98 protein-coding genes, 2 tRNA genes, 2 pseudogenes and 1 riboswitch (2 of these 103 cut by a window edge) are annotated in these 115343 nt (G+C 70.6%); of the genes and pseudogenes, 61 read left to right on the forward strand and 41 right to left on the reverse strand.

The genetic code is table 11. From position 1 onward, the window contains the following. The 4 genes from OED52_RS04610 to OED52_RS04625 all read left to right on the forward strand — a co-directional run. Positions 1-172 carry the 3' end of a GntR family transcriptional regulator gene (locus tag OED52_RS04610; RefSeq protein ID WP_264153509.1) on the forward strand. The gene continues 191 nt to the left of window position 1, outside the view, so only the last 172 of its 363 coding nucleotides appear in the window; its start codon lies off the left edge, out of view; it ends in the stop codon at positions 170-172. 133 nt (positions 173-305) lie between these two features. Further along, entirely contained in the window at positions 306-1907 is a 1602-nt protein-coding gene (locus OED52_RS04615; protein WP_264153510.1) for a BCCT family transporter, read from the forward strand. Next, a complete protein-coding gene (locus tag OED52_RS04620; RefSeq protein WP_264153511.1) occupies positions 1904-2386 on the forward strand; it encodes a hypothetical protein in 483 nt (160 codons plus the stop codon). The genes OED52_RS04615 and OED52_RS04620 overlap by 4 nt, the downstream gene beginning before the upstream one ends. Before the next feature lie 87 nt (positions 2387-2473). Further along, complete coding sequence (locus tag OED52_RS04625) at positions 2474-3262, forward strand: T3SS (YopN, CesT) and YbjN peptide-binding chaperone 1 (protein ID WP_264153512.1); 789 nt, start codon at positions 2474-2476, stop codon at positions 3260-3262. Positions 3263-3266: 4 nt separating this feature from the next. Here the strand turns inward: OED52_RS04625 and OED52_RS04630 are convergent, their stop codons facing one another. Next, on the reverse strand, positions 3267-4820 hold the full coding sequence (locus OED52_RS04630) for a dolichyl-phosphate-mannose--protein mannosyltransferase (protein WP_264153513.1): 1554 nt from the start codon (positions 4818-4820) through the stop codon (positions 3267-3269). Between the two features lie 23 nt (positions 4821-4843). Between OED52_RS04630 and rsmI the strand changes: the two genes are divergently transcribed. The 3 genes from rsmI to OED52_RS04645 all read left to right on the forward strand — a co-directional run bounded on the left by rsmI (position 4844) and on the right by OED52_RS04645 (position 11573). Next, on the forward strand, positions 4844-5731 hold the full coding sequence (gene rsmI, locus OED52_RS04635; RefSeq protein ID WP_264153514.1) for a 16S rRNA (cytidine(1402)-2'-O)-methyltransferase: 888 nt from the start codon (positions 4844-4846) through the stop codon (positions 5729-5731). A 137-nt stretch (positions 5732-5868) separates the two neighbouring features. Then, a complete protein-coding gene (locus OED52_RS04640) occupies positions 5869-7278 on the forward strand; it encodes an alanine/glycine:cation symporter family protein (protein WP_264153515.1) in 1410 nt (469 codons plus the stop codon). Positions 7279-7571: 293 nt separating this feature from the next. Beyond that, positions 7572-11573 carry a WD40 repeat domain-containing protein gene (locus tag OED52_RS04645; RefSeq protein ID WP_264153516.1) on the forward strand — a complete coding sequence of 1334 codons (4002 nt, stop codon included), beginning with the start codon at positions 7572-7574 and terminating at the stop codon, positions 11571-11573. Here OED52_RS04645 and OED52_RS04650 read toward each other — a convergent pair. From OED52_RS04650 to metG, 5 genes are all read right to left on the reverse strand, one after another. Further along, on the reverse strand, positions 11485-12804 hold the full coding sequence (locus OED52_RS04650; protein ID WP_264153517.1) for an aminodeoxychorismate synthase component I: 1320 nt from the start codon (positions 12802-12804) through the stop codon (positions 11485-11487). The genes OED52_RS04645 and OED52_RS04650 overlap by 89 nt on opposite strands. A gap of 12 nt (positions 12805-12816) precedes the next feature. Further along, entirely contained in the window at positions 12817-13698 is an 882-nt protein-coding gene (locus OED52_RS04655; protein ID WP_264153518.1) for an RNA polymerase sigma-70 factor, read from the reverse strand. After that, the gene (locus tag OED52_RS04660) at positions 13695-14852 is read right to left on the reverse strand and encodes an NAD(P)/FAD-dependent oxidoreductase (protein WP_264153519.1); all 1158 of its coding nucleotides are present in this window, start codon (positions 14850-14852) and stop codon (positions 13695-13697) included. Before OED52_RS04660 ends, OED52_RS04655 begins: the two co-directional genes overlap by 4 nt. A 79-nt stretch (positions 14853-14931) precedes the next feature. Beyond that, positions 14932-16071 carry a DUF2786 domain-containing protein gene (locus tag OED52_RS04665; protein ID WP_264153520.1) on the reverse strand — a complete coding sequence of 380 codons (1140 nt, stop codon included), beginning with the start codon at positions 16069-16071 and terminating at the stop codon, positions 14932-14934. Positions 16072-16157: 86 nt separating this feature from the next. Then, complete coding sequence (metG, locus tag OED52_RS04670; RefSeq protein ID WP_264153521.1) at positions 16158-17738, reverse strand: methionine--tRNA ligase; 1581 nt, start codon at positions 17736-17738, stop codon at positions 16158-16160. Between the two features lie 22 nt (positions 17739-17760). On the opposite strand from metG, the gene OED52_RS04675 reads away from it, so the two are divergent. The 4 genes from OED52_RS04675 to OED52_RS04690 all read left to right on the forward strand — a co-directional run bounded on the left by OED52_RS04675 (position 17761) and on the right by OED52_RS04690 (position 22021). Then, positions 17761-18591: a TatD family hydrolase gene (locus tag OED52_RS04675; protein WP_264153522.1), complete on the forward strand. Its 831-nt coding sequence runs from the start codon at positions 17761-17763 to the stop codon at positions 18589-18591. Between the two features lie 40 nt (positions 18592-18631). Continuing rightward, complete coding sequence (locus OED52_RS04680; RefSeq protein ID WP_264153523.1) at positions 18632-19699, forward strand: maleylacetate reductase; 1068 nt, start codon at positions 18632-18634, stop codon at positions 19697-19699. 86 nt (positions 19700-19785) lie between these two features. After that, on the forward strand, positions 19786-20214 hold the full coding sequence (locus OED52_RS04685) for a DoxX family protein (protein WP_264153524.1): 429 nt from the start codon (positions 19786-19788) through the stop codon (positions 20212-20214). A 139-nt stretch (positions 20215-20353) separates the two neighbouring features. Further along, entirely contained in the window at positions 20354-22021 is a 1668-nt protein-coding gene (locus OED52_RS04690) for a sulfatase-like hydrolase/transferase (RefSeq protein WP_264153525.1), read from the forward strand. Here OED52_RS04690 and OED52_RS04695 read toward each other — a convergent pair whose 3' ends face one another. Next, the gene (locus tag OED52_RS04695; RefSeq protein WP_459565459.1) at positions 22022-22936 is read right to left on the reverse strand and encodes a formylglycine-generating enzyme family protein; all 915 of its coding nucleotides are present in this window, start codon (positions 22934-22936) and stop codon (positions 22022-22024) included. It abuts the gene before it with no gap. Positions 22937-23179: 243 nt separating this feature from the next. Between OED52_RS04695 and OED52_RS04700 the strand changes: the two genes are divergently transcribed. The 3 genes from OED52_RS04700 (at position 23180) to OED52_RS04710 (ending at position 25690) form a co-directional block, all read left to right on the forward strand. Continuing rightward, positions 23180-24307, forward strand: coding sequence for a resuscitation-promoting factor (locus OED52_RS04700; RefSeq protein WP_264153527.1), 1128 nt, complete (start codon positions 23180-23182; stop codon positions 24305-24307). 53 nt (positions 24308-24360) lie between these two features. Beyond that, positions 24361-25257 carry a 16S rRNA (adenine(1518)-N(6)/adenine(1519)-N(6))-dimethyltransferase RsmA gene (gene rsmA / locus OED52_RS04705; protein WP_264153528.1) on the forward strand — a complete coding sequence of 299 codons (897 nt, stop codon included), beginning with the start codon at positions 24361-24363 and terminating at the stop codon, positions 25255-25257. A 226-nt stretch (positions 25258-25483) separates the two neighbouring features. Further along, positions 25484-25690 (forward strand): cold-shock protein, encoded by a 207-nt coding sequence (locus OED52_RS04710; protein WP_264153529.1) that lies wholly within the window; start codon positions 25484-25486, stop codon positions 25688-25690. A 68-nt stretch (positions 25691-25758) separates the two neighbouring features. Here OED52_RS04710 and OED52_RS04715 read toward each other — a convergent pair whose 3' ends face one another. Continuing rightward, on the reverse strand, positions 25759-26589 hold the full coding sequence (locus OED52_RS04715) for a tyrosine-protein phosphatase (protein WP_264153530.1): 831 nt from the start codon (positions 26587-26589) through the stop codon (positions 25759-25761). Between the two features lie 291 nt (positions 26590-26880). Here OED52_RS04715 and OED52_RS04720 point away from each other — a divergent pair, with 291 nt between their 5' ends. From OED52_RS04720 to OED52_RS04730, 3 genes are all read left to right on the forward strand, one after another. Beyond that, the gene (locus tag OED52_RS04720) at positions 26881-27816 is read left to right on the forward strand and encodes a 4-(cytidine 5'-diphospho)-2-C-methyl-D-erythritol kinase (protein ID WP_264153531.1); all 936 of its coding nucleotides are present in this window, start codon (positions 26881-26883) and stop codon (positions 27814-27816) included. A gap of 63 nt (positions 27817-27879) precedes the next feature. Next, on the forward strand, positions 27880-29670 hold the full coding sequence (locus OED52_RS04725) for an ABC-F family ATP-binding cassette domain-containing protein (RefSeq protein ID WP_264153532.1): 1791 nt from the start codon (positions 27880-27882) through the stop codon (positions 29668-29670). Between the two features lie 73 nt (positions 29671-29743). Continuing rightward, positions 29744-30181 (forward strand): DUF6069 family protein, encoded by a 438-nt coding sequence (locus OED52_RS04730; RefSeq protein ID WP_264153533.1) that lies wholly within the window; start codon positions 29744-29746, stop codon positions 30179-30181. Between the two features lie 74 nt (positions 30182-30255). On the opposite strand, the gene OED52_RS04735 is transcribed toward OED52_RS04730, so the two are convergent. The 3 genes from OED52_RS04735 to OED52_RS04745 are packed head-to-tail and all read right to left on the reverse strand — an operon-like array spanning position 30256 to position 33706. Continuing rightward, positions 30256-31410 (reverse strand): acyl-CoA dehydrogenase family protein, encoded by a 1155-nt coding sequence (locus OED52_RS04735; protein WP_264153534.1) that lies wholly within the window; start codon positions 31408-31410, stop codon positions 30256-30258. Positions 31411-31412: 2 nt separating this feature from the next. Next, a complete protein-coding gene (locus OED52_RS04740; RefSeq protein WP_264153535.1) occupies positions 31413-32207 on the reverse strand; it encodes an enoyl-CoA hydratase/isomerase family protein in 795 nt (264 codons plus the stop codon). Next, on the reverse strand, positions 32204-33706 hold the full coding sequence (locus OED52_RS04745) for an acetyl-CoA acetyltransferase (RefSeq protein ID WP_264153536.1): 1503 nt from the start codon (positions 33704-33706) through the stop codon (positions 32204-32206). The genes OED52_RS04740 and OED52_RS04745 overlap by 4 nt, the downstream gene beginning before the upstream one ends. A 101-nt stretch (positions 33707-33807) precedes the next feature. Between OED52_RS04745 and OED52_RS04750 the strand changes: the two genes are divergently transcribed. The 5 genes from OED52_RS04750 (at position 33808) to OED52_RS04770 (ending at position 37356) form a co-directional block, all read left to right on the forward strand. After that, entirely contained in the window at positions 33808-34455 is a 648-nt protein-coding gene (locus OED52_RS04750; RefSeq protein ID WP_264153537.1) for a TetR/AcrR family transcriptional regulator, read from the forward strand. A gap of 115 nt (positions 34456-34570) precedes the next feature. Further along, positions 34571-35053: a nuclear transport factor 2 family protein gene (locus OED52_RS04755; protein WP_264153538.1), complete on the forward strand. Its 483-nt coding sequence runs from the start codon at positions 34571-34573 to the stop codon at positions 35051-35053. A 16-nt stretch (positions 35054-35069) separates the two neighbouring features. Next, the gene (locus OED52_RS04760) at positions 35070-35543 is read left to right on the forward strand and encodes a VOC family protein (protein WP_264153539.1); all 474 of its coding nucleotides are present in this window, start codon (positions 35070-35072) and stop codon (positions 35541-35543) included. Positions 35544-35589: 46 nt separating this feature from the next. Beyond that, entirely contained in the window at positions 35590-36261 is a 672-nt protein-coding gene (locus OED52_RS04765) for a pyridoxine/pyridoxamine 5'-phosphate oxidase (protein WP_264153540.1), read from the forward strand. Positions 36262-36312: 51 nt separating this feature from the next. Beyond that, positions 36313-37356, forward strand: a complete 1044-nt coding sequence (locus tag OED52_RS04770; protein ID WP_264153541.1) for an enoyl-CoA hydratase/isomerase family protein — start codon at positions 36313-36315, stop codon at positions 37354-37356. On the opposite strand, the gene OED52_RS04775 is transcribed toward OED52_RS04770, so the two are convergent. Together OED52_RS04775 and OED52_RS04780 are read right to left on the reverse strand one after the other, a co-directional pair. Beyond that, positions 37353-37934 (reverse strand): hypothetical protein, encoded by a 582-nt coding sequence (locus OED52_RS04775; protein WP_413247713.1) that lies wholly within the window; start codon positions 37932-37934, stop codon positions 37353-37355. The genes OED52_RS04770 and OED52_RS04775 overlap by 4 nt on opposite strands. A gap of 103 nt (positions 37935-38037) precedes the next feature. Further along, positions 38038-39726: a peptide chain release factor 3 gene (locus tag OED52_RS04780; RefSeq protein ID WP_413247714.1), complete on the reverse strand. Its 1689-nt coding sequence runs from the start codon at positions 39724-39726 to the stop codon at positions 38038-38040. A gap of 224 nt (positions 39727-39950) precedes the next feature. Between OED52_RS04780 and OED52_RS04785 the strand changes: the two genes are divergently transcribed. Further along, positions 39951-41588, forward strand: a complete 1638-nt coding sequence (locus tag OED52_RS04785; RefSeq protein ID WP_264153543.1) for a fatty acyl-AMP ligase — start codon at positions 39951-39953, stop codon at positions 41586-41588. A gap of 56 nt (positions 41589-41644) precedes the next feature. On the opposite strand, the gene OED52_RS04790 is transcribed toward OED52_RS04785, so the two are convergent. The 5 genes from OED52_RS04790 to OED52_RS04810 all read right to left on the reverse strand — a co-directional run bounded on the left by OED52_RS04790 (position 41645) and on the right by OED52_RS04810 (position 46629). After that, a complete protein-coding gene (locus OED52_RS04790) occupies positions 41645-42820 on the reverse strand; it encodes an alpha/beta hydrolase (RefSeq protein ID WP_264153544.1) in 1176 nt (391 codons plus the stop codon). Between the two features lie 7 nt (positions 42821-42827). Continuing rightward, a complete protein-coding gene (locus tag OED52_RS04795) occupies positions 42828-43919 on the reverse strand; it encodes a homogentisate 1,2-dioxygenase (RefSeq protein WP_264153545.1) in 1092 nt (363 codons plus the stop codon). Between the two features lie 62 nt (positions 43920-43981). Next, positions 43982-44554, reverse strand: coding sequence for an aminoacyl-tRNA hydrolase (gene pth / locus OED52_RS04800; RefSeq protein ID WP_264153546.1), 573 nt, complete (start codon positions 44552-44554; stop codon positions 43982-43984). A 95-nt stretch (positions 44555-44649) separates the two neighbouring features. Next, entirely contained in the window at positions 44650-45252 is a 603-nt protein-coding gene (locus OED52_RS04805) for a 50S ribosomal protein L25/general stress protein Ctc (RefSeq protein ID WP_264153547.1), read from the reverse strand. Between the two features lie 198 nt (positions 45253-45450). Then, complete coding sequence (locus OED52_RS04810) at positions 45451-46629, reverse strand: aminotransferase class V-fold PLP-dependent enzyme (protein WP_264153548.1); 1179 nt, start codon at positions 46627-46629, stop codon at positions 45451-45453. A 244-nt stretch (positions 46630-46873) separates the two neighbouring features. On the opposite strand from OED52_RS04810, the gene egtA reads away from it, so the two are divergent. The 5 genes from egtA to OED52_RS04835 all read left to right on the forward strand — a co-directional run bounded on the left by egtA (position 46874) and on the right by OED52_RS04835 (position 52397). Continuing rightward, positions 46874-48103: an ergothioneine biosynthesis glutamate--cysteine ligase EgtA gene (egtA, locus tag OED52_RS04815; RefSeq protein WP_264154579.1), complete on the forward strand. Its 1230-nt coding sequence runs from the start codon at positions 46874-46876 to the stop codon at positions 48101-48103. Next, positions 48100-49395 (forward strand): ergothioneine biosynthesis protein EgtB, encoded by a 1296-nt coding sequence (gene egtB, locus OED52_RS04820; RefSeq protein WP_264153549.1) that lies wholly within the window; start codon positions 48100-48102, stop codon positions 49393-49395. The genes egtA and egtB overlap by 4 nt, the downstream gene beginning before the upstream one ends. Further along, complete coding sequence (egtC, locus tag OED52_RS04825; protein WP_264153550.1) at positions 49388-50137, forward strand: ergothioneine biosynthesis protein EgtC; 750 nt, start codon at positions 49388-49390, stop codon at positions 50135-50137. The genes egtB and egtC overlap by 8 nt, the downstream gene beginning before the upstream one ends. Then, on the forward strand, positions 50134-51090 hold the full coding sequence (gene egtD, locus OED52_RS04830; RefSeq protein ID WP_264153551.1) for an L-histidine N(alpha)-methyltransferase: 957 nt from the start codon (positions 50134-50136) through the stop codon (positions 51088-51090). The genes egtC and egtD overlap by 4 nt, the downstream gene beginning before the upstream one ends. Positions 51091-51173: 83 nt before the next feature. Then, positions 51174-52397, forward strand: coding sequence for an MFS transporter (locus OED52_RS04835; RefSeq protein WP_264153552.1), 1224 nt, complete (start codon positions 51174-51176; stop codon positions 52395-52397). Here OED52_RS04835 and OED52_RS04840 read toward each other — a convergent pair. From OED52_RS04840 to OED52_RS04865, 6 genes are all read right to left on the reverse strand, one after another. Next, positions 52366-54936, reverse strand: a complete 2571-nt coding sequence (locus OED52_RS04840; RefSeq protein ID WP_264153553.1) for a helix-turn-helix transcriptional regulator — start codon at positions 54934-54936, stop codon at positions 52366-52368. The genes OED52_RS04835 and OED52_RS04840 overlap by 32 nt on opposite strands. A gap of 188 nt (positions 54937-55124) precedes the next feature. After that, entirely contained in the window at positions 55125-55820 is a 696-nt protein-coding gene (locus tag OED52_RS04845; RefSeq protein WP_264153554.1) for a hypothetical protein, read from the reverse strand. 157 nt (positions 55821-55977) lie between these two features. After that, positions 55978-56607, reverse strand: a complete 630-nt coding sequence (locus OED52_RS04850) for a DUF2461 domain-containing protein (RefSeq protein WP_264153555.1) — start codon at positions 56605-56607, stop codon at positions 55978-55980. Positions 56608-56640: 33 nt separating this feature from the next. After that, complete coding sequence (locus OED52_RS04855) at positions 56641-57618, reverse strand: ribose-phosphate diphosphokinase (RefSeq protein WP_264153556.1); 978 nt, start codon at positions 57616-57618, stop codon at positions 56641-56643. After that, on the reverse strand, positions 57615-59090 hold the full coding sequence (gene glmU / locus OED52_RS04860) for a bifunctional UDP-N-acetylglucosamine diphosphorylase/glucosamine-1-phosphate N-acetyltransferase GlmU (protein ID WP_264153557.1): 1476 nt from the start codon (positions 59088-59090) through the stop codon (positions 57615-57617). Before glmU ends, OED52_RS04855 begins: the two co-directional genes overlap by 4 nt. Positions 59091-59170: 80 nt before the next feature. Next, positions 59171-59242: transfer RNA gene (locus OED52_RS04865), tRNA-Gln, on the reverse strand. A gap of 193 nt (positions 59243-59435) precedes the next feature. Here OED52_RS04865 and OED52_RS04870 point away from each other — a divergent pair. From OED52_RS04870 to OED52_RS04920, 11 genes and pseudogenes are all read left to right on the forward strand, one after another. Continuing rightward, a complete protein-coding gene (locus OED52_RS04870; RefSeq protein ID WP_264154580.1) occupies positions 59436-60044 on the forward strand; it encodes a TetR/AcrR family transcriptional regulator in 609 nt (202 codons plus the stop codon). Positions 60045-60123: 79 nt separating this feature from the next. After that, on the forward strand, positions 60124-60765 hold the full coding sequence (locus OED52_RS04875; protein ID WP_264153558.1) for a ScbR family autoregulator-binding transcription factor: 642 nt from the start codon (positions 60124-60126) through the stop codon (positions 60763-60765). Beyond that, positions 60762-61091, forward strand: coding sequence for a helix-turn-helix domain-containing protein (locus OED52_RS04880; RefSeq protein WP_264153559.1), 330 nt, complete (start codon positions 60762-60764; stop codon positions 61089-61091). The genes OED52_RS04875 and OED52_RS04880 overlap by 4 nt, the downstream gene beginning before the upstream one ends. Positions 61092-61141: 50 nt before the next feature. Then, entirely contained in the window at positions 61142-61765 is a 624-nt protein-coding gene (locus OED52_RS04885; RefSeq protein ID WP_264153560.1) for a PIN domain-containing protein, read from the forward strand. Between the two features lie 80 nt (positions 61766-61845). After that, positions 61846-65459: pseudogene (mfd, locus tag OED52_RS04890) on the forward strand (transcription-repair coupling factor). Then, positions 65456-66112, forward strand: coding sequence for a nucleoside triphosphate pyrophosphohydrolase (locus OED52_RS04895; RefSeq protein WP_264153561.1), 657 nt, complete (start codon positions 65456-65458; stop codon positions 66110-66112). The pseudogene mfd and the gene OED52_RS04895 overlap by 4 nt, the downstream one beginning before the upstream one ends. 91 nt (positions 66113-66203) lie before the next feature. Beyond that, entirely contained in the window at positions 66204-66923 is a 720-nt protein-coding gene (locus tag OED52_RS04900; protein WP_264154581.1) for a lytic transglycosylase domain-containing protein, read from the forward strand. A 106-nt stretch (positions 66924-67029) separates the two neighbouring features. Next, on the forward strand, positions 67030-68316 hold the full coding sequence (gene eno / locus OED52_RS04905; RefSeq protein ID WP_264153562.1) for a phosphopyruvate hydratase: 1287 nt from the start codon (positions 67030-67032) through the stop codon (positions 68314-68316). A gap of 8 nt (positions 68317-68324) precedes the next feature. Continuing rightward, positions 68325-69026 (forward strand): FtsB family cell division protein, encoded by a 702-nt coding sequence (locus OED52_RS04910; RefSeq protein ID WP_264153563.1) that lies wholly within the window; start codon positions 68325-68327, stop codon positions 69024-69026. Next, positions 69023-69550 carry a DUF501 domain-containing protein gene (locus tag OED52_RS04915; protein WP_264153564.1) on the forward strand — a complete coding sequence of 176 codons (528 nt, stop codon included), beginning with the start codon at positions 69023-69025 and terminating at the stop codon, positions 69548-69550. The genes OED52_RS04910 and OED52_RS04915 overlap by 4 nt, the downstream gene beginning before the upstream one ends. Next, on the forward strand, positions 69547-70491 hold the full coding sequence (locus OED52_RS04920; RefSeq protein WP_264153565.1) for a Ppx/GppA phosphatase family protein: 945 nt from the start codon (positions 69547-69549) through the stop codon (positions 70489-70491). The genes OED52_RS04915 and OED52_RS04920 overlap by 4 nt, the downstream gene beginning before the upstream one ends. Before the next feature lie 63 nt (positions 70492-70554). On the opposite strand, the gene OED52_RS04925 is transcribed toward OED52_RS04920, so the two are convergent. Next, complete coding sequence (locus OED52_RS04925; RefSeq protein ID WP_264153566.1) at positions 70555-71799, reverse strand: lipase family protein; 1245 nt, start codon at positions 71797-71799, stop codon at positions 70555-70557. Between the two features lie 566 nt (positions 71800-72365). On the opposite strand from OED52_RS04925, the gene OED52_RS04930 reads away from it, so the two are divergent. Next, a tRNA-Leu gene (locus OED52_RS04930) sits at positions 72366-72439 on the forward strand. A 67-nt stretch (positions 72440-72506) separates the two neighbouring features. On the opposite strand, the gene OED52_RS04935 is transcribed toward OED52_RS04930, so the two are convergent. Together OED52_RS04935 and OED52_RS04940 are read right to left on the reverse strand one after the other, a co-directional pair. Further along, complete coding sequence (locus OED52_RS04935) at positions 72507-74117, reverse strand: MFS transporter (protein WP_264153567.1); 1611 nt, start codon at positions 74115-74117, stop codon at positions 72507-72509. 14 nt (positions 74118-74131) lie between these two features. Continuing rightward, positions 74132-75121, reverse strand: a complete 990-nt coding sequence (locus tag OED52_RS04940) for a linear amide C-N hydrolase (protein WP_264153568.1) — start codon at positions 75119-75121, stop codon at positions 74132-74134. Positions 75122-75511: 390 nt separating this feature from the next. Here OED52_RS04940 and OED52_RS04945 point away from each other — a divergent pair, with 390 nt between their 5' ends. Next, complete coding sequence (locus OED52_RS04945) at positions 75512-76597, forward strand: lipase family protein (protein WP_264153569.1); 1086 nt, start codon at positions 75512-75514, stop codon at positions 76595-76597. On the opposite strand, the gene OED52_RS04950 is transcribed toward OED52_RS04945, so the two are convergent. From OED52_RS04950 to OED52_RS04965, 4 genes are all read right to left on the reverse strand, one after another. After that, the gene (locus OED52_RS04950) at positions 76573-77346 is read right to left on the reverse strand and encodes an ABC transporter ATP-binding protein (protein ID WP_264153570.1); all 774 of its coding nucleotides are present in this window, start codon (positions 77344-77346) and stop codon (positions 76573-76575) included. The two genes, OED52_RS04945 and OED52_RS04950, sit on opposite strands and share 25 nt — an antisense overlap. Before the next feature lie 20 nt (positions 77347-77366). Continuing rightward, the gene (locus tag OED52_RS04955) at positions 77367-78161 is read right to left on the reverse strand and encodes an ABC transporter permease (protein ID WP_264153571.1); all 795 of its coding nucleotides are present in this window, start codon (positions 78159-78161) and stop codon (positions 77367-77369) included. After that, positions 78133-79140 (reverse strand): ABC transporter substrate-binding protein, encoded by a 1008-nt coding sequence (locus tag OED52_RS04960; protein WP_413247715.1) that lies wholly within the window; start codon positions 79138-79140, stop codon positions 78133-78135. The genes OED52_RS04955 and OED52_RS04960 overlap by 29 nt, the downstream gene beginning before the upstream one ends. A gap of 63 nt (positions 79141-79203) precedes the next feature. Continuing rightward, positions 79204-79300, reverse strand: a riboswitch (TPP riboswitch). A gap of 279 nt (positions 79301-79579) precedes the next feature. Continuing rightward, positions 79580-79723, reverse strand: a complete 144-nt coding sequence (locus tag OED52_RS04965) for a hypothetical protein (RefSeq protein ID WP_264153572.1) — start codon at positions 79721-79723, stop codon at positions 79580-79582. A gap of 254 nt (positions 79724-79977) precedes the next feature. Here OED52_RS04965 and OED52_RS04970 point away from each other — a divergent pair, with 254 nt between their 5' ends. Beyond that, positions 79978-80169, forward strand: coding sequence for a hypothetical protein (locus OED52_RS04970; protein ID WP_264153573.1), 192 nt, complete (start codon positions 79978-79980; stop codon positions 80167-80169). A 60-nt stretch (positions 80170-80229) separates the two neighbouring features. Here OED52_RS04970 and OED52_RS04975 read toward each other — a convergent pair whose 3' ends face one another. Continuing rightward, on the reverse strand, positions 80230-80427 hold the full coding sequence (locus OED52_RS04975) for a CsbD family protein (RefSeq protein WP_264153574.1): 198 nt from the start codon (positions 80425-80427) through the stop codon (positions 80230-80232). Positions 80428-80547: 120 nt separating this feature from the next. Here OED52_RS04975 and OED52_RS04980 point away from each other — a divergent pair, with 120 nt between their 5' ends. After that, positions 80548-80724: a hypothetical protein gene (locus OED52_RS04980; RefSeq protein WP_264153575.1), complete on the forward strand. Its 177-nt coding sequence runs from the start codon at positions 80548-80550 to the stop codon at positions 80722-80724. Here the strand turns inward: OED52_RS04980 and OED52_RS04985 are convergent. From OED52_RS04985 to OED52_RS04995, 3 genes are read right to left on the reverse strand one after another with little or no spacing between them, the layout of a single operon-like run. Next, a complete protein-coding gene (locus OED52_RS04985; RefSeq protein WP_264153576.1) occupies positions 80721-81341 on the reverse strand; it encodes a class I SAM-dependent methyltransferase in 621 nt (206 codons plus the stop codon). The two genes, OED52_RS04980 and OED52_RS04985, sit on opposite strands and share 4 nt — an antisense overlap. 42 nt (positions 81342-81383) lie before the next feature. Continuing rightward, positions 81384-82403, reverse strand: a complete 1020-nt coding sequence (locus OED52_RS04990) for a magnesium transporter CorA family protein (protein WP_264153577.1) — start codon at positions 82401-82403, stop codon at positions 81384-81386. A gap of 30 nt (positions 82404-82433) precedes the next feature. Continuing rightward, the gene (locus tag OED52_RS04995) at positions 82434-85889 is read right to left on the reverse strand and encodes a serine/threonine-protein kinase (protein ID WP_264153578.1); all 3456 of its coding nucleotides are present in this window, start codon (positions 85887-85889) and stop codon (positions 82434-82436) included. Positions 85890-86085: 196 nt separating this feature from the next. Here OED52_RS04995 and OED52_RS05000 point away from each other — a divergent pair, with 196 nt between their 5' ends. From OED52_RS05000 to OED52_RS05035, 8 genes and pseudogenes are all read left to right on the forward strand, one after another. Then, positions 86086-87213 (forward strand): class I SAM-dependent methyltransferase, encoded by a 1128-nt coding sequence (locus tag OED52_RS05000; RefSeq protein ID WP_264153579.1) that lies wholly within the window; start codon positions 86086-86088, stop codon positions 87211-87213. A 98-nt stretch (positions 87214-87311) separates the two neighbouring features. Further along, positions 87312-88154 carry a Bax inhibitor-1/YccA family protein gene (locus OED52_RS05005; RefSeq protein ID WP_264153580.1) on the forward strand — a complete coding sequence of 281 codons (843 nt, stop codon included), beginning with the start codon at positions 87312-87314 and terminating at the stop codon, positions 88152-88154. A gap of 124 nt (positions 88155-88278) precedes the next feature. Then, entirely contained in the window at positions 88279-89664 is a 1386-nt protein-coding gene (locus tag OED52_RS05010) for a cystathionine beta-synthase (RefSeq protein WP_264153581.1), read from the forward strand. A 13-nt stretch (positions 89665-89677) separates the two neighbouring features. Beyond that, entirely contained in the window at positions 89678-90829 is a 1152-nt protein-coding gene (locus OED52_RS05015) for a cystathionine gamma-synthase (protein ID WP_264153582.1), read from the forward strand. A 101-nt stretch (positions 90830-90930) separates the two neighbouring features. Next, a pseudogene (locus OED52_RS20795) lies at positions 90931-91422 on the forward strand (NAD(P)H-binding protein); the annotation flags it as partial. Positions 91423-91519: 97 nt separating this feature from the next. Beyond that, positions 91520-91807, forward strand: coding sequence for a Rossmann-fold NAD(P)-binding domain-containing protein (locus tag OED52_RS05025; protein WP_264153584.1), 288 nt, complete (start codon positions 91520-91522; stop codon positions 91805-91807). Positions 91808-91857: 50 nt separating this feature from the next. Then, positions 91858-93762, forward strand: coding sequence for a YecA family protein (locus OED52_RS05030; protein ID WP_264153585.1), 1905 nt, complete (start codon positions 91858-91860; stop codon positions 93760-93762). A gap of 150 nt (positions 93763-93912) precedes the next feature. Next, positions 93913-95265: a C40 family peptidase gene (locus OED52_RS05035; RefSeq protein ID WP_264153586.1), complete on the forward strand. Its 1353-nt coding sequence runs from the start codon at positions 93913-93915 to the stop codon at positions 95263-95265. Between the two features lie 119 nt (positions 95266-95384). Here the strand turns inward: OED52_RS05035 and greA are convergent, their stop codons facing one another. Together greA and OED52_RS05045 are read right to left on the reverse strand one after the other, a co-directional pair. Continuing rightward, entirely contained in the window at positions 95385-95879 is a 495-nt protein-coding gene (greA, locus tag OED52_RS05040; protein WP_264153587.1) for a transcription elongation factor GreA, read from the reverse strand. 250 nt (positions 95880-96129) lie between these two features. Next, positions 96130-96558 (reverse strand): DUF4307 domain-containing protein, encoded by a 429-nt coding sequence (locus OED52_RS05045; RefSeq protein WP_264153588.1) that lies wholly within the window; start codon positions 96556-96558, stop codon positions 96130-96132. Positions 96559-96723: 165 nt separating this feature from the next. On the opposite strand from OED52_RS05045, the gene mca reads away from it, so the two are divergent. From mca to OED52_RS05065, 4 genes are read left to right on the forward strand one after another with little or no spacing between them, the layout of a single operon-like run. Then, positions 96724-97602, forward strand: a complete 879-nt coding sequence (mca, locus tag OED52_RS05050; RefSeq protein WP_264153589.1) for a mycothiol conjugate amidase Mca — start codon at positions 96724-96726, stop codon at positions 97600-97602. Continuing rightward, positions 97599-97949 (forward strand): hypothetical protein, encoded by a 351-nt coding sequence (locus tag OED52_RS05055; RefSeq protein ID WP_264153590.1) that lies wholly within the window; start codon positions 97599-97601, stop codon positions 97947-97949. The genes mca and OED52_RS05055 overlap by 4 nt, the downstream gene beginning before the upstream one ends. A 43-nt stretch (positions 97950-97992) precedes the next feature. Next, positions 97993-99984, forward strand: coding sequence for a thioredoxin domain-containing protein (locus OED52_RS05060; RefSeq protein WP_264153591.1), 1992 nt, complete (start codon positions 97993-97995; stop codon positions 99982-99984). Positions 99985-100043: 59 nt separating this feature from the next. Then, positions 100044-100535, forward strand: coding sequence for an ABC-2 transporter permease (locus tag OED52_RS05065; protein WP_264153592.1), 492 nt, complete (start codon positions 100044-100046; stop codon positions 100533-100535). Here the strand turns inward: OED52_RS05065 and OED52_RS05070 are convergent. Both OED52_RS05070 and trhA read right to left on the reverse strand, forming a co-directional pair. Then, positions 100532-101464 (reverse strand): mechanosensitive ion channel family protein, encoded by a 933-nt coding sequence (locus tag OED52_RS05070; RefSeq protein ID WP_264153593.1) that lies wholly within the window; start codon positions 101462-101464, stop codon positions 100532-100534. The two genes, OED52_RS05065 and OED52_RS05070, sit on opposite strands and share 4 nt — an antisense overlap. Positions 101465-101540: 76 nt before the next feature. Further along, entirely contained in the window at positions 101541-102206 is a 666-nt protein-coding gene (gene trhA / locus OED52_RS05075) for a PAQR family membrane homeostasis protein TrhA (RefSeq protein WP_264154583.1), read from the reverse strand. A 160-nt stretch (positions 102207-102366) separates the two neighbouring features. Between trhA and OED52_RS05080 the strand changes: the two genes are divergently transcribed. Then, complete coding sequence (locus OED52_RS05080; RefSeq protein ID WP_264153594.1) at positions 102367-103134, forward strand: isoprenyl transferase; 768 nt, start codon at positions 102367-102369, stop codon at positions 103132-103134. A 37-nt stretch (positions 103135-103171) separates the two neighbouring features. On the opposite strand, the gene coaA is transcribed toward OED52_RS05080, so the two are convergent. Continuing rightward, entirely contained in the window at positions 103172-104104 is a 933-nt protein-coding gene (coaA, locus tag OED52_RS05085) for a type I pantothenate kinase (protein ID WP_264153595.1), read from the reverse strand. A 175-nt stretch (positions 104105-104279) separates the two neighbouring features. Between coaA and OED52_RS05090 the strand changes: the two genes are divergently transcribed. The 4 genes from OED52_RS05090 to panD all read left to right on the forward strand — a co-directional run bounded on the left by OED52_RS05090 (position 104280) and on the right by panD (position 108186). Next, positions 104280-105479 (forward strand): DUF885 domain-containing protein, encoded by a 1200-nt coding sequence (locus OED52_RS05090; protein ID WP_264153596.1) that lies wholly within the window; start codon positions 104280-104282, stop codon positions 105477-105479. 111 nt (positions 105480-105590) lie between these two features. Beyond that, on the forward strand, positions 105591-106886 hold the full coding sequence (gene glyA, locus OED52_RS05095) for a serine hydroxymethyltransferase (protein ID WP_264153597.1): 1296 nt from the start codon (positions 105591-105593) through the stop codon (positions 106884-106886). 156 nt (positions 106887-107042) lie between these two features. Then, positions 107043-107729 carry an isochorismatase family protein gene (locus OED52_RS05100; RefSeq protein WP_264153598.1) on the forward strand — a complete coding sequence of 229 codons (687 nt, stop codon included), beginning with the start codon at positions 107043-107045 and terminating at the stop codon, positions 107727-107729. 49 nt (positions 107730-107778) lie between these two features. After that, positions 107779-108186: an aspartate 1-decarboxylase gene (gene panD, locus OED52_RS05105; RefSeq protein ID WP_264153599.1), complete on the forward strand. Its 408-nt coding sequence runs from the start codon at positions 107779-107781 to the stop codon at positions 108184-108186. Between the two features lie 14 nt (positions 108187-108200). Here panD and OED52_RS05110 read toward each other — a convergent pair whose 3' ends face one another. Further along, on the reverse strand, positions 108201-109076 hold the full coding sequence (locus tag OED52_RS05110; RefSeq protein WP_264153600.1) for a siderophore-interacting protein: 876 nt from the start codon (positions 109074-109076) through the stop codon (positions 108201-108203). 135 nt (positions 109077-109211) lie between these two features. Here OED52_RS05110 and OED52_RS05115 point away from each other — a divergent pair, with 135 nt between their 5' ends. Beyond that, positions 109212-115343, forward strand: the 5' portion of a protein-coding gene (locus tag OED52_RS05115; protein ID WP_264153601.1) for a non-ribosomal peptide synthetase. The gene runs 4557 nt beyond the window's last position; only the first 6132 of its 10689 coding nucleotides appear in the window; its start codon is at positions 109212-109214; the stop codon falls past the right edge of the window.

Raw genomic sequence — 115343 nt, forward strand, 5'->3', positions numbered from 1 at the left:
GGGAGTCCTCGAGGCCCACGGGCGGGCCGGGACGTTCGTCGCCGACACCGGCGACCCGACCCGCACCCGCGCCCAGCAGGCGACGAGCGCGTACGTCGGGGAGGTGCGGGCGCTGGGCATGTCGGACGACGAGATCCTCGAGTTCGTCGCCGCGGCGCTACGGGCCGGCTGAGGCGCCGTACGGGTATCACCTTCCTCACATCGCGGGGCCGATTCCGCAGGGCACACCGGTGTGCGGGTGATCCGACCCCGCTCGGTTCGCCGATTCGGCTCCGAGTGCGGTCGAAACTTGCAAGGTTTGACCCATGAATGTACCTGCCGATCGGCCCGGGGCCGGAACCGTTCCGGACACCGGTGCACCTGTGGTTCCCGAACCTCCGACCCCGGCCGCACAGACGGATCGCGTCGTCTTCGGTGTCGCCGCCGCGGCTGTCGCAGCGATCGTGGTGTGGGGACTGACGGCGACCGACAACTTCGGGTCGGTCACCGGCGCAATCCTCGAGTGGATCGTCGACGAACTCGGCTGGTTGTTCGTGATCACCGCCAGCGGATTCGTGTTCTTCGCGCTGTGGCTGGCCGTCAGCCGCTACGGCCGCATCCCGCTGGGCAAGGACGGCGAGCAGCCCGAGTTCCGGACCGTCAGCTGGATCTCGATGATGTTCGCGGCCGGTATGGGCATCGGCCTGATGTTCTTCGGTGTCGCCGAACCGCTGTCGCACTACGTCGACCCGCCACCCGGCACCAACGGCGGAACCGGTGTCGCCATGGCGACGTCGATGTTCCACTGGAGCCTGCATCCCTGGTCGATCTACGCCGTGGTCGGCCTGGCCATCGCGTACGGCACCTTCCGCAAGGGCCGCAGACAGCTGATCAGCTCCGCGTTCGTGCCCCTGCTCGGGCGGCGGTCGGAGGGCCCGCTCGGCAAGGCCATCGACATCCTCGCCCTGTTCGCCACTCTCTTCGGCACCGCCGCCTCCCTCGGCCTCGGCGCCCTGCAGATCGGCTCCGGATTCGAGGTCAACGGCTGGATCGAATCCGTCGGCGTGATGCTGCTCGTCGCGATCGTCGCCCTGCTCACCCTCGCGTTCATCGCCTCGGCGGTCACCGGCGTCGCGAAGGGCATCCAGTGGCTGTCGAACATCAACATGGTGCTCGCCGCGGCCCTCGCCCTGTTCGTCTTCGTGCTCGGCCCGACGGTGTTCATCCTCAACCTCGTGCCCACCACCCTCGGCGCGTACGCCGCGGAATTCGCCCGCATGTCGGCCCGCACCGCCGCGTCGAGCGAGGCCGCCGGTGAATGGCTGTCGAGCTGGACGATCTTCTACTGGGCGTGGTGGGTGTCGTGGGCGCCCTTCGTCGGCATGTTCCTCGCTCGCATCAGCCGCGGCCGCACCATCCGCGAATTCGTCGTCGGGGTGATCCTCGTGCCGAGCATGGTCAGCCTCGTCTGGTTCTCCACCTTCGGCGGCGCCGGCATCGGCCAGCAGATCGACGGACTCGACGTCGCCGACGCCGACAGCGTCGAGGGCCAGCTGTTCGGTGTGCTCGGCCACCTGCCGCTCACCGGCATCGCCACGACCGTCGCGATGCTGCTCATCGCCATCTTCTTCGTCTCCGGCGCCGACTCCGCGTCCATGGTGATGGGCACCCTCAGCCAGCGCGGCACCCTCGCACCCCGGCGCGCGGTGGTCGTGTTCTGGGGTGCACTCACCGGCGGGGTCGCGGCGCTGCTGCTGTGGAGCGGCGGCGCGGAGGCACTGAACGCTCTGCAGACCATGACGATCATCGCCGCGGCGCCTTTCGTCGTCGTCATGATCGGGCTGTGCGTGTCGTTGTACCGGGATCTGCAGCGCGACCCGATGATCACCGGTGGCCGGCGGAAACGGACCCTGCGCCGCGTCGCATGAGCGACGGCACCGGATTCCTCCGGGAACTCCTCGTGGCCACCGCGGCCGGGTCCGTGTCGGCTATCGGCACGGACCCGGCCGTGCTGGGAATCGGCACGGACCCGGCCGTGCTGGGAATCGGCACGGACCCGGCCGTGCGGCGGGCCGCCGACCTGCTGCCGGGCCGGGTGAAGGTCGCGGAGTCGCCGGCGCGGGCCCGTGCACGGTTCGGCGGGCGGGAGGCGTTCGGCTGCATCTACACCGTGGCCGTGCCCGAGTTCCACACCGACCCCGGTGAGGTGGCCGCCCTCGTCCCGCTGCTCGCCCCGGACGCCGCACTGTGGGTGTTCGACGAGGCCGGGCCGGGGGAGGACATCGGGGCCCTGTCGATGAGGGTGAGCACGGTCCTCGCGCGCGGCGGTTTCGTGATCGTGGACATGCTCGAACACGGGTCGTGGGTCGCGGTGTGGGCGGCCGCCGCAGGTCGGGATCACGGCTGACGACGCGCCCCGCGTGCCTGCGGAGAGTTGTCGTCCGCCGCGAGTACGGTGTCGCCTGCCCGCAGTTGCTCTTCGAGGGGAGTGTGCGTGACCGATACCGACGGATTCGACGAGATGCTCGATCGCGACTGGACCCGCTACGCGTCCCGGCTCGTGCGGCACCTCACGACCCTCACCGCGCCGGGCGGGTTCGAACTGCTCGCCGAGACCCCCACCGGCCCCGAACCCCGCATCCACGTGCAGCGGAACGCCGGCGACGACGTCACCGTCACCGTCGCCGGGACCGGATCGGTCACCCGCACCACCGGCGAGGCCGACGACCTCGCCCGGCACATCGTGTCCGTGCTCCGCACCGACGCCTCGGTGCCGCATCCGGCCTTCCTGCAGGCCGTGCCCCCGTTCCCCCTCGGTGGTCTGCGCGAGCGCGTCAGCGACACCCTCGCCCGCACCCTGGGCCGGCCCGCGCCAGTCGACGCCGACGGCGACTTCGTCGTGGTCCTCGACGCGCAGGTGATCTTCGTGGTGGTCGACGCCGACGGGCCCGGGGTGCGGCTGTGGGCCCCGCTGCTGCACGGCATCCCGGAGACCGGGGAGTCGGAGGATCCGGAGGTACGCGTGCGAGTCCTCGAGGAACTCACCGAACTCAACCTCGAATGGCCGCACATCAAGGTGGTCCTCGTCGAGGACCGGCTGGTCGCGACCGTCGACATGCTCGGCGATCCCTTCGTCCCGCGGCACCTGTCGGAGATGCTCGACAGGCTCCGCGGATTCCTCGGGGCGGTCGACGACCGGTTCGCCCGCCGTTTCGACGGGGTGCGCTACGGCTGCGACTCCGAATCCGAGGCCGACACCCACTGGGCCGACGACCAGAACTGACGGCTCAACGCCAGCTCGGCAGCCACAGCTGGCTGTGCCAGCGCTCCACCGAGATGGGCAGCGCCGTAAGGATCGGCCACAGCCACACGAAGTTCGCCACCACCAGACCCACGTACAGGCACACCACGAGCAGACCCGTCGTCCGGCGTTCCCGCGACGCGGCCGGGGAGCCGAGGACGTCGCCGAGCACCAGCGCGAGACCCATGACCAGGAAGGGTGCGAGCGGCACCGCGTAGAAGTAGTACATCTGCCGGTCGAGCGTCGCGAACCAGGGCAGCAGACCGGCGCCGTACCCGGTGAGCACCGCCGCCCACCGCCAGTCGCGGCGGACGAACGCCTGCCACAGACCCCACAGCAGCACCGGCAGCGACACCCACCACAGCGCCGGGGTCCCGACCAGCATGACGGCCTTGACGCACTGCTCGGCGCCGCAGCCCTTGATCTGTTCGCCCTCGGCGAAGTAGTAGAGCATCGGGCGCAGCCCCATCGGCCACGTCCACGGCTTCGATTCCCAGGGATGCTGGTTGCCTGCGGAGTTGGTGAGCCCCGAGTGGAACTCGAGCACGCTGGCGCTGTAGTACCAGAGCGACCGCAGTGCGTCGGGCACGAAACCGAGCGTGCTGTCGTGCCCGATGCGGGTGCCGACCGCGTGGCGGTAGACGCCGGTCTCGCTGGCGAACCACGCCCAGTAGGTCGACAGATAGACGGCCACCGGGATCACGACCAGCGCGTACAGGGCCGGCCCGATGTCGCGCAGCGCCGTGCCGATCCACGGTCGCTGCACCCCGTAGGCGCGGCGCGCCGCGAGGTCGAAGGCGACGGACATCAGTCCGAAGAAGGCGATGAAGTACAGGCCCGACCACTTGGTACCCAGTGCCAGGCCCAGCAGCACACCGGCCCCGAAGCGCCACCAGCGCACCCCGAAGCGCGGCCCCCACACGCTGTCGAGCACCCGGCCCTCGGCGTGCACCCGCGCCATCCGGGCCCGCACGTCGTCGCGGTCGACGATCAGGCAGCCGAACGCGCCGACGACGAAGACCGCCTGGAAGATGTCGAGCATGCCGAGACGGGACGACACGAAGGTCACCCCGTCGACGACCAGCAGCAGACCCGCGATCGCGCCGAGCATCGTCGACCGGGTCAGCCGCCGTGCGATGCGCACGACGAGCAGCACCAGCACGACCCCGGCCACCGCGGCGGAGAACCGCCAGCCCCATGCGTTGTAACCGAACAGGGCCTCACCGAGCGCGATCAACTGTTTCCCGACCGGCGGGTGGACGACGAGCCCGTATCCGGGGTTGTCCTCGATCCCACCGCCGGTGAGCACCTGCCAGCCCTGCGGGGCGTAGTGCTTCTCGTCGAAGACGGGCGTGCGCGCGTCGGTGGGGTAGTTGAGCATCGTGAACCGCGTGATCGCGGCGAGCGCCGTGACGAACAGGGTCACGATCCACCCGCGCGTCCGGTCGCCCGGAAGCGCCTCGGGCACCGGCGCGAGCGGACCCGGGCTGAGAAGGCGGCGGTCCGGGGCCTCGGAAGGGCTGCGGTCCGTCACGGTCACCTCCCGATCGTAGGCTGAGCCGTATGCAGGCAGCGAAACCGGTACAGGGCGCGAATCCGGAACAGGGCCGGCTCGTGCTGGCGGCGACCCCGATGGGCGACATCGGCGACGCCTCGGCGAGGCTGCGTGAGGCGCTGGCCACCGCCGACGTGATCGCTGCGGAGGACACCCGCCGCACCCGCAATCTCGCCGCCGCCCTGGACGTCACCCTCACCGGCCGCGTCGTCAGCTTCTACGACCAGGTCGAGGTGTCGCGACTGCCGGGGCTCGTCGCCGAGGTCGAACAGGGACGTACCGTGCTGCTCGTCACCGACGCCGGGATGCCCTCGGTGAGCGACCCCGGCTACCGGCTCGTCGCGGCGTGCGTCGACGCGGGTCTGCCCGTGACCTGCCTGCCGGGCCCGTCCGCGGTCACCACGGCCCTCGCGCTGTCGGGGCTGCCGGTCGAGCGGTTCTGCTTCGACGGTTTCCCGCCCCGCAAGCCCGGCCAGCGCCGCGCGTGGCTCGAGACCCTCGTGCGCGAACCCCGCGCGGTGGTCTTCTTCGAGGCTCCGCACCGGCTCGCGGCGTGCCTGGCCGACGCGGTGGAGGTGCTCGGGGGCGAGCGCCGCGCCGCGGTGTGCCGGGAATTGACCAAGACCTACGAGGAGGTGCGCCGCGGCACCCTCGCCGAACTGGCCGACTGGGCCGTCGAGGGGGCGCGCGGGGAGATCACCGTCGTCCTCGAGGGGGCCACCGCGGTGGCCACCGACCCCGTCGATCTCGTCGAGGAGGTCGAGCGGCTCGTCGAGGAGGGGACACGGCTGAAGGACGCCTGCGCGCAGGTCGCCGAGTCGGCGTCGCGGACGTCCGGGGCGGCGGTGTCGAAACGGGAACTGTACGACGCGGTGCTCGAGGCACGTCGCGCCTGATTCGTTCCGATTGCGTTTCCCGTCGGCGGTTCGTGTGACCCTCGGTGCCAGAGAGGGCCTACACTCTCCCGGCACACATGTTGCCGACGCGATCAGAGCGGGACGCCGGTGGCACGCGATCGAGCGGAAGGACGCGTATGGACTCGGTGAACGATTTCCTCGTCGAGGTCGCAGGGGTGGTGTGGGGGCCCTACCTCCTCATCCCGCTGCTGCTGGGAACCGGTCTGGTCCTCACCGTCCGGCTGCGCGGACTGCAGTTCCGCAAGCTGGGCCCTGCGCTGCGGCTGGGCCTGATCCAACGTCACGACGAAGGTGCCACCGAAGGTGACATCTCGCAGTACCAGGCGCTGACCACTGCGCTGGCCGCGACCGTCGGCGTGGGCAACATCGCCGGTGTCGCCACCGCCATCTACTTCGGTGGTCCGGGCGCACTGTTCTGGATGTGGGTCACCGGCCTGGTCGGTATGGCCAGCAAGTACTCCGAGGCCTTCCTCGGCGTGAAGTACCGCACCACCGACGCCAAGGGTGAACAGAGCGGCGGTCCGCAGTACTACCTGGCCCGCGCGATCCCCAACAAGCTGGGTCTGGTGCTGAGCCTGCTGTTCGCGGTGTTCGCGGTCCTCGCCAGCTTCGGTATCGGCAACATGACGCAGGCGAACACGGTCGCCACCCAGCTCGACGACACCTTCGGCGTGCCGACCTGGGTCAGCGGCGCGATCATGACGGTCCTCGCCGCCGCGGTGCTGCTCGGCGGCATCAAGTCCATCGGCAAGGTCACTGCCGGTTTCGTGCCCGCCATGATCCTGCTCTACGTGGGCGCCGGCATCATCGTCCTCGCCGTCAACATCACCGAGATCCCGAGCGCGTTCGCGCTGGTGTTCACCGACGCGTTCACCGGCACCGCCGCGACCGGCGGCTTCATCGGCTCGGTGTTCATGATCGCCCTGCGCTACGGCGTGGCGCGCGGCATCTTCTCCAACGAGTCGGGCATGGGTAGCGCGGCCATCGCCGCGGCGGCCGCCCAGACCTCGCACCCGGTCCGTCAGGGCCTGGTGTCGATGACGCAGACCTTCATCGACACGATCGTCGTGGTGACCTTCACGGGTCTGGTCATCATCTCCACGGGAGCCTGGGAGTCGGGGGAGAAGGGCGCGGCGATGACGTCGGCGGCCTTCGCCGACGGCCTCGGCGGCGACTGGGGTCACTGGATCGTCGCCGTCTCGGTGGTCTTCTTCGCCTTCTCGACCATCCTCGGCTGGTCCTACTACGGCGAGCGGTGCATCGAGCGGCTCGTGGGCCGCGGCGGCGTGGTGCCCTACCGCGCGGTGTTCGTGGTGGTCGTGTTCATCGGTGCCACCACCCAGCTCGAGGTGGTCTGGAACTTCTCCGACGTGATGAACGGGCTCATGGCCCTGCCGAACCTCATCGGTCTGCTGGTGCTGTCGGGTCTGATCGCCCGGGAGACGAAGGCCTATCTGGACCGCGATCCGGATCTGACGAACCCGGCCGCGGTGAAGGACGGCTGGGGTTCCGAACCGGTCAAGTAACCGGGTCCCGAGACGACGAAGGGCTCCCGATTCGGGAGCCCGGAGGAGATGGCGAGGCGTTCCTTCACGCCGATGTGGGACTACCCCTCGTTAGCCCCTGATCGACGTGAAGGCCCCCGCCTCACGCTGCAAGGTTGTGCCCCTTGCGTGGTCTCCACTTTTCCCCACCACGGGTGGGACGGAAAACGGCGTCCCCAGCGGAACAGCTATCATCCCTGTTCAGACAGGGTGAGGAATTTTTCCGCAGCGGAAGTTTCCGCGCTGGGATCAGGAGTACGAGGGGCGCGGAACGGATGGCGGACGACGGCGGCAACCCCACAGCGGCGCAGGGGACACAGCCGGCGCAGTCGGCGCAGGGGCAGCGGCAGTTCTTCGCCGACCAGCTGCGGATGCTCTTCGCCGCGGCCGGCCGGCCCGCCCTGAAGAAGGTCGTCTCCGAGGCCACGGCCGTCGCCCGGTCCGTGGGCAGCGACCGCACGATCTCCGTCCAACGCGTCAGCGACTGGCGCAGCGGCAACCGCCTGCCCGCCACCTTCGAGGCGGTGCACCCCGTGCTCGTGGTGCTCATCCGCGCGGCCCGCGAACTCAACTCCGAGCCACCCGTGCCCGGGCTCTACTCGCTCAAGCAGTGGGAGAACTGGTGGAAGGCCGCCCGCGGCCAGACCGGCTCACCGCGCGCCGAGAAGACCGCCGGGCCGACGGTGCCGCCCGGTATCCGCCCCTACAAGGGCCTCGCCTCCTACGGTGAACAGGACGCCCGGCTGTTCTTCGGACGCACCCAGAGCGTGCGCAGCCTGACCGACGTCGTGATCGCCTCGCACGGCCAGGGACCGGTCGTCGTCACCGGCGCGTCCGGGGTCGGCAAGTCCTCGCTGGTGCGCGCCGGCCTCATCCCGCAGCTGTGCTCCGGGACGGAGTGCCACCCCGTGGTGATCACCCCCGGCACCGATCCCGTGAAGCGTCTCGTCGACGCCCTGCCCGAGCTGGCCGAGGTCTCCGATCCCACCGACTACGAGGCCGTGCACGCCGCCCTGCGCGCGGTGTGCGAGCGGACCTCCACGACGCTGCTGGTGATCGTCGTCGACCAGATCGAGGAACTGTTCACCCACTGCACCGACTCCGCCGAGCGCACCCGCTTCCTGGCGCTGCTCGAGACGGCCTCCACCGGGCACGAGGAGGACGCGCCCGCGCTCGTCGTCGCCACCATGCGGTCGGACTTCTACGACCAGGCCGTCGCCTATCCGGTACTGGCCCGGGCTCTGGAACGCCGCACCAAGACGGTCCAACCCCTCGACCGCGACGACCTGGTCGAGGTCATCACGGCGCCGGCCAAGCTCGTCGGCGCGCGGCTCGAGGCCGGTCTCGTCGACCTCATCCTCCACGACCTGGCGGGCATGACCCGCGGTGAGATCAGCGGCACCGAACTCCCGCTGCTGTCGCACCTGCTCGACTCGCTGTGGGACAAGCGCAGCGGCGGTGCGCTCACCGTCGCCGCCTACCGCGCGACCGGTGGGGTCCGCGGATCGGTCGCCGCCAGCGCGGAACGGGCCTGGGAGAGCCTCGGCGACGACGCCGACCGGGCGCGCGCCCGGGCGATGCTCGTGCACCTGGTGTACGTCACCGCGACCGGCACCGACGTCAAGATCGCCCGGCCGCTGAACGAACTGCTGGCTGTCGCCGGCGACGACCGCGATGCCGCCGCCCGGGTGCTCGACCACTTCGTGTCGGCCCGGGTGCTGGTGGTCGACGCGGGCACCGTCGAACTCATCCACGACGCGGTGATCGACGCGTGGCCGCGGCTGAAGTCGTGGATCCAGCAGGACCGCGCCCACGCCGCGATGCGGCAGCAGATCGAGGCCGACGCGCAGACCTGGCTGGAGAGCGGCCGCAATCGTGGCCTGCTCTACCAGCGGGGACGCATGGACGTCGTCGCCGAACAGAACCCGCAGCTCGCCGAGACGTCGGCCTCCTCGCGGGGGCTGGTGGCCCTCAGCCCCGCCGCGGTCGCCTTCCTCGACGCCTCGCGACGTCAGATCGCCCGCCAGACCCGTCTGCGGCACGCCGTCATCGCGGTGCTCGCGGGGTCCACCATCGTCGCCCTGGTGATGTCCGGCCTGGCCTGGGACGCGAAGAGCCGCGCCGAGACGGAACGGAGCACGGCACAGTTCCAGCAGATCGTCGCGTTGTCGGACTCGCTCAAGGACGACGACCCCACGACCTCCGCGCACCTCGCGCTGGCCGCCGCGGGCCTACAGCCCGACAATCCCATCGCCTACTCACGGCTGATCGCGACCCAGGCCGTGCCCCTCGCCTACACCCTCACCGGGCACACGGGCCCGATCTACGGGGTCGTCGTCTCACCCGACGGTTCGACCCTCGCCTCGGCCAGCGACGACGGCAGCGTGCGGTTGTGGTCGCTGGAAGGCGATCACCCCACCCCGATCGGGGAGCCGCTGCAGCTGTCGTCGAAGTACATGGCCTCGGTGTCGTTCACCCCGGACGGCCGCTACCTCGCGGTGGGGGCGGCCGACAGCGGCGTGTGGATCTTCGACGTCTCCGACCGGGCCGCGCCGAAGGCCGTCCTCGAGCGACAGGCCTACGCGGAGGGCGCCGTGCACAACGTGCGGTTCTCGCCCACCGGCCGGGTCCTGGCCGTGCCCTACGACGACGGGCGCGTCGCCCTCGTCGACACCTCCGATCCCGCCTCCGGCCGGTTCCCCACGACGCTGATCACCGGACACGAGGGCGGCGTGCGCACCGCCGCCTTCCGCCCGGGCGGCGACGTGCTCGCCACCTCCAGCGACGACCGCACCGTCCGCCTGTGGAACGTGCACGATCCGTCGCATCCGGTGCCGCTCGGCGAACCGCTCACCGGTTTCGGGGACGTCGCGCACTCGGTCGCCTTCAACGGCGACGGTTCGATCCTCGCCGCCAGCAGCGACGACGGGGTGCTGCACCTGTTCGACACCTCCGATCCCCGGCGCGCACACCGGGTGGGGATACCGAAGAACGCGCACACCGGCGGAGTCTGGAACATCGCCTTCCTGCCGGACGGCGCCACGCTGGCGAGCGCGTCGTGGGACGGAACCGTGAAGCTGTGGAATCTCACCCCCGGCGAGTGGACCCTCGACGAACTCGGCCCGCCGTTGACCGGCCACGGCGGCGGCGTGCCCACCCTCACCGTCGGGCCGCAGGGCGGCATGCTCGTCACCGGTGGCCAGGACGCCAACATCCGTATCTGGACGATGCCGCACACCCGCATCGCGGTCGCCGACACCGCGCTCACCCGGCCCGCGATCAGCCGCGCCGGAGACCTCGTCGCGACCGGCAGCTACGGCCCCGACATCAGCCTGTGGCGGGTCGGCGCCGACGGCGACTGGACCCGGGCCGGCGGCATCGAACTGCCGCGTCCGCTCGGCGGCGCCTACGTGTGCGCGCTGTCGCCCTCCGGAACCGTGCTGGCCACCGCCCCGACCTCCGGCGGCAGCGTCCAGCTGTGGGACGTGCGCGACCCGTCGTCGCCGAAACCGCTCGGCGAACCCGTCGCGCTGGGCACCCGCTTCACGTCGGCGCTGGGCTTCGGACCCGACGGCACGACCCTGGTGACCGGCTCCGACGACTTCTCCGTGCAGTTGTGGGACATCGCCGACCCCGCCCATCCCGTGCCCTGGGGCGATCCGCTCGAGGGCCCGCGGAACCTGGTGCGGGTGGCGACGATCAGCCCCGACGGTCGCAGCCTCGTCGTCACGAGCGCCGACAGCGACATCTACGCCTGGGACATCACCGACCCGCGGCAGCCGAAGCGGGTGGACGTCGCGGACGGGCACACCGGAGGGGTCAACGGCGCTGCCTTCGGCAAGGACGGCGACGTGCTCGTGACAGGCGGGGACGATCACGTCGTCCGGGTCTGGGACCGCGACGACGCCGGGAACTTCACCCTCCGCCCGACGGCCCTCGAGGGCCACAGCGGCACCGTCTACTCGGTGTCGATCGACCGCACCGCCACCCGCGCGGTGAGCGGCAGCGACGACGGCACCATCCGGTTGTGGGACGTCTCCGACCCGGACGACATGCGGGAGATGGGGGGACCGGTCACCGATATCGGCGTGGGCCGCTGGCAGGTGGTGCTCGCCCCGGACGGCACCATCGTCGGTGCCGGCGGCGACGGGGTCCTCCGCACCTGGGGACTCGACGCGGATGCGGTCGTCAGCAGGATCTGCCGGTCGACGTCGGCACGTCTCGAGGACGTGCTCGACCGCTTCGAGCTTCCTCCGCCGGCTCGCGAGGTGTGCTGAGCGCGAGGATGCTCGCAGCCTTGTCCAGGCATTCCTGCCATTCGGCGTCGGGATCGGAGTCGATCGTGATGCCCCCACCGACGCCGAGCGCGCACACCCGCGACCCGTCGGGCCCGTACCCGAACTCGACGGTGCGGATCGCGACGTTCAGTTCGGTGCCGGCGAGCGGGCTCGTCATGCCGACGGTGCCGCAGTACACCCCGCGCGGCGCCGGCTCCCACCGCATCAGCAGGTCGCGGGCCCGCAGCTTCGGGCAACCCGTCACCGAGGCGGGCGGGAAGGCGGCTTCGAGCAGGTCGGCGACGGTCGCGTCCGGCCGGCGGGTGGCCGCGACGGTGGACACGAGATGCCACACCCCGGGTGCGGGCCGCACCGCGAGCAGCTCCTCGACGGTGACCGTCCCGGTCTCGGCGACCCGGCTCAGGTCGTTGCGCACCAGGTCCACGATCATGACGTTCTCGGCGACGTCCTTGACCGAGGCGCGCAGAGCAGCGGGGTCGGCGGTCAGCGGCAGGGTGCCCTTGATCGGGCTCGACCGCAGCGTGTCGCCGTGCAGCGAGACGAACAGCTCCGGGGACAACGACGCGACCGCACCCCACGGTCCTTGCAGGTAGACGGCGCGGGCCGGGGCGGTGCGGGCGATGCCGTCGGCGAAGAACGCCAGCGGGTCGCCGTCCCAGACACCGGTGAACCGGGTGCACACGCACGCCTGGTAGACCTCGCCGGCGCGGATCGCCTCGAGGCACTGCTGCACGCCGTGGCGGTGCACCTCGCGGTCCGGGGCGGTCCAGTCGATGTGCCAGCCGCCGGCAGGTGCCGCGGGAGCGGTGACGGCGACGGAGAGCTCGTCGGGACACGGCTCGTCGCCGAGGGTTTCGTACCACCAGCAGCCGGTGTGGTCGAGGCGCAGCACGGTGTCGGTCCAGCCGCTCGCCGCGACAGGCAACGCCGGCTGCTGCGGGGCCCGGTCGGGATACGCGACGAACCCGACGCGGCCGCCGCCGACGAGCGGCCCGCCGTCCGGGCGGGTGGCGGGCACCATCCCTTCGGCGAACGCCTCCTCCGGTGCGACCGCGCCGGCCTCGAGGGAGGGGACGAGGATCGCGGAGGAGGAGAACCAGTCGCCGGACAGTGCCGCCGGGGCCGGGATGCCGAGCCGGCGGGCACGGTCGGCGAGCGCTGTGAGGACACGATCCGGGGTGCCGCCGCGGCCGAGACGTTCCATCCGCATGGCGTCAGCTTGTCACGACGGCTCCCCGTTTCCGGTGCGCGCCCCGAGGTGTGTCAGTTTGTCGGGATTGCGCACCACGTAGACACCGGTGACCCGGCCCTCGTCGATCTCGAGCTGCAGCACCAGGTCGAGCACACCCGCGGAGTACACGAGGATGCCCGGCATCGCGTTCACCGAGGCGATCTCGAGGGTCATGTCAGGCAGCGGATGCCGCACCAATCCGAGGAACAGGCGCGCCACCCGCGCGGCACCCGTCACCGGCACCCGGGCCGCGGTGACCTTGCCGCCACCGTCCGCCAGGTACACCACGTCGGGATCGAGGAGGGTGAGCAGCCCGTCGAGGTCGCCGGTGGTCGCCGCGACGAGAAATGCCTCCACCACCCGGGCGGTCTCGTCGCCGAGGGGCTCGAACCGCCGCTGCCGCGACCGCACGTGTTCGCGGGCACGGTGGGCGATCTGCCGGACCGCGCTCTCGCTGCGGTCGACGGTCTCGGCGATCCGGTCGTAGTCGAACCCGAAGACCTCCCGCATCACGAAGACCACCCGCTCGACCGGCTTGAGCGTCTCGAGCACGAGCAGCATCGCGGTGGACACCGACTCGGCGAGTTCGACCTCCTGCGCGGCATCGGGGGAGGTGAGCAGCGGTTCCGGCAGCCACGGACCGACGTACTCCTCCCGCCGCCGCTGCGCCGACCGCAGCGAGTTCAGCGCCTGCCGGGTGACGATCTGCGCCGCGTAGGCGCGCGGATCGGCGACCTCGGCGGTGTCGGCGCGCGCCCAGCGGATGTAGCTCTCCTGCAGCACGTCCTCGCTGTCGGCGACGCTGCCCGTGATCTCGTAGGCGATCGAGAACAGCAGGCCGCGGTGCTCGGTGAAGACTTCGTCGGTGTTCACGACACGCCGGCCTCCTGCCGGGACGCTTCGGGGGCCGGGCCCCGTCGCGTCGGGACGGGGACACCGCGCGCCTGCAGTCGCATGGACCGGATGGTCCCACGGACCACCGCTTCCTTGACAGGGGCGGCGAGACGGCCGCGCAGCCCCCAGCGCACGGGAACGTCGTCGCGACCGGACAGTTGCACGACGCCCCGGTCGCGGCCGAGCGAGATGCAGCGGGCGACGAATCCGAGCGACAAGGGTGCCGGTGCGCGGCCCTGCAGCAGATCCCACACGGTGTCGGCGCCGTGGGCACCGAGGGGCATCGCGGCCTGGCAGCTCATCCGGACGTGGTCGTTGCCCTCGATGCGCACGGCGTCGCCCACTCCGACGATCGGTGTGCCGTCGACGACCTGCAGGGTGGAGCGCAGCCGCAGGCGGCCGTCGGCGTCGACGGGCAGGCCGCTGCGCCGGGCCAGTTCGGGTACCGAGAAACCCGCCGTCCACACCGCGATCGCCGCGGGGAGTTCGGTGCCGTCGTCGAGCAGGACGGAGTCGTCGGTGATCCGGACGGCCTTCACACCGGTGCGGACCTCCACGTCCATCCCGTCGAGCGTGCGCCGGACGTAGCGGCGGCTGGTCTCGGGCAGTTCGGCGCCCGGGTCGCCGACGAGGGTGATCCGGTGCCGGGGCCACGCCTCGGCCAGTTCGGTCGCGGTCTCGAGACCGGTGAGCCCACCGCCGATCACCACGACCGGGGCCGGGGCCTCGGCGGTGAGCAGCGCCTCGTGCAGGGCCGTCGCGGACTCCAGATCGGAGACCGGCCGGGCCTTCTCCCGGCCGGGGATCGAGCTCGTGCCCGGTCCGCTGCCCACCGCGTAGACCACCGCGTCGCACCGCAGTTCGGTGCCGTCGGCGAGGGTGACGGTGTGCGGTGCGACCTGCACGGCCGTACCGACCTGCAGCACGGCGCGGGGATGCAGGAGCTCGGTCAGTTCGTGTGTGGCCGTCCCCGAACCGGCGGCCACCTGGTGCAGGCGGACCCGCTCCACGAACACCGGCCGGGGGTTGACCACCGTGACGTCGACCTCGGGGTGGGTTGCGAGCAGCCGGTTCGCTGCCGTCACACCGGCGTAGCCGGCTCCGACCACCACCACATGGAATCGCGTAGTCATCACTGCCGCCCTTCGTCTCGTCCTTCGGTTGTCGCCCATAGGACACCGGCGGGCGTGTGACTGTGACAGTGCGCGCGGATCAATGTGGGACGGATCTCCGCTCCGGGCCGAGGGAGGCTGCGTCGGCGGCGTCGCGACCGGCATGGAAACCGTCGGCGTCGACGCCGCGGCTGCGTGAGTCGCGGGTGACGGGGAACAGGCGGCGGAATTCGGTGTCGACGGCGTCGGAGCGGCGGGCCAGGATCGGCGCGAGCGCGGTCATGGGGACGTGTGCGTCGGCGGCAGCCTCGGCGGTGGCCCGGACGTCGGCCTCGCGCAGCCGCTCGCCGATGCGATGGGCGTAGCCGGTGAGGAACGCGCGGCGGAAGGATGTGGCGGATGCGCCCCGGCGACCGGCGGTACCGGCGGCCTGCACCGCCCGGGTGGCCTGCACGAGCAGCGAGGCGAACAGCATCTCGACCTGCTGCAGGTCGGTGACGGCCCCGACGATCGTGGCGATCTGCACACGGGTGAACCACACCGTGCGGACGCGGTTGGCGTCGCCGATGGCCGTCAGCAGCAGCACCTTCTCCTTGATGTAGGTGCCGTCGAGGTGCAGGCGTCGTCCGGCCACCGGGCCGGTGCCGGAGGTGGGGGCCGTGAGCAGGGCCGCTCCCACCGCATGCCGGGACACCAGCTCCTGAGCCTTGGCGGTGAGGGCCTCGGCCTCCTCGGGAAAATCGGTGGACTCGGCCTTCGACAGCAGGGCGCGGATACGCCCGAGGAGGCGGGGGTCGGGTGCGGGAGCGGACTCGCCGGCCGCCCGCCGGTTCGAGGGCCACTGCGAGGGCGGTGGGGTGAGGAGCGCGAAGGAGGGCAGGTACTTCCAGGTGAAGGCGACCCCTTCGACCTGGTAGCGGGTGACGTGCGGGCAGGCGTGCCGCAGGCCCTCGGCGAGATCGGGGAACGCGGCGGCACGGACGAGGTGCGGGCGCTGACGGCCGATCTCGTCGAGTTGCCGCGTCCAGTCGGTGGGGGCCCGCTCGGCGGCCCGGCCGACGCGGGCGTCGAACAACACTGCGGTGGCCGCGAGGGCGACGTCGGAGGCGTCGCCGGAGCGCGCCGTGATGTGCACGAGATCGACGGGTTGCCAGCCGCGCTCGTAGGCGTCGGCGAGTTCGGTGAGCAGGGTGTGCTCGCTCAGACCCTCTGTTCGAAAGTATGTTCTATCGCTCCGCATGCGCGAAGTGTGGCGGAGGGCACCGACAGGTTTCGATCATGACAGGGGAACGCGCTGGTCGGGCGCATTCCCCTGTCAAGTCTCGCTCAGTCCTCGTCTACGTAGCGCGGGAACACCGGCGAGGGCGCCGGCAGCTTCGTGCCCGGTGCGAGGCGGGTGCCGACGGAGTCGAACTGCCGCGCCTCCGGCGCCTGGCCGAGCAGGTCGAGGATCTTCGCACCGGCATCCGGCATCACCGGCTGGACCAGCAGGCCCACGATCCGCACGACCTCGAGCGTCACGTACAGGACGGTCGCCATACGGTCCGGGTCGGTCTTGCGGAGCACCCACGGCTGCTGCGCCGAGAAGTAGCGGTTGGTCTCGCCCAGTACGTGCCAGATCGCCTCGAGACCGAGGTGCAGCGCCTGCGCGTCGAACTCGGCGCGCACCTTCTCGAGCAGCGCGTCTGCCTGGGCGAGCAGGGCCTCGTCGTCGGCGGTGAACTCGCCCGGCGTCGGCACCGTGCCCTCGAGATTCTTCGCGACCATCGTCAGCGACCGCTGTGCGAGGTTGCCCAGGTCGTTGGCGAGATCGGCGTTGATACGGGTGACGATGCCCTCGTGACTGTAGCTGCCGTCCTGGCCGTAGGAGATCTCCCGGAGCAGGAAGAAACGCAGCTGGTCGAGGCCGTAGCGCTCCACCATCTCGAGCGGGTCGACGACGTTGCCGACCGACTTCGACATCTTCTCGCCCTTGTTGAACAGGAAGCCGTGCACGAACACGCGCTTGGGCAGCTCGAGACCCGCCGACATGAGGAAGGCCGGCCAGTAGACGGTGTGGAAGCGCGTGATGTCCTTGCCGATGATGTGCAGGTCGGCGGGCCAGTAGCGGCGGTAGGACTCCGACCCGGTGTCGGGGAAGCCGGCGCCGGTCAGGTAGTTGGTCAGCGCGTCGACCCACACGTACATGACGTGATCCGGGTGATCCGGGACGGGCACACCCCAGTCGAAGGTGGTGCGGGAGATCGACAGATCCTTCAGGCCGCCCGAGACGAAGCTGACGATCTCGTTGCGGCGGGTCGCCGGAGCGATGAAGTCCGGATGCTCCTCGTAGAGCTTCAGCAGCCTGTCCTGGTAGGCGGACAGCCGGAAGAAGTAGGTCGACTCCTCGGTCCACTCCACCGGGGTGCCGGTCTCGGTGGCGATGCGCGAGCCGTCCTCGAGCAGCGTGGTCTCGCCGTCGGTGTAGAACGCCTCGTCGCGGACCGAGTACCAGCCCGCATAGGTGTCGAGGTAGATGTCGCCCGCATCCACCATGCGCTGCCAAATCGCCTTGCTCGCCTCGATGTGGTCCGCGTCCGTCGTCCGGATGAACCGGTCGTAGGAGATGTTCAGCGCCTTGTCCATGGCCTGGAACACGTCCGAGTTGCGGGACGCCAGCTCGGTGACCGGGATCCCTTCCTTCGCGGCGGTCTGCTGCATCTTCAGACCGTGCTCGTCGGTACCGGTCAGGAAGCGCACGTCGAAGCCGTCGAGTCGCTTGAACCGCGCGATCGCGTCGGTCGAGATGTACTCGTAGGCGTGCCCGATGTGCGGGACGCCGTTCGGGTACGCGATCGCGGTGGTGACGTAGAACGGCGGGCGGGTGGGATCGCCGACAGCCGGGCGGGAGGAATCAGGCGCAGTCATGGTGGACAGTAGTTTATAGGGCGTGAGCGCAGCCCGTCCCGCCCCCGAAGCCCCGCAGCCGTTGACCCCCCTCGTCGACGCCCACACGCACCTCGACGCGTGCGGCGCGACGGACCCCGCAACGACCGCCGCGATCGTCGACCGGGCGGCCGCCGTCGGCGTCGGCCGGGTGGTCACCGTCGCCGACGATCTCGAGGCGGCGCGGTTCGCCGTGCGGGCCGCGCACTGGGACGACCGCATCTACGCGGCCGTCGCTATCCACCCCACCCGCGCGAACGTCCTCGACGACGCCACCCGCGCCGAGATCGAGACGCTCGCCGCCGACCCGCGCTGCGTCGCGGTGGGGGAGACCGGCCTCGACCTGTACTGGCCCGGCAAGCTCGACGGTTGCGCCGAGCCGGCGGAACAGGAGGAGGGTTTCCGCTGGCACATCGACCTCGCCAAGCGACTCGGCAAGCCGCTGATGATCCACAACCGCGAGGCCGACGCCGAGCTGCTGCGGGTGCTGCACGACGAGGGTGCCCCGGAGACGGTGATCTTCCACTGCTTCTCCTCGGACGCCGACATGGCCCGCCGCTGCGTCGACGCCGGCTACCTGCTGAGCTTCTCCGGCACGGTGAGCTTCAAGAACGCCAAGGCCCTGCACGAGGCGGCGCCGCTGGTGCCGCGCGAGCTGGTGCTCGTGGAGACCGACGCGCCGTTCCTCACGCCGCACCCCTTCCGGGGCGCGCCGAACGAGTCGTACTGCCTGCCGTACACGGTGCGGGCGCTCGCCGAGCTGCGCGGGGAGGATCCCGAGGAACTGGCCGCCGCGACCACCGCGAACGCGGAACGGGTGTACGGACTTTCGTGAAGCCGACGCGGGGGTGCCCGGGCGCCGTGACAATACGGGCATGCACTCCTTCGTCTACACCTCCCATCCGGTACGTGTGATCTTCGGTCCCGGCACCGCCGCGCGAGTCGCAGACGAAGTGCGTCGTCTCGGACGGTCCCGGGTCCTGTTGCTCGGCGGGGAACACGTCCGTCCCCAGGCCGAGCTCGTCGAGCGCACGCTCGGCGCGCTGCAGGTCGCCCGTTTCGACGGCGCGGTGATCCACACCCCGGTGGAGGTCACCGAACGGGCGTTGCGGCAGGTCGAGGAGCACGGGGTCGACGCGGTCGTCGCCGTGGGCGGCGGCTCGACGACCGGGCTGGCGAAGGCGCTGGCCGTGCGCACGGGGATCGATCAGGTGATCCTGCCGACCACCTATGCCGGCTCCGAGGTGACCCCGGTGCTGGGGGAGACCGAGGACGGGGTGAAGACCACCCGGTCGTCGCCGGACATCCTGCCGGAGACGGTGATCTACGACGTCGAGTTCACCGCGAGCATGCCCATCCCGATGGCCCTCACCAGTGCGATCAACGCGATGGCGCACGCGGTCGAGTCGCTCTACGCCGAGGACGCCAATCCCATCGTCGACACCCTGGCGCTCGAGGCGATCTCCGCGATCGGCCGGGGCCTGCCCGCTCTGGGCGCGGACTCGGTGGATCCCGAGGGCCGGTCCGACCTGCTGCTCGCGGCGTGGCTGGCGGGGACCTGCCTGGCCTCGGCCGGAATGGGTCTGCACCACAAGCTCTGTCACGTGCTGGGCGGGTCCTTCGACCTGCCGCACGCCGCCACCCACACCGTGCTGCTGCCCCACGTCATGGCCTTCAACGAACCGTCGGTGCCGCACGTGATGAAGCGGATCGCCGAGGCGCTCGGTACCGACTCGGCCCCGGCCGGGGTCTACGACCTCGTCGCGGCCGCCGGGGGTCCCACCACGCTCGAGGAACTCGGCATGGCGGAGCGGGATCTCGACGAGGCGGCGCGGCTGGCCACCGAGAAGGCGTATCCGAATCCGAGGGAGGTGACACAGGTGGGGGTCCGCCGCCTGCTCGGCGAGGCCTACGCCGGAATCCGTCCGAGCCCCGTGGGATAGGTGGTTGAAGCTACAACCATCTCTTGCTAGCTTGGTTGTCGCTTCAACCATGCGGGGCTTTTCGCCTCCGTCACGAAAGGCTCGTTGTGAAGACCTCTCTCGTTCGCGACATCGGCATCCTGATCGCACGACTCGTCCTCGGCGTCATCTTCCTGGCCCACGGCCTGCAGAAGCTCACGGTCTGGGGCTACGACGGCACCAAGGCCGGCTTCGAGGGCATGGGCGTGCCCGCCCCGGCGATCTCGGCCTTCGTCGCCACCTGGGTCGAGACGCTCGGCGGGATCGCCCTCATCCTGGGCGTGCTCGTGCCGATCTTCGGGGTCCTGCTGTTCCTGGTCATGGCCGGTGCCTTCTTCATCGTGCACGTGGACAACGGCATCTACGTCTCCGACGGCGGCTTCGAGCTCGTCGCCGCACTCGGTGCGGGCGCGCTGCTGCTCGCGGCGGTCGGTGCGGGTGCCTTCAGCGTCGACCGGTTCCTTGCACCCAAGGTGCCCTTCCTGCAGAACGCCTGACACGGGGAAGCCGGGTACCGCGGGCGATTCGAGCATCGCCCGCGATACTCGGTTCGTCCGAAGTGCCCTCGACGAGAGGGTCGTCCTGTTACGCTCGGGCGCGAATCTGCTCCCACGGAACGCGTCGACAGGACCGGATATGACCGTGCAGCAAGCCGTTCCGCGGCGTGACAACACCTGGAACCTCGACCGGCGGACCTTCCTCCTCGGCGCCGGTGCCCTCCTCGCGGCGGGGCTGGTCGGAGCCCGTCCCTCCTCGGCGCAGACACGGATCCCGCGGCGCCCCAACATCCTGATCGTCATCACCGACCAGGAACGGCAGCCGATGCACTGGCCCGCCGACTGGGCCCGCACCAACCTGCCCAACCGTCAGCGCCTGGCCGACACGGGACTCACGTTCACCCGGTCGTTCTGCAACGCCGCGATGTGTTCGCCCAGCCGCAGCACGCTCTTCACCGGTCTCTACCCGGCCCAGCACGGTGTGGTGAGCACCCTCACCGAGGGGGGCACGCTCTCGCCCACCGAACCGGTGCTCTCGCCGGACACCCAGAACATGGCGAAGATGCTGCGCTCCGCCGGGTACGACGTCCAGTACCGGGGCAAGTGGCACATGAGCAAGGGCGCCGACGGTGGCGACCCGTCGCCGGAGGACATCGCGCGCTTCGGATTCGACGGCTGGCAACCCCCCGAGGCCGGGCAGGACACCTCGCCGGAGAACTTCGGTGGCGGTTGCGCCGACCGCGACCGGAAGATCGCCGCCGACGCCGCCGACTACCTGCGCTCACGGGATCCGAACGACGACAACCCCTTCGCGCTCGTGGTGTCGTTCGCCAATCCCCACGACATCCTCTCGTATCCGAAGACCTGGGATCAGGTCGACGGCGACTGCAACAACTACGGCGCGTTCGTCCCCGAGGCGTTCGAGCAGGGGATCGACCTGCCGCCCACCTACGGCGAGGAACTGCTCCGCAACGGCAAACCCACCGCGCAGGCCCAGCTGCAGCTGCTGCTCGCCGGTGCGCTCGGGCCGCTCGTCGGGCCCGCGGAGGCCCGCCGGTACGTCAACCTCTACGCCTACATGCACAAGGTCGTCGACCAGCACATCGGCACCGTTCTCGATGCGCTGGAATCGGTTTCGGGCATGCGCGAGGACACGATCGTTTTCCGTGTCTCCGACCACGGCGAGATGGGACTGTCGCACGGCGGACTCCGGCAGAAGGCCTTCAACGCCTACGAGGAGACGCTGAACGTTCCTCTCGTGGTGAGCAATCCGGTGATGTTCCCCCGCCCGGTGAGCACCGACGCGCTCGCCTCGCTCATCGATGTCGTGCCCACCCTGGCGACCCTCGCCGACGTGCCCGACCGGTCCGCGTGGACGTTCAAGGGCGTCGACCTGACGCCGGTGATCGAAAGTGCCTCCGCCGGAGGGTCCTCCGGCCAGGTGCAGGACGTCGTCCTGTTCACCTTCGACGACGAGAACGCCGCGGCACCCAACGGGCAGACGACGGTCGAGCAGCCCAACCACATCCGCGCGGTCCGGCAGGACCGCTGGAAGTACGCGATGTACTTCGATCCCTCTGGCCGGGAACTGCCGCAGTTCGAACTCTACGACTTGCACGACGATCCGCTCGAGACACGAAACCGCGCCAACCCGCTCGACTTCGCGAACTTCGATCCCGTGCAGGTCGCCGCGATGCACGCCGTACTCATGGACGTGATGGCACGGACGGGAACCATGCCGTCGGTGCCGATTCCGCAGTTCCCACCGGTTCCGAGCGGATCCGCGAGCGGTTCGTCCGGGAACTGATCAGCCGAAGGCCATCCGGAACCCGCTGTGCCCCGTCGACGTGTCGGGGGTGTTGGCGATGCGCGCGGAGGTTCGGTAGCGGTGGCAGTAGGACTCGTGGCACAGATACGACCCGCCGCGCAGCACCGGACGGGAGTCGTCGGGGGAGAAGGGACTCGACGTCCACTCCCACACGTTCCCGGTCGTGTTGAACAGACCGAACCCGTTGGGGGCGAAGGCATCCACCGGCACCGTTCCCACCGGGGCCGTCGGCCCGTAGGGGAACGACCCACGGAAGACGTTCATCGCCGGTTCGCCTCCTGGTTCGAACTCGTCACCCCACGGGAACCGGCGCTGCACCAGCCCGCCCCGGGCGGCGAACTCCCATTCCTCCTCCGTCGGTAGTCGGCCCCCGGCCCACGCGCAGTAGGCGAGCGCGTCGAGGTGGGAGACGTGCACGACCGGATGGTCGTCCCTGCCTTCGAGATCGGAGCTTGGCCCCTCGGGGTGCCGCCAGGACGCCCCGGGCACGACGCGCCACCACGGTGCCGCCGCGACCACCAGGTGCGGCCGGTCCGTGGTGAGCCGGCCCGCGAAGACGAGCGAGTCGCCGAACCGTTCCGCCGTCGTCACGTGCCCGGTCTCCTCGACGAACCGGGCGAACTCGGTGTTGGTCACGGCCGTGGCCGAGATGGCGAAGCGGGCCACGGTCACCGGCCGTACCGGTCCCTCGCCGTCGGCGGGATCCGCGACGGGGTCGTCGGTGCCCATGAGGAACTCCGCTCTCGGTGAGCCGTCCGGGGGCAGTTCCACCATCCGGGGAGGCGTCACCGCGCCCGTGTGAGCCGGTGCCGGATGCGTGGCCGGGGTGTGCGGGCCGGCCGGATCGGGGTCCGGGCGAGTCGGTGCACAGCAGGGGCGGGAAGGGTCGCTCATCACATCGGAGTGTAGGCAGTGACCGGCCGCTCCGGAGTGAATTCCAATAATGTAATTCCGATCTTGAATTGCGCCGACCGGTCAGTTCGTGAGGCTTGCGAAAATCACTCTCCGTGATATTCGCTACCCGCGTCGTGATCTGACAGAGATCTGAAAGAGAGCAGCTAATGGCACTGAAGTTGCACGAACAATTTCATCTCGTTACCGTGCTGTGATCGAAGTTGTCCACAGTCTGGAAATGTCGTGTCACCTTTCACCAAGATCAATCGCGCCAAATCGCCGGTGTTCTACTCCGTCGTCGCCGCCATGCTCGTCACCGTCGGTGCGGGCGGTGCCACCGCGGTCGTGCAGCACAAGGATCTCGTGCTCGACGTCGACGGTGAACAGCGTTCCTTCGGCACCATGAGCTCCAATGTCGGGGACATCCTCGCCGCCGCGGGGTACACCGTCGACGAGCACGATCTCGTCGCCCCCGCCGTCGACTCCTCGGTCTCCGACGGCGACACCATCGTGCTGCGCCAAGCCCGCGAGGTGCGGCTCAGCGTGGACGGTGAGGAGCGCACGGTGTGGACCACCGCGCTGACCGTCGACGAGGCCCTCGACCAGTTCCGTCTCTCCGACGACGTCTACGTCTCGGCCTCGCGTTCGCACCGGCTGCCCCTCGAGGGCGCCGACCTCGAGGTCGTCAATCCCAAGAACGTGCGCTTCGTCGACAACGGCGCTCCCGCCGTCGACGTGCGGGTCGCCGCACCCACCGTCGGCGAGTTCCTGAAGGCGCAGAACGCCGCGCTCGAACAGGCCGACAGCGTCACCCCGGCCCTCGACGCCCCGCTCACCGACGGCGTCGAGATCGTCGTCACCCGCGACCGCGTCGAATCCCGCACCGAGAACCAGCCGATCGCCCCGCCGGAGAACCGCGTGGACGATCCGAGCATGTTCGAGGGCGAGACCGTCGTCGAGAACCCCGGTGTCCCCGGCGAGCGCTCCGTCACCTTCGACGTGCACACCGTCAACGGTGTCGAGGTCGGACGCAACGAGACCGCCTCGAAGACCCTCACCGAGCCGCAGCCGGCGATCGTGCGGGTGGGCACCAAGGCCAAGCCCGCCGTCCCCGCCTCGGGTCGCGCCTCCACCTGGGACGCCCTCGCGCAGTGCGAGGCCACCGGCAACTGGGCCATCAACACCGGCAACGGCTTCTACGGCGGTCTGCAGTTCACGCAGCAGACCTGGGCCGGTTTCGGGGGCACCCAGTACGCCCCGCGCGCCGACCTGGCGACCCGCGAGCAGCAGATCGCGATCGCGGAGAAGGTCCAGGCCGCCCAGGGTTGGGGTGCCTGGCCGGCGTGCACCAGCAAGCTCGGCCTGCGGTGACGGGTAGCGCTCTGCCCGCCACCGTCCGGGCAGCGGTGCGCTAGGTTCACCTCGTGCCAGCAGACGAACCCGACACCACCCCGGCTTCTCCGCGCGGCCGCGCCGCGCTGCTCGGCCCCGCCGAGGTCCGCGCCCTCGCGGAGGAGTTCGGGGTGCGTCCCACCAAGCAGCTCGGACAGAACTTCGTGCACGACGCGAACACGGTGCGCCGCATCGTGAACGTCGCCGGCGTCGGCCGCGACGACGTGGTGCTCGAGGTCGGTCCCGGCCTCGGCTCGCTCACCCTCGCGTTGCTCGACGTCGTCGACCGCGTGGTCGCGGTGGAGCTCGATCCCGTTCTCGCGCAGCGTCTTCCGTCGACGGTGCACGACCGGGCGCCCGAGCTCGCCGACCGGCTCGACGTCGTGCACATGGACGCGATGAAGGTGCTCCCGCGCGACCTGCCCGCCACGCCGACCGCGCTCGTGGCGAACCTACCGTACAACGTCGCGGTGCCCGTCCTGTTGCACCTGTTCTCCGAATTCCCCAGCCTGCGAACGGCTCTCGTGATGGTCCAGTCGGAGGTCGCCGACCGGCTCGCTGCCGAACCGGGCGGGAAGATCTACGGCGTACCCAGCGTCAAGGCGCGCTTCTTCGGCGACGTCCGGCGCGCCGGTGCGGTGGGGCGCGCGGTGTTCTGGCCCGTGCCGCAGGTCGAATCCGGCCTGGTCCGCATCGACCGCTACGCCGAACCGCCCTGGCCCACCGACGAGGCGACACGCGCCCGCGTGTTCACCGTCGTCGACGCGGCCTTCGCGCAGCGCCGCAAGACGCTGCGCGCCGCGCTCGCCGGATGGGCCGGTTCGCCCGCCGAGGCCGAACGACGGCTGCTCGCGGCCGGTATCGAGCCGTCGACGCGCGGTGAGAAACTCGACGCCGCAGCGTTCGTACGCCTGGCCACCACGGAGTGATCTGCATCACCTGCCCTGGCGGGTGGGTGACCGATGTGGTTAAGTGGTTCTCGGTCGTTAGGTAGTGTGTTCGTGGTTTACCCCTCGCACATTTCTGGTTGCGAGCGGATGCGATAGCCACGATGGAATCGTCTCAGCCGTGAAGTGACAGACCCGGGAAGCAGACAGTTTCCCGACGAGACGGGACGCCTACGAGCATCCCGCCTGCAAGTGAAGGATCAGCAACATGGCTGAAGGTATCGTGAAGTGGTTCAACGGCGAAAAGGGCTTCGGCTTCATCGCTCCGTCCGACGGATCCGCTGACGTCTTCGTGCACTTCTCCGAGATCCAGGGCCGCGGCTTCCGCACCCTCGAGGAGAACCAGCGCGTGAGCTTCGAGATCGGCCAGGGCCAGAAGGGCCCGCAGGCCACCGGCGTCACCGTCATCGGCTGACACAGGCTTCTCATCGATCGGGCCGGCACCCTCACGGGGTGCCGGCCCGATCGGCGTTCGTGGGTCGATCAGTCGAGCAGACGCTCCCGCAGGGACTCCCGCTCCGCGTCCGTCACGAGGAGGACCTCGGACAGATAGCGGTCGAACGAGCCGTACACGTCGCGCATCGTGTCCAGGGCGGTCTGCAGGTACTCGCGCCGCACACCGAGCACCGCCTCGAGGTCGGCGCGGTCGACACCCTGCTTCACGATGGGCTCGAACAGCGGCTCGAGCGCCGGCAGCAGCATGTCGTTGGTGCGCAGGTAGTCCTCGAACACCGTGTCCTCGTCCGCGCCGAGGGTGAACAGGACGATCGCGGCGGCCCAGCCCGTGCGGTCCTTGCCGGTGGTGCAGTGGAACAGCAGGGGGCGATCGTCGTCGATCAGGGTGCGCATCAACGTCCGGTAGGAGGTGTGCGCGCTCGGCAACGTCACCAGATCGTGGTAGCTGCGCCGCAGATACTCGGCGCCGCGGCCGTCACCCAGCACACGCTTCGCGAACGAGGCGTCGGTCAGCAGGTCCTGCATGTGCGCGGCGAGCGAGCCCAGCTGCGCGGCGAGATCACCCACGCCCCGGTCCGCGAACACGTCCAGGGGCAGTTCCTTCACCCCCGGCGGAACCCGGTCCGGCAGGGCCTCCCGCTCCGACGCGGTCCGCAGGTCCGCCACCGTGCCGAGTCCGAGCTGCCCCAGGGCCTGCACGGCCTCGTCGCGGATGCGGCCGAGATCCGTCGAGCGGAACACCGCGCCGCTGCGCACCACGGCACCGTAGCGGGTGGCGTAACCGCCGAGATCACGGAAGTTGAGGATGTCCACGGACAGGGCCGTGGGGGAGGGCGGGGGCACGACGCTTTCGCTCATGGGACGCACGCTAACCGGACCGGGAGGAAGCCTTCCGGCGATCCACTCCGGGTCCGCACCGAATTCACCCCCGCATTCCACCCTCCGCACGGAGTCGTTCGACCGGCTGCCGCCATCGAGCCGGACCGGCTGCCGCGATCGAGCCGGACCGGCTGCCGCGATCGAGCCGGACCGGCTGCCGCGATCGAGCCGGACCGGCTGCCGCGATCGAGCCGGACCGGCTGCCGCGATCGAGCCGGACCGGCTGCCGCGATCGAGCCGGACCGGCTGCCGCGAGTAAGCTTGTCAATCGTGCTTTCCGTCGTTCCGACCCCCGTGACCGTGCGGGTCCCGTCCAAGGTCAACCTGCATCTCGCGGTCGGTGACCTCCGTCCCGACGGCTACCACGACCTGCACACCGTCTTCCAGGCGCTGTCGCTGTACGACGAGGTGTCGGTGGTCCCGGCGGAACAGCTCGCCGTCCACGTCCGGGGTACGGGTGCCGACGTGGTGCCCACCGACTCGACGAACCTGGCCTGGCGGGCCGCCGAGCTGATGGCCGAACGCGCCGCCCGCAGGCCCGACGTGGCGATCACCATCGACAAGGGCATCCCCGTCGCTGGTGGCATGGCCGGTGGCAGCGCCGACGCCGCGGCGACCCTCGTCGCCCTCGACGCCCTGTGGGGCCTCGGCGCCACCCGCGACGACCTCGCCGAGCTCGCCGCCGAGCTGGGCAGCGACGTGCCCTTCTGTCTCCACGGCGGGACGGCCATCGGCACCGGTCGCGGCGAGAAGCTCGTGCCGGTGCTCACGCGCGGCACCTTCCACTGGGTGCTCGCCCTGTCGAAGGGTGGACTGTCCACGCCCGTCGTGTTCCGTGAACTCGACCGGCTCCGCGCCGAGGGCAGACCGCAGCGGGTCGGCGACGCCGACGCGGTGCTGTCCGCGCTGGGTTCCGGCGACGCCCACGAACTCGCGCCCCTGCTCGGCAACGACCTGCAGGCCGCCGCGCTGTCGCTCGACCCCACGCTGCGACGCACCCTCCGCGCCGGCATCGAGGCCGGGGCCCTCGCCGGGATCGTCTCCGGCTCCGGGCCCACCTGCGCGTTCCTCGTCGAGGACCAGCACGCCGCGGTCACGGTGAGCGCGGAACTGGCGGGAGCCGGGGTGTGCCGCACGGTGCGCGTCGCCTCCGGCCCGGTCCCGGGCGCCCGCGTCGTCACCGACACCGACCCCGCACATCCCTGACCGGTCGCGGACGCATCCGTCCGCACCGGACCTCACCGCAATACTCGGAAGGCATTGCTCCACGTGGCGAATCTGATCAACCTCGAACAGGTCTCGAAGTCCTTCGGCATCAAGCCCCTGCTCGATTCGGTGTCCCTCGGCGTGAACGAAGGGGAGCGGATCGGCGTCGTCGGCCTCAACGGCGGCGGCAAGACGACGATGCTCGAAGTGCTCGCCGGGATCGAGGAACCCGACTCGGGCCGGGTGAGCCGCGTGAACGGTCTCCGCATGGCCGTCGTCACCCAGCGCGGCGGTCTGCCCGAGGGTTCGACCGTCGGCCAGGCCGTCCTCGGCCCGCTCGGTGTGGCCGAGCACGAATGGGCCGGTGACGCCCGCATCCGTTCGGTGCTGGCCGGTATCGGCATCGACAAGCTCGGGCTCGACGCGGTCGTCGACAGCCTCTCCGGTGGCGAGCGCCGCCGCGTCGCCCTCGCCGCCGCGCTGGTGCAGGACCTCGACCTGCTGGTGCTCGACGAGCCCACCAACCACCTCGACGTCGAGGGTGTGCAGTGGCTGGCCCGGCACCTGCTGGACCGGCGCAGCGCCCTCGTCGTCGTCACCCACGACCGCTGGTTCCTCGACACCGTCGCGACCCGCACCTGGGAGGTCGTGAACGGCAGGGTCGAGAGCTACGACGGTGGCTACAACGACTGGATCTTCGCCCGCGCCGAGCGGGCCCGCCAGGCCGACGCGATGGAGGAACGCCGCCGCAATCTCGCCCGCAAGGAACTCGCGTGGCTGCGTCGCGGGGCGCCCGCCCGCACGTCCAAGCCGAAGTATCGGGTCGAGGCCGCCGAGGCGCTGATCGCCGACGTGCCGCCGCCGCGCGACTCGGTGGCGCTTGCCTCGTTCGCCAAGCGCCGCCTGGGCCGCGTCGTCATCGAACTCGAGGACGCGACGCTCACCACCCCGGACGGCCGCGAACTCGTCCACGACCTCACCTGGCGCCTCGGCCCGGGTGAGCGCATCGGTCTGGTCGGGGTCAACGGCTCCGGCAAGACAACGCTGCTGCGCACCCTCGCGGGTGAGCTGGAACCGGCGCAGGGCCGGCGCATCCAGGGCCAGACCGTCCAGATCGGCTGGCTGCGGCAGGAACTCGACGACCTGCCCACCGACATGCGGGTGCTCGAGGCCGTCAAGGACGTCGCCGAACGGATCACGCTGGGCGACAAGGAGATCTCGGCCGGTCAGCTCGCCGAGCGGCTCGGGTTCTCACCCGCCCGGCAGCGCACCCCCGTCGGCGATCTGTCCGGCGGTGAACGCCGCCGCCTGCAGCTGACCCGCGTGCTCATGGCCGAGCCGAACGTGCTGCTGCTCGACGAGCCCACCAACGACCTCGACATCGACACGCTGCAGCAGCTCGAGGACCTGCTCGACGGCTGGGCCGGCACCCTCGTCGTCATCAGCCACGACCGCTATCTCATCGAGCGCATCTGCGAGTCGACCTGGGCGCTGTTCGGCGACGGGAAGCTCACCAACCTGCCCGGCGGTATCGAGGAGTACCTGCGCCGTCGCGCCGCGATGGGCGACGGGGGGGTGCCGTCGGTGGCGTCGACGGTCTCGAAGTCCGCGGATGCCCCGGCGAAGCCGAAGCGGGACGGCGCGGCCGAACGCGCGGCCCGCAAGGAACTGTCCCGCCTCGAACGGCTCGTCGCGAAGCTGACCGAGAAGGAGGAGAAGCTGCACGTGCAGCTCGCCGAGGCCGCGACCGACCCGGAGAAGCTGCAGAAGCTCGACGCGCAGCTGCGCGAGGTGGTGGCGGAGAAGGAAGCGGCCGAGGAGCAGTGGATGGAGCTCGCCGAAGATCTCGACTGATTCCTCTTGACCTCGAGTCGGCTCGAGGTCGCAGGATGGGTGTCGTCAGAAGGAACGCCCATCAGGAGGATTCATGTCCGTCACCGAAACATCCGGTACCTCTACGCATCTCCCGCAGTCCCGGCTCGCGCGTTCCGCGGTGGTGATTGCCGCGGCCGTCGTGACCGCACTGGTGGTCGACCTCGTGCTGTGGGCCGTCGGGCTCGTCGCGGGTGGCTCGTTCGAACACACCGACGCCGGTGAGGTGATGAGCGCGGCGCCCGGTGGCGTGGTGCTCATGTCCGTCGTCCCGCTCGCCGTCGGTCTCGCCGTCGCCGCCCTGCTCACCCTGTGGTGGAACGGTTTCGCGCGGATCGCGCAGGTCGTCGGGGCGTTGCTGCCGCTGGCGACGATCCAGGGCACGATCTCTGCGGACTTCGACACGCCGAGCACCGTCGCGCTGGCGCTGATGCACGTCGTGATCGCCGTGGTGGTCGTCGTCGCCCTGGAGATGCTCCGTGCGCGTGACTGAAACGAGTAGGGGGAGGAAATGTGCGCTTCCGCAAGGAAAGTCGCACATTTCCTCCCCCGAGTTCGGGCGGAGACCTACAGGCCGAGCAGCTTGCTGATGATCTCGTTCATGATCTCGTTGGTGCCGCCGCCGATGCCGAGGACGCGGGCGTCGCGGAAGTGGCGCTCGACCTCGCTCTCACGCATCAGGCCGATACCACCGGCGAGCTGAACGGCCTCCATCACGGCGTGGTCGCACGCCTTGACGGCGTTGTTCTTCGCCATCGACGTCTCGAGCAGCATGCCCTCGCCGTTGACCCACCGCTCGGCGACCGAGCGGCAGAAGGTCTTCGCCGCGGTGATCTCCGTGGCCAGCTCGGCGAGGCGGTGCCGCACCACCTGGCGCTTGGACAGCGGTCGGCCCATCGTCTCGCGGGACTTGACCCACTCGACGGTCAGGTCGAAGCAGCGCTGCGCGGTCGCGACGGCCTGGAAGGCCAGTGACAGCCGCTCGCCCTGGAACTGCTGCGCGATCTGCGCGAAGGCCGTGTTCTCGGCGCCGACCAGGTTGCTCGCCGGCACCCGCACGTCGTCGTAGAACAGCTCGGCGGTGTCCGAGCACAGCCAGCCCATCTTGTCGAGCTTGCGTGAGACCGTGAAACCCGGTGTGTCGGTGGGGACGACGATCAGCGAGATACCGCCGGCACCGGCGTCGCCCGTGCGCACCGCGGTGGTGACGAAGTCGGCGCGGGTGCCCGAGGTGATGTAGAGCTTGGCGCCGTTGATGACGTACTCGTCGCCCTCGCGCCGCGCGGTGGTGCGGATGTTCGCGACGTCGGAGCCGCCGCTGGGCTCGGTGATCGCGAGCGAGGCGATCAGCCGGCCCTCGAGCGCCGGGCGGGCGAACCGGTCGATGAGGTCCTGGTTGCCCGAGGCGATGATGTGGGGCGTGGCGATGCCGTGGCTGAACAGCGCCGAGATCAGGCCCGACGAGCCACCGGCGAGGATGATCTCCTCGAGGATCGCGAGCATGTCGAGGGCGTTGCCGCCCGACCCGCCGTGCTCCTCGGCGACGGAGGCGCCGAGCAGGCCCGCGTCCGCGGCCTTGCGGTGCAGTTCGCGCGGGATCTCACCGGCACGCTCCCACTCGTCGAGGTGGGGGACGATCTCCTTGCGGGTGAAGTCGGCGGCGAGCTGACGCAGCGCCTTCTGCTCGTCGGTGTCCCAGCGGATCGCTTCGGTGGTGGTCATGCTCATTCGCCCTTCCAGACGGGTTCGCGCTTCTGCATGAAGGCCATGACGCCTTCGAGGGTGTCGGCGCTGGTGGTCAGACGCGCGAGGGCCTTGTCGGTGAGTTCCCAGGCCTGGTCCTCGGCCGGGATGTTGCCGTCGATGATGCCGCGCGCGACGGTCTTGCTGGCCTGCACGGCGAGCGGGGCACCCTTCGCGATGTCGGCGGCGAGGGCGAGGGCGGTGTCGAGGACCTCGGCCTGCGGCACCACGCGGTTGACCAGACCCCAGCGCAGGGCGTCGGCCGCCGACATCGGCTTGCCGGTGAGGACGAGTTCCATCGCGACGGCGCGGGGGATGGCCTGGCCGATGCGGAAGACGCCGCCGGCACCGGCGATCAGGCCGCGGTGCACCTCGGGCAGACCGAATTCGGCGGTCTCGGAGGCGACGACGAGATCGCTGGCGAGCGCGAGTTCGGTGCCGCCGCCGAGTGCGGTGCCGTTGACCGCGGCCACGACCGGCTTGGAGATGTGGTGCTTGACGACGCCGGCGAAGCCCCAGTGGGCGGTCTCGGGCGGGGTGACCCCGTCCGGTCCCTTGGTGCCGAGGGCCTTCAGGTCGGCGCCGCCGCAGAAGACGGCATCGCCGGCGCCGGTGAGGACCACGACGCGCACGTCCTTCTCGGCCTCGGCCCGCTCCCAGGCCTCACCGAGGGCCTGGTGCACGTCGGCGTTGATGCTGTTGGCGGCCTTCGGGCGGTTGATGGTGACGAGCAGGACGTGCTCGCGCTGTTCGACGAGAACGACGGGTTCGCTCACGACTGGGACTCCTGTTCGATGCGGGTAACGGTGAGGTGACCGCCGTTGTCGGTGACGTGCAGGTCCTCGCCGACGATGTCGGCTCCGGCGGCGAGGATCGCGGCGCCGGCGGCGTCGGTCTGGCCGGAGACGCGGCGACCGTCCGGGGTCAGACCCACGAGGAAGCCGATCGACGGGTTGCCGTCACGGCCGTATTCGGCGGTGGCGGTGACGATCCGGACCTCGCCGCTGTAATCGGTGGCGGTCTCGGGGGCGGACGGCTCGAGCAGGACGTGCTCGGGGTCGCCGACGTAGCCGTCGGTGTGCGGGGCGCAGCCGAGCACCACGACGTGCTGGTAGGTGAGGTAGCCGCCGTTGCCGTGCACGAGAGCGAGCTCGCCGTCCTCGCGCAGCCGCTTGGCCACCGCGACGATCGAGTGCAGCGTGTAGCTGTTGAGTGGGCCGCCGAAGAAGGAGTGGCCGCCGGTCACCGACGGGACGGTGTCGCGGGGGAGGCCGAGCTGTTCGATCAGCAGCTTGGGTACCACCGGGAAGCAGCTGTAGGCGTCGATGATGTCGAAGTCGGAGGGCCGCAGGTCGGTGGCGGACAGGGTGCGGCGCAGCGCGTCGTCGAGGGCGGCGGACCGGCCGAAGTCACCGCGGGCGAGGACGTCGCCCGGTTCGGTCGCGCCCGCGCCGCCCCACACGTAGAGCAGCTTCTCCTCGGCGACACCCAGTTCGCGGGCGACGGCGAGGGAGGTGACGACCACGGCGGCGGCCTGGTCGACGAACGGCATCGCGTTGAGCATCAGCGGGTACGCCTCGGTGACGAGACGGTTCTTGCCGCCGATGGTGCGGATCTCCTCGGCGGTGTGCCGTTCGGGGTTCCAGGACGCCGGGTTCTCCGCCGCGAACTCGGAGAACGCCGCGTACAGATTCGACGACCATTCGAGCGACTTCTCGCGCGAGTGCCCGAGATCGTGGCTGAGCCGGTTCTCGAACAGTGGGTACACGCGGGTGGGAACGATCATCCCGGCGCGCTGCATGGCGGGGCTGCCGAGATCGTCGGTGCCGATGGGGGCGGGTCCGCCGGGTGCGGTGGTCCAGCCGAGGGTGGCCGGGTCGGTCCCCGACTTGTACGCGTTGGTGGCCGAGGCCTGGGCCTCACCGCCGACGAGCAGCGCGACCGAGGTGGTCCCGGTGGCGATGTCGTGGCCGATGCGGTCGAGGAGCGCCGCCGGCCAGTGGCCGCCGATGGGCGTGGTCGAGGTGTGCTCGGGCTTCGCACCGAGACGCTCGGCCAGCAGGCCCGGCAGATCGTCGTAGTTCCAGCTCGCGGTCTTGATCGCGTGGATCGTGTCGATCCGCGAGGCGAGGTCGACGCCGGCGTCGGCGAGCGCGGCGCGGGTGGCGTCGTGGATGAGATCGAGCGGTTCACGCGGGTCGGCGGGGGCACCGGCGCGGCCGGAGCGCAGGTCGCCGACGCCGATGACGACGGGAACCCGGGTGGGGTCGGTCATGGCGTTCCTTCGGTCGTGCTCTGGAAGAGGAGGACGGCGCCAGCTTAATACGGACTATTTCAGTCTGTAAATCGGTGGGTGGTCTGGCACACTTGCCACACGTGACCGAACAACCCGCCCCGCGCCGTCGCGGACGACCCCGCGACGCCGACCTCGAGGACCGCGTGTTCGACGCCGTGATCGAGGTCTACTCCGAGACGAGCTGGCGTGGTTTCACGCTCGACGCGGTGGGGCGACGCGCACGAGTGGGCCGCGCCGCGCTCTACCGCCGTTGGACGAGCAAGGACGACCTGCTGGTCCAGGCCCTGGAGGCCCGCAGCCCCCTGCCCGTCCCCATCGACACCGGCGCACTGCGCTCCGACCTCGTCGAACTCGCCCGCCAGCTGCTGCGCGGCTACCGCACCACCCCCGGTCTCGTCAGCCTGCGCGTGGCCCTCGACGCCCGCGCCAACCCCGAACTGCTGGCCCGTCTGACCCTCACCCTCAACCGCAGCCGCCTGCTCGCGGCCCGCACGATCGTGCACCGCGCCGTCGAACGCGGCGAACTCCCGGCCGACACCTCCGCGACGCTGCTGCTCGAGATGGTCACCGGTGCCGTGCTCAGTCACGCCCTGTTCGCCCTCGCCACGCCCGACGAGAAGGAGGACGACGAGTACGCCGAGATCGTCGTGGACGCGACGATCCGCGCACTGCGCGCCGACAGGCACGCCGATCGGATGCCGGAAGGGACACGTTCGCGGCGGTCGTGACCGAATCGCGATGCTGCCCGCACCGCCGGCGCGGCTGATTCGGGCCGCTCGGACGCGGTTTCCGGGATAGCCTGGATGCCGATACCTGCAGGTGGACAGTGACTGGAGACCGGTGATGGATCTGCAAGCGGTCGGGGAGATCACGCGGTTGAAATACCGATACGCGCGCACGCTCGACACCAAGGCGTGGCGCGAACTCGCAGACACCCTCACCCCGGACGTCAACGCCGTGTACGGCGAATATCTCAGTTTCGAATCGCGCGACGCCTTCATCGGTTTCCTGGAGAACACACTCGGCACGCGTCTGATCACGGAGCACACCTGCAGTCATCCCGAGATCGACATCGCCGAGGACGGCCGCACCGCCACCGGAGTGTGGCTGCTGTCCGACACCGTGATCGTCCCGGAGGACGGCATGGTGCTGCGCGGATCGGCCTACTACCACGACCGGTACCGCCTCTGCGAGGACGGCTGCTGGCGCATCAGCGAGACCAGCTACCAACGCAATTGGGAGACCGTCACCCGCATGGGCGAGCCGACGTCGGTGACGTTGACCACCAACCGCTGGGGACTGCTGCAGCAGCCGCGGGCGTCGTGACGGGAAGGAGGTCTCCGTGACGGAGAACGGTTTCGCGGGTGCCACGACCGGGGGCACCGCCACCGAGGGTGCGGGCGAGTTCCCCCGGCCGGGTGCGCTCCCGTATCTCACCGTGCCCAAGGCCCACGAGGCCATCGAGTGGTACACGCGGGTCTTCGGGGCCTCGCTGGCGGCCGAGCCCGTGATGATGGACGACGGCCGGGTGGGGCACGCCGAACTCCGGTTCCCGACCGGGATGATCTACCTCGCAGACGAATTCCCCGAACTCGGTCTCACCTCGCCCGGGGAGGGAGCCGTGTCGGTGAGCCTCATGCTCGAGGTGTCCGACACCGATGCGGTGCTCGCCCGGGCCCGGCTCGCCGGGGGCTCGGTGGAGCGGTGGATCAACGAGAGCCGCGGGCACCGCAACGCGACCCTGCTCGACCCCTTCGGGCACCGGTGGATGCTCGTCGGCCCGCTCACCGGCAAGCTTCCCCCTCCCCGGAATTGACGCCGCTCCGGAATCGAGACCGCCCGGAGATGGGTAACCTGCGGCGATGAGCGACATCCCGCCCCGCAGCGAGTTCCCCGACGTCCGCGCCCGGATCCGGGCCCTGCCCGGCTCGACGGCGACCCCGCCGCCACTCGAACCCGAACCGACGCCGCAGCAGCTGTTCCTGCGCTGGCTCACCGACGCGACCGAGGCCGGGATCGTCGAACCGCACGCGGCGACGTTGTCCACCGTCGACCCCGACGGGACACCCGATGCCCGCACCCTGCTGATCAAGGACGTCACCGACGACGGCTGGTGGTTCTCCGGCGACGACCGCTCCCCGAAGGGACGCCAGCTCGGGATCACCCCTGCGGCGGCGCTGACCGTGTACTGGCGCGAACTCGGCCGACAGGTGCGGGTGCGCGGTCCCGTCCACGTCGGGTCGCCGGAACTGTGCGCCCGCGACTTCCGGGAACGCTCCGTCCTCGCCCGGGCCGTCGCCTCCACCGGCCGGCAGAGCGAGGTGCTCGCCGACCCCGCCGAGTACGACCGGCTCGTCGCCGAGCAGCTCGCCCTCCTCGACGCCGACCCCGAGCGGGTGTCCTCGCACTGGCGCGCCTGGTGCGTGGCGGCCGGGACCGTCGAGTTCTGGCAGGCCGATCCCGGACGACGGCATCTGCGGCTGCGCTACCGGCGCACCGGCGACGGCTGGTCGCGCGAGGAACTCCACCCGTGACGCGTGTCGCCGATCCCGGTGTCGTCCCGGGTGACCGGTAGGCTCCCGCCCGTGAACGAGTCCAACATCCGCACACGCGTCGCCAACGGTGTCGGCGAAGTGCAACTCGACCGGGCGGGCGCCCTCAACGCCCTCGACCGGCCGATGATCCGTGCCGTCCATGCGGCGCTGCTCGAATGGCGCGACGACCCGGCGGTCACCGCCGTCCTCGTCACCAGCACCTCCGACCGCGCGTTCTGCGCCGGCGGCGATGTCAAACCGGTACGGGAGGCGGCCCTCGCGGGCGATTTCGACGCGGTCCGGGAGGCCTTCGCCGACGAGTACCGGCTCGACGAGCTCGTTGCCGGCTATCCCAAGCCCTATCTGGCCGTCCTCGATGGCGTCACCATGGGCGGCGGCCTCGGTATCTCGGTGCACGGCGCGGTGCGGGTGACCACCGAACGGACCACGATGGCCATGCCCGAGACCGCCATCGGGTTCGTTCCCGACGTCGGCTCGAGTCACTTCCTGCCGCGGCTGCGCGGCACCACCGCCCGCTGCGACGCCGTCGGCATGTACCTCGGCCTCACCGGCAGCCGGATCGACGCGGGCGACGCCCTCGCCGTCGGCCTGGCCACCCACTACGTGCCCAGCGCCCGCATCGGCGAGTTCGCCGACCGGGTCCGCTCCGGGCACTGGCGCGACGCCCTCGACGAGTTCGTCGAACCTGCGCCGGAATCGACTCTGGCGCAACGCTTCACCGACATCGAGAAGGTCTTCGGCGATGGCACGGTGCTCGAGATGGTCGCGCGCCTCGACCGGCTCGACGACATCGACCCCGAGTGGGCCGAACGCACCCGCACCACCCTCCGGTCGCTGTCGCCGACGAGCGTGTGGGCGACGGCCGAACTGCTGCGCCGCGGCGCCGAGAGCACGATCGAGGAGTGCTTCGCCCGCGAACTCGACGTCGCCGTACGGGTCGCGGCGACACCGGATTTCGCGGAGGGTGTGCGCGCCGTGCTCGTCGACAAGACCCGCGACCCGCAGTGGTCGCCGGCGACCCTCGACGAGGTGGACCCGGAGATGATCTCCGGGTTGTTCGGCGACGGCTCCTAGCGGGCGTACCGCTGCGGCGACTGCAGATCCACCACGATCGGCTGCCCGCCGAGGGTCGCGTGGATCTCGGGCTTCTCGAGGCCGCCGGCCAGCAGGTACTCGCCGAGCAGTGCGAGCAGCTCGTCGTTGTCGACCGTCGGGTCGCCGTGCGCCCCGCCGCTGCGCGCTCCCCGCGCGGTCAGTTCGTTGTGGGCCAGGCGCGCCGCGATCCGCACCGAGGCCACCCCCATCGAATTGCGCCGCGAGGGCGTCGGGCCGGTCGTGGTGTCGAGACCCTCGGTCGTGCCGGGTGCGCTGACGGAGCCGTTCGTGCCGGTGCTGGTCACCAGTGTCGTTCCTTCCTCGGAATCGCCGGCGCCCACCCCGCCGGCCGGGTCACCTTCGATCGACGGAGCGTCCCCCACGCTCGTCCGGTGCGTTCCGGGATCCGGGGTGGTCAACGGGGTACTGCTCGGAAGCGGAGTGCTCGGCAACGGGTAGACGAAGGCACCCGAACGCTTCGGCCGTCCGGAGCACGCTGCCCCGCCCGTCCCGCCGGACACTCCCTCACCGGCCGCGGCCGATACGTCGTCGTTCATCGACAAAGCTCCTGATTCCCCCCGATACGCCGGATCGACGGAAAGGAAAGTATCAGTAAAATCCGCTGGATGCACCACCCGGACGGCCCCTGCGGGACCGGGCTCAGTCGGTGGCGGCGACCAGCGGCTCGAGGGTGAGCTCCGGCAGCTCCTTCTGGATGTACTGCAGGCGCCACTTGTCGCTCACCAGTGCCAGGAGCACCCCGTCGGAACGGGTGAAGACCTCGACGCCGCGCTGCCGGTTCAGCTCGTCCACCGACGCCGCGTCGGTGCGGCGGGCGAGGGAGTAACCGAGCGGCTCGATCTTCGGGTCGACGTTGTACTCGGCCTTCATGCGCGCGGCGACCACCTCGAACTGCATCGGGCCGACGGCGGCCATCACCGGTGAGGCGTCGCCGCGGATGTCGTTGCGCAGGATCTGCACGACACCCTCGGAGTCGAGCTGGTCCACGGCCTTGCGGAACTGCTTGTACTTCGAGGCACTCTCGGCCCGCAGGATCGCGAAGTGTTCGGGGGCGAACGACGGGATCGGCGGGAATTCCACCTTCCGGTCGACGAAGAGCGTGTGGCCCGGTGCCAGCGCGGTGGCGTTGACCAGGCCGACGACGTCGCCGGGATAGGCGTTCTCCACCGTCGACCGCTCGCGGCCGAAGACCGTCAGGGCGTACTTGGTGGCGAAGGGCTTGCCGGTCTGGGCGTGGGTGACGACCATGCCGCGCTCGAACACACCGGAGACGACACGCATGAACGCCAGCCGGTCGCGGTGCGCGGTGTCCATGCCGGCCTGCACCTTGAAGACCACGGCGCTGAACGGGTCGTCGACCGAGCGGGGATTGCCGTCGACGTCGAGGCGGGCACCCGGGGCGGGCGCCAGCGCGACGAGCGTGTCGAGGATCTGCCGCACACCGAAGTTGAGCATCGCGGACGCGAAGATCACCGGGGAGGTCTGCCCGGCCAGGAACAGCTCCTGGTCGTGGTCCTGGCCGCTGGCCGAGAGCAGCTCCGACTCCTCGGCGGCCTCGGCCCAGGTGTCGCCCTCACGGCTCAGCGCCTCGTCGGGGGACAGGTGCTCCTCGGGCGCGATCTTCGCGCCACCGGCGGTGCGGGTGAACTTGATGTACTCGACGGCGGCACCGTCCTCGCCGCGGCGCAGCAGGCCACGGAAGTCACCGGCGATGCCCACCGGCCAGAACAGCGGCGTCGGCGTCAGCCCGATGCGCTCCTGGATCTCGTCGAGCAGCTCGAGCGGGGTGCGGCCCGGGCGGTCCCACTTGTTGATCACCGTGATCACCGGGATGCCGCGGTGGCGGCACACCTGGAACAGCTTCAGCGTCTGCGGCTCGAGGCCCTTCGCGGCGTCGATGAGCATGACGGCGGCGTCGACGGCGGTGAGGACGCGGTAGGTGTCCTCGGAGAAGTCGGAGTGGCCGGGGGTGTCGACGAGGTTGATGACGTTGACCGTCTCGCTGCCGTCCTCGCCGCGGGGCGCCTCCTCGGAGGTGTAGTTGAACTGCAGCGCCGTGGAGCTGACGGAGATGCCGCGGGCCTTCTCCATCTCCATCCAGTCCGACACGGTGGACTTGCGCCCGGCCTTGCCGTGGACCGCGCCGGCTTCGGAGATCACCCGGGCGTGCAGCGCGAGCGCCTCGGTGAGCGTCGACTTGCCCGCGTCCGGGTGGGAGATGACGGCGAACGTGCGCCGGCGCTCCGCCTCGGCGCGCACTTCCTTCGCGGATGCAGGCTTCGTGCTGCCGGTGGAACGACTGTCGGCCGAAGCATGCGGGGTGCTCACGCGGAAAACCTCTCGAAGGGGGCAGTGGGTGGGGGCGCTATCGCCGGTAACTCGTCCATGTTACTCGGCGATTCGGTGTCGATTTCTCTCAGATTCGATCACGTTTCCCGGCCGACGACCCTCCACCCCTCCTTCCGGGTGCACGCTGATGAGCAAACAGCGGGCTGTGCAGTCACCGGAGCAACCACGCAGTCACCGGAGCAACCACCGAACGGGAGTTGGTCGTGAGCAGGTTCACCGAAGAGATGTACGCGACGGCGGAGGCGGACACGGGGGTCCTGATCACCGGGGAGCCGGGAGCACCCCTGCAGCAGAGCTGGGGGGCCATCCACCGTCAGGCCCGCTGCATGGCGGGCGCACTCGCCGCCGCGGGCATCGGGCCGGGCGACTCCGTGGGCATCCTCGCCGGGGAACCCGTGGACATCGCCCCCGCCTGCCAGAGCGTGTGGATGCGCGGGGCCAGCGTGACGATGCTGCACCAGCCCACACCCCGCACCGACCTGCAGTTGTGGGCACGCGACACCGAGGTCGTGCTGAAGATGATCGACGCGCGTGCCGTCGTCCTCGGCACTCCCTTCGAGATCGCCGAGCAGTTGCTGCGCGAGCGCGGGATCACGGTGGTGACCATCGGGCAGATGCGGGAGGGGAAGCCCGTCGAGCCCGTGGACACCGCCGAATCGGACATGCTGCTGCAGCAGCTGACCTCGGGGTCCACCGGTTCCCCGAAGGCCGTGCGGATCACGCACGGGAACTTCTACGCCAACGCCGACGCGATGATGGAGCGCGTCAAGTTCTCGCTCGACGACGACGTGATGGTCAGCTGGCTTCCGCTGTTCCACGACATGGGGATGGTGGGGTTCCTCAGCGTCCCGATGCAGGTGGGTGCCACGGTCGTGTCGGTCACGCCGCTGGACTTCCTGCGGTCGCCGATGCTGTGGGCGGAACTGATCAGCAAGTACCGCGGAACCCTCACGGCGGCACCCAACTTCGCGTACTCGCTGCTCGCCCGGAAGCTGGCGCAGGCACCCGACGGAGCGGTGGACCTGTCGTCGATGCGCTGGATGTGGAACGGGGCCGAACCCGTCGACCCCGACACGATGGAGCACCTCGCGAAGGAGGGGGAGCGGTTCGGTCTCGACCCCACCGCCCTGGCCCCGTCCTACGGGATGGCCGAGACCACCCTCGCGGTGTCGGTACCCGATCCCGGCCGCGGCATGGTCCTCGACGTCGTCGACCCCGACCTGCTCGAGGCCGGCGGCATGGCGGTGCCCACCAGCCGGCCGCACGCGCGCCGCATGCCCACCCTCGGCCGGCTCGTCTCCGGGCTCGAGGGCCGGGTGGTCGGCCGCGACGGGCAGGTGCTCCCGCCCCGCGGGGTCGGCATCATCCAGCTGCGCGGCAAGGCCGTCACACACGGCTATCTCACCGTCGACGGACCGGTCCCGGCCCAGGACTCCGACGGCTGGCTCGACACCGGCGACGTCGGCTACTTCACCGAGGAAGGTCACGTCGTGGTGTGCGGGCGGGTGAAGGACGTCATCATCATGGGTGGCCGCAACGTCTATCCCACCGACATCGAGCGGGCGGCGTGCAGCGTCGAGGGCGTGCGTCCCGGCAACGCCGTCGCGATCCGGCTCGACGCAGGGGAGAAGCGCGAGTCCTTCGCCGTCGCGGTCGAGACCAAGCTGTTCGACGACCCCGAACAGGTGCGGCGCATCGAACGCGAGGTCGTGCACGCGGTGGTCGCCGAGGTGGGGGTGCGGCCGCGCACCGTGGCGGTGCTCGGGCCGGGCAGCATCCCGAAGACGTCCTCGGGCAAGCTGCGGCGCGGGAACTCGCTGGCGCTGCTCACCCGCGGCTGAAGGGCCCGGGGCAGAGCACGACGGGGTCGGGGGCCGGCGGGGTCGGAGGACCGGGGTCAGAGGACACTGCGGAGGAAGTCGGTGACCACCCCCACCGCTTCCTCGAGCCGGGGCCGCTGGTCCGGCCCCGCGTAGTAGTGGGTCGCGCCGGGGATCTCGTGCAGCTTCTTCACGGGATGACCGATCGCGTCGTAGAGGCGCCGGGTGTGGCTCGGCGTGCACGCGTTGTCGGCGAGATTTCCCACCACGAGAGTCGGGACGTCGATGTCGCGCCCGCAGGCGACACCGTCGGCGCGCGCGTCGTCGAAACTCCACTGCGACAACCAGCTCCGCAGTGTGCAGAAGCGGGCCAGCCCGACCGGCCCCATGTTCACCACCTGCGGGTCGCCGAGATAGCACGTGCCGGGGACCCGTTCGTTGGGGTCGATGGCCGGGTCGAGCCAGCGCGGATCGGCCATCGTGCCGTGCACGACGAATCCGAACTCGTCGTGGGGGCGACCCGCGGACCTCAGTTCGTCCAGCTTCTCCTTCACCCACACGGTGATCCGGCGGTTGCGGTCGATCTGGGCCTGCCGGTAGCGGGCGACGAATTCCGGGTCGTAGGGAGGCTTGTGGGGTGCGTCGGGGGCGTAGAGGTCCAGTTCCGGATCGCGCCGGGACGGGTCCGTCTCGTCGAGGATCGACGGATCGATCCACTCGGTCAACGTGCCGTGACGGCTCACGTGCGCCGCGAGCAGCACCACTGCGTCGGCGGCGGGCAGGTCGAGTGCGGTGAGGTCCGGTGGGTCGCCCGCGGGTGTGGCGGTGACGGTCGCGTGCCGGGCCTGCTGCTGGTAGAAGAGCGAGAGGGACCCGCCCCCGCTCCAGCCCGCCAGCACGACCTTCTCGTAGCCGAGCCGCTGTTTCGCATCCCTGATGCAGGCACCGAGATCCTCGACGACCTTCTCCATGATCAGGGCCGAATCGGTCCCCCGGTACCGGCTGTTGCAGTAGACGACGTGGTGTCCCGCGCGGGCGAGGGCATTGACCATCGGCAGATACGCGCCGCCGCCGATGGGATGCATGAACACCAGCACCGTGTCCGACGGCACGTCGCGCGGTACCAGCAGATAGGACTCCAGGGCCACGATATCCCCGGTGCCGCCGTAGACGTCCTGGTAGGGCGACGAATCCTCGAACACGACGAGATAGGGGATGCGGTCGTAGCGATGCTGCGCGAGCGGTTCGGGCACGGTGCTCCTAGTCGGGCTCGGGGACGGCGGCGAGGAGTTCGGCGGACGGGACGAGACGCCGGCGGGTGTCGATCGCGACGACCTTCCATCCGATGCGGGTGTCCTGGTCGTGGCGTCGTCGCGCGCGTTCACGGGCGCGACGCGGCGCTCCGTGGTGCAGTCCCTGCGGAGCGTGGCTGAGCAGTGTCTCGGGCATCTCCACGCCGAAGATCTCCCCGCCGTGGAAGAACGCGATCTCGTCGAAGTCGACGTTGCGGTGGTACCACGGCACGCGTTCGGTGCCGGGCACACCCTCCGCCGGCCGGGGCAGGAAGTTCATCACGTACACGCCGGTGGCCTGCATGAACAGATGCACGGTGGGTGGCAGGTGCACGCTGTCCGACCCGATGGCGTTGTAGTCGTCGATGTTGAAGGTGAACGGGAAGTTGTCACCGCGCCAGCCCTCGACGTCGAGGGGATGATGCCGTTGGAACAACGAGGTGGGTCCACCCTCGTGCACGAGCCGCACCTCGTACTCGCGGTCGCCGTCGTCCTGATACGCCTGCGGTTCCGGCACGGTGATCTGCGCGGGATCGAAGGGGAAGTGCCGGCCGAGTTCCCGGGGCGGGGGTACCCGGAACTCGTCGGTGGCCTCGATCATGAGCAGGAAACAGTCGCCGTCGGGGACGTGGCGGAAGGTGGTGGCCTTCGGCAGGTACACCCAGTTGCCGGGACGATATGCGAGAGGACCGAATTCGGTTTCGAAGGTGCCGGTTCCGTGATGGACGAAGGACAGCAGGTCGCCGTCGACGTGCCGGACGTGGAACGGCATCGCGGTCGCTCGGCGGCTCAGCATGATCCGGCAGTCGGGATTGGTGAACAGGGTCAGCGGTGACCCGGCGGGATCGTCGAGATCGGTGGGGCGCAGATTCGAGGCGATCACGTCCAGCGGACGGAGCGGTCCCACGGTCCGGTACTCGGTCGGATCGTTGCGCCGGTACAGGTGCGCCGTGCGGCCGGTGAAGCCGGACCGGCCGAGTTCGTCGTCCTCGAGACCGTCGAGATCGGCGTGGATCCGGTGCGGTGTCACACCCTTACGCAGATGGACGAACGACTCCATAGCCGAAGACAGTACGTCCCGGGCTCCGGTGCGCGGTCGTTTTCGTCCCGCTCACGGAATTTTCAGTGGATGCGGTTCTGGGCGCCTTCGAGGCCGAGCTTCAGCAACAGTTCCACGGCGTCGGCGCCTTCCTCGCACCACACGTCGAGGTCCTTGCGCTCGGCGGCCGAGAAGGGCTTGAGCACGAAGTCGGCGGGGTCCTGGCGACCTGGCGGGCGTCCGATACCCATCCGCACCCGCAGGTAGTCCTTGGTGCCGAGCGAGGAGGAGATCGACCGCAGACCGTTGTGGCCGTTCTCGCCGCCGCCGAGCTTGAGGCGGATCGTGCCGAAGTCGAGGTCGAGTTCGTCGTGCACGACGACGATGTTCGCCGGGTCGACCGAGAAGAACTTGGCCAGGCCCGCGACCGGGCCACCCGACAGGTTCATGTACGTCCGGGGCTTGGCGACGACGACCTGCCGGCCGTCGAGTCGCGCCTGCACGATCTCGGAGTTGCTGCGCTTGTGCGCGGAGAACTTGCCGCCCACACGTCCGGCCAGCACGTCGGCCACCATGAAACCGATGTTGTGGCGGGTGTTCTCGTACTTCGGCCCGGGATTGCCGAGACCGACGACGAGCGCGGTGTCCTCGCTCACCTGTGCTTCCTTTCGTGCTTTACCGAACACGTACGGCGCGCCATCCCGGAGGATGACGCGCCGTACGAACGACTTCATCGAAGAGCCGTACCGACTCAGGCCTCTTCGGCAGCCTCGGCGGCGGCCTCTTCGCCCTCGTCGCCCTCGAGGTCCTGCGGAGCCTCGGTGACGTTCACGAGCAGCAGCTCCGGATCGTCGGCCAGGGTGGCGCCGGCGGGCAGCTCCACGCCACCGGCCAGGATCTGGGTGCCGGCCTCGGCGCCCTCGATCGAGACGGTGATCTCCTCGGGGAGGTTCAGGGCGTCGGCCTCGACCTTGATGGTGGTGACCTCGTGGACCACGAGGGTGCCGGCAGCGGCCTCACCGGTGATGGTGAGCGGAACCTCGACGGCGACCTTCTCGCCCTTCTGGACGACGAGCAGGTCGGCGTGCTCGATGTAGCGGCGGATCGGGTGGACGACGACCGACTTGGTCAGCGCGAGCTGCTCCTCGCCGTCGATGTCCAGGGTGAGGACGGCGTTGGTGCCGTGGGCACGCAGCACGGCCGCGAACTCGAGCTCGGGGAGAGCGAGGTGCCGGGGGTCGGTGCCGTGGCCGTACAGGACGGCGGGGATCTGGCCGGCGCGACGGGCGCGACGGGCGGCACCCTTGCCGAACTCGGTACGGACGCTGGCTACGAGACGATTCTCGTCGGACATGATGTAAAGGCTCCTACGCTGGTGGCACTTCGTGGTCGGGTGTTCTCGAACGAATGGAACCGACACGCGCGACCAGGAGCAGACGCTCATCCGTCGCAGCCGCGTCGATCACGGTGAGCCAGCGATGTTGCGGTTCACCCTCGCCGAGACAACTCGAACCACTCTACCGGATGGTCCGGAACGAAGCGAACCCCGCCCTCAGGAGCGGGCCAGATCATGCACGTGCGCCAGGAACCGGTCGACGTCGGCGGGGGAGACGAAGTAGTGCGGCGAGGCCCGCACCACCGCGGCCAGCTCGCGCGCCGACATGTCGAGCAGCGTCGAGCTGCGGCGGCTGACGGTGACGGTCACCGACCGCTCGGCGAGGGCGTCGCGCACAGCCACCGGGTCGACCCCGTCCACGGTGAACGAGACGATGCCGCTGCGCTGCACCCCGAGGTCGTGGACGGTCACCCCGTCGATGTCGGCGAGGCCGTCGCGCAGGTGCCCGGCGCGGTAGGCGATCGCCTCGGTCACCGCGTCCACACCCAGGCCGAGCAGGTAGTCGACGGCCGCGCCGAGGCCGAGCCGGCCAGCCACGTCGGTCTCCCACAGTTCGAACCGGGAGGCGTCCGGCGCGAGCTCGTAGGCCTCCGGGGCCGTCCAGGTGGCGCCGTGCAGGTCGAGCACCGCGGGTTCGAGCTCGGTGATCAGCCGCGGCCGCACGTAGAGGAAGCCGGTGCCGCGCGGGCCGCGCAGCCACTTGCGTCCGGTGCCGGAGAGCGCGTCGACCTCCAGTTCCGGGACCACGACCGGCAGCTGGCCCACCGACTGGCACGCATCGAGCAGGACCAGGGCGCCGACGGCGTGGGCGGCGTCGGCCACCTCCCGCACGGGATTGACCAGCCCACCGTTGGTGGGGGCGTGGACCACCGACACCAGCTTCACCCGCTCGTCGAGCATTCCCCGCAGCGCGTCGACGTCGATGCGGCCGGACGCGTCGGACGGGATCACCTCGACGCTCGCGCCCGTGGTCTTCGCCCGCTGCAGCGCCGCGATCGCGTTGGCGGCATATTCGGCCTGCGAGAGCAGGATGCGGTCTCCGGGCAGCAGGGGAACCGCGTAGAAGAAGGACGTCCACGCCCGCGACGCGCTGTCGGTGAGCGCGATCGAGCTCGCCGGCACGTCGAACAGGCGCCCGAGCGAGGTCTTCACCGCGGCGAGGTCGTCGAGCCGCTCGTCCGCCGCCACGTACCCGCCGACCTCGGCCTCGCGGCGCAGGTGGGCGATCACCGTCTCCAGCACCGGGGTCGGGGGCAGCGACGAGCCCGCGCTGTCGAGGAACACCCGGTCGAAGCATCCCGGAGTGTCGCGCCGGGCCGCCTGCAGGTCGAGCACGAGCCCACATCCTTCCTCACCGTGCCGGTCCCACCGAGCCTAACGACCGGGCCGCTGAGCGGGTGGAGTGGCAGAGCCGCTGAGCGGGTGGAGTGGCAGAGCCGCTGAGCGGGTGGAGTGGCAGAGCCGCTGAGCGGGTGGAGGGGCAGAGCCACGGGGTGGGGCACGGTGCGTTCTCCGCACGTCGTGTTCCCGGGCGCGATAGGCTCGATCGGGTACCTGCCTACGGCCGAGGGGGTGGATGATGGCGATGGCGATCGACTCAGCATCGTCACGTGCCCACCGGCACCTCGACTCCCGCCTCGAGGCGGAGCGCTACGTCGGCCGCCGCAGCTTCCGGTTGGCGCCCCCGAAACTGATCGGGGTGGAGCTCGAATGGCTCACCGCCCGCGCCGACGTCACCGCCTCCCGCCCGGAACTCGCCACGCTCGTCGAAGCTCTCGGCCCGCACGCGCCGCGCACCGTCGTGCCGACCTCCTCGGCCCGGCCGCTGCCGTCGGGCAGTCTCGTCACCCTGGAACCGGGCGGGCAGGTGGAACTGTCGAGCGTGCCCTGCACCTCGGCGCGGCAGGTCTGCGACCGGCTCACCGCCGACACCCGCATGCTGCGGGCGCTGCTCGCGCGCCGGTCGGTGACGATGCTCGACAGCTCCGCCGACGAGGTGCGGCCACCGCACCGGCTGCTGCGCACCCCGCGCTACGGCGCGATGGAGCTGCGTTACGACAGCATCGGGCCGATGGGCCGGCTGATGATGAACAGCACCGCCTCGGTGCAGGTCAGCGTCGACACCGGCGCCGACGACGTCGAGGTCGCCCTCCGCTGGGATCTGTTGCACGCCATCGCCCCGGCGATGATCGCCGCGTTCGCGACCTCGCCGCGGCTGCGGGGTGCGCCGGAGGGGGAGTGGGCGTCGCAGCGCATGCGCACCTGGCTCGAGATCGATCCGGCGCTGACCCACGTCGACCATCCCGCCGACTACCCGGCGTGGGTGCTCGACGCGCCGCTGATGTGCGTGCGGTCGTCGTCGCCCGACTGGTACGCCCCGCCGGGCGCGACCTTCGCGGCGTGGCTCGAAGGCGAGTTCGACGACGAGATCGGCCGCCGCCCCACCACCGACGATCTCGACTACCACATGACCACCCTGTTCCCGCCGGTCCGCCCGTGCGGTCACCTCGAGGTCCGGTACATCGACGCCCAGCCCGGCGACCTGTGGCAGGTGCCGGTCGCCGCCATCGAAGCTCTCCTGTCCTCCCCGGCCGTCGTCGAGGAGGCCCGCGCGATCGTCGCCCCGGTGCGCGAGATGTGGAAGGAGGCCGCCCAGGTGGGTCTGAAGTCCGTCGAACTCCGCGCCGCCGCAGCGGGTCTGCTCTCGCTCGCGGCGGAGTCCTCGCGCGACATGCGGTTCACCGCGGCGCTCGACGCCGCGGCCGCCCGGTGTCTGCGCGGCCGCGCTCCCGGGGAGGAGATGCGGTGACCTCCGCGCGTGCCCTGCTCCGGCGTCATCTCGAGCGGGCACGTGCCCGCACGACCGCGCTCACCTCGATCCCGGAAACGGAACTCGTCCGGCAGCATTCGCCGCTGATGAGCCCGCTCGTGTGGGATCTCGCGCACATCGCGAACCAGGAGGAGCGGTGGCTCGCCCGCACAGTCGGCCGCGCCGCTCCGATCGTCGACGGGATCGACGACCTCTACGACGCCTTCCGTCATCCCCGCGCGACCCGCCCGTCGTTGCCGCTGCTCGGTCCCGAAGAGGCGCGGCGCTACGCCGAGGCGGTCCGCGAGAGCACCTGGAAGGTGCTCGAACACAACGACTTCGACGATGATCTCACCCGCGACGGGTTCGTCTTCGCGATGGTCGCGCAGCACGAACAGCAGCACGACGAGACCATGCTCGCCACCCACCAACTCCGGCAGGGCCCGCCGCTGCTCGACGCACCGCCCGCACCGCGGACCGGGACACCCCCGCCGCAGGTGCGGGTGCGCATCCCGGCGGGGGAGGTGGAGATCGGCACCTCCACCGATCCGTGGGCGCTCGACAACGAACGCCCCGCACACCGGGTCTTCGTGCCGGAGTTCGAGATCGACGCCGTGCCCGTCACCAACGGCCGGTATCTCGGGTTCGTCGCCGACGGTGGCTACTCGCGCCCGGAGCTGTGGAGCGAGGAGGGCTGGCGGCACCGCTGCGAGGCCGGGCTCGAGGCGCCGCAGTTCTGGCGGTTCGACGACGACTCCGGTTGGACCCGAACGATGTTCGGGAAGACCGTGCCGCTGCATCCCGACGAGCCGGTCGTGCACGTGTGCTTCCACGAGGCCGAGGCGTTCGCGCGGTGGGCCGGTGGCCGGTTGCCCACCGAGGCCGAATGGGAGAAGGCCGCCCGCTGGGATCCGGCCACCGGACGCAGCCGCCGCTATCCGTGGGGCGACGACGATCCCACCGCCGACCACGCCAATCTCGGTCAGCGCCATCTCGGTCCGGCCGTGGTGGGGGCGTACCCGCGTGGCGCGTCCCCGCTCGGGGTGCACCAGCTGATCGGCGACGTGTGGGAGTGGACGTCCTCACCGTTCGAGGGTTATCCCGGTTTCCGGGCCTTCCCTTACCGGGAGTACTCGGAGGTCTTCTTCGGCGACGGCTACCGGGTGCTGCGCGGCGGATCGTTCGGAACCGACGAGATCGCGTGCCGTGGAACGTTCCGCAACTGGGATCTGCCGATCCGCCGGCAGATCTTCGCGGGCGTCCGCGTGGCGTACGGGGAGGGCGATGTGTAGGCATCTGGCGTATCTCGGTCCCGCGACGAACGTGGCCGCCCTGCTGTCGACGGGGACGAACTCGCTGCTGCGACAGTCGTGGGCGCCCACCGACATGCGCGGTGGCGGCACCATCAACGCCGACGGTTTCGGGGTGGGCTGGTGGTCCGAGGACGGCACCTTCGCCCGCTACCGCACCGCCGCGCCGATCTGGGCGGACCCCTTCGTCACCGAGGGGCTGAACGCGGTGCGCGCCCATGCCGTCGTCGCCTCCACCCGCTCGGCCACCGAAGGCATGCCCGTCGAACGCACCGCCGTGGCCCCGTTCGCCGACGACCGGTGGGCGTTCCTCTTCAACGGCGTCGTGCGGGGCTGGCCCGGTTCGCTGGTCTCCCTCGCCGAGATGCTGCCCGTCGCCGAACTCCTGCGCCTCGAATCACCCACCGACGCTGCGACGCTGTGGCTGCTCCTGCGGTCGCGGTTGCGGTCCGCCGATCCCGAACCCGCCCTGATCTCCCTCGTCCACGACGTTCTCGCACTGTCGCCGGAGTCGCGGCTGAACCTGTTGCTGTGCAACGAGACCGGGATCTGGGCGACGGCCTGCTACCACTCGCTGTGGACGTTCGTCGACGAGCACGTCGCCATCGTGGCCTCCGAACCGTTCGACGACGACACCCGTTGGCGCCGGGTACCCGACCGGCATCTCGTCGCCGCCGTGCCCGGCAAACTCGTCGTCTCCCCGCTGGAGGTGAACCCCACGTGACGCTCGACGTACACCTGACCCCCGACGACTTCGACGACAAACTGCGCGAGGACGCGCTCCGCGGCCTGACCTCCACACCGAAGTGTCTGCCGCCCACCTGGCTGTACGACGCACGGGGCAGCGAACTGTTCGAGGAGATCACCCGCCTGCCCGAGTACTACCCCACCCGCACCGAGTTCGCGCTGTTGCGTCACCACGCCGCGGACATCGCCGAGGCCGCCCGGCCGGACATGCTGGTCGAGCTCGGCTCCGGCTCGTCGGAGAAGACGCGGGTGCTGCTCGACGCCCTCGCACCGCACCTGAGCACCTATGTCCCGCAGGACGTCTCCGAACCGGCGCTGCGCACCGCGGTGGCCCGGCTGTCCGTCGAGTATCCGGACCTCGAGGTGCACGGGGTGGTGGGGGACTTCACCGACTCGCTCCACCACCTGCCGCGCGGGGAGCGCCGTATGATCGCGTTCCTCGGCGGCACCATCGGCAATCTCGTTCCCGCCGAACGCGCCGAGTTCCTCGCCGGCACCGCCGCCGTGCTGAGCCCCGACGAGTGGCTGCTGCTCGGGGCGGGTCTGGTCACCGACCTCGACGTGCTGCGCGCCGCCTACGACGACGCGGCGGGAGTGACCGCCGAGTTCGACCGTAACGTCCTGCGCGTCCTCAACACGCGGCTCGGCGCGGACTTCGACCCGGACCGGTTCGTGCACCGCGCCGTGTGGGACGAGGCGAACGAGTGGATCGAGATGCGTCTCGAGGCGACGGAGCCGATGACCGTTCGCGTACCCGCCCTCGACCTCGAGGTGCACTTCGAGGAAGGCGAGCAGATGCGCACCGAGATCTCCGCGAAGTTCCGGCTCGACGGTCTCGGCCGGGAACTCGCCGCCGCCGGGTTCGCGGTCCGGCACGAATGGGTCGACCCCGACGGGCGCTTCGCGTTGCTGGCCGCCTCCCGGCGCTGATCGCTCCGGAGACGTCGGCCGACCCGGGGTGCAGGCACCTGCCGATTCGACACCCCGCACTCCGGGACGGAATGCTGGAGGACATGACGTCTCCCCGCCCCGTGCTCACGACCCCGGTCCTGCTGCTCATGGCGGTCGCGACGGGTCTGTGCGTGGGCGGAAACTACTTCAACCAGCCGCTGCTCGCTTCGATCGCCGACGCCCTGGGTACCTCCGAGTCGGCGGCCGCGTCGACGGTGACCGTCGCGCAGGTCGCCTACGGCCTCGGCCTGCTGTTCATCGTCCCGCTCGGCGACATGTTCCCGCAGCGCCGCCTGGCGGTGCTCCTCATGCTCGTCGCCGCGGCCGGGCAGGGGCTCAGCGGTGTCGCACCGAACATCGGTGTCCTCGTCGTGGGCACCGCCGTCGCGGGTCTGTTCTCCGTCGCGGCGCAGGTGCTGGTGCCGTTCGCGGCGACCCTGGCCACCCCCGAACACCGGGGGCGCGCGGTGGGCACGGTGATGAGCGGACTGCTCGTCGGCATCCTCGCCGCCCGCAGCGTCGCCGGTATCCTCGCCGAGCTCGGCGGCTGGGCGACGGTCTACCGGGTGAGCGCTGTCGCGATGGTGATCGTCGCCCTGGCCCTGTGGCGGGTGCTGCCCGCCACCACCCCGACCGCCCGCCAGAGCTACGGGAGGACACTGCGGTCGCTCGGCAACCTGCTGCTCGCCCATCCGCGGTTGCGGACCCGGGCGCTGCTCGGCGGCCTGACCTTCGCGTCGGTGAGCGCGTTGTTCTCCACGATGGCGTTCCTGCTGGCCGGCCCGCCCTTCGGTCTCGGCGACCTGCAGATCGGCCTGGTCGGTCTCGCGGGGCTGGCCGGGGCGCTCGCCGCGACCGTCGCGGGACGCCTCGTCGACCGCGGCTACGGCCCGCAGACCACCGCCGTCGGTGTCGTCACCGTGGTGCTGTCCTGGCCGGCGCTCGCCGCGGGCGGGACCTCCCTCCTGTGGTTCCTGGTCGGGATGCTCGTCATCGACCTGGCCCTGAGCCTCGTGCACATCACCAACCAGAGCGTCGTCTACGCCCTCGACCCGGACGCCCGGTCGCGACTGAACTCCGTCTACATGACGGGCTACTTCATCGGTGCGGCCTCGGGGTCGGCGTTGGGCACCGCCGCGTGGACCGCCGGAGGCTGGCCCGGGGTGTGCGTGCTCGGCGCCGCGCTCGGTCTGCTGGCTGCACTGGTGTGGCTGTACGACCGGCGGATCGCCGCGCGGATGCCGGGCGGGGCGGTCACGACGGGGGACGAACGGGCAGCAGCCTGAGCTCGCGGGCGCGGCCCACGGCCTCCACCCTCGTGTGGACGCCGAGCTTGCGGTAGATGCTGCGCAGCTGGGTCTTGACGGTGTTGGGGGAGACGAACAGCGTCTTCGCGATGTCGGCGTGGGTCGAACCGTCCGCCAGCAGCCGGAGCACATCGGTCTCGCGCCGCGACAGCTCCACCCGCCGCACGGGCTCGGCGAACACCGACTTCACCGGCCCGCCGGGAATCGGGCTGCCACCGAGCGCGACCAGCCGGTCGGCGAGCTCGGGCGCGACCAGCGTGAAGGCGCGGCGGTTGCCGAGGGACGCGGCGAGCGCGCACGCCCGCTGCCAGTCGCGCACGGCGTCCCCGCCCTCCTCGAGATCGAGGTGCGCCTGCGCGGCGACGAGCAGCGCCTCCAGATGTGCCCGCGGATAGCCGCAGTCGATCCACGACACCCGCCGGAGCTTCTCGAGCGCGACGTCCGGTCGTCCGGTGAACGCCTCGACCCGCGCCGCGGTCACGGCGACGAGCGGATGGTCGCTCGGTCCCTCGCCGGCGATCGCCCCCGCCAGGTTGCCGTTGCCGAGCGCGAGCTGCAGGTCGACCTCCGCCGCGGTGAGCAGCACGCGGGAGAACGCGCCGTGCTCGTGCCGGTCGCGATGCGAGGCGATCAGCCGGTGCAGCGCCGTGAGCCCGTCGTAGGCGGCGCCCGTGGTCAGGTCGTAGTAGGCGCGGCAGTACCCGACGAACCCCCACAGTTCCTCGGACAGGCGCGGCACCCCGAGCTCGTCGAGCCGGTGCGCCGCCGCGTCGAGGTCCAGCTCGTCGAGGTGCACCAGGACGGCGGCGGCGCGGCCGCTCACCCGCACCATCTCGCCCCAGTGACCCTCCGTCGGCTCGGCCTCCCGCTCGAGCCGCAGCCATTCGCGGGCCCGCGGGTCGTCGCCCACCACCGCCCAGTCGAGCGCGGAACTGCCGGCTGCGTTCTGCACCGCGAAGGCGATCTTCTCGGCGTTCGCACCGCGGTAGGCGCGCTGGAAGGCGGGGGTGGACTCGGTCAGCAGACCGGCGAGCTGGAGGGTGATGCCCCACTGCACGCGCAGCAGCGGCAGCTGCGGGCGGATGTCCTCCGGGTGGTGTTCGAGGATGGACCGGACGAGCGGTTCGAGCAGCCGGGTCAGCCGCGCCGCCTCGGCGAACTCGCCGGCGGTCCGGAGGGCGAGGGTCTGCACGGTCGCGACGTACAGGGTCTGGGCGGCGCCGGCGGTGCGTCCCAGTTCGGCGAGTTCGGCCGGGTCGGTGGGCAGCGACGAGTGCAGCACGGTGTGCTCGTCGAGCATCTGCGTGAACAGGGCGCGGCCCGCCAGGACCGAGGGGTGTGCCTCGAGTTCCTCGTCCGGGATCTGCCGGAGCACCTTGACGAGGACGTCGAAGGAGTTGTCCACCATCTGGGCCCAGCACTCCTCGACGATCTCCAGGGCGGTCGTCCAGTCGCCGGCCTCGGCGGCGTAGATCGACGCCACCGCCGGATCCCCGGCCCGGTGGTGGGCGCGGGCGAGACCGGACAGCAGGGTCTCGACGTGCCCGGGCCGCGCGCGGCGAGCAATCTCGAGGACACACGTGCGGACGGCGTCCGGCCAGCGCCACGTGCGGGGGCTGTCGAACGGTGAACCCGCCACCAGCCCGGCCGCGGCGAGCGCGGACAGGGCCGCCGCCGCGTCGTCGACGCCGGTCAGTTCGGTGGCCTCGGCGGCGGTGACGCTGTGCGCCGCGGCCACCGACAACGCGAACCGGCGGTGGGCGTCGTCGAGTTCGTCGAGCCGCTTCTCCACGTACCGCTGCACGAGATGCTCGAGCGGCGCCGCGGGGCGGCCGCGGCCGTCGACGAGCCGCTGGGGCAGGTTCCGGGCGAGGGTGGCGGCGGCCGAGATCAGCACCGGCACCCCGCCGAGGGCCCGGCACAGCGCGGCGCACTCGGACTCGGAGCGTTCCACCCGCGAATCCTGCAGCAGCGCCGTCGTCTCGTCGACGGTGAAGGCCAGATCGGACGCCGGGATGTACACGTGGTCGATGCCCCGCACCACGACCTCGCTCAGGTCGACGTCGGTGCCGGGCAGGCAGACGACCACGTCGAGTCGCGGGCAGCGGTCGAGCAGACCCAGCACGTCGGGAAGCACCGTGCCGGCCGAGGCGGGGACCCCGGAGAGGACGAGCAGGCTAGGGCCGTCGACGCCTTCGAAGGTCCGGACGATCCGGTCGAAAGTGTCACTGCCGGTGGTCGGTTCCACGGCGGGATGCTCACCGAGGACGTCGAGCACGCACTCCCACAGCGCGCCGGACCCGGGGACGGGCGGCACCCAGACGATCGTGTGCTCGGGGGCGCCGCCGTGGTGGAGCCACCCGGCGACGAGCGTGCGCTTGCCGAAACCCGGCGGGGCGTTCAGCACGGTGAGCGGGGCACGACGATCGAGGCACGAGGTCAACCGAGGTCTCGACAGCGCCGAGGACAGCGAACGCCAGTGGGGCGCCCCGGCGCGTCGGGAGTCGGGAACACTCACGCGAACTCCTTCGGCAGGCGTCGGGGTCGCTCCGCGCAGGCGTCAACGCCCAGCGGCACCCCCGACAGGCCCCTTGGTCGCTGACAGAGTACCCGTTTCGGTGTTCTGACGTGCAACAACGATCTCGGCCCCGGCCGCACCCGGGACGGATCGGGTGCGGCCGGGGCCGAGGGACGGAATCGACCGGGTCAGGCGCCGGTGGCGCTCAGGCGCGCCTTCTCGAGGGCGGCCAGGGTGCGCAGGATGGTGGCCCGCTGCTTCTCCAGGTCGCTGCGACGCGCGCGGGCGGCGAGGCCGTTCTGATCCCCGACGAGCTCGAGCTGCGCGTCGATCGCCGAGAGCTGATCGAGCAGTGCGAGGGCTCGGGTCTGGATCTCCTCGACGTCGACGACACCGGTCTTCACCGGTGCGGGCTTCGGCGCGGCCTTGGCCGGCTGCGACGACGCGCCCGTGGACGTGGAGCGGGTGGCGCTCGACGAGGAGCGGGTCGCGCTCGAGGAGGAGGTCGCCGAATGGTGTTCGGCCACCGCGGCGGCGCGGGGGCGGAGGGCCTTGCGGACGAGGGCCGGGTCGGGCTGCTCGGCGAGGCGGATGTCGTTCAGTGCGCGGCGGGCCTCCCGGGCGGCGAGTCGGTGCTCGTACTCCTCCTCGTCGTCGGACTGGAGCGTGCCGCCGATCGGACGCAGCCCGTACATACCCATGAACCTGCGGGCCTCGTCGATCACGGATTCGTGCTTACGGCAAGTGGCACAGCGGGGTTCGTTGCGGAAGAGCTCGACCGAGTCGGTGTCGCCACACCAGACACACGCACCGGGCGACCATCGCCGTGCCGTTCGGATTGTCGCGTTTTCCGTAGGGGCATCGAGAGTCTGCGCGTCGGTCACGAGGTGCCACTTTAAGTGAAAGGGAAGTTACGCCGAAGAGGGGGGTGGGGCGTGACCTGCGGCGACCGTACCTGACAGTGACGAAGATCATCCCACCTTGCGCGTGTCCACAAACCTTTGGGGCACACAGCATTTCCATACCCCCCGGTCTGCCTCGTCACGTCGCGGTGGCCTCGGTGAGCCAGCGCACCAACGGCCGGAACTCGCGCCAGGCGGAACGGACCTCGTCGAGGGTGCGCGGGCTGTCGATCCACGGCGGGGACACCTCGGTGCGTCCCGCCCAGATGGACCGGTGCCGCATCAGCTCGATGCGCGGATGATCGGGATCGACACCGCGCGGCCGGGTCTTGAGCCGGTTCCCGCCGATCTCGTAACCGGCGCGTTCGAGCTTGCGCACGATCCTCGTGAGCCCGGGGCCGCGCCGTTCGTGGTCGACGGCCTCCCGATAGGCGGCGATCTGCGCGGAGGAGGCGTCGAACATTCCGCCCGCCACCCGGAGTCCGGCGGCGTTGATCTCGACGTAGTAGCCGACGCTCCCCGCGGTCGCCACATAGCCGCCCTGGTGTGTCTTGTAGGGCAGCTTGTCCTTGCTGAACCGCACGTCCCGGTAGGGGCGGAAGATCTTGCCCTCCCCGAACTCCTCCTCGAGTTCGGCGAGCAGGGCAAGCATCGGGCCGCGCACGCAGTCGTCGTAGACGGCCTTGTGCGCGGCCCAGAACGTCTTGCTGTTGTCGGCCTCGAGATCGTCGTAGAAGTCGAGTGCCGCGACGGGGAATCCGGTGAACACCCGGACAGTGTGCCCCGTCGTGGGACCGATCGGTCAGGCGACCCCGTTGAACAGCGAGGTCACCGAACCGTTCTCGAACACCTCCCGGATCGTCTGCGCGAGCAGCGGCGCGATCGACAGCACCGTGAGGGAGTCGAACTGCTTCTCCGCGGGGATCGGCAGCGTGTTGGTGACGATGACCTCCCGGGCACCGCACGCGGCGAGGCGCTCGGCGGCCGGATCGGAGAGCACACCGTGGGTGGCGGCGATGATGACGTCGCCCGCGCCGGCCTCCTTGAGGATCTTCACGGCGCCGGCGATGGTGCCGCCGGTGTCGATCATGTCGTCGATCAGGATGCAGGTGCGGCCCTCGACCTCACCGACCACGCGGTTCGACTTGACCTGGTTCGGGACCAGCGGGTCGCGGGTCTTGTGGATGAACGCCAGCGGGGCGCCGCCGAGGGTGTCGGCCCACTTCTCGGCGACACGGACACGACCGGAGTCGGGGGAGACGACGGCGATGTTCTCGACGCCGTACTTGCCGCGGATGTACTCGGCGAGCTGACCCTGCGCGTGCATGTGGTCGACCGGGCCGTCGAAGAAGCCCTGGATCTGATCGGTGTGCAGGTCGACCGTGATGATGCGGTCGGCGCCGGCGGTCTTGAGCAGATCGGCGATCAGGCGGGCGGAGATGGGCTCGCGGCCGCGGTGCTTCTTGTCCTGGCGAGCGTAGGGGTAGAACGGCAGGATGGCGGTGATGCGCTTGGCCGAGCCACGCTTGAGCGCATCGATCATGATGAGCTGCTCCATGACCCACTGGTTCAGCGGGAACGGGTGGCTCTGCAGCACGAACGCGTCCGAACCGCGCACCGATTCCTCGAAGCGCACGAACGTCTCACCGTTCGCGAAGTCCCGCGCGGTCTGCGGGGTGAGGGGAACGCCCAGTTCCTTCGCGACCTGCTCCGCCAGCTCGGGATGGGCCCGGCCGGAGAAGAGCATCAGGTTCTTCTGGTTGTCGATCCAATTGGTCACGGGTTCTGGCCGTCCTTCTGCCGATCGTGGTCGTGCTGCTGCTGTGCTCGGGATGCTGCCTCGGCAGCGGGGGTACCGGCGCGATTGCGTTGGACCCACCCTTCAATATTGCGCTGTGGCGTACCCGACACCGCGAGCGCCCCCGGTGGGACGTCCCGGCGGAGTACGGTCCCGGCGCCCGTGTAGGCGCCGTCGCCGACCGTCACCGGTGCGACGAACATGGTGTCGGAGCCCGTGCGCACGTGGGATCCGACGACCGTGCGGTACTTGTTCACCCCGTCGTAGTTGACGAACACGCTCGACGCCCCGATGTTGGAGTGCTCACCGATCTCCGCGTCGCCGACGTAGGTGAGATGGGGGACCTTCGAATGCGCCCCGATCTGCGCGTTCTTGGTCTCGACGAAGGTGCCGAGCTTGCCGCCCTCACCCAGTTCGGTGCCGGGGCGCAGGTAGGTGAACGGCCCGACCGTGGCACGCTCGCCGATCACCGAGTCGGAGCCGTGGGTACGCACCACGGAGGCACCGGCGCCGACCCGCACGTTCGTCAGGGTGGTGTCGGGGCCGATCTCGGCGTCGTCGGCGATCACCGTGCGGCCGTGCAGCTGCACACCGGGATGGAGGGTGACGTCGCTGCCGAGTACCACCTCGACGTCGATCCGCGTGGTGGCGGGGTCGACGACCGTGACGCCCTCGCGCATCCACCGCTCGAGCACCCGCCGGTTGAGCTCGGTGGACAGGGCGGCGAGCTGGACGCGGTCGTTGACGCCGGAGACCTGCACGGCGTCGGCGGTGCGCAACCCGCGGACGGCCAGACCGTCGGCGCGGGCGATGTGCACCACGTCGGTCAGGTACAGCTCGCCCTGGGTGTTGTCGTCGTCGAGCCGGCCGAGGGCCGACCTCAGCGCGGCCGCGTCGAAGGCGTACACACCGGTGTTGATCTCCCGGATCGCGCGTTGCTCGTCGGTGGCGTCCTTCTCCTCGACGATCGCGGCGACCTCGCCGTCGTCGGTGCGGACGATCCGCCCGTAGCCGGTGGGTGCGTCCACGGTGGTGGTCAGCACGGTCACGGCGGCGGGGGAGGGATCGGTGTGGGCGGTGAGCAGGTCGCGCAGGGTGTCGGTGCCCAGCAGCGGCACGTCGCCGGCGGTGACGACGACCGTGCCGTCGAAGCCGTCCGGCAGCGCGTTCAGCCCGCACTCGACGGCGTGGCCGGTGCCGCGCTGCTCCTCCTGCACCGTGACGGTGATGCCGGTGCCGAGCTCGGCGGCGATCGTCTCGACCGCTGCGGAGACCTGCTCGCGCTGGTGGCCGACGACCGTGACGAGGTGGTCGGGCCCGAGCGCGGCGACGGCGTGGAGGGAGTGTGCGAGCATCGTGCGTCCGCCCAGTTCGTGCAGCACCTTGGGGGTCTTCGACCGCATCCGCGTTCCCGCTCCGGCCGCCAGCACGATGATCGCGGTCTGCACCTGCATCCAGCTCCCTCGACACGATTTCGGCACGCCGGTCGGACCGCGTGCACACGGGGAGCATCGGCTCCCCGGGATGGTTCCCGCTCCGCCGCCAGGACTCGAACCTGAACTATCTGAACCAAAATCAGAGGTGCTGCCGATTACACCACGGCGGATCGCCACACCCCTGCGACGCTCGGCCGGCAGGCGTGCGTCCCTGATCCTCGCACGAGAAGGCGTCGAGGTCGAACGTGGGGGTCGCGGTGTCGGGACTGGATAGGCTGTCGAACGATCCCAGTACGTCCCGTCGAAGGAGGACCCGTGTCGCAGGCGTCGCAGAAGCGGACCGAGCGCACTCCGCGGATCCGGATGACGGGCACGCAGCGCCGGGAGCAACTCATCGAGATCGGCCGCGCCCTGTTCGCCGAGCGCGGCTACGAGGGCGCCTCCATAGAGGAGATAGCCCAGCGGGCGCAGGTGTCCAAGCCCGTCGTCTACGAGCACTTCGGCGGCAAGGAGGGTCTCTACGCGGTGGTCGTGGACCGCGAGATGACCATCCTCATGTCGATGGTCACCGAGAGCCTGACCCGCAACCGCTCGCGGATCCGGGTGGAGCGGGCGGCCCTGGCCCTGCTCACCTACATCGAGGAACGCACCGACGGCTTCCGCATCCTCGTGCGCGACTCGCCGATGTCCGCGGAGGAGGGCACCTATTCGAGCCTGCTCAACGAGGCGATGCGGCAGGTGGGGGAGCTGCTGTCCGGTGACTTCTCGCGGCGGGGCCTGAACCCGGACTTCGCCCCGCTCTACGCCCAGGCCCTCGTCGGCATGGTCGCGACCACCGCGACGTGGTGGCTCGACCGGCGCACCCCCTCGAAGGAGGAGGTCGCCGCGCACCTGGTCAATCTGTGCTGGAACGGGCTGATGGCGCTGGAGGCCGACCCGAAGCTCGGTGATCCGCCCGCCCCCTCCGCATGATCACCCCCGATCACCGTTCGTTCCCACGTCACAGGTAAGTAACGTTATTGTGGACCGAGGGAGCGAGAAGGCGGGGACGGTGGGACGACAGGTACGCGCGGAGGCCACGCGCGAAGCGGTGCTGCAGGGGGCCGCGCAGGTGTTCGCGCGTGACGGATACGCCGAGGCCAATCTGACCGACATCCTCCGGGAGGCAGGCGTCACCAAGGGAGCGATGTACTTCCACTTCGCGTCCAAGGAGGAACTCGCCCGCGGCGTGATCGACGCCGGATTCGTGCGCTTCGCCGCCGCCGCCGAGACGAAGATGGACCGGCGGTCGCCGGCCCTCGAGACGATGATCGACCTGTCCGTCCTGCACGTCGACATGTCCGCGACCGACCCGATGGTGCGGGCCATGTTCCGTCTGCTGTTCGAGATCGGCGACTACAGCGGCACCGAGCACCGGCCCTTCGAGGTGTGGCAGCGCACGCTCGAGGAACTCGGCCGCCGGGCCGCCCGGGAGGGCGACCTCGTCGCGCACGTCGACCCCGAGCCCGTGGCGACCCTGATGCTCGAACAGGCGATGGGCGCCCGCATCGTCTCGAGCGCCCTCGGCTGGACCGAACGGCTCGCCGAGCAGACCGGAGTGATGTGGCGGATGATCCTGTCCGCGATGGTGCCGCCCGGCAAGCTCGACTACTTCACCCAGTTCGTCGAGCACCGCCTGCGGACCCAGTCGTGAGGTTCGGGCCCTTCACCGCCGGCGAGGCACCCGCTGCGCTGGAGAACCTGCTCGGCGAACTCGGCCCCGACACCGCGGTGACCATCGGCACCGTCCCCGCCCTGCTCACCATCCCGCAGGCCGCCGACGTGCTCGGCTGCTCCCGCGCGCACGTCGCCCGTCTCGTCGACACCGGCGCGCTCGCCGCGGAGTTCCACGGCCTGCACCGCCGGGTCGCTCGCTCCGACGTCCTCGCTCTCGCCGAACGCCGGGCGCAGGTCGTCGCGGAGGTGCTCGACAATCTCGCCGACCTCGCCCACCGTGAAGGGCTGTACGACCCGTTCTGATCCCGCCGGGCCGGGCGGAACCGACTTTTCTCGACGACGAAGGGGGACCGATGCCGGTTCGGGTGGTGCTCGGCGCGACGATGCTCTCCCGTCCCCGCCTGCGGGACGTGGCCCTGGCCCTCGCCGAAGACGGGCTGTACCAACCCTATTGGAGCGACGGCATCATCGCCGAGGTCGACCGCCGACTCCCACCGGAACTCCCGCGCCCCACCCGCGACTTCCTCTTCGCCGAACTCGACCGTGCCTTCCCCGACGCCCGCGTCGTCTGGCCCACCACGGTGCTGCGCGAGGTACCGCACGTCACCGACCCCAAGGAGACCCACATCGTCTCCGTCGCGCTGCTCAGCCACGCCGATGCCGTCGTCACCACCGACCCCGCCATCGCCGCGGCCCTCGAACGGTCGGGGATCGAGTCGTGGACCCCCGACGCCTTCGTCACCTTCGCCCTCGATGCCGACCCCGCCCGCACCCGCGCCTCCCTGCTGCGGATGGTGCGCCGCCGCTGGCTCACCCCCGACGAACGCCGCGACGACCCCGGCGACGAGGGGCTGCTCGCCCGGTTGTCCGACTGGGCACGGGGTTCCCTCGGTGACAGCAGCGCCGATCTCCTCGCGCCCCGCCGCGGTGACGGAAGCGCGCCCCGCCGCGGTGACGCGGTCGGGGGACCGGAATAGACTCGACGAGGTTCTCGTCTCACACTCAGGAGCGCTCTCCCTTGTCTGCTGTGCCCCCGGCCGCCACCCCACTGTCCGGATTGGCGCGGATCGCGCTGGCCGACGACCGACTGCGCAGGATCGGCGAGCTCGCCGGTTCCGCCGAGCAGGAGCTCGTCGCTCCGCCCGCCGTCCGCCCCTTCGTCACCGCGGCCCTGGCGGAGAAGGTTCCCGTCCTGGTGGTCACCGCCACCGGCCGCGAGGCCGACGACCTCACCGCCGAACTCACCGAGATGCTCGGCGGGGTCGTCGCACAGTTCCCCTCCTGGGAGACCCTGCCGCACGAGCGGCTGTCACCGAGCGCCGACACCGTCGGCCGCCGCCTGCAGGTGCTGCGGCGCCTGGCCCGGCCCGACGACCGGGACCTCGGCCCCGAGCTGCGGGTCGTCGTCGCCACCGTCCGCTCGCTGGTGCAGCCGATGGCTCCCGGGCTCGGGGAGATCGAACCCGTCACGCTGCGGGTCGGTGCCGAACTCGACTTCGAGCAGCTGATCGAGCGACTCGTCGAGCTCGCCTACACCCGCGTCGACATGGTCGGCAAGCGCGGCGAGTTCGCGGTGCGCGGCGGCATCCTCGACCTGTTCCCGCCCACCGCCGACCACCCGGTCCGCGTCGAGTTCTGGGGCGACGAGATCACCGAACTGCGGTGCTTCTCCGTCGCCGACCAGCGGTCCATCTCCGACGTCGACGTCCCGGTCGTCGTCGCCCCGCCCTGCCGTGAGCTGCTGCTCACCGACGAGGTCAAGGCCCGCGCCGCGCAGCTCGCGCAGGACAACCCCGCCGACGCGGCGCTCGTCGAGATGCTCGGCAAGATGGCCGAGGGCATCCCCGTCGAGGGCATGGAGGCGCTGCTGCCCGTGCTGCAGCCCGGCGAGCTGCAGCTGCTCACCGACGTGCTGCCCGCCGGCACCCACGTGCTCGTCTGCGACCCCGAGAAGGTCCGCACCCGCGCCGGTGACCTCGCCCGCACCGGCCAGGAGTTCCTCGAGGCGTCGTGGACGGCGGCGTCGATCGGCGGTGCCGCCCCGCTCGACACCTCCAACCTCAACGGGGTCGACGGGAAGGCGATCGACCTCGGTGCCTCCGCCTACCGGTCGCTGCGGCAGGTGCGTGAGGCCGCGCAGGCGGCCGGGCGGCCGTGGTGGACGCTGAGCCCGCTCGCCTCCGGTTCCGACACCGAGGTCGTCGTCGACGTCCAGCCCGCCCCGGAGGTCCGCGGCTCCGAAGAACTGCTGTCGATGCTGTTCGCGAACCTGCGGGCGCACGTCACCACCGGCGGTCGCGCGGTGATCGTCGTGGCCGGTGCCGGCACCGCCGGCGGGTCCTCGAACGCCTGAAGGAGAACGAGGTCCCCGCCGCCGAACTCGAGCCCGGCGCCGAACCGGTGCGCGGGCAGGTCGGTGTGCTCCGTGGCTGCCTCCACGACGGCATGGTCCTGCCCGGCAACGGTGACAACGTCGTGCCCGGCCTGGTGCTCGTCACCGAGGCCGATCTCACCGGCAACCGGGTCGTCACCGAGGGACGCAAGACCCCCGTCAAGCGCCGCAACCAGGTCGACCCGCTCGCCCTGAACGCCGGCGACTTCGTCGTCCACGACCAGCACGGCATCGGCAGGTTCGTCGAGATGGTCGAGCGCACCGTCGGCGGCGCGCGCCGCGAGTACCTCGTCATCGAGTACGCGCCCAGCAAGCGCGGCCAGCCCGGCGACCGACTGTTCGTCCCCATGGAACAACTCGACCAGCTCTCCCGCTACGTCGGTGGCGAGCTGCCGTCGATCAGCAAGCTCGGCGGCTCCGACTGGGCCAACACGAAGCGCAAGGCACGCAAGGCCGTTCGCGAGATCGCCGGCGAGCTGGTGCGGCTGTACGCGGCGCGGCAGGCCTCCCCGGGCCACGCCTTCGCCCCGGACACCCCGTGGCAGAAGGAGATGGAGGACGCCTTCCCGTTCACGGAGACCCAGGACCAGCTCACCGTCATCTCCGAGGTCAAGGCCGACATGGAGAAGCCGGTCCCGATGGACCGCGTCGTCATCGGCGACGTCGGCTACGGCAAGACCGAGATCGCGGTGCGCGCCGCCTTCAAGGCCGTGCAGGACGGCAAGCAGGTCGCGGTGCTCGTCCCCACCACGCTGCTCGCCCAGCAGCACCTGCAGACCTTCAGCGAACGCATGGCGTCGTTCCCCGTCACCGTGAAGGGCTTGAGCCGCTTCACCGATGCCGCCGAGGCCCGCGAGGTGATCGAGGGTCTCGCCGACGGCACCGTCGACGTCGTCGTCGGTACCCACCGGCTGCTGCAGACCGGCATCCGCTGGAAGGACCTCGGCCTCGTGATCGTCGACGAGGAACAGCGTTTCGGCGTCGAGCACAAGGAACACATCAAGGCGCTGCGCACCCACGTCGACGTGCTCACCATGTCGGCCACCCCGATCCCGCGCACCCTGGAGATGAGCATGGCCGGCATCCGCGAGATGTCGACCATCCTCACCCCGCCGGAGGAACGCCACCCGATCCTCACCTACGTCGGTGCCTACAACGACAAGCAGGTCGCCGCCGCCATCCGCCGCGAGCTGCTCCGCGACGGCCAGGTCTTCTACGTCCACAACAGGGTGAGCTCGATCGACAAGGCCGCCAAGCGGATCCGTGATCTCGTGCCCGAGGCACGGGTCGCCGTCGCCCACGGCCAGATGAACGAGGACGCCCTCGAGAAGACCGTGCAGGGCTTCTGGGAGCGCGAGTTCGACGTGCTCGTGTGCACCACGATCGTCGAGACCGGCCTGGACATCTCCAACGCCAACACCCTCATCGTCGAACGCGCCGACACCCTCGGCCTGTCGCAGCTGCACCAGCTGCGCGGCCGCGTCGGTCGGTCGCGGGAACGCGGCTACGCCTACTTCCTGTACCCGCCGGAGAAGCCGCTCACCGAGACCGCCTACGACCGGCTCGCGACCATCTCGCAGAACTCCGATCTCGGCGCCGGCATGGCCGTCGCGATGAAGGACCTCGAGATCCGCGGCGCCGGAAACGTTCTCGGCGCCGAGCAGTCCGGTCACGTCGCCGGGGTCGGCTTCGACCTGTACGTGCGGCTCGTCGGCGAAGCCGTCGAGGCGTACCGGGCCGCAGCCGACGGCAGGCCCGTCACCACCGAGGAGGCCCCCAAGGAGGTGCGCATCGACCTGCCCGTCGACGCGCACATCCCCGCCGACTACGTCGCCTCCGACCGGCTGCGGCTCGAGGCCTACCGCAAGCTCGCCGCCGCGACCGACGACGCCGCGATCGCCGAGGTCGTCGACGAACTCGTCGACCGCTACGGCCCGCTGCCGGAGGAGGTGCGCCGCCTCGTGTCCGTCGGACGGCTGCGGTTGCTGTGCCGCGAGTACGGCCTCGAGGAGGTCGCGGTCGTGGGCACCCAGATCAAGATCTCGCCGATGGACCTGCCGGACTCGAAGCAGATGCGCCTCAAGCGGCTGTACCCGGCCTCGCAGTACCGGCCCACCAGCGGACTCGTGCAGCTGCCGATCCCGCGGACCGGCGGTGTCGGCTCCGACCGGATGCGCGACGTGGCGCTGCTGCAGTACATCGCCGACTTCCTGCTCGCCCTCGACGGCAAACCGCAGGGCTCGGTGGACCTGTCCGGTGAGATCCCGGTGAACGCATGAACGACTACCCGTCCCTGCGCGAGGCCGCCGAGGTGATGGACAGGCTGTGGTCCTTCAGCGGCTGGGAGGTCACCCAGACCCACGAGAGCCTGCGGCGGTATCTCGTGGAGGAGACCTACGAGGTCCTCGACGCCATCGACTCGGGCGACCCCGACGAACTGCGCGAGGAACTCGGCGACCTGCTGCTGCAGGTGCTCTTCCACTCGCGGATCGCCGAGGCGGCCGGGCGGTTCACCATCGACGACGTCGCCGCGACCCTCGTCGCGAAGCTTGCCGCGCGCAGCCCCCACCTGACCAACGGTCACGAGGGCCCCCTCGACGTCGCCGAGCAGGAACAGGCCTGGGAGGTCGCGAAGAAGGCCGAGAAGGCCCGACCGTCCTGCCTCGACGGCATCGCCACCGCCCAGCCGGCGCTGTCGCTGGCCGACAAGGTCGTCGAACGTGCACGGCGCGCGGGTCTGCCCGACCACCTGATCCCGGCCGAGCTGCGGACGGTGAGCATCACCGGCGACGGGGGAGCGGAGGCCGCGCTGCGCAGCGCGACCATGCGTTTCGCCGAGACCGTCCGGGCGGCGGAGCGGGCCGCCCACGCCGACGGTGTGCCCCACGGCGGCCTCGACGCGCAGGCCTGGGAGCGGTACTGGCCGAACTGACCGCGGACGCGCTCACGTGCACCATTCGTCCCGTATGGAATATGGAAGGGTGCCGTCCGAACGACAGAACCGACACCGGCTGTGGCCATTGATGCTCTTCGGAGCGTTGATCGCCGTGGTCGTCCTGGCGGTGCAGAACGTCCCCCGCCTCCCGCAGCAGCCGCGCATCGAGATCCCCGAGGGGGTCCCGCCGGTCCCCGGCACCCCGGTCCCGCCGATCGACGTCAACGGTCCCGGGCGCACCGCGGCGCTGTTGCGGGAATGGGCCGAGCCGCAGGCCGAGCAGCTCGGCATCCCGGTGACGGCCCTCGAGGCCTACGGGCACGCCGCCGCCGTCCTCGCCGCCGGCGATCCGGGCTGCGGCCTGGCCTGGACCACCCTCGCCGGTATCGGCAGCGTCGAGAGCCGCCACGGACAGCACGACGGGGCGAGCCTCGCCGCCGACGGCACCGTCTCCCCGGCCATCCGCGGCATCCCGCTCGACGGCCGGCCCGGGGTCGCCGAGATCCGCGACACCGACGGTGGCCGCCTCGACGGCGACCCGCTCCTCGACCGGGCCATGGGGCCGATGCAGTTCATCCCTGAGACCTGGGAGAACTGGGGCGTCGACGCCAACGGCGACGGCGTCGCCGACCCCGACAACATCGACGACGCGGCCCTCACGGCGGGCCGCTATCTGTGCGCTCGCGGGGGAGACCTGACCACCGCCGAGGGCTGGACCCGCGCGCTGATGGCCTACAACTACTCGTCCGACTATCTGATGCTGGTCCGCGATCGGGCCGCCGCTTACGGCGTCGGCGTGCGACCGTGACGGACGTTCCAGGGCGAGTGGTGCCTCGGGCCCTGGTCGCGACCGTTAGGCTGTCCCCAGCGTGCAGACACCGCAGCGTGAAAGTCCATCGAAGGAGAATCAGCCAGTGGCCATCATTGAGCAGGTAGGAGCCCGCGAAATCCTCGACTCCCGTGGCAACCCCACGGTCGAGGTCGAGGTGCTGCTCGAGGACGGAAGCTTCGCCCGCGCTGCAGTGCCGTCGGGTGCTTCCACCGGCGAGCACGAGGCTGTCGAGCTGCGTGACGGCGGCGACCGCTACCTCGGCAAGGGCGTCGAGAAGGCCGTCGAGGCCGTTCTCTCGGAGATCGCCCCGGCCATCATCGGTCTCGACGCCACCGAGCAGCGCACCGTCGACCAGGCCCTTCTCGACGCCGACGGCACCCCCGACAAGGGCCGCCTGGGCGCGAACGCCCTGCTCGGCGCGTCGCTGGCCGTCGCCAAGGCCGGTGCCGAGTCGTCCGGACTCGAGCTCTTCCGCTACGTCGGCGGCCCGAACGCCCACATCCTCCCGGTCCCGATGATGAACATCCTCAACGGTGGCGCCCACGCCGATACGGGCGTCGACGTCCAGGAGTTCATGGTCGCCCCGATCGGCGCCCCGACCTTCAAGGAATCCCTCCGCTGGGGTGCCGAGGTCTACCACTCCCTCAAGTCCGTGCTCAAGAGCAAGGGCCTGGCCACCGGCCTCGGCGACGAGGGCGGCTTCGCTCCCGACGTCGCGGGCACCAAGGAGGCCCTCGACCTCATCAGCGAGGCCATCGGCAAGACCGGCCTGAAGCTGGGCAGCGATGTCGCGCTCGCTCTCGACGTCGCCGCCACCGAGTTCTACACGGAGGGCACCGGCTACGCCTTCGAGGGCAAGAACCGCACGGCCGACGAGCTCGCCGACTTCTACGAGGAGTTGCTCGCTGCCTACCCGCTGGTCTCCGTCGAGGACCCGCTGAGCGAGGACGACTGGGAGGGCTGGGTCGCCCTGACCGAGCGTCTCGGTAGCAAGCTGCAGCTCGTCGGCGACGACCTGTTCGTCACCAACCCCGAGCGTCTCGAGGACGGCATCGTCCGCGGCGCCGCCAACGCGCTGCTGGTGAAGGTCAACCAGATCGGCACCCTGACCGAGACCCTCGACGCCGTCGACCTCGCGCACCGCAACGGCTACAAGACGATGATGAGCCACCGGTCCGGTGAGACCGAGGACACCACCATCGCCGACCTCGCCGTCGCCGTCGGCAGCGGCCAGATCAAGACCGGCGCCCCGGCCCGCTCCGAGCGCGTCGCGAAGTACAACCAGCTGCTGCGTATCGAGGAGTCGCTCGGTGACGCCGCTCGCTACGCGGGCGAGCTCGCCTTCCCGCGGTTCTCCGCCGAGGGCTGACAGCAGGCATGAGTCAGCGCGGTAGATCCCGTCCCGGCGCCCGCCGTACCCGCACCGACGGTGCGGCCGTTGCCCGGCGCCCGGGTCGGGCCCGTCCCACGGGATCTACCGCCCCTGCCGACCACACCACCGACAACGCGGGCGCTCGGCCCGCACGTCGCGAGGACCCCGTCCACTCGTCGCGGGGCCGGCCCGGCAGCTCGGGCCGTGCCCGGCCGCGGCGGGTCGGCGCGCCCCGCGAGCCCCGCCGGACCCGCACCGAACGCACCTTCCTCGGCCTGTCCACCGGCCGTGCCGTGGTGCTCGCCCTCGTCGTGTGCGGCCTCGCCCTGACCCTCGCGGTGCCGCTGCGCACCTACGTCGGTCAGCGCTCGGAGGCCGAACAGCTCGCCGCGGAACGCGAGCAGCTCGAACAGGAGATCGCGGCCCTCGAGGACCAGAAGGCCAAGATGGAGGACCCGGCCTGGGTCCGCACCCAGGCCCGCGAGCGGCTGCGGTTCGTGATGCCCGGCGACATCCCCTATCAGGTGCAGTTGCCCGGCGACGGGCCGCCTCAACGCGAGAGGCGCGAACCGGAACGGCCGACCACCGGTACCTGGTACAGCGACCTGTGGCTGTCGGTGGCCGAACCGGCGCCCGAACCCGAGCCCGAACCGGTGCCCCAGCAGATGCCGGTGGCACCCCCAGAACCAGGAGTTGTTCCCGGGTGACCGATCACGTCACGCAAGAAGACCTCGACGCCGTCGCCGCCCAGCTCGGGCGCACCCCCCGCGGTGTCCTCGCGATCGCCTACCGCTGCCCGGACGGCGCACCCGGAGTGGTCAAGACCGCACCGAAGCTGCCCGACGGCACGCCTTTCCCCACGCTGTACTACCTCACCGATCCGCGGCTGACCGCGGAGGCGAGCCGGCAGGAATCCGCCGGGGTGATGAAGGAGATGACCGAGCGGCTCGCCCACGACGAGGAGCTCGCCGCCGCTTACCGGCGCGCCCACGAGTCGTACCTCGCCGAACGGAACGCCATCGAATCCCTCGGCACCGACTTCACCGGGGGCGGCATGCCCGAACGCGTCAAGTGCCTGCACGTGCTGATCGCGCACTCGCTCGCCAAGGGACCGGGCGTCAACCCGCTCGGTGACGAGTCCGTCGCCCTGGCCGCCGACGCCGGTCTGCGCGGCACGGCGATCCCCGCCGACTGGCCCACCTACGCCGAACTGCGCGGAGAAGCGCAGTGAGGGTCGCCGGCATCGACTGCGGCACCAACTCGATCCGCCTCCTCATCGCCGACCTCGCGGAGGACGGCAGCCTCACCGACGTCACCCGGCTCATGAAGGTCGTGCGGCTCGGTCAGGGCGTCGACGCCACCGGCCGTCTCGCTCCCGAGGCCATCGAACGCACCCGCGTGGCGCTGGTGGAGTACGCCGACCTGATCCGCGAGACGGGGGCCACCGCGGTCCGTATGGTCGCGACGTCGGCCACCCGCGACGCGAGCAACCGTGAGGACTTCTTCGCGATGACCCGCGAGGTGCTCGGCGCCGTGATCCCGGGCGCCGAGGCGGAGGTCATCACCGGCGACGAGGAGGCACGCCTGTCGTTCTCCGGTGCGGTCGGCGAACTCGACCCGGCCCGTGGGCCTTTCGTCGTCGTCGATCTCGGTGGTGGTTCCACGGAGGTCGTGCTCGGCGACACCGAGGGGGTGCACGCGGCGTACTCCACCGACATCGGCTGCGTGCGGCTGACGGAACGCTGCCTGCACGACGACCCGCCGACCGCCGAACAGGTCGCTGCTGCACGCGAGTTCGCACAGGAGAAGATCCGTGAGGCACTCGAGCGCGTCCCGGTCGAGCAGGCCCGCACCTGGGTGGGGGTCGCCGGCACCATGACGACACTCTCGGCGCTCGCCCAGGGGCTGCAGGAATACGACCCGGAGAAGATCCACCTGTCCACCGTCTCCTTCGGGCGGCTGCGGCAGGTGTGCGACGGGCTGGTCGCCGCGACCCGCGAGGAACGCGCCGCGCTCGGCCCGATGCACCCCGGCCGCGTCGACGTCATCGGCGGTGGCTCGATCATCACCACCGTCCTCGCCGAGGAACTCGGCCGTCGTGCGGGTATCGACGAGCTCGTCGTGAGCGAGCACGACATCCTCGACGGCATCGCGATATCGGTGGCCCGCTAGTTCTTTCCGATCCGGTGTTCTCGACTGCCTCATGCGCAGTCGAGAACACCGGATCTCACTTTCTCAGCAGTTCGACGTCGGTGCGGCGCCGGCGAACCGCGCGTCGAGGAAGTCCAGCGCACCGGGCAACCCGATCACCGCTGCGGTGATGTGATCGGGACTCGGCACCAGCTCCGACCGCACCGGCACCCCCGCCTCGCAGTAGCGGCGCAGGGTGGTGTCGATCGACTGCAGCGGGATCAGCGCGTCGGTGGGTGAATGCCATTCGTACACGGGGGCGTTGGGGACGGTGGGCACGAACTCGACGCTGTTCTCGTCCAGCACCCCACGCACCGAGGAGCTCTCCAGCAGCGACAGCCCGGTGGCGGCGTCCGCGACGTCGGCCATGCTCATGCCCGCGCCGGACAGTAGGATGTCGTTGGTGCAGGCGTTGGCGATCCGGTCGCGCAGAGCTCTGCCCCGGTCGTTGAGCTGGTCGGAGACGGGCATCCGCTCCGGGTACTCGCGTTCGAGACCCAGCGCGGCGGCCATTGCGAGCCCGAAGGCCGGATGTGCCGAAGCACCCAGTTCGTGGGCCATCGCCCCGATGTTCATCGGTACCCCGCCGTAGGCGCTGCCCACGATGTTCAGCTCGGGCGCGTAGGTCGGGGCGAGCGCGGCCGCCATCGCCGTCGCCATGCCGCCACCCGAGTAGCCCGCGATCCCGACGGGGCTGTCGGCGAGGCCGAGCGCCGAGTGGCGTTGTGCGGCACGGATTCCGTCGAGGGTGATCTGCCCACCGACCTTCGCGGCACCGTAGGCGCTGTTCGGCCCGAGATGGTCGGGCACCGCGACGGACCAGCCCCGCTGGATGGCGATGAGCAGGCCCGGGGATTCACGGATGCCGTCGATCAGGCTCGATGCGTACAGTGCGTTCGACGGCGCGCACTCGAGACCGAGCGAATTGATGATGGCCTGGTAGGACACCAGCGGCCGGCCGGGTGCCGCGTCGCGCGGGGACAGCACGGTGGTCACCGCCGCGATCGGGTCGCCGGACGAGTCCGTCGACCGGAACTTCAGCTGTACCGCGTCGGTCCCGGGGAAGCCCAGCGGTGGCGGCACGACGCGGGCGGCGAGCACGTCCCCGGGTTGTCGCGACGCGAGATCGTCGGGGGCGCTGTAGAACGAATCCTGCAGTGCCGCCGGGTACACGATGTTGTCGGCGTGTGCCGTCGGGACGGCCATCAGGGTGGGGACGGCCGCCACGACGGCAGCCGTCAGGGCGGTCCGGATCCGCTGCGCCAGGGGTGGTGTGGTGGTCGAGCGCATTCCTCGTCTTTCTCGATTGCTCCGAACAGCACACCTCGCGGTGACGCTGGTCGGTGGGGGTTCCTCGCAGGGCCGGAACAGACCATATGGTGTGTTCGGCCGTTAATGCGAGTTACACACTCGGCGCGGACGATTCAGGCCGCGACGGGTCGTCGGCAGGCGCAGCGGACCGAACGGCCGAACCCGTCGTCGGGCAGCCGGCCGTACTCGTCGCACCGGCCGCAGGTCGGGGAAGGGCCGGGTGCGGAACAGGGAGCGAGCGCCACAGCGGCAGTCAGCCGTGGACGTGCATCGTCCGATTCCCGTCAGGATGGTGAAGTTGGCGGCCACACGGGGGCCGCGTCTGATACCACCCTGCGGATGGGCATGGGTATGCTGTGCCACGTTCGACTCCTCGACAGTCGGACATCCGCCGGTCGCGAGGGTCCAAGCCCGCGGCGGGCACCTTTGCTCGGTTGTGGCGATGATCTTGGGGCAGGGCTGCACGGGATGTCCACGAAAACATGTTCGGATCCCGTGCCCCCGAGGCGCCCGTCACGGCGACCTGCCGCTACTCTGTTGCCCACGCCCCTATAGCCCAATTGGCAGAGGCAGCGGACTTAAAATCCGCAAAGTGTGGGTTCGAGTCCCACTGGGGGCACAACGAAGAAGACGGATACACCCCTTCCGGCGGGGTGTATCCGTCTTTTCCATCGGGAGCGTCGGGGTCACTCCTCCTTGCGTCCCGGAAGGTGGCGGAACGTCACGACCGGCAGCAGCACCGCCAGACCCAGAACGCACAGGCTCGCGCGCAACGCCACCAGCCGCGACTCGACGTTGATCTCCACCGCCCGGTCGAGCTGCTCAGGGGTCAGCTCCAGGCCGGCGAGGCGGCCACGGAGGTCCTCGTTCTCGACGAAACCGACCGAGCTCGTGTTGATCTCGATCCGGGTGCCCGCCCACATGTCCGGGTCGTCGGCGATCCGCGTCGACGCCGCCGAGGCGAGCACCGACATCAGGACCGCGCCCGCTACGGCGGTGCCGGTGCACAGGCCGAGGAAGTTGGCCATGCCCCGCGCGCTGCCGATCTCCCCGGCGAGATGCGTCGGGCTCGACTCCATGAGCAACGCGGCGCCGGCGCTGAGCCCGACACCGATGCCGAGGCCCAGGGTGATCTCGCTGAGCCACGTCCACGCGCTCGACCACTGGTTCGAGATGGTCAGCGCCAGCAGGATGACCGACGTCGAGGCGAGCAGGTGGGCGCCGGTCAACAGCGGGCGGACGGCGAACCGCCGCATCAGGGCCGGGGTTCCCGCCGCCGACACCAGCGCCGCCAGCGAGATCGGCACCATCATCGCGGCCGATCCGGTCGGGCTCTTGCCCAGCACCATCTGCGTGTACAGCGGCAGCAGATAGCTCACGCCGGCCATCAACAGATTGACGGCGATCAGTCCGGACAGGCACGCGCGGTTGGGGCCCGAACCGAAGACCTGCGGGTCGAGGAGGGGAGTCCGGTCGCCGCCGCTCAGCGAGTACTGCCGCGCTGCGAAGGCGTGCAGTACCAGCCCGCCGAGGACGAGCAGCGCCAGCACCGGCGACAGCCCGAGGATGCTCACCGGTGCGCCCTCGGCCGCGAGGAGCAGACCCCACGAACCGATCTGGTTGATCGCCGCGACCAGCAGCAGCACCCCGGCGGCGGACAGCAGGATGCTCACCCGGTCCACCGACCCCTCGAAGGTGTGGCGGGGCAGTCTCGTCCGGAGCGCGATCGCGATGGTCGCCGCGACGATGAGGAGCATCAGGAGGAACGGGGCGCGCCATCCCCAGGTCTGGACGAGGAACCCGCCGACCAGCAGGGCCAGCGCGGCACCGATGCCGGTCGTGCCCGACAGGACCGACACGGCGACGGTACGCTGCGTGCCCGTGTACGCCTGACCGATGATCGCGAGGGCGTTGGGCACGAGCAGTGCGCCACCGAGACCGGCGAGGGCCTCACCCGCGATCAGCGTCGAGACGTCCTGCGACAGAAGGCAGAGCAGCAGGCCTGCTCCGTAGAGGGTCAGCCCCAGCAGCTGGGTGTTCCGCGCGCCCAGCACCTCGCTGATCTTGCCGCCCGTGACCGTGAACGCCGCGACGAACATGCCGTACGCGACGATCGCCAGCTGCACGTGGGAGACGGTCGTGCCCAGGCCCTCGACGATCGCACTGATCGCCATCGGCAGCACCGAGGCGTTGAACACCGAGACCAGCCCGGTGCAGCACACCAGCGCCAGGGGCAGCCAGGTGGTCTTCGCGGGTGCCGGGGGCGTCGCGACCGATTCCTGATCCTCCGTGGTCATCCGTGCCTCCCGGGTCAGGCCTGCAGGGTGAGGAACTGCATGGGTGCGGTGTCCTCGAAACGGCTGGAGACGTTGCCCGCGAGCCCGCCCTCGAGCGAGGTGTCGCCCAGCAGGTCCAGCTTCCCCGCGGGCGTTCCCTCGGAGAAGTCCAGCTTGTCGAGGTCGATCCACAGCACGTTGGGGCGGGTGGTCGAGTCGAAGACGTACCGCTTGTTCGTCAGGTCGGCAACGGTCTGCCAGATCGTCTGGGACGCATAGGGTTTGTCCGGGTCGGGGATGCGGAACGGCTGGGCGGCGTTGCGGATGACACTGAACATCCCGGCCACCGCCTCCACCTGCGTCTTCGGTTCGGGGAGACGGCCGACGTAGTAGGCGGCGCGGGCGAACCGGTCGGCGGCGAGCGTCGTGCCGGGCAGCGGCTTGGTGCCGCCGAACCCTTCGACGTCCTTCAGCAGCTTCAGTTGCTCGTCGTAGGTGGGGGAGTTGGTCATCACGAGGTACTCGCGGCTGTGCCAGACGGTGGGTCTGCCGTCGATGTACTCGATGATCGCGGAGTCGCCGGTCGCGTCGTCCAAAGCGAGGTGGACGGCCGGGACCTCACCGGTGGCCGGGTCGCCGAGGGGCACGACCTGCACCTCGGTCTCGTCGATCCACTGCACGGCGTCGGCGACGGTGGCGAAGTTGTCGAGGAAGTACTGCAGCCAGATCGCCATGCTCAACGCCGGGCGCGACCGGTCGAAGGTGCCGTAGTCCGATTCCGCGAGCCAAAGGATGTGCCCGGCCAGCCCGGCCTCGTTCATCCCGTCCACCGACATCATGTCGAAGGCGCCCGCGACGACACTGCCGTACCGCGACGTCCAGTGCAGCGACCCACCGACCCCGTCGTCGTGCTCGAGACCGCGGGGGAGGCGCCAGAGATTCGTGCCGGTGTCGCGGTGGTAGTCCATGTTGCGACCGACGAGAACGGCTCCTGCGGCATCCGGCCACACCACTCTGGTACACATGACGTCCTCCTCCGGTCGTATCGGAAACGGAATTGCCCGTATATTCACCGTCGAGCAAACACCATCCGACGCCGTATATCTCGCGGTTGCAGGGCGTTTCGTCGTGCACTTGCGGTCGTGCTGGGAAATCGCCCGAATTTCGTTTCGGAATTAACCCGGAAAATTCACCTCACCGACTCGGGTCCGAACGTGTCCGCGCGCCCGCTCGTCATCCACGACCGCGATCGCCGCAGCGGATGACCGAGGACGTAGCGTGTGTCCGGAATGTCCGAATCGAAGCACCCCACGAGCGGAGCGCGGTTCGCTAGGGTCGGCGCTCGGATGGTTACCGGATCTATCGAAAGGTGTGATCGGATGCGTCGGGGCTCCGGCCGGCCGGCAGGACTACTCGTGGCCGCGGCGGTGACACTCTCCGCCGCGACCGGCGTGGCGCAGGCCGCGCCGGTCGACGGCCGAGTCGTCGTCGAGGGGTCGGAGACGCGAGCGCCCTCCACCGAGGTGCCCGGCGCCTCGGAGGTCGTCACCTTCACCTACCGCACCGAAGGGGCGGAGGGGGTGTCCACCGCGCAGATCTTCGTGCCCGAGGGCGAGGCGCCGCCGGGCGGGTGGCCGATCGTCGCGTGGGCGCACGGCACGGTCGGGATGACCGACGCGGACGCACCCTCCCGGACCGGCGTGCAGTACGACATCTACCGCAATCTCTACGGCGACTGGCTGAAACGTGGATTCCTCGTCGTGGCAACGGATTATGCAGGGCTCGGCACGCCGGGCGTGCACCCCTACCTGAACGCGGACGTCGCCGCCCACAACGTCGTCGACTCGGTGGTGGCGGCACGGGAACTGATCCCGGACGCCTCCCGGGTATGGGCGGTCGCCGGACAGTCCCAGGGCGGGCACGCGGCGCTCGCCACCGCCACCCGCGCCGCGGACTACGCCCCCGACCTCGACTTCCGGGGCACCTTCGCGAGCGGTCCGCCCACCAACCTGGACCGCCTCACCGCTATCGCCGGGCCGGAGTTCCCGCCGCTGCGGGTGGACGGACTCACCCTGTACATGGCGTACATCGCTGCGGGGCTCCACGATTCGCGCCCGGATCTCGACCTGGCGCAGTACATGACGCCCCTCGGGCTGGAACTCGTCGAGCAGGCCGACGCCCTGCCGATGGAGGAGTTCCGTCAGCGGCTGGCGGGGGTGTACGTCGGCGACCTGTTCGCACGTCCCATCGCGGGAACCCCGGTCGAGCAGGCGATCTCCGACTACTTCGCCATCGACGTCGACGGCTTCGACCGGCCGGTGATGATCGTCCAGGGCCTGGCCGACACCGTGGTGCCGCCGCCACTGACCTTCTGGTTCGCCGCCGATCTCGCGCTCGCGGGAGAGGACTTCGACCTGCGGTTGCCCGTCGCCGGGCATGTCGAGGGACTCGCAGAGTCCACCCCGGAGATCGGCGACTACCTGGAGAGCATCCTGCGCTGATCGTCGGCACGGCGCGAACCGTGCAGATGCTCGAGCAGTTCCTGTTCGAGCGCCACGAACCCGCTCGTCGCGAGCGTCTCCGCCGTACGCGGACGCGGCAGCGTCACCCGCACCTCGTGGTGCACACGGGTCGGGCGGGGATCGAGGACGAGCACACGGTCGGACAGGAGCACCGCCTCGCGGACATCGTGCGTCACCATCAGCACCGTCCAGCGGTGCTCCTGCCACACCTTCTGCAACCACAACTGCATCTCGGTGCGGGTCAGGGCGTCGAGCGCCCCGAACGGTTCGTCGAGCAGCAGCACGTCGCGGCCCTGCAGCACGGTGCGGGCCAGCGCCGCGCGCTGCCGCATCCCGCCCGACAGGCGACCCGGCGCTGCGTCCTCGAACCCGGCGAGACCGAAAGTGGGCAACAACTCCCGCGCCCGGGCCCGCGCCTCGCGCCGGGACACGCCCTGCACCTGCAGGCCGAGCGCGCAGTTGTCGAGCACGCTGCGCCACGGGAACAGCAGATCCTTCTGCGGCATCAAGGCCGCACGCCCCGGCGCCGCCGGCGCACCACCGACGAGAACCTCACCGGAATCGGGACGTTCGAGCCCGGCGACGAGCGAGAACAACGTCGACTTCCCGCACCCGCTCGGCCCGATCAACGACACGAACTCGCCCAGCTCGACCGAGAAGTCGACGCCGTCCAGAACGGCTCGGTCACCGTACGACCGGTCGACAGCGGTGACGGTGACGGCACTCATCGGGGGCTCCGCCCCGGCACTCATCGGGGGCTCCGCCCCAGCGCCCAGGGCGCGATCAGTCGTTCGGCGAGATAGGTCAGCGCGTACAGCACGAGCGACAGCACCGCCGTGACCACCACCGCCGCGAGCACCAGATCGGTCCGGAAGGAGTTCTTCTGGGTGCTCATGAAGATGCCGAGACCGGAACTGGCGCCGACGTACTCGGCGAACACCGCCCCGACCACCGCGTAGGTGATCCCGATCCGCAACGCCGTGAAGAAACGGGGCAGCGCCGCCGGCAACCGCACGTAGCGGAACTGCTGCCACCGCGACGCCCCCATGCTGCGCAGCAGCGATCCGGCCTCCCGATCGGCCGCCGCGAACCCCTCGATCAGCCCGATCGCCACGGGGAAGAAGGTCACCAGGGTGACCACCAGGATCTTCGGCAGCAACCCGAAACCGAACCAGATGATCATCAGCGGTGCGACGGCGACGATCGGCAGGGTCTGCGAGACCACGAACAGCGGCACGAACGCCCGCCGCAACCACGGGGAGAAGTCCACCGCGATCGCCAGCGCCCACGCGAGGGTCAGCGACACCGCGAACCCGACGAACGTGACCTGCAGGGTCGCCCAGGCGTGCCCGGCGATGACGGACCGGTGCGCCCAGCCCTGCTCCACGACGCGGACGGGGGAGGGCAGCACCTGCGGCCGGATCCCGCTCACCGACACGTACAGCTGCCAGACGGCGACGAGCGCCGCAGCGACCAGCAGGGCCGGCACGAGGCGCCGGGTCCGGGTGGCGGGTTCAGTTGCGGAGGTAGTCGTCGGTGACATAGGTCGACCAATCGGGTTCGACGCTCAGCGGTGCACCGTCGGGTCCCGCCAGCAGGCCGTTGTCGTAGAGGAAGTGGGCGTACTCCGCCCAGCGGTCCGCGTCGAGCGACCCCACCTCACCGTTCTCGTCGCGCATGTACTCGGCGGCGAGCATGCGCTGGCTCTCGAGGACGAGCGCCTCGTCCGGGAAGGCGCCGGGGTTGGCGTCGAGCAGGGCCTTCGCGCCACGGTCGGGATCGTCGGCGGCGATGCGGTAGCCCTCCTGTAGCGCCTGCACGAAGGCCCGGGCCTCGTCCGGATGCTCGGTCATCCAGTCCTCGTTGCCGTCGACGACGATCGCGTAGGCGTCCGGAAAGCCGTGGTCGGTGAACCGGAAGTACCGCATGGGCAGGCCGCGGTGCTCGGCCTCGAGGCCCTCCCAGGCCAGATACGACACGGTGAAGTCCGCGGTCGACGAGTAGACCGCCTCGTACGACGAGGTTCCGAGAGTGACCTCCTCGAACTCGCCGCGGCCCCCGTCGTTGCGGATCACCTCGGCGAGCATCTCGGTCTCCCCGGGATTCGCGAAGCCCGCGAAGATCCTGCCGTCGAGATCCGCCGGCCGGGTGATCTCGGGATCGTCGGCGCGCACGGCGATCGCCGTCGCCCAGTGCTGCAGGGGTGCGAGGACCGCGACGGTCCGCGACCCGGCGGCCCGGGCGAACGTCGACGACGCGTGCGTGGAGATCCCGAACTCGGCGTTGCCTGCGTCGACGAGCGTGTCGGGGGTGGCGTTGTTGTACGGCAGGACCTCGACGTCGAGTCCCGCATCGGCGAACAGGCCCTCCTGCAGCGCCACGTACAACCCGGTGTGATTGGTGTTGGGGGTCCAGTCCAGGGCGAAACGGATCGTGTCGCCGTCGTCCGCGCTCGAGCACGCCGTGAGCGTGGTGAGCGCGACCGCGATCGCGAATGCCCCTGCGAGCCGGCGGGCGATCACGACAGCGGGGAGGCGTCGGTGGACGGGTGGCCGGTGCTCCGGCGCATGAAAGGTCGGAAAGGCACGAACATGCCGGGACATCCCTTCGTCAGCATTACCTGATCAGGTTCGACGGGTGTGATCTCAGCCCCGCGTGTGCGGAGCACCCCGTGTCACGGACGCGACGATAGCACTGTCCATCGCCGGTCCGGGAGGGCCGCCGACCGGTCATACGAAATGTCCGTAACGTCGCACACGACCGATTCGATCAAGGAGATGACGGCCCTCGCCCACCTCCCCCCGACGGGCGGGGCCGTGGGGTCCATGCTCACCTCCCCCGCGCGTGGACCGGGAAGGTCCCGTCGGCGAACGCGCCGACGGGACCTTCTTCGATTCGGGTGGAACGAACTCCGCTCAGCGGGGTCGGAGCCACCGAAATCGTCTTGCTCTACAACCGAACTCAGGGACGCGCGGAGAAGATCGACGTGTAGTCGTGGGGGCGCGTGACCTCGGCGGTGTTCGCGATGGGTTCCGACTCGGCCTCGGCGCGGGGATCGCGGGGCGCGAGGAACAGCGGAACGTCGACGTGGGGGTTCTGACTCATGGTCGTCCTTTCGGATGCGTCACCGCTGGACTCGGTCGCAGACGGGTGCGAAGCACGGGAGCCGCGGTGATCGCCGTGGGAAACTCTCGGGGTCGTCCGGAACCGTCGGGCACCTGGACGGTGCGGGGGTGGCTCGTCGGAAAGCGAGCCGGACGATGACCCCACCCTACACGAATGCGAGCAGAAGGCGACGTTCGGCGCACATCGGCCCCGCGGGACGTTTGGCGCAGCGACCCCACGGGAAGTCCCTCGGCATGGCCAACTATCGAGTGATCGACCCCAGCGGTGACGTCGTGGACACCAAGGAATTCGACAGCGCACAGGACGCCCACGCGTGGTTCGTCGACAAGCGCGCCGACAACAGCGAGCTCGGCTGGCGGATGGAGGCCCAGCACGAGCAGGACGGCACCTGGCACTTCTTCGACGACACCGAGGGAACCGGATAGATCCGCAGGGAAACGGGGTGCCGGTGGTCGCGACCACCGGCACCCCCGTGAACTGCGGGACTACTTCTTGAATGCGTCCTTGACGTTCTCCACGGCATCGGAGACCTTGTCGCCCGCCTGCTTGAGGCCGCTCGCCGTCTGGTCGCCCTTGCCCTCGGCCTCGAGATCACGGTCGCCGGCTGCTCGACCGGTGTTCTCCTTGATCTTCCCGCCGGCTTCTTCTGCCTTGTGCTTGGCCTTGTCGATGAAATCCGCCATGGGTCCTCCTCGGTCGTGGGGCGTCTACCGTGACCGGATACCCGAGCGGGGCGGGGTGAAACGAGAACGCCGGGCGCGCGTCCGTGCCAGACTCGGGACCACACACCCAGGAGGAGATCGATGTCGAATCCGGCCAATGCGAACCCCGAGGGGGACGACCCGATCGGCGATTCTCCCGACGCCGATCCCGAACTCGTGCACGACGGTCCCGCCCAGCGCCGCCGGTCGCTCGGGGGAGTGATCGCGGCGATCGTCGCGGTACTCGTGATCGTCGTCCTGATCGTGGTGTTGATCTAGGATACCGGGGCGGCGACACCCAGGGAGAGCGCCCCGAAGAACTTCGGTGTGCCCTTCTCGTAGAAGGTGTCGAGTTCGCGGAGGTCGAAGCCGGCCTCCTGCACGAGCGCGGCGATGTCGCGGGTGAGATGGCATCCGCCCGTGAGGGCCTGCTGGAGCGGGTCGAGCCGGTACTGCCACCTGCGCACCGGTTCGTCCGGAGCCAGCCCGTGTTCGACGAAATGCAGCGTCCCACCGGGCGCGAGCACCCGGCGCACCTCCCGCAGGGCCTGCACCGCGTCGGGGATCGTGCACAGCGTCCACGTCGACAACGCCGTGTCGAAACTGCCGTCCGGGAACGGCAGCGACTGCCCGTCCAGACCCGACCGCTCCACCGGCACCGTCGATTCCGCCACCCGGGGCCGGGCCAGCCGCCACGCCACGTCGGCGGGTTCGACGGCGGTGACGGACTCGACGCCGGCGGGGTAGTAGGGCACGTTGGTGCCGGAACCGAACCCGATCTCCACGACGCGGCCGCGCAGGCCGGAGCAGACGCGTTCCCGCGACGGCGCGGTCATCGACGACCCGCACACGACGTCGACGAGGTGGGGGACGATGCGGTCGGTGTAGAAACCCATGTGAGCACCCCGATTCCCGGACGATACGGAATCCTACTCGGCTCAGAGCCAGTCGCGCTGTTTGAACAGCACGTACAGTCCGCCGGCGGACAGGACGATGACGAGGGCGGCGGTGATCAGACCCGCCGGTTCGTCGAAGCCCGGATAGGGCACGTTCATGCCGTACCAGCCGGTGACGGCCGTCGGCACCGCGATGATCGCCGCCCACCCGGTGAGCTTCTTCATGACGACGTTCAGGCGTGCGTCCTGCAGCGACAGGTTCGTCTCGAAGATGGTGGTCACCATGTCGCGCAGGGACTCGGTCCACTCCGTCGCCCGGATCGCGTGGTCGTACAGGTCCGTGTACCAGCTGTCGAGCTCGGGAGCGAGAGGGTGTTCCGCGCGGTGCCGCATCACCGCGTTGATCACCTCGCGCATCGGCAGCACCACCCGCCGCAGCTCGACGAGCTCCTTGCGCAGCCGGTAGACCCGCCGCTGGATCCGCTTGGTGGACGACTGCCCGTCGAACAGTAGGTCCTCGAGTTCCTCGGCGGTGTCGTCGAGCTGCTGGATGGTCTCGAACTGCCCGTCGACGACCACGTCGAGCAGCCCGTGCAGCAACGCTCCGGGACCGTGGCGGAGCAGGTCGGGGTTGTCGTCCCAGCGTCGCACCACCTCGTCGATGTCGAAGGGGGCGCCGCGCCGGACGGTGATGATGCCCCGCGGCAGGACGAACGCCGAGATACGGGTCGTGGACAGTCGCGACTGGTGTTCCTCCGTCTCCGGGTCGGAGGCCGGCCGCAGGTGCGTCGCGTACACGGTGAAGAAGGTGTGCGTGGGGTAGAGGGTGGCCTTGGTGCGTTCCCCGCGGGCGAGGGAGTCCTCGACGGCGTGCTCGTCGAGGTCCCACTCCCGGGCGAGGGCGAGCAGATCGTCGTGATCGGGATCCCACAGGTCCACCCACACGAGCGCGTCCCGGTCGGCGAGGTGCCGGGCGACCTCGGTGAGCGCGAAGTCCTCGTCGATCAGCTTCCCGTCCGTCCACCGCCGGGTCCGAAGGGTGCGTTTCGTCTCGATCGTCACGATCGGAGTGTCCCCGATCCGGGGACGGTTTCACACGACGTGACGGTTCTCGGTCTCCACGAGTCGCAGGACCTCGTCGACGAACCGGAGGTCGACCTGCGGCAGGTGGGCCGGCCACCGGCCGTCGGCGATCCGCTCCCGCAGCGCGGCGAGCGTGGCGACCACGTGCGGGCCACCGTCGACGACGTACCGCACCATGCCCCGCGCGGCGCACACCTCGACCACCCGGGCCAGCACCTCCTCGGCCTCCTCCTGCCGGCCGGCGGCGTGCAGACAGGACGCCAGCAGGCGGGTGGCCTGCAGGTTGGCGCGCGGACGCGTGGCGGTGCGGTCCACCCACATCCGCGCCCACTCGACGGCCCGTTCGGCGGCGCCGGGATCGCCGCTGTCGGCGAGCAACCGGAGGGCGGTGGAGTCCTCGATCTGGAGGGTGATCTCCACGATGCCGTTCGGGTGCGGTCCGGTGGGCGACGTGCGCGCCGGCACAGCGGGGGAGGAGATCCCGAGCCGGACCCGTTCGTTCTCGATACGGGCCCGCAACCGCGGCAGGTCGTGCAGGGCCGCCACCCGTAGTCCTTCGGCGAGCAGCGAGACGGCCGCTTCGCGGTTGCCCTGCAACATCTTCAACCGCGCCGCGGTACCGAACCGGGCGATCATGAAATCGGTTGCACCACCTTCGATCCCGAGCAGGTTGCTCTCGTCGAGGAGGGCCTCGGCCTCGTCGATGCGGCCCTGCTCGTAGAGCAGCTCGCCGAGCATCGCCGCCGCGAGCCGACCACCGTGGGTGTGGATACCGCCGTTGCGGCGGGCCCGGCGCAGGGCGGTGCGGAAGTGCTTCTCGGCCGCGGCGACGTCGAGTTTCTCGTTCACGGCGATGCCGCACAGGCACTGTCCGTAGATCGACGCGAACGGCCCGCGGGTCTGCTTGTGATAGGGCTCGGCCCACTCCTGCCATCGCACCGCCGAATCGAAGTCGAACCGGAAGATGTCGGCGTAGGAGGCGAAGTCCGCCGCGGCCGCCACCACCCAGGGATGCACGGCCGGCGGGTTCTCCAGGCACGGGGCGATCAGTTCGTCGATGCCCTCGAGCCGGTCGGAGTTCATGAGGATCGACGCCTCGACGGCATCGGCCTCGATGCGGACGGCCTCGGGGTTCCGTTCCTCCGGCAGCCCGCGCTCGAGCAATCGCCGCACCGCGGCGAGAGTGGCACGGCAGCGGTCCAGCCGCAGCAGCGCGCTGTTGGCCCAGGCCTGCGCCAGCAGTAACCGCGGATCCTCCGCGACCGCGCGTGGCGGCAGCTTGTCGATCAGGGCGAGCAGCGTGGCGATGTGACCGTGTTCCATCAGGTACATGCCGTCCGCGGCCAGCAGATCGACGGCGAAGTCGGTGTCGTCGGCGGCCAGGGCGTGGTCGACGGCCTCGCGCAGCATGCGGTGCCGGGCGAACCAGTCCGCGGCGGTGCGGTGCAGTCCGGGAATGCGTTCGGGATGGTCGCGTTCGAGCCGCCGCCGTAGGAAGTCGAGGAACAGGTGGTGGTAGCGGAACCAGACCCGCTCGTCGTCGACGTGCCGCAGGAACAGATCGCGTTCCTCGGCCTCCTCGAGCAGGGCCTGACTGCGCGGATCGCCGGTGAGAGCGGCGGCGAGGCTGCCGCTGATCGACTCGGTGATGCTCGTGGCGAGCAGGAACTCGTACATCCGCGGTTCCAGGCCGGCGAGCACGTTGTCGGCGAGGAACTCCCCGATCGCGTGGTGGCGGCCGGTGATGTTCTCGATAAGCCAGGACGGATCGTCGCTGTCGCGCAACGACAACGACGCCAGCTGCAGCGCCGCCGCCCAGCCCTCCGTGGTGCGGGTCAGATCCTGCACGTCCTCCGGGTCCAGATCGATCCCACCGACGTCCCGCAGGAAGGCGTCCGACTCCTCCACCCCGAAACGCAGTGCCGTCGAATCGATCTCGACGAGCTCGTCGCGGACCCGCATGCGGCTGAGCGGAAGGCCGGACCGGTTGCGGCTCGTCACCACGATCTGCAGGTGGTGACAGCCCTTGTCCAGCAGGAAATCCAGGGCCGCGACGGTCTCGCGGGAGGTGACGCGGTGCCAGTCGTCGATGAACAGGGTCGCCGCGGTGTCGGTGCGGTGCAGCTCGTCGATGAGCGTCGACAGCACGTACCGTTCGGCCTCGTCGCCGTGGGCATCGAGGATCTGCCCGAGCTCGCGTGCCAGCACCGGCCGGATCTGCTTCATCGCCTCGACCAGATGGGCGAGGAACCACAGGACGTTGTTGTCGTCGCTGTCCACCGTCAGCCAGGCGACCGGCACCCCCTCCTCGGCGAGCGCGTTGCGCCACTGCGCCGCCAGGGTGGACTTCCCGAATCCGGTGGGGGCGTGGATGGCGGTGAGCCGCCGCCGCTGCCCGTCGCGCAGCGCCGAGATCAGGCGGGTGCGTTCGACGAGCGGGCGGGTGATCGACGGCGGCCGGAACCGGGTCGAGGGAGCGGTCGACGGCCCGGTGCGCCCCGACGCCGTCGCCGAACGCCCCGACACCGTGGCCGCGGGACCGGTGACGGACGGCGCCCGGTGCGGCCGGGCCGGACCCGACGGTGGGGGGCCGGGCAGCGCCATCTCGTCGACCGGCAGGTTGTGGGCGCGCTGCACCTCCCGCAGCAGATCACCGAACTCGGCGGCCGTCTGCGGGCGGTTCTCCGGTTCGGTGGCCATGCCTCGCTCGAGCACCGCGCACACGTCGTCGGGGATGCCCCCGGGCCGCAGATCGGGGATCGGTTCGGAGGTGATGCGGACGAACTGGGCGACGACCTTCTCGCCCTCCTTCCGCTCGAACGCCGCGTGCCCGGTGATCGCCGCGAACAGCGTCGCCGCGAGGCCGTAGACGTCGGCGGCGGGTGTCGGGTTCTTCCCGCGCAGCACCTCGGGGGCGGTGTACGCGGGGGAGCCGGTGATCTCCCCGACGGTGGTCCGGAAACCCCCGCCGATGCGGGCGATGCCGAAATCCGTCAGCTGCGGTTCGCCGTACTCGGTGAGCAGGATGTTGCCGGGCTTGATGTCGCGGTGCAGCACGTCGGCGCGGTGCGCCGTCTCGAGCGCTCCCGCGACCCGCACCCCGATCCGCAACGCCTCCGGCCAGGACAGGGGGCCGTGCCGCCGGATCCGGGAATCGAGGGAGTCGTGCGGGTGGTAGTGCATAACCAGATAGGGCAGGCCCGTGTCCGTCGCCCCGGACTGCAGCACGGTGACGATGTGGGGATGGCCCGAGACCCGGCCCATCGCGCGCTGCTCCCGCAGGAACCGTTCCATGTCGGCCTCGTCGGGGGCGCGGCGCAGCACCTTCACCGCGACGTGCCGGTCGAGTGCCTCCTGCCGGCAGCGGTAGACCACCCCGAAACCGCCGCGACCGATCTCCTCGGCGTCGGTGAAACCGGCGTCGTGCAGGGCGCGCACGATCTCGGCCTCGGGGACGTCGATCATCGGGGCACGCTGTGTAGCGGCCGGATCGTTCTCGGGCACGGTGCGATCACCTCGCGGAGAAGCCGTTTCCCCAGGATAGTCCGAGGATCGGCACGCCCGCTGGAGATCACACGTCGCTCCTGGTCTACCGTGGTCCGGCCGGGCCACGGGGCGTCGGGGCCGGCTCGAGCAACACTGCGACCGGAAGAAGAGACGAGTGTCGACGGACGAGCTGTTCGACAGGTTGCGGCGCTTCCCGGACGTGGAAGCGCCCAACCTGTTCGCCGTCGACGCCGCCGACCGGCTGCTGCTCGACGAGGCCGCCCCCGCCCTCGAAGGCGCGGAGCCGGGCACCGTCGTGGTGATCGACGACCAGTACGGCGCCCTCACCCTCGGCGCCGCGGTCCGCTTCGGAACCGAGGACCTGCGCGTCCACCAGGACTCGATCGTCGCCGAGCGTGCCCTCGCCGCCAACGCCGAGCGCGAGGGGCCGGCCGGCCGGTACCGCTCCCGCCCCCTCGGGGAGGAACTGCTCGCCGGCGCCCGCGTGGTGCTGCTGCGGCTGCCCCGCTCGCTGACGGCCCTCACGGAGATCGCCGAGAACGTCGCCCGGTACGCCGATCCCGGTGTCGTCGTGTTCGCCGGCGGCCGCGACAAGCACATCACCGTCGCGATGAACGACGTGCTCGGTGCCTCCTTCGCCGAGGTCCGCGCGTCGCGGGGCCGCCAGAAGTCGCGGGTGCTCACCGCGCGCGGCGCCGAGCCGGGCGCGCTCACCTATCCGGTCCGCGAACACCTCGACGAACTCGACCTCACCGTCGTCGCGCACGGCGCTGCCTTCGCCGGTCCACGCCTCGACATCGGCACCCGCTTCCTGCTCGACTTCCTGTCGCGCGTCGACCGGGACGTGCGGGTCGCGGTGGACCTCGGCTGCGGCACCGGCATCCTCGCCGCGATGCTCGCCCGCGAACTGCCCGAGGTGAAGGTGATCGCCACCGACCAGTCCGCCGCCGCGGTGGCCTCGGCCGCGGGCACCGCCGCCGCGAACGGTCTGGCCGGCCGTATCGACACCCTCCGCGACGACGTCGCCGGCTCGATTCCGGACGCCTCCGTCGACGCGGTGCTGTGCAATCCGCCCTTCCACATCGGGGCCGCCGTCCACACCGGGGCCGCCCGCAAGATGTTCACCGCCGCCGCTCGCATTCTGCGGCCCGGAGGGGAACTCTGGACCGTGTACAACCGGCACCTGGACTACCATCCGGCCCTCGCCGGGATCGTCGGGCCGACACGTGTTGCGGGTCGCAACCGCAAGTTCACTGTGACCAGGTCGGTCCGCAGCCGGTAGAGTCCGTTTCGTCCGGGCTCTACCGAGGATTCCGGGAACTTCAGGGGCCACCGCCTCGTTGAACGGACAGAGACAGACCACCAGAAGGGAAGTGCACGGTGCGCACCACCAGTAACCCGGTGTTCCGCAACCTGCCCAAGCAAGAGGGCGGCGGATACGCCACGTTCGGCTCTGCGACGGCGGGCGCCGCGCAGGTCACCCAGCAATTCGGTCAGCCGCAGGCCGACCCGTGGGCGCGGCCGGCGACGACCCGCCCCATGACCATCGACGACGTCGTCACCAAGACCGGCATCACCCTCGGTGTGCTCGCGGTGTCCGCGTTGGTCTCCTACGTGCTGGTCAACTCCAACGTCGACCTCGCCCCGCTGTTCGTCATCGGCGGCGGCCTCGTGGGATTCGTCCTGGTGCTGGTCGCGACCTTCGGCCGCAAGATGGACAACCCCGCGATCGTCCTCGCCTACGCGGTGGCGGAGGGTCTGTTCCTCGGCGCGCTGTCGTTCATGTTCACCGACATCACCTTCGGTGGTGCCGGCGGCGCGACGCTGATCGCCCAGGCCGTCCTCGGCACCTTCGGCGTGTTCTTCGGCATGCTCGTCGTGTACCGCACGGGCGCCATCCGCGTCACCCCGCGACTGACCCGCATGATCGTCGGCGCCCTCGTCGGTGTCCTCGTCCTCGCGCTGGGCAACCTGATCGCGGGCTTCTTCATCGACGGTGGCCTCGGCCTGCGCGACGGCGGCCCGATCGCCATCATCTTCAGCCTCGTCTGCATCGGCATCGCCGCGTTCAGCTTCCTGCTGGACTTCGACTCCGCCGACCAGCTGATCCGCGCCCAGGCGCCGGAGAAGGCCGCCTGGGGTGTCGCCCTCGGCCTCACCGTCACCCTGGTGTGGCTGTACGTCGAGATCCTGCGACTGCTCAGCTACTTCCAGAACGACTGACAGCACGTCACGAAGACCCCGGGCCACGGTCCGGGGTCTTCGTCGTTCCCGGCCGTGCCAGGTCGTTCCCGGGGCGGGCACACCGTCCCCGTCCCGGGAATCCGCGACGTGGGAACATGGAGTCATGCGCATTGCGGATTCCGTCGTCGACCTCATCGGCAACACCCCCCTCGTCAAACTCAACTCGGTGGTCAAGCCCCGCTCGGGGCTGGTGGCCGCCAAGGTCGAGTACCTCAACCCCGGTGGCAGCTCCAAGGACCGCATCGCGGTCAAGATGATCGACGCCGCCGAGGCGTCGGGCGAGCTGAAGCCGGGCGGCACCATCGTCGAACCCACCTCCGGCAACACCGGTATCGGACTGGCCCTGGTCGCGCAGCAGCGCGGCTACAAGTGCGTGTTCGTGTGTCCCGACAAGGTCAGCGAGGACAAGCGCAACGTGCTCCGGGCCTACGGCGCCGAGGTGGTCGTCTGCCCGACCGCCGTACCGCCGGAGCATCCCGACAGCTACTACAGCGTCTCCGACCGCCTCGCCCGCGAGCTCCCCGGCGGCTGGAAGCCCAACCAGTACTCCAACCCGGGCGGCCCGGCGAGCCACTACGAGACCACCGGCCCGGAGATCTGGAACGACACCGACGGCAGGATCACGCACTTCGTCGCGGGTGTGGGCACCGGCGGCACCATCACCGGTACCGGCCGCTACCTCAAGGAGGTCTCGAACGGCCGCGTCAAGGTGATCGGCGTCGACCCCGAGGGTTCGGTGTACTCGGGTGGCACCGGCCGGCCCTATCTCGTCGAGGGTGTCGGTGAGGACTTCTGGCCCTCCGCCTACGACCCGTCGATCCCCGACGAGATCATCGCCGTCTCCGACGCCGACTCGTTCGAGATGACCCGCCGCCTCGCCCGCGAGGAGGGCCTGCTCGTCGGTGGTTCGTGCGGCATGGCCGTCGTCGCCGCCCTGCAGGTCGCCGAGCGTGAAGGCCCCGACGCGGTCGTCGTCGTGCTGCTGCCCGACGGTGGCCGCGGCTACATGTCCAAGATCTTCAACGACAAGTGGATGGCCAGCTACGGCTTCCTCCGCGCCCCGCTCGACGGCAAACCCGACGACTCCACCGTCGGCGACGTGCTGCGCGGCAAGAGCGGCGACCTGCCCGATCTCGTCCACACCCACCCCTCCGAGACGGTGCGCGACGCGATCGAGATCCTCCGCGAGTACGGCGTGTCGCAGATGCCGGTCGTCGGCGCGGAACCGCCCATCACCGCCGGTGAGGTCGCCGGTTCGGTCAGCGAGCGCGAACTGCTCAGCGCGGTCTTCGAAGGCCGCGCCCAGCTCGCCGACCCGGTCGAGAAGCACATGAGCCCGCCGCTGCCGAACATCGGTGTCGGCGAGTCCATCGACGCCGCCACCAAGGCGTTCGGCGACACCGACGCGCTCATGGTGATCGACGACGGCAAGCCGGTCGGCGTCATCACCCGCCACGACCTGCTCGGATTCATCTCTCAAGGCCGATAGGACACAGATCTTCATGACCGATCAGAACCAGCACGGTTTCGCGACCCGCGCCATCCACGCCGGGTACGAGCCCGACCCCCAGACCGGCGCCGTCAACGTGCCGATCTACGCGTCGTCGACCTTCGCCCAGGACGGCGTCGGCGAGATGCGCAACGGCTTCGAGTACGCGCGCACCGGCAACCCCACCCGCCGTCCCCTCGAGGCGAACCTCGCCGCGATCGAGAGCGGCGCCTACGGCCGCGCCTTCGGTTCCGGCATGGCCGCCACGGACTGCCTGCTGCGCTCGGTGCTGCGCCCCGGCGACCACCTCGTCATCCCGAACGACGCCTACGGCGGCACCTTCCGCCTGATCGACAAGGTGTTCACCCAGTGGGGCATCGAGTACACCCCGGCGGCGGTCAACGACGCCGACGCGGTGCGCGCGGCGCTGCGCCCGAACACCAAGCTGGTGTGGGTCGAGACCCCCACCAACCCGCTGCTCAACATCGGTGACATCGCGGCCCTCGCCGAGGTCGCGCACGCCGGCGGCGCCAAGCTCGTCGTCGACAACACCTTCGCGTCGCCGTACCTGCAGCAGCCGCTCACCCTCGGTGCGGACGTCGTGCTGCACTCGACCACCAAGTACATCGGTGGTCACTCCGACGTCGTCGGTGGCGCGCTCGTGACGAACGACGAGGAACTCGACACCGCCTTCGCGTTCCTGCAGAACGGTGCGGGCGCGGTGCCCGGCCCGTTCGACGCCTTCCTCACCCTCCGCGGCATCAAGACCCTCGCGGTGCGTATGGAACGGCACTGCGACAACGCCGAGAAGATCGTCGACTTCCTGTCCGGCCACTCGGCCGTCACCCAGGTGCTGTACCCGGGTCTGGAGTCGCATCCGGGCCACGAGTACGCGGCCAAGCAGATGCGTCGCTTCGGCGGCATGATCTCGGTGCGTCTGGCCGGGGGCCGCCAGGCTGCCCTCGACTTCTGCAAGCGCACGGAGATCTTCACGCTCGCCGAGTCGCTCGGTGGCGTGGAGTCGCTCATCGAGCATCCGGGTGCGATGACCCACGCGTCGACGGCCGGTTCGGCCCTCGAGGTGCCCGAGGACCTCGTCCGCCTGTCGGTGGGCATCGAGGACGCCTCCGACCTGCTCGCCGACATCGAGCAGGCCCTGGGCTGACCTCACGGCCGTACGGATCGGAACAGGAGGCGTCCCCGGAAAGGGGGCGCCTCCTGCCGTTTCCCGCACATCCGTCGGGGCTCTCTCCGACAATCGGGTCCATGACCGTCGCGATCACGACTCCCACCGGAAACGTCGGACGCCACGTCGTCCGCCTCGTTCTGCAGGCCGGTCTCCGGCCGCGTCTGCTGCTCCGCGATCCGGACGTCCTGCCCGAGGACGTCCGTGCCCGCGTCGACGCCGTCCGGGTCGACCAGCTCGAGCCCGCCTCCGTCGTCGAGGCCACCGCCGGTGTCGACGCGCTGTACTGGGTCGATCCGCCCACCACGCTGCCCGACCCCCTCGACGGCTACCGCCGCGCCACCGGCAGCCTGGTGGAAGTCGTTCGCGCCCACGGGATCGGCCGGGTCGTCTTCCAGTCCAGCATCGGCGCCGAACGCCGGCACGGCATGGGCGAGATCGACGGTCTGGCGTTCACCGAGACCGCCCTCGACGAACTGGGTATCGACGTCACCCATCTGCGGTGCGGCTACTTCTTCTCCAACCTGCTGTTCGAGGTGGGTTCCCTCGCGCAGGGCACGCTCGCCACCGCGATGGACCCCGACCGGAAACTGCCCTGGGTCGCGCCCGAGGACATCGCCACCGTCGCAGCGGTCCGGCTGCTCGCCGACGGGTGGAGCGGGACGCCACGTGCAGGCGGTGCACGGCCCCGAGAACCTGTCGTTCCGCGCCGTCGCGGCCGTGCTCACCGAGGTGCTGGGACGGCCGGTCGCGGTACGTCAGGTGAGCGACGACGAGGTCCGTGCACAGCTCGAGGGTTTGGGGATGACACCGCAGCAGGCCGCCTCGATGGTGGACATGACGGCCGGCATCCGCGACGGGTTCGTCCCGGAGAACCCCCGCGACTGCACCACGACCACCACCACGACGCTCGCCGGATGGGCGCGCACACACCTGAAACCCGCGCTGCAGGGGTGAGGGTGCTCGTCCCGGCCCGGACGCGGTGACACGCACCGTACGATCACGTGGTGACGGACAGTGCATATCCCGAATCAGCCCTGTGGGACGCCGCGCTCGAGGTGGTGCGTGCCCACGGTCCTCTGAGCACCGAGGAGCTCGCCGACCATCTGGAGGAGGCGGGTCTCGGTTCCGCCGAGCAACTGACCCTCGACCTCGAGGACTCGCCGCCGCACCCGATGCTGTGGTGGCTGCCGGACGGCCGGATCGTCGCGATGGACGTGTTGTTCGACGGCCGCGTGCTCACCCATCGCCTCACCGCCGCCGACATCGCCCGCGACATCGTCGACATCCACGACGTCGAACCGCTGCTGGCGCTGGTCTCGGAGGACGACGAGTTCGACCTGATCCGGTTGGACTCGTCCGAGGATATTCTGGCCCAACGTGATTCGAGTGCCGGAGATTTCTCCGGCGCCGAGGCGGTCGTCTTCCCGGCGGGCACCCTGGCCGGCCGGGAGTCCGGTGATCTCCTCGTGCTCACCGCCCGTGACGGGCGGCTGTCGTTCACCGTGGTCGACGACGAACCCGGTACCGCAACGGAATTCGTGGAGGCCCTCACCTCCGCTGTCGCCCGGGAGCAGACGGCGAGCCTCGAGGGTGTCTTCCTCCAGGTGTGCGCCGAGGCGCCGGGCGCGTTCACCACACCGTCGGTGCCGCTGAGCGAGCTGCTCTCCGGAGCCGGTCTGGTCCGCAGTGGAGATCTCGTGGCGCCCGAGGGATTCGACCTCGAGGGCCACATCAGCCGATCGATGTTCGAGGCCTACGCCGACCGGCTCGGCATCCCCGTCGACGCCGTGCCGGGTGTGGCGCTGTTCGCCTCGCTCGTCGAGGCGCTCGACCGCGGCGACGACGAGGATCTCGAAGTCCGCTTCGCCGAGGGCAAGTCGGGTCTGTACGCCGTGCTGTCCGACCCCGAGGTCGCCGAGACCGTCTACGAGGAGCTGACGGGGGAGGGGCTGGCCGTCGAGGCGATCGAGCGGGCCGCGCTGTGGCTGCTCGACCACGCCCCGCGCCGGGCCGCCTGTGCGGCCTACTGGTTCGCGGGCCGGGCCGCCGAGTCCGCCGGCCGCCTCGCCGACGCGGAGCGGTACTACGAACGCTCCGCGGATCTCGACGGTGCCTTCGACCTGCCCCTGTTCGACCTTGCCCGCTTCGCCTCGGACCGGGGCGACGCCGTGCGGGGGCTGTCGCTGCTCGCACGCGTCCCGGGTGGCGACGAGCATCCGCTGCACGAACTGCTCGAGCGGTACGAACCGCGGGAGGTGCCGGGTCTCGGCCGCAACGACAAGTGCTGGTGCGGCTCGGGGCGCAAGTACAAGGCGTGCCATCTGGGCCGGGCCGAGCACGCCCTCGAGGACCGCTCGGACTGGCTGTACATGAAGGCGGCGATGTACGCCCTCGAACCGGCCTGGGCGGAGGACCGGGTGGCGCTCGCCGAGGCGCGGTCCGGGTACGGGGACGACGACGCCGTCGCCGAGGCGATCGACGACCCGCTCGTCGAGGACGTGCTGCTCTTCGATGCGGGGGCCTTCGCCGACTTCGTCGAGCGTCGCGGCGAGCTGCTGCCCGACGACGAACTGGAGCTGGCCCGCCGCTGGCTCGAGGTGGACCGCTCGGTGTTCGAGGTCGAGGCGAGCGTGCCGGGAGAGGGGATGACCCTGCGCGACCTCCGCGACGACGACCGCGTGGAGGTGGCGGCGCCCTGGCTCACCGGCGATCTTCCGGCCGGCACCCTGCTGTGCGCGCGGGTGGTGCCCGTCGGGGACCGCTGGATCGTGCCGGGCGGCTGCGAACCGGTGACGGAGGAGCAGCGGGACGCGCTTCTCGCGCTGTTGTCCGGCGACGGCGTGGACCCGGTGGAGCTGATGGATCTGCTCACCGCTCCCGACGCCGCTGATTTCTACCCGGAGCCGTAACTTCTGCCCCAGAAGACACACCAGTCCCAATAATCACATAACTAGAACGTGTTCCTGAATATATGTGATAAGAACTTCCGGAAGCCGCATCTGGTGATCGAACTCACAGATACGGTTGGAGCGGTTCAAGCATGGATGTGGGGGTAGCGAATGTCGGTGGACCCGTCTGCGGTCATCGTGGCAGTGGCTACGGCAGCGAGTGCTCTGATACAGGGCGTCGATCTACCAGCAGAGATCAAGGAGCAGGCCACCGGGGCGATCGAAGCGTTCGAGGCAACGGCCGAGAACACCGACAACGACGTGGCGAACTTCGTCGCGTCGTTGCCGGAGCCCCTGCAGGAAGGCGCCGCCAAGGCGGTGGAGGACGCGACGACGGCGATCGCCTCGGCGATCGAACCGCACCTCCCCGCGGAGGCGGCGGCCGAACTGCATCCCGTGGATCCGGAACAGGCGCCCCCGGCGCTGCCACCGGAACCACCGGCCGCCCGGCCCAATCCCTTCGGCATCCCGACACCACCGTCGACCGGTGGGACGGTGGGGGTACCGGGCCCGACGATCCCCGGCACGGGCATCACCCTGCCGTCGATCCCGGCGATCCTGCCGGGCTCGACGCTCGCGCCCATCGGCGCCATCGCGGTGTTCGCGCCGTGGCTGAAGAAGGCCGGCGAGATGTGCGAGGGCATCACGGCCCCGGTGCTCGCCGCGCTCTACTCCGCCGAGAACGGGTTCCGGTACGGGCCCACGGCGCCCGTCTCCCCGGTCGGCGCGCGCGGCCCGGGACAGTTCATGCCGGGCACCTGGGAGCGGTACGGCCAGGACGCCGACGGTGACGGTGTGGCCGACATCCTCGGCATCGCCGACCCGGTCATGGCCTCGGGCCGCCTGCTGTGCGAGAACTACCAGCTCATCGAGGACTGGAAGCAGCGGGGTCTGGTCCAGGGCGACACGCTCGACCTGACCCTCGCCGCCTACAACGCCGGGGTGGGTGCGGTGAAGCGGTCGGGAGGCATGCCGTCCGGACATCCCGACTACGAGAACCAGACCAAGCCCTACGTCGCGAAGATCCGCGCGACCGAGCCCATCTTCGCGCGGATGCTCTCGCCGTTCCTCGGCCTGGGTCTCGGCGATCCGAACGACATCGGCAACCGTGTCGTCGACCTCGCCTTCAAGTTCCTGGGCCTGCCCTACGTGTGGGGCGGCGGCAACATCCACGGCCCGTCCGGAGGCGGCTTCGACTGTTCGGGCCTGACCTCCTACGCGGTCTTCGCCGCGACGGGTATCGCCCTGCCGCGCACCTCCGAGACGCAGTGGCACGTCGGCCGGGAGATCCCGCTGCACGAGGCGCGTCCGGGCGACCTGCTGTTCGGCAACTGGCAGGCCGGCGGACCCGGCCACGTCGCCATCTACATCGGCGGCGGCCAGATGGTGCACGCCCCGACCACCGGCGACGTCGTGCGCGTGGCACCGGTCTTCCCCGACATGAAGGCGCGACGCATCCTCTGATCGAGGGACAACAGAGGGCCCGGCCGGAGACTCCGGCCGGGCCCTCTGTTGCTGCATCATCAGGTGGTCGATCCGCGCTGTGACGGACGACGGTCTGCCGTGGTTACGGCAGGCGGCGATCAGCCGTGGTACGGCTCAGCGCTGACCAGCGTCACCTTCATGGTGTTGCCGTTGGGCAGCGTGTACTCACGGGTCTCGCCGACCTTGGCGTTGATCAGGGCTCCACCGAGCGGGGAGTTCGGCGAGTACGTCTCCAGCTCGCTGTTGCGGGCGCCCTCCTCGCGGGTGGCGATCAGGAAGGTCTCCGTGTCGGTCTCGTCGCCGTCGTAGTAGACGGTCACGACGGAGCCGGGAAGGGCGACACCCGACTCGGTCGGGGCGACGCCGACCTTGGCGGTGCCCAGCAGTTCCTGCAGCTGACGGATACGGGCCTCCTGCTGGCCCTGCTCCTCGCGGGCTGCGTGGTAGCCGCCGTTCTCCTTGAGGTCGCCCTCTTCGCGACGCTCGTTGATCTCGGCCGCGATGACAGGACGATTGGCGATGAGCTGGTCAAGTTCGGCCTTGAGCCGGTCGTACGACTCCTGCGTCAGCCAGGTCACCTGGGTCTCGGTCATCCTCGATCACTTCCTTCGGGTTGGAGCCCCCGGCTCCGTGGACAAGTCGTGCGCATGCAACGACTGCGACAGCACGACTCCCGTCGTCCCCCCTGTGTTCAGGTGAACGGAGTCGTACTGCCCTCTTGTGCTCTTATGCAGCAATACACGGCCCCAAAGGGTGGAACCGTGTATCAAGCCATTTTAGCATCACCAGGGCCACCGCCCGAGAAATCGCAGGACACGGGCGGTGGTGGGTTGCCGTATCACCCTACGGTGCGCGCAGGTACTCCGGCGGATTCGTGCCGCAGCCGTAGACGTCGCCCATGCCAGGCCGCTGCGAGGTCTTCACCGGCGACGTGATGATCACCGTCGGCGACTCGGACGGCGGGATCAGCACCTCCCGGCGGCCGGTCTCGCTGCCGTCCTTCGACCGCGCCCGGATCACGCAGACCACCGGTTCGGACGGGTCGTCGCGGGTGACCTTCAGCTGGATGTCGATCGTCTCGTCGTCGACGATGTCGAACGCGACGACCTCCGACTCGACCGGCGCCGAATTGTTCTGGGCCAGCACGAACGCCAACACGAGGCCGGCGACGATTCCGAGCACCGTGAATCCCCAGCGCTTGCCACGCGTCGAGACTCGGGGGCCGGGATACCGGGACGAGGGGTACCGGTCGTGGACGGAGGTGCTGCTCATCACTTTGCTTTCCCACCCGGATGCGGTGGATCGGGCATCGCCGCGGGGTCACGGCTGACGACGGAATTATCAGGTGGAACTATAGAGGAAGGATCCGCACCGGCCGCGAGACGGTCGACGTCGCGGTATCCGCCGATGCACACGACCTGAGGTGGAGGAATACACGTGAGCGGACTACGGCTCATGGCCGTGCACGCCCATCCCGACGACGAGTCGAGCAAGGGCGCGGCCACCATGGCGCGGTACTCGGCCGAGGGGCACGAGGTGCTTGTGGTGACGCTCACCGGTGGCGAGCGGGGGGACATCCTCAACCCGGCGATGGACATCCCGGGCATCCGTGATCGCATGAGCGAGGTGCGCCGCGAGGAGATGGCCGAGGCCGCCCGTATCCTCGGCGTGCAGCACCGCTGGCTCGGTTTCGTCGACTCCGGTCTGCCGGAGGGTGACCCCAAACCCCCGCTGCCCGAGGGCTGCTTCGCCGCCATCCCGCTCGACGAGCCGGTCCGCCGCCTCGTACAGGCCGTGCGCGAGTTCCGCCCGCACGTGATGACCACCTACGACGAGAACGGCGGCTACCCCCACCCCGATCACATCCGGTGCCACGAGGTGTCCGTCGCGGCCTGGGACGCGGCTGCCGACCCGAACTACCACCCCGAGCTCGGCGAGCCGTGGGAGGTGCGGAAGCTGTACTACTCGCACGGCTTCATCCGCAAGCGCCTCGAACTGTTCCGCGAGGAATACGAGCGCCGCGGCGAGCCGTTCCCGATGGAGCAGTGGCTCAACAAGTGGCGGACGGAACAGGGCGACATCATGGCCCGCGTCACCACCCAGATCACCTGCGGTGACTACTTCCCGAAGCGGGACGACGCGCTGCGCGCGCACGCCACCCAGATCGACCCCAACGGCTCCTTCTTCGCGGTGCCCTTGGACATCCAGCAGAAGGTGTGGCCGACGGAGGAGTACGAGTTGGCCAAGACCCGCGTGAGCACGGAGATCCCCGAGACGGATCTGTTCGCGGGCATCGAGGACGGACAGGGCAAATGACTGTAGGTGCGCTCGTGGTCGACGTTCTGGCACAGAACCAGGAACCGGCGGGCCCCGAGTTCGGCAAGGCGTCCCCGCTCGGGCTCGCCCTCGTCATCGTGCTGCTGGTCGCGACGGCCCTGCTCATCTGGAGCATGAACAAGCAGCTGCGGAAGCTGCCGGAGACGTTCCAGCCCGAGCATCCGGAGCCCGACCAGGCGGTCGACGACGGCACCCTGGCTGCTCCGAAGGGCGCCGAGACGACAGCTGCTCCGAAGAACGCCGAGGCGAAGAGCGCCAACGGTGCTCCCAAGAGCGGCGAGACGAAGCCCGAGCAGGAACGTCCCGAACCCGACGCCGGGAACTGACGAAGCCGGCCTCCCATCGCGGCTTTCCGCCTAGCGTGGGGGCATGGCGAATCGTCTGGCCGACGCGCTGAGCCCCTATCTGCGACAGCACGCCGACAATCCGGTCGACTGGAGGGAATGGGGCGACGAGGCGCTGGGCGAGGCCCGCGATCGCGACGTCCCGATCCTGCTGTCGATCGGTTACGCGGCCTGCCACTGGTGCCACGTCATGGCACACGAGTCGTTCGAGGACCCGGCGACCGCCGCGGTCATGAACGAGCACTTCGTGTGCATCAAGGTCGACCGCGAGGAACGTCCCGACCTCGACGCCGTGTACATGAACGCGACCGTCGCGATGTCCGGGCAGGGCGGCTGGCCGATGACCTGCTTCCTCACACCCGACGGGTCGCCGTTCTACTGCGGCACCTACTATCCGGACACCCCGCGCGGCGGTATGCCGTCGTTCACGCAGTTGCTCCACGCCATCACGGAGACGTGGCACAACCGCCGCGACGAGGTCACGCAGGCCGCCGACGCCGTGGCCACCGAACTGCGACGCAACAGCGGCGGGCTGCCCACCGGCGGGGTCGCCGTCGACGCGGCCCTGCTCGACTCCGCCGTCACGGAGATCGCCCGCGACGAGGACCGTACCCACGGCGGCTTCGGCGCCGCCCCGAAGTTCCCGCCGTCGAACCTGCTCGAGGGACTGCTGCGGGGCTACGAGCGAACCCGCTCGCCGGGCACGCTCGGTGTCGTGGTGCGCACCGCGGACGCGATGGCCCGCGGCGGCATCTGCGACCAGCTCGGCGGGGGTTTCGCCCGCTACAGCGTCGACGCCGCGTGGACGGTGCCGCACTTCGAGAAGATGCTCTACGACAACGCGCTGCTGCTGCGCTTCTACGTGCACCTCGCGCGGGTGACCGGCGCCGACCTGCCGCGCCGTGTCGCGCGGGAGACAGCCGGCTTCCTGCTCCGCGACCTGCTCACCGTCGAGGGCGGTTTCGCGTCGGCCCTCGACGCCGACACCGACGGGGTCGAGGGCCTGACCTACGTGTGGACACCCGGGCAGCTCGTCGAGATCCTCGGGCCGGACGACGGCCGGTGGGCAGCCGAGCTGTTCACCGTCACACCCGCCGGCACCTTCGAACACGGCACGTCGGTGCTGCAGCTTCGCGACGACCCCGACGATCGGGACCGCTTCGACGACGTGCGTGCCCGCCTGTTCGCCGCCCGGCAGGATCGTCCGCAGCCCGGCCGTGACGACAAGGTCGTCACCGCCTGGAACGGCTTCGCGGTCACCGCTCTGGCCGAGGCCGGCCTCGCGCTCGGCGAGCAGGGCTGGATCGACACGGCCGCCGGGTGCGCGCGGACGTTGCTGGAGCGGCACCTCGTCGACGGGCGGTTGCGACGCGCCTCGCTCGGCGGGAAGGCCGGGGCACCCGTCGGAGTGCTCGAGGACTACGGCGCGTTCGCCACGGCGCTGCTTGCCCTGCACCAGGCGACAGGGGACCAGAGCTGGGTCGCGCACGCCCGCGCGCTCGCCGACGTCGCGCTCGAGCAGTTCGCCGACCCGGAACGGCCCGGCAGCTGGTTCGACACCGCCCACGACGCCCAGACGCTGGTCGCGCGGCCCCGGGATCCCGTCGACGGTGCCACGCCGTCCGGGGCGTCGCTGATCACCGAGGCGTTGCTCGGTCTCGCCGCGCTCGTACCCGACGACTCCCGTTACGCCGACGCGGCCGCACTCTCGCTGGAGAGCGCGGCGATCCTGCTCGACCGGGTGCCCCGGGCCGCCGGGCACTGGCTCACGGTGGCGGAGGCGTCGCTGCACGGGCCGATCCAGGTGGCGGTGGCCGGCGGCGGGGAACTCCTCGAGGTGGCGCGCCGCGCCGCACCCGGGGGAGCGATCGTCGTCGGCGGTGAGCCGGGCTCGTCGTCGCTGCTCACCGACCGGCCGCTCGTCGACGGGCGACCCGCGGCGTACGTGTGCCGGGGCTTCGTGTGCGACCGGCCGGTGACCACCGCACCCGAACTGGTCGCGACGTTGGGCGGCTGACGGTCACGGCCAGGCGGAGAACCGGCGGCTGCCGAGGAAGTCGCCCTCGCTGGTCACCGGTGCCTCGCCGCTTCCTGCCCATCTCCGTCGGCTGGGCGGTGTTCATGCCGATCGTGCTGTGGGTGATCGCCGACCCGATCACCGGCGCCGTCGACGGGCATTTCCTGCCGCTGTGGGGAGTGGGCATCGTCGCGACCTTCACGACCTCGATGTTCACCCTGGCGCTGCACCGCCTGTTCGGTCTGCTCTCCGTCATCCCCGCGATCGGTGTCCTCATGTTCGTCGGTGTGCCCGCCTCGAACGGTGCGATGTCGATGTACATGACGCCGGAGGTCTTCCGGTTCCTGCACGGTGTGCTGCCGATGCCGGCGGCCGTGGAGTCGGTGCGGTCGATCCTCTACTTCGGGGGCGACGCCGTCGGCCCGCATCTGGTCACGCTCGCGATCTGGGGCGCGGTCTCGCTGCTGTTCGTGATCGTCTTCGGCCGGATCCGCGGTGCTCGGGAGACCGGCGCGGAGTCGGCGGAGGAGCGTTCGCCCGCGACGGTCTAGCCGCTCACGGGAGCTGCGACCGCGAGGTTCGGTGACTCGATGCCGTTCTGCTCGAACGCCTCGAGCACCGCGCGGGTGAGGCTGCGGCGGATCGCCCACTGCTTGCCGGCGCGCACGCGCACGGTCAGCCGCAGCGTCACCGCACCCGCCGTCACGGAGTTGACGCCGAGCAGTTCGGGCTTCTCCAGGACGTCGGGTGCGATGTCCTCGCGTTCGACGCCGTCGAGCACGGCCCGCAGCGCGATCCGGCAGGCGCGGTCGACGTTGGAGGTCGGCGCGATGGGGACGTCGATCACCGAAACGGCGTGGCCCTGGCTCATGTTGCCGACGCGCAGGATCTCGCCGTTGCGGCAGAACCACAGGGTGCCGTCGATGTCGCGCACGGTCGTCACGCGCAGACCGACGGACTCGACGGTGCCCACGGCGTCGCCGAGGTCCACCACGTCGCCCACGCCGTATTGATCCTCGAGCAGCATGAACATGCCCGAGATGAAGTCCCGCACGAGGTTCTGCGCACCGAAACCGAGCGCGACACCCGCGATACCGGCGGAGGCGATGAACGGGGCGACGTTGAAGCCGAGGGTGTCGAGGGTCTGCAGCACCACCCAGACGAGCACGACCACCGAGACACCGGACTTGAACACCGAGCCGATCGTCTGGGCGCGCTGGACCCGGCGTTCGCGGGCGTAGGGATCGCCGATGGCGCGCTCGGCGCGTTCCTGCAGCGGCGCGAGGAACGATCGTCGGGGCTTGCCGGATCTCTCGCGCGGCTTCGTCATCCGGTCGATCAGCCGGTGCAGGACGAAGCGGAGCGCGACGGCGACGACGACGTAGCTCAGGATCGCCAGCGGCCGGTGGATGAGCCAGTCACGGTTCGTGTCGGTCAGTTGGAAGGCCAGGATCTCGAAGGACGGAATCGGAGTAGGCATCCTCCGCGAGTCTACGAACGGGGACGGGGTGCCCGTGGACGGTGTGAGAAGTCGCACCCTCCGGTCCGGAGGGGTTTCAGCCGAAGATCACCAGCCACACGGCCACCGCGTGGCACAGCGCGGCGATCACGGTGGCGGCGTGGAAGAACTCGTGGTGGCCGAAGGTCTCGGGCCACGGATCGGGCCAGCGGGTGGCGTAGAGGATCGCCCCGCCGCTGTAGAAGAGACCGCCGACGAGCAGCAGGATCATGGGCGCGAGTCCCGCGGAGGCGACGAGATCGCCCGCGACCGGCACGATCGCCCAGCCCAGCAGCAGGTAGAGCGGGACGCCCACCCAGCGCGGCGCGGTCGGCCACAGCATCTTCAGTGCGACGCCGGCGAGCGCGCCGGCCCACACCACGATCAGCAGGGTGCGGCCGGTGGACCAGGGGAGGGCCAGGGTCGCGAAGGGGGTGTAGCTGCCGGCGATGAACACGAAGATCATCGAGTGATCGGCGCGTTTCATCCACATCCGGGCCTGCGGGCTCCAGCCGAGCCGGTGGTAGGCGGCGCTCACGCCGAAGACACCGCAGACGGTGAGGCTGTAGATCGTCGCGGGGATCACCGCGGCGCTGCGCCCGGTGAGGGCCGCGGTGCCCACGAGGGCCGCGCCGGCGAGGATCGCGACGGCGAAGGCCCACGCGTGGATCCATCCGCGCATGCGGGGTTTGAGAGGTAGTTCCTGCAGACCGAAGGCCGTCATGGGCATGTCCCACTTGCTGTACCGATGGGTAACCTACGTCAGCGTAGGTTGATGTCCGTCGTCACGTTACCGCCTGCACCGCCTCCCCGGGCGGGAGTGTGACCACCGACGCGACCGCCTCGACCCCTGGGCGTAATGTGACTCGCGTGGTGATGACGGGGTGAACGTCCGCGGTCCGCTGTACCGGTTGTACGAACGTCGGCTGCTGAGAGAGCTCGAGGGTGCGCAGTCCCCACGGCACGTGGCGGTGATGTGCGACGGCAATCGACGCTGGGCGCGTGAGAACGGTTTCACCGACGTCAGTCACGGCCACCGCGCCGGTGCGAAGAAGATCGCCGAGTTCCTCGGCTGGTGCGACGCCGCCGGGATCGAGACGGCGACGATCTACCTGCTCTCCACCGAGAACCTGCGCCGCGACCCGGAGGAACTCGACGCGCTGCTCGAGATCATCTCCGAGGTCGTCGAGGAGATCTCCGCTCCCACCCAGAACTGGAGCGTGAAGATCGTCGGCACCACCGACCTGCTCCCGGCCGACCACGCCAAGCGCCTGCACGAGGCCGCCGCGGGCACCGCGGGCCGCACGGGCACGCACGTCAACGTCGCCGTGGGCTACGGCGGCCGGCAGGAGATCGTCGACGCCGTGCAGTCGCTGCTGCGCGTGCGCTACGCCCAGGGCCTGCGCGGCGAGGATCTCGTCGAGTCCGTCACCGTCGAAGGCGTGAGCAGCCACCTCTACACCTCCGGCCAGCCCGATCCCGATCTCGTGATCCGCACCTCCGGGGAACAGCGGCTGTCGGGCTTCCTGCTGTGGCAGTCGGCCTACTCCGAGATCTGGTTCACCGAGGCCTACTGGCCGGAGTTCCGCCGCGTCGACTTCCTGCGCGCCCTGCGCGACTACGCCGCCCGGCACCGCCGCTTCGGCAAGTGACACCCGCCCACCGGGGATCCCGGTGGGCGGGTGGGTGTCAGAGCTTGCGCAACCTCAGCCGGTTGATGGAGTGATCGGAGTCCTTGCGCAGCACCAGCGTCGCGCGCGGCCGCGTCGGCAGGATGTTCTCCACCAGGTTCGGCAGGTTGATCGTGTGCCAGATCTCCTTCGCCGCGTTGACCGCGTCGCGGTCCGACAGGTTGGCGTAGTGGTGGAAGTGTGCCTCCGGATCGGCGAAGGACGTCTTCCGCAGGGCCAGAAAGCGCTCCACGTACCACTTCTCGATGTCCTCGATCCGCGCGTCGACGTAGATCGAGAAGTCGAACAGGTCGGAGACCATCAGCCGCGGACCGGTCTGCAGCACGTTCAGGCCCTCGATGATGAGGATGTCCGGTTGTCGCACGATGTGGTACTGGCCCGGGATGACGTCGTACGAGATGTGCGAGTAGATCGGGGCGGCAACCTCTTTCGCCCCGGACTTGACCTCGGTGACGAACCGGAGCAGCTTCCGCCGGTCGTAGCTCTCGGGAAAGCCCTTGCGGTGCATGATGTTGCGCCGGATGAGTTCCTTGGACGGATACAGGAAACCGTCCGTGGTCACGAGGTCCACCCGCGGATGGTGCTCCCACCGGGCGAGGAGGGCCTGCAGCACGCGGGCGGTGGTGGACTTGCCGACCGCGACCGACCCGGCCACACCGATGACGAACGGCACCTGCTGATCCGGGTGCTTCTCGCCGAGGAAGGTGGCGGTCGCCGCGAACAGGCGCTGCTTGGCCGCGACCTGCAGGTGGATCAGACGGGCGAGCGGCAGGTAGACCTCCGCGACCTCCGCGAGGTCGATCTGCTCACCCAGGCCCCGCAGCCCGACGAGTTCGTCCTCGGTCAGGACCAGGGGAGTCGACTTGCGCAGCGTCCTCCACTGCTTGCGGTCGAACTCCACATAGGGGCTGGGTTCGTTCAGACGAGCCATGGATCCATCTTCTCGGCGGTGCGCGGTTCGTCGTCTCGTCCCGCAGGGCGGATGCAGCATTGCATGTCCATGCTTCGGATTGTGCTCGCAGACACACAGGGGCGCCGCGCCGGGGTCCCCTCCGACGGAGCGTCCGACCGGGCACGCGCGGGGGGAGGGACTAGGCTGCAGGGCTATGGGCGCCGATGACTTCGTGAACGAATATCTGCTGCTGGGGCTGGCTTTCGACCGCCTCGAAGAGGGGTTCGTCGACGCCTACACGGGCGATCCGGCCCTGCGCCGCCGGGTCGAGGACGCCCCGAAACCCGATCCTCGTGATCTATCCCACACGGCGCGGCGTCTCCGCGACGAACTGCCCGGCGTGGGGCTGCCCGAGGAGCGCGCCCGGTTCGTCGACGTGCACCTGCGTGCCCTCGAGTGCTCGGCGCGCAAGTTCGCCGGGGACGACATCGCTTTCGTCGACGAGGTCGAGGCGTACTTCGACGTGCGCATCGCCCCGGGCAACGAGGACGACTACCGCGACGCGCACCGCCGCCTCGACGCCCTGCTGCCCGGCTCCGGATCGCTCACCGAACGCATGCAGGACCACCGCAAGGCCGAGGTGATCCCCGCCGACCGGCTCGCCGAGTGCGTCGAGGCGTTCTCCGGGGCGCTGCGCGAGAAGGTGCGCGCGGTGTACCCGCTGCCCGACACCGAACGCGTCGAGTACGAGGTGGTCGGCGACAAGCCGTGGTCCGGCTTCAACTACTACCTCGGCGACTACCGCTCGCGGGTCGCGATCAACTCCGATGTCGAGCAGACCATGGCGCACCTGCCGCGGCTGATCGCCCACGAGGCGTATCCCGGTCATCACACCGAACACTGCCGCAAGGAGGCCGGACTCGTCGCCGCCGGCCAGGCCGAGCAGACGATCTTCCTCGTCAACACCCCGCAGTGCCTCATGGCCGAGGGCCTCGCCGACCTCGCCCTCGAGGCGATCATCGGCCCCGGCTGGGGGAAGTGGGCCCAGGAGATCTACGCCGATCTCGGGCTCCGGTTCGACGGCGAGCTGGCCGAGCAGCTGTCCGAGGCCTCCGAGAAGCTGCTGACGGTCCGTCAGGACGCCGCGCTGCTGCTCCACGACCGCGGCCGCAGCCACGACGAGGTCGCGGCGTTCCTGCAGCGCTGGTCGCTGTCGAGCCCCGACCGGGCCCGCCAGTCGCTGCGGTTCCTGTCCTCGCCGTTGTGGCGCGCCTACATCAGCACCTACGTCGAGGGGTACCGGCTGCTGGGCGGCTGGCTCGACGAGGCCGCCGACACCGCGGAGCGGGCCGAGCGGTTCCGCAGGTTGCTCGACGAGCCGCTGGTGCCCAGCAGCCTGCGTGAGCCCCGGTGACCTGCGCGGGACGGTGACTGCGGGGATCGGTCGGGTCGGCTGACGGGGGAGTGGACGGGGTTCGTAGACTGAAGGGCGTATCCCTGCCGCCCTCTGCTTGGAGAAACCTCGATGACCGCTGCGCCCGGCGCCGACGTGAACACTGCCGCACTCGCCGATCTCGACCCCGAGGTCGCCCAGGCGATGGCCGGCGAGCTGTCCCGTCAGCGCGACACCCTCGAGATGATCGCGTCCGAGAACTTCGTGCCGCGCGCCGTGCTGCAGGCACAGGGCAGCGTGCTGACCAACAAGTACGCCGAGGGCTACCCCGGTCGCCGTTACTACGGTGGTTGCGAGAACGTCGACGTCATCGAGGACCTCGCTCGAAACCGCGCCAAGGAGCTGTTCGGCGCCGAGTTCGCGAACGTCCAGCCGCACTCGGGTGCCCAGGCCAACGCCGCGGTGCTCATGGCCCTGATGACGCCGGGCGAGAAGCTGCTCGGCCTCGACCTCGCGCACGGCGGCCACCTCACGCACGGCATGAAGCTCAACTTCTCCGGCAAGCTGTACGACGTCGCGTCCTACGGGGTCAGCAAGGAAGACCACCGCATCGACATGGACGAGGTCCGCGACATCGCGCTGCGCGAGAAGCCGAAGGTCATCGTCGCCGGCTGGTCCGCCTACCCGCGTCACGAGGACTTCGCCGCCTTCCGGTCCATCGCCGACGAGGTCGGTGCCTACCTGTGGGTCGACATGGCGCACTTCGCCGGTCTGGTCGCCGCGGGTCTGCACCCGTCGCCGGTGCCCTACGCCGACGTCGTGTCCACCACCGTGCACAAGACCCTCGGTGGCCCGCGCTCCGGCCTGATCCTCGCCAAGCAGGAGTGGGCCAAGAAGATCAACTCCGCGGTCTTCCCGGGCCAGCAGGGCGGCCCGCTCATGCACGCGATCGCCGCGAAGGCCGTCGCGCTGAAGATCGCCGCGAGCGACGAGTTCAAGGACCGTCAGCAGCGCACCCTCTCCGGTGCCCGGATCATCGCCGATCGCCTGTCGCAGTCCGACGTCGCCGACAAGGGCATCTCGGTGCTCACCGGCGGCACCGACGTGCACCTGGTCCTCGTCGACCTGCGCAACTCGCAGCTCGACGGCCAGCAGGGTGAGGACGCCCTCCACGAGGTCGGCATCACCGTCAACCGCAACGCCGTGCCGTTCGACCCGCGCCCGCCGATGGTCACCTCCGGCCTGCGCATCGGCACCCCGGCCCTCGCGACCCGCGGTTTCGGCGACGAGCAGTTCACCGAGGTCGCCGAGATCATCGCGCAGACCCTCATCGGTGGCGCCGACGTCGAGTCGCTGCGCACCCGCGTGAGCGCCCTGGCGCAGTCCGTGCCGCTGTACGACGGCCTCGAGGACTGGCGTCTGCTCTGATCCTCTCGCAGGACTTCTCTCCGGCCCGCACCGTCCGACGGTGCGGGCCGGAGATGTCTCCGGGTGAGTGCCGCCCCGAGCGGTAGGTTAGGGTAGCCTACGCATGGCCGACATCGTCGTCGACACACCCGCCTCCCCGAGCACGAAGGAAGTCGCATGGCAATTCCGAGCATCGATCCGTACGAGCTACCCACCGGCGACGAGATCCCCGCGGCTCGGGTGGACTGGAAGCTCGACGCGTCCCGCTGCGCGCTGCTCATCCACGACATGCAGAACTACTTCATCGACGCCTACCAGCGCGACGCCGAGCCGCTCGCGACGGTGGTCCCCAACATCGTCCGGCTCCGCGAGGCCTGCCTCGCCGCCGGCGTGCCCGTCGTCTACACGATGCAGCCCGGCGACCAGCATCCCGCCCGCCGCGGTATCCTCGCCGACTTCTGGGGCGTGGGCCTGAGCACCGGCCGCGACACCGAGGTGATCGGCGAGCTCACCCCCGGCCCGGAGGACATCCAGGTCACCAAGTGGCGCTATTCGGCGTTCCAGCGCACCGACTTCCGGCAGCTGCTCGCCCACAACGGACGCGACCAGCTCATCGTCACCGGGGTCTACGCGCACATGGGATGCATGCTCAGCGCCGCCGACGCCTTCATGAGCGATGTGGCCCCCTTCCTGGCACTCGACGCCACCGCCGACTTCAGCCGCGACGAACACGTCATGGCCCTGCAGTACGTCGCCAAGCGCGTCGGGCGGGTCGAGACCACCGACGCGCTGATCGAGGCGATCACGTCGTCGGCGCAGCGCCGCGACCGCGAGAACGAACAGCTGACCGCTTCGCTGGGCTGAGACACCGAGCGGACCGGCCCGATCCGACAGAACCAGGAACCCCGTTCACATGCAGAGAACTCTTCTGTCCGGGAAGATCCACCGCGCGACCGTCACCCAGGCGGACCTCCACTACGTGGGCTCGGTGACGATCGACCGTGATCTCATGGACGCTGCCGACATCCTCGAGGGCGAACTCGTGCACATCGTCGACATCGACAACGGTGCCCGCCTCGAGACCTATGCGATCGAGGGGCAGCGCGGCTCCGGCGTCATCGGCATCAACGGTGCTGCGGCACGGCTCATCTCGCCCGGCGACCTGGTGATCATCATGGCCTACCGCAACGTCGACGACGCGCAGGCCCGCGACTTCCGGCCGCGCGTGGTGCACGTCGACGAGCGCAACGCGATCGTCGATCTGGGTTCCGATCCGGCGCAACCCGTTCCGGGTGCGGTGGACCAGCTGTCCCCGCGCTGACCCCGGATACGCGTCTAGGTGGTGCCGCGGCGGCGCGCCTCGAGGGTCTCGACGGCCTGCTCGCGCAGCAGCCGCAGACGGGCGAGCGGACGTTCCGAGGCGGGGCTGCGCCAGTAGCCCGAGGCGTCCAGCATCTGCTTGGGGACGCCGATGCGCTTGGATACCGCGCGCAGTTCCTTCACGATCGACGCCTCACCGGCGATCCACATCCAGCCGTCCCCGGTGCGCGGGGCTCCGGCCTCGACGACCTGCGCCAGCACGTCCGCGTCCGGGACGCCGGGCCGGCGGTGCACCCACGTCACGCCCGTCAGGTCGGCCTGTTCCTCGGCCGGTCCGTCGACGAGGGCGAAGACGTGCATCGGCACGGTGCCGGAGAAGGTCTCGACGTAGCGGCCGAGGGCGGGCAGGGCGGTCTCGTCACCGGCGAGGACCCACCAGTCGGCGCCCTGCGGCGGGATGGTGGAGATCTTCGGGCCCGCGAGATGCAGCACGTCGCCCGGAGCGGCGCCCCGGGCCCAGTTGCCGGCGGGGCCGTGACCGTGCACCACGAAGTCCAGGTCGAGCTCGCCGGCCACCGGGTCGAAGCGGCGCACGGTGTAGGCGCGGGCGACGGGTGCGGGCTTACGGGGCCAGTGCAGGTGTCCGTCGTGCTGCTCGGGCAGGACGGGCAGCTCCTCGCCGGGCTCGGGAAGGAAGATCTTGACGTAGTCGTCGGCGCCCTCGGTCGTGAACGGCGGGGCGTCGTAGTCGCCGCTGCGGAACGCGCCGAGCTGGTCGCCGCCCAGCGTGACGCGCCGCATCCGGGGCGTCACGTCCACCGCACGCAGCACGGTCAGTCGTCGCAGGACGATGGGCAGGGAGACGCGGGTCGGGGGCGTCGTCACCGGCATGGTGAGCTCCTTCCGGACGGGGCCACCCGACAATACGGCGGGCGCGTCCCAGCTGATATGGTTAGGCAGCCCTAACTATATCCGGACGGAGGGGGCGGCGCCGTCCGGGCAGGTCAGTGATGCCGAGGAGAGTCCGTGGAATCGATCGAGAATCTGCCGTTGACCACTGCCCAGACGGGAATGTGGTTCGCGCAGCGGATCGACCCCGCCAATCCCACCTTCGTCACCGGGCAGTTCCTCGAGATCGAGGGCGACGTCGACCCCGCCGTCCTCGCCCGCGCCGTCCACACCGTCTTCGCTGAGTCCGCCGAACTGCGCACCCGCATCGACGACATCGACGGCACCCCCGTCCAGATCCCCGGCGCCCACCCCGCACCCGAGGTCGACGTCGTCGTCCTCACCGCCGAACACGATCCGCGGCAGACCGCCGTCGACGCGATGCGCGCCCAGCTGCGCGTGCCCGTGGACCCGTCCACCGAACCCGGTGTCGGAGCCCGCGTGTACGTCCTCGGCCCGCAGCACCTGCTGCTGTTCCTGCGTGCCCACCACAGCCTCCTCGACGTCTACGGTTACGGCCTGCTCGAACGGCGGATCGTCGCGGTGTACACGGGCCTCGTGCGCGGAGAGAGCGTCCCACCCGCCACCTTCGGTTCCGTCGCCGAACTCGTCGCCGAGGACGAGGCCTACCGCAGCGGCGACCGCGTCACCGCCGACCGCGAGTTCTGGACCGAGGCCCTGCGGGGCGCCCCCGAGGCCCTCGGCCTCGCCGAGAGCGCGGTGCCGCCGGCCTCCGCGCTCGCCCGCACCGTGGTCACCGAGTCCGTGCAGGTCCCCGGCGACGTCGCCGACGCCCTCGACGTGCTGGCACGTCGCGCCGGTGCCGGCTGGCCCGATCTAGTCACCGCCGCCGCGGCCGCCTATCTCGCCCGCGTGACCGGGGTGCACGACGTCGTGCTCGGCTTCCCGGCCATGAACCGCATGGGCAGCGCCGCCGCGAAGATCCTCACCACCGCCGTCAACGTCGTCCCCCTGCGCCTGCACGTCACCCCGGATGCGACGCTGGGCACCCTCGCCGCGACCGTGCGCGCCACCGTGGCCGCGCAGCAGCGCCACAGCCGCTACCGCGGCGAGGACATCCACCGCGACCTGCGCCTGCCCGCCACCAGCCCGGGGCTCGTCGGCCCGACCGTCAACATCAAGCCGTTCGGCGACACCGTCCGCTTCGGCGACGCGACCGCGACCGTGCACTCCCTCTCCCGCGGCCCCGTCCACGACCTCGCCGTCGTCGCCCGCCGCGTCGACCGCACCCGCGCCCTCGAACTGACCCTCGACGCCGACGCCGACCGCTACACCGCCGACGAGGTCGCCCGGCACGCGTCCGCGATCGCACGCCTGCTCACCGTCGCCGCGCAGGACGGGGGAGAGGACGCCCTGCTCGCCGGCGTCGACCTGCTCGACCCCGCCTTCCGCGCCGAACTCGAATCCCGTTGGCACGGAACCGCCGACACCGCACCGGTGCCCGACGCCCTGGAACTGTTCGACCGGCAGGTCGCGGCCGCGGGATCCACACCGGCACTCGTGGCGGGCGACGAACGCCTCACCTACGCCGAGCTGTCCGCGCGCGTCGACGCCGTCGCCGACCGGCTGCGGCGGGCCGGGGCCGGACGCGAGGTGATCGTCGCGCTCGCGCTGCCGCGCACCGCGGACATGGTCGTCGCGCTGCTCGCCGTGCTGCGCACCGGTGCCGCCTACCTGCCGGTCGATCCCGCCTTCCCGGCGTCCCGCATCGAGTACATGCTCGACGACGCGCGCCCGGCGATCCTGCTCACCACCGACGACTTCGCCGAGCGGCTCGGCGACACGGCACCCGCGGCCACCGCGGTGTTCCGCGACGGTGACCTGCACTGGCGCGCCGGTATCGAGCCCGATACGGCGGCGGCCCCGACCGGGGTCGTGCCCGAGCAGTCCGCCTACGTCATCTACACCTCCGGTTCGACGGGCCGCCCCAAGGGCGTCGTCCTGCCGCGCGGCGCACTCGCCCGCTTCGTCGATGCCGCCACCGGACTTGCCGGAATCGGCCCGGACACGCGACTTCTCGCCGTCACCACGCTGTCCTTCGACATCGCGGTGCTCGAACTGATCGTGCCGCTGTGCCGGGGCGGTGCCGTGGTGCTCGCCGGCGACGACGCGGCCCGCGACCCGGCCGCGCTCGGCACCCTCGCCGAGACGGAAGCGGTGACCTGCGTGCAGGCCACGCCGTCGCTGTGGAGCGCGATCGTCGAACACGGCGGTCTGCGCCTCGACCAGGTGGACGTGCTCGTCGGCGGCGAGGCCCTGTCCGCCGCCCTCGCCGAAACCCTCTCGGCGCGAACCCGTTCGGTCGTCAATATGTACGGACCCACCGAGACCACCGTGTGGTGCACCTCGACGCCCGTCGTGGCGGGCGAGCCGTGGACCGGCTCGATCGGCCGGCCCTATCCCGGCACCGGGGTGCGGGTCCTCGACCGTCAGCTGCAGCCCGTCCCCGCCGGTGTGGCCGGGGAACTCTACGTCGTCGGACAGCAGCTCGCCCGCGGCTACCGTGGCCGCGCCGATCTCACTGCGACCCGCTTCGTCGCCGACCCCTTCGGTGCGGGCCGGATGTACCGCACCGGAGACCTCGTGCGCTGGACCCCGGACGGCCGCCTGCAGTATCTCGGCCGCGGCGACCACCAGGTCAAGGTGCGCGGCCACCGCATCGAACTCGGCGAGATCGAAACCGCCGCAGTACAGTTCCCGGGCGTCACGCAGGCCGTCGTCGTCGCCCGCCCCGACGCGACCGGCACCGACCGGCTCGTCGGCTACGTCACCGGCACCGACGTCGACACCGCGGCACTGCACGGCTTCCTCCGCGACCGGCTACCCGAGTACATGGTGCCGTCGGTGACCGTCGTCCTCGACGAGTTCCCGCTCACCGCCAACCTCAAGGTCGACCGCAAAGCGCTGCCCGTCCCGGTGCTGGACACCCCCGACACCGGCCGCGATCCCGAGACCGCCACCGAACACGCCCTCGCCGCGATGTTCGCCGAACTGCTGGGCCTGCCCGAGATCGGTGTCGACGCCGACTTCTTCACCCTCGGCGGCACCTCCCTGTCCGCGACCCGCCTGGTCGCGCGGATCCGCTCCGCGCTCGACGTGGAGGTCTCGCTGCGCGACGTCTTCGACGCACCGACCGTCGCGCAGCTGGCGGTGGTCGTCGACGGCGCGAGCCCGGCCCGCCCCCGCTTCACGCCGGGACCGCGACCGGACCGGCTCCCGCTGTCCTCCGCACAGCGGCGCCTGTGGTTCCTCGACCGCACCCAGGGGCCCTCGCCCACCTACAACATCCCGTTCGCGCTCGACCTGCGCGGCGCCCTCGACGCCGACGCCCTGGACCGCGCCCTGGTCCACCTCGTCACCCGGCACGAGGTGCTGCGCACCGTCGTCGACGTGTTCGACGGCGAACCGGTGCAGCGCATCCTGGACGCCCCCGCGTCGATCCTGCAGGTCGCCGACGCCCCCGGCGGCGACGCCCGCCCGCTGCTCGACGCCGCCGCCCGCGTCCCCTTCGACCTCGGCCGCGACCGGCCGCTGCGCGCCCATCTGGTGCGCCGCGGACCGGACGATGCCGTGCTGCTGCTGGTCGTGCACCACATCGCCGGTGACGAGTGGTCGGCCGAGACGATGTTCGCCGACCTCGCCGCCGCCTACGCGGAAACGGTTGCAGGCCGCACCCCCGGTGCGGCGCCGGCCGGCCGCGCCTCCGACGCTGCGGCGCCGACCGGCCGCGCCTCCGACGCTGCGGCGCCGACCGGCCGCGCCTCCGACGCTGCGGCGCCGCGCGCCCAGTACGCCGACTTCGCCGTCTGGGAGCGGGCCCTCGCCGACGACCCGGCCGCCCGCGCGCTCCGCGACCGCGACCTCGCGTTCTGGCGCTCCACCCTCGCCGGGGCACCCGAGGAACTCGCCCTGCCCTACGACCGGCCGCGTCCCGCCGTGCCCAGCCACCGCGGCGACGAGGTGCAGGTCCGCGTCGACGACCGGCTGACCGGGGCGCTGCGCGCCGCGTGCGCCCGCACCGGGGTGAGCATGTTCATGCTGTCCCACGCCGCGGTCGCCACCCTGTTCTCCGCGCTCGGCGCGGGCGAGGACGTCGTGCTCGGCGCCCCCGTCGCGGGCCGCGCCGACAGCGGCCTCGAGGACATCGTCGGCTTCTTCGTCGACACCGTCGCCCTGCGCGTCGACCTGTCGGGCGATCCCACCACCGAGGAGGTCCTGGCGCGGGTGCGCCGCGCCGACCTCGCGGCACTGGCCCACCAGGAGGTGCCCTTCGACGAGGTCGTCGATGCCGTGGGCGTCACCCCCTCGCTCGCGCGGCACCCGCTGTTCCAGACGATGGTGCAGTACCGCACCACCCCGCCGGTCCCGGCGCTCGGCGACGCGGTCGCGACGGCGTCCTATCTGTCCACCGGCACCGCCAAGTTCGACCTGACCGTCGACGTCGTCGACTCGGGTGAGCGCCTGGACATCCGGCTCGAGTACGCGCAGGACCTCTATGACCGGGTGAGCGTCGAACGGCTCGGCAGCCGGCTGCTCACGGTGCTCGCCGCCTTCGCCGACGCCGAACCCCGGCACCTGTCGGCGCTCGACGTGCGCACCGACGCCGAACGCGTCGCCGACACCGCCGCGGCGACCCCGGCCACCACGCGCCTGCTGCCCGATCTGCTCGCCGACGCGGTCGAGCAGCACGCCGACCGCACCGCGCTCGTCGCGGGCACGACCACTCTGACCTACCGGGACTTCGGTGCCCGCGTGCACCGCTGCGCCCGCGTCCTCGCCGAGCGAGGGATCGGGCCGGGCAGTGTCGTCGCCGTCGCGGCCCCGCGTTCCGAGGCCACCGTCGTCGCCCTGGCCGCGGTCGTCGCGGCCGGTGCCGCCTATCTGCCCGTCGACCTGTCGTATCCGGCCGCGCGCATCGAATTCATGCTCACCGACGCCGCACCCGATCTCGTGCTGGTCGCCGGCGTGGACGCCGTGCCGGGCACCGCACCGCAGCTGGCCCTCGCCGATCTCGCCGCCGCCGCGGACGGCCGTGCCGGAGCGCCGCTCACCGACGCCGACCGCACCCGCGCGCTGCATCCGGCCGACGGCGCCTACGTCGTCTACACCTCCGGTTCGACCGGCACCCCCAAGGGTGTGCTGGGAACCGCTGCGGCCCTGGCCAACCGGCTCGCCTGGCAGTCCACGCGGGTCCGGCCGTCCGTCGACGACGTGCGCCTGGCCAAGAGCTCGCTGAGCTTCATCGACGGCTCCACCGAACTGTTCGCCGGTCTGCTCTCCGGTGCCACGCTGGTCCTCGCCGACGACACCGCCTCCCGCGACGTCGAGGCCCTCGCCGACCTCGTCGTCGCGCACCGGGTGCGCATGCTCACCGCGGTGCCGAGCCTCGCCGAGGCTCTCGCCACCTCCCGGCCCGACGCGACGGAACAGGTCGACACCTGGTTCCTCAGCGGTGAAACTCTCGGCGCCAACGTGATCGCGGCGCTGCCCGGTGCTCGGGTGATCAACTCGTACGGTTCGTCCGAGGTCGCCGGCGACGTCACGACCTGGACGGCACCCGCCGTCGGGGCCGATCGTGTCCGCATCGGCACACCCGTCGACGGGGTCACCGCCCGCATCCTCGACCGCTGGCTGCGCCCGGTTCCGGACGGGGTGACCGGTGAACTCTACGTCGGCGGGATCCAGTCGGCCCGCGGCTATCTCGGCCGCCCCGACCTGACTGTGACGCGGTTCGTCGCCGACCCCGCCGGCACCGGCGAGCGTCTGTTCCGCACCGGAGACCTGGTGCGCCGCACCGCGACCGGCGATCTCGAGTTCGTCTCCCGCGCCGACCACCAGATCTCCCTGCGCGGCTTCCGCATCGAGCCGGGGGAGATCGAGGCCGCGCTGCTGAACCATCCGGCCGTGACCGCCGCGCTCGTCACCGTGCGGCCGTCCGCCTCGGGCACCGACCTGCTCGTCGGCTACGTCGTCGCATCCGAGACGCCGGGACCCGACACCGCGGCCCTGCAGGACCACCTGCGCGCGGTGGTGCCGGACTACATGATCCCGGCGGCCTTCGTCGTGCTCGACGAGATGCCCACCCTGCCCAACGGCAAGGTCGACCGCGCGGCGCTGCCCGACCCGGCCGACATGCGCAGCAGCCGTGAGCCCGCCACCGAGGACGAACGTGCGGTCTGCGAGGTCCTC

This window comes from Rhodococcus sp. Z13, assembly GCF_025837095.1.
GTDB lineage: Bacteria > Actinomycetota > Actinomycetes > Mycobacteriales > Mycobacteriaceae > Rhodococcus > Rhodococcus sacchari.

Bases quoted from the DNA above. Each gene is read 5' to 3' on its own strand.
- OED52_RS04615 (WP_264153510.1), top strand. From the start codon at position 306: ATGAATGTACCTGCCGATCGGCCCGGGGCCGGAACCGTTCCGGACACC.
- OED52_RS04620 (WP_264153511.1), top strand. From the start codon at position 1,904: ATGAGCGACGGCACCGGATTCCTCCGGGAACTCCTCGTGGCCACCGCG.
- rsmI (WP_264153514.1), top strand. From the start codon at position 4,844: ATGCAGGCAGCGAAACCGGTACAGGGCGCGAATCCGGAACAGGGCCGG.
- OED52_RS04640 (WP_264153515.1), top strand. From the start codon at position 5,869: ATGGACTCGGTGAACGATTTCCTCGTCGAGGTCGCAGGGGTGGTGTGG.
- OED52_RS04645 (WP_264153516.1), top strand. From the start codon at position 7,572: ATGGCGGACGACGGCGGCAACCCCACAGCGGCGCAGGGGACACAGCCG.
- OED52_RS04650 (WP_264153517.1), bottom strand. From the start codon at position 12,804: ATGCGGATGGAACGTCTCGGCCGCGGCGGCACCCCGGATCGTGTCCTC.
- OED52_RS04660 (WP_264153519.1), bottom strand. From the start codon at position 14,852: ATGACTACGCGATTCCATGTGGTGGTGGTCGGAGCCGGCTACGCCGGT.
- OED52_RS04665 (WP_264153520.1), bottom strand. From the start codon at position 16,071: ATGCGGAGCGATAGAACATACTTTCGAACAGAGGGTCTGAGCGAGCAC.
- metG (WP_264153521.1), bottom strand. From the start codon at position 17,738: ATGACTGCGCCTGATTCCTCCCGCCCGGCTGTCGGCGATCCCACCCGC.
- OED52_RS04680 (WP_264153523.1), top strand. From the start codon at position 18,632: ATGCACTCCTTCGTCTACACCTCCCATCCGGTACGTGTGATCTTCGGT.
- OED52_RS04690 (WP_264153525.1), top strand. From the start codon at position 20,354: ATGACCGTGCAGCAAGCCGTTCCGCGGCGTGACAACACCTGGAACCTC.
- OED52_RS04695 (WP_459565459.1), bottom strand. From the start codon at position 22,936: ATGAGCGACCCTTCCCGCCCCTGCTGTGCACCGACTCGCCCGGACCCC.
- OED52_RS04710 (WP_264153529.1), top strand. From the start codon at position 25,484: ATGGCTGAAGGTATCGTGAAGTGGTTCAACGGCGAAAAGGGCTTCGGC.
- OED52_RS04715 (WP_264153530.1), bottom strand. From the start codon at position 26,589: ATGAGCGAAAGCGTCGTGCCCCCGCCCTCCCCCACGGCCCTGTCCGTG.
- OED52_RS04730 (WP_264153533.1), top strand. From the start codon at position 29,744: ATGTCCGTCACCGAAACATCCGGTACCTCTACGCATCTCCCGCAGTCC.
- OED52_RS04735 (WP_264153534.1), bottom strand. From the start codon at position 31,410: ATGACCACCACCGAAGCGATCCGCTGGGACACCGACGAGCAGAAGGCG.
- OED52_RS04745 (WP_264153536.1), bottom strand. From the start codon at position 33,706: ATGACCGACCCCACCCGGGTTCCCGTCGTCATCGGCGTCGGCGACCTG.
- OED52_RS04755 (WP_264153538.1), top strand. From the start codon at position 34,571: ATGGATCTGCAAGCGGTCGGGGAGATCACGCGGTTGAAATACCGATAC.
- OED52_RS04765 (WP_264153540.1), top strand. From the start codon at position 35,590: ATGAGCGACATCCCGCCCCGCAGCGAGTTCCCCGACGTCCGCGCCCGG.
- OED52_RS04775 (WP_413247713.1), bottom strand. From the start codon at position 37,934: ATGAACGACGACGTATCGGCCGCGGCCGGTGAGGGAGTGTCCGGCGGG.
- OED52_RS04795 (WP_264153545.1), bottom strand. From the start codon at position 43,919: ATGGAGTCGTTCGTCCATCTGCGTAAGGGTGTGACACCGCACCGGATC.
- OED52_RS04805 (WP_264153547.1), bottom strand. From the start codon at position 45,252: ATGTCCGACGAGAATCGTCTCGTAGCCAGCGTCCGTACCGAGTTCGGC.
- egtA (WP_264154579.1), top strand. From the start codon at position 46,874: ATGGCGATGGCGATCGACTCAGCATCGTCACGTGCCCACCGGCACCTC.
- egtC (WP_264153550.1), top strand. From the start codon at position 49,388: ATGTGTAGGCATCTGGCGTATCTCGGTCCCGCGACGAACGTGGCCGCC.
- OED52_RS04835 (WP_264153552.1), top strand. From the start codon at position 51,174: ATGACGTCTCCCCGCCCCGTGCTCACGACCCCGGTCCTGCTGCTCATG.
- glmU (WP_264153557.1), bottom strand. From the start codon at position 59,090: ATGCAGGTGCAGACCGCGATCATCGTGCTGGCGGCCGGAGCGGGAACG.
- OED52_RS04870 (WP_264154580.1), top strand. From the start codon at position 59,436: ATGACGGGCACGCAGCGCCGGGAGCAACTCATCGAGATCGGCCGCGCC.
- OED52_RS04885 (WP_264153560.1), top strand. From the start codon at position 61,142: ATGCCGGTTCGGGTGGTGCTCGGCGCGACGATGCTCTCCCGTCCCCGC.
- OED52_RS04895 (WP_264153561.1), top strand. From the start codon at position 65,456: ATGAACGACTACCCGTCCCTGCGCGAGGCCGCCGAGGTGATGGACAGG.
- OED52_RS04900 (WP_264154581.1), top strand. From the start codon at position 66,204: ATGCTCTTCGGAGCGTTGATCGCCGTGGTCGTCCTGGCGGTGCAGAAC.
- OED52_RS04910 (WP_264153563.1), top strand. From the start codon at position 68,325: ATGAGTCAGCGCGGTAGATCCCGTCCCGGCGCCCGCCGTACCCGCACC.
- OED52_RS04925 (WP_264153566.1), bottom strand. From the start codon at position 71,799: ATGCGCTCGACCACCACACCACCCCTGGCGCAGCGGATCCGGACCGCC.
- OED52_RS04935 (WP_264153567.1), bottom strand. From the start codon at position 74,117: ATGACCACGGAGGATCAGGAATCGGTCGCGACGCCCCCGGCACCCGCG.
- OED52_RS04940 (WP_264153568.1), bottom strand. From the start codon at position 75,121: ATGTGTACCAGAGTGGTGTGGCCGGATGCCGCAGGAGCCGTTCTCGTC.
- OED52_RS04950 (WP_264153570.1), bottom strand. From the start codon at position 77,346: ATGAGTGCCGTCACCGTCACCGCTGTCGACCGGTCGTACGGTGACCGA.
- OED52_RS04955 (WP_264153571.1), bottom strand. From the start codon at position 78,161: ATGTCACCGACGACTACCTCCGCAACTGAACCCGCCACCCGGACCCGG.
- OED52_RS04965 (WP_264153572.1), bottom strand. From the start codon at position 79,723: ATGAGTCAGAACCCCCACGTCGACGTTCCGCTGTTCCTCGCGCCCCGC.
- OED52_RS04970 (WP_264153573.1), top strand. From the start codon at position 79,978: ATGGCCAACTATCGAGTGATCGACCCCAGCGGTGACGTCGTGGACACC.
- OED52_RS04975 (WP_264153574.1), bottom strand. From the start codon at position 80,427: ATGGCGGATTTCATCGACAAGGCCAAGCACAAGGCAGAAGAAGCCGGC.
- OED52_RS04980 (WP_264153575.1), top strand. From the start codon at position 80,548: ATGTCGAATCCGGCCAATGCGAACCCCGAGGGGGACGACCCGATCGGC.
- OED52_RS04985 (WP_264153576.1), bottom strand. From the start codon at position 81,341: ATGGGTTTCTACACCGACCGCATCGTCCCCCACCTCGTCGACGTCGTG.
- OED52_RS04995 (WP_264153578.1), bottom strand. From the start codon at position 85,889: ATGATCGACGTCCCCGAGGCCGAGATCGTGCGCGCCCTGCACGACGCC.
- OED52_RS05010 (WP_264153581.1), top strand. From the start codon at position 88,279: ATGCGCATTGCGGATTCCGTCGTCGACCTCATCGGCAACACCCCCCTC.
- OED52_RS05015 (WP_264153582.1), top strand. From the start codon at position 89,678: ATGACCGATCAGAACCAGCACGGTTTCGCGACCCGCGCCATCCACGCC.
- OED52_RS05035 (WP_264153586.1), top strand. From the start codon at position 93,913: ATGTCGGTGGACCCGTCTGCGGTCATCGTGGCAGTGGCTACGGCAGCG.
- greA (WP_264153587.1), bottom strand. From the start codon at position 95,879: ATGACCGAGACCCAGGTGACCTGGCTGACGCAGGAGTCGTACGACCGG.
- OED52_RS05045 (WP_264153588.1), bottom strand. From the start codon at position 96,558: ATGAGCAGCACCTCCGTCCACGACCGGTACCCCTCGTCCCGGTATCCC.
- OED52_RS05055 (WP_264153590.1), top strand. From the start codon at position 97,599: ATGACTGTAGGTGCGCTCGTGGTCGACGTTCTGGCACAGAACCAGGAA.
- OED52_RS05060 (WP_264153591.1), top strand. From the start codon at position 97,993: ATGGCGAATCGTCTGGCCGACGCGCTGAGCCCCTATCTGCGACAGCAC.
- OED52_RS05070 (WP_264153593.1), bottom strand. From the start codon at position 101,464: ATGCCTACTCCGATTCCGTCCTTCGAGATCCTGGCCTTCCAACTGACC.
- trhA (WP_264154583.1), bottom strand. From the start codon at position 102,206: ATGACGGCCTTCGGTCTGCAGGAACTACCTCTCAAACCCCGCATGCGC.
- coaA (WP_264153595.1), bottom strand. From the start codon at position 104,104: ATGGCTCGTCTGAACGAACCCAGCCCCTATGTGGAGTTCGACCGCAAG.
- OED52_RS05090 (WP_264153596.1), top strand. From the start codon at position 104,280: ATGGGCGCCGATGACTTCGTGAACGAATATCTGCTGCTGGGGCTGGCT.
- glyA (WP_264153597.1), top strand. From the start codon at position 105,591: ATGACCGCTGCGCCCGGCGCCGACGTGAACACTGCCGCACTCGCCGAT.
- OED52_RS05100 (WP_264153598.1), top strand. From the start codon at position 107,043: ATGGCAATTCCGAGCATCGATCCGTACGAGCTACCCACCGGCGACGAG.
- panD (WP_264153599.1), top strand. From the start codon at position 107,779: ATGCAGAGAACTCTTCTGTCCGGGAAGATCCACCGCGCGACCGTCACC.
- OED52_RS05110 (WP_264153600.1), bottom strand. From the start codon at position 109,076: ATGCCGGTGACGACGCCCCCGACCCGCGTCTCCCTGCCCATCGTCCTG.